General features: G+C 41.8%; 93 protein-coding genes and 3 pseudogenes. 63 read left to right on the forward strand and 33 right to left on the reverse strand.

Annotation, left to right across the window (positions count from 1 at the left end):
* The 13 genes and pseudogenes from PE36_RS08130 to dsbD form a co-directional block, all read left to right on the forward strand.
* Positions 1–345: pseudogene (locus tag PE36_RS08130) on the forward strand (hypothetical protein); the annotation flags it as partial.
* On the forward strand, positions 345–1,703 hold the full coding sequence (locus PE36_RS08135; RefSeq protein WP_006031514.1) for a CpaF family protein: 1,359 nt from the start codon (positions 345–347) through the stop codon (positions 1,701–1,703). The pseudogene PE36_RS08130 and the gene PE36_RS08135, both read left to right, overlap by 1 nt.
* Complete coding sequence (locus tag PE36_RS08140) at positions 1,700–2,635, forward strand: type II secretion system F family protein (protein ID WP_006031515.1); 936 nt, start codon at positions 1,700–1,702, stop codon at positions 2,633–2,635. Before PE36_RS08135 ends, PE36_RS08140 begins: the two co-directional genes overlap by 4 nt.
* A complete protein-coding gene (locus tag PE36_RS08145; protein ID WP_006031516.1) occupies positions 2,635–3,519 on the forward strand; it encodes a type II secretion system F family protein in 885 nt (294 codons plus the stop codon). The genes PE36_RS08140 and PE36_RS08145 overlap by 1 nt, the downstream gene beginning before the upstream one ends.
* A gap of 2 nt (positions 3,520–3,521) precedes the next feature.
* Entirely contained in the window at positions 3,522–4,385 is an 864-nt protein-coding gene (locus PE36_RS08150) for a tetratricopeptide repeat protein (protein ID WP_006031517.1), read from the forward strand.
* Positions 4,382–4,870 (forward strand): TadE/TadG family type IV pilus assembly protein, encoded by a 489-nt coding sequence (locus tag PE36_RS08155; RefSeq protein ID WP_006031518.1) that lies wholly within the window; start codon positions 4,382–4,384, stop codon positions 4,868–4,870. Before PE36_RS08150 ends, PE36_RS08155 begins: the two co-directional genes overlap by 4 nt.
* A complete protein-coding gene (tadF, locus tag PE36_RS08160) occupies positions 4,860–5,477 on the forward strand; it encodes a tight adherence pilus pseudopilin TadF (RefSeq protein WP_006031519.1) in 618 nt (205 codons plus the stop codon). The genes PE36_RS08155 and tadF overlap by 11 nt, the downstream gene beginning before the upstream one ends.
* Positions 5,474–6,682 carry a VWA domain-containing protein gene (locus PE36_RS08165; RefSeq protein ID WP_006031520.1) on the forward strand — a complete coding sequence of 403 codons (1,209 nt, stop codon included), beginning with the start codon at positions 5,474–5,476 and terminating at the stop codon, positions 6,680–6,682. Before tadF ends, PE36_RS08165 begins: the two co-directional genes overlap by 4 nt.
* 72 nt (positions 6,683–6,754) lie before the next feature.
* Positions 6,755–7,219 (forward strand): TlpA disulfide reductase family protein, encoded by a 465-nt coding sequence (locus PE36_RS08170; RefSeq protein ID WP_006031521.1) that lies wholly within the window; start codon positions 6,755–6,757, stop codon positions 7,217–7,219.
* Positions 7,216–7,950, forward strand: coding sequence for a DUF4266 domain-containing protein (locus tag PE36_RS24380; protein WP_006031522.1), 735 nt, complete (start codon positions 7,216–7,218; stop codon positions 7,948–7,950). The genes PE36_RS08170 and PE36_RS24380 overlap by 4 nt, the downstream gene beginning before the upstream one ends.
* Positions 7,951–8,056: 106 nt before the next feature.
* Positions 8,057–9,262, forward strand: coding sequence for a DUF3570 domain-containing protein (locus PE36_RS08180; protein ID WP_006031523.1), 1,206 nt, complete (start codon positions 8,057–8,059; stop codon positions 9,260–9,262).
* Positions 9,252–10,127: an FAD:protein FMN transferase gene (locus PE36_RS08185; RefSeq protein ID WP_006031524.1), complete on the forward strand. Its 876-nt coding sequence runs from the start codon at positions 9,252–9,254 to the stop codon at positions 10,125–10,127. The genes PE36_RS08180 and PE36_RS08185 overlap by 11 nt, the downstream gene beginning before the upstream one ends.
* The gene (dsbD, locus tag PE36_RS08190; RefSeq protein WP_006031525.1) at positions 10,124–12,001 is read left to right on the forward strand and encodes a protein-disulfide reductase DsbD; all 1,878 of its coding nucleotides are present in this window, start codon (positions 10,124–10,126) and stop codon (positions 11,999–12,001) included. The genes PE36_RS08185 and dsbD overlap by 4 nt, the downstream gene beginning before the upstream one ends.
* Before the next feature lie 125 nt (positions 12,002–12,126).
* Here dsbD and PE36_RS08195 read toward each other — a convergent pair whose 3' ends face one another.
* Complete coding sequence (locus PE36_RS08195) at positions 12,127–13,683, reverse strand: GTPase family protein (protein ID WP_006031526.1); 1,557 nt, start codon at positions 13,681–13,683, stop codon at positions 12,127–12,129.
* Entirely contained in the window at positions 13,670–14,767 is a 1,098-nt protein-coding gene (locus PE36_RS08200) for a YcjF family protein (protein ID WP_006031527.1), read from the reverse strand. Before PE36_RS08200 ends, PE36_RS08195 begins: the two co-directional genes overlap by 14 nt.
* A gap of 428 nt (positions 14,768–15,195) precedes the next feature.
* On the opposite strand from PE36_RS08200, the gene PE36_RS08205 reads away from it, so the two are divergent.
* The 8 genes from PE36_RS08205 (at position 15,196) to PE36_RS08240 (ending at position 26,916) form a co-directional block, all read left to right on the forward strand.
* Positions 15,196–16,176 (forward strand): sensor domain-containing diguanylate cyclase, encoded by a 981-nt coding sequence (locus PE36_RS08205; protein WP_006031529.1) that lies wholly within the window; start codon positions 15,196–15,198, stop codon positions 16,174–16,176.
* Between the two features lie 115 nt (positions 16,177–16,291).
* Positions 16,292–17,506 carry a DEAD/DEAH box helicase gene (locus tag PE36_RS08210; RefSeq protein ID WP_043994329.1) on the forward strand — a complete coding sequence of 405 codons (1,215 nt, stop codon included), beginning with the start codon at positions 16,292–16,294 and terminating at the stop codon, positions 17,504–17,506.
* Between the two features lie 171 nt (positions 17,507–17,677).
* A complete protein-coding gene (locus tag PE36_RS08215; RefSeq protein WP_006031531.1) occupies positions 17,678–18,031 on the forward strand; it encodes a hypothetical protein in 354 nt (117 codons plus the stop codon).
* A 311-nt stretch (positions 18,032–18,342) separates the two neighbouring features.
* Positions 18,343–22,293 carry a TOMM system kinase/cyclase fusion protein gene (locus tag PE36_RS08220; protein ID WP_006031532.1) on the forward strand — a complete coding sequence of 1,317 codons (3,951 nt, stop codon included), beginning with the start codon at positions 18,343–18,345 and terminating at the stop codon, positions 22,291–22,293.
* 145 nt (positions 22,294–22,438) lie between these two features.
* On the forward strand, positions 22,439–23,944 hold the full coding sequence (locus PE36_RS08225) for a hypothetical protein (RefSeq protein WP_006031533.1): 1,506 nt from the start codon (positions 22,439–22,441) through the stop codon (positions 23,942–23,944).
* A gap of 53 nt (positions 23,945–23,997) precedes the next feature.
* Complete coding sequence (locus PE36_RS08230; protein WP_006031534.1) at positions 23,998–24,699, forward strand: hypothetical protein; 702 nt, start codon at positions 23,998–24,000, stop codon at positions 24,697–24,699.
* A gap of 370 nt (positions 24,700–25,069) precedes the next feature.
* On the forward strand, positions 25,070–25,918 hold the full coding sequence (locus PE36_RS08235; protein ID WP_006031535.1) for a GGDEF domain-containing protein: 849 nt from the start codon (positions 25,070–25,072) through the stop codon (positions 25,916–25,918).
* Between the two features lie 41 nt (positions 25,919–25,959).
* Positions 25,960–26,916 (forward strand): FHA domain-containing protein, encoded by a 957-nt coding sequence (locus PE36_RS08240; RefSeq protein ID WP_043994313.1) that lies wholly within the window; start codon positions 25,960–25,962, stop codon positions 26,914–26,916.
* A 155-nt stretch (positions 26,917–27,071) separates the two neighbouring features.
* Here the strand turns inward: PE36_RS08240 and PE36_RS23720 are convergent, their stop codons facing one another.
* A complete protein-coding gene (locus PE36_RS23720) occupies positions 27,072–28,412 on the reverse strand; it encodes a GGDEF domain-containing protein (RefSeq protein ID WP_006031537.1) in 1,341 nt (446 codons plus the stop codon).
* Positions 28,409–29,479 (reverse strand): ABC transporter substrate-binding protein, encoded by a 1,071-nt coding sequence (locus PE36_RS08250; protein WP_006031538.1) that lies wholly within the window; start codon positions 29,477–29,479, stop codon positions 28,409–28,411. The genes PE36_RS23720 and PE36_RS08250 overlap by 4 nt, the downstream gene beginning before the upstream one ends.
* A gap of 372 nt (positions 29,480–29,851) precedes the next feature.
* Here PE36_RS08250 and PE36_RS08255 point away from each other — a divergent pair, with 372 nt between their 5' ends.
* The 3 genes from PE36_RS08255 to PE36_RS08265 all read left to right on the forward strand — a co-directional run bounded on the left by PE36_RS08255 (position 29,852) and on the right by PE36_RS08265 (position 34,120).
* Entirely contained in the window at positions 29,852–30,520 is a 669-nt protein-coding gene (locus tag PE36_RS08255; RefSeq protein ID WP_006031539.1) for an ABC transporter ATP-binding protein, read from the forward strand.
* Between the two features lie 64 nt (positions 30,521–30,584).
* Positions 30,585–33,035 (forward strand): ABC transporter permease, encoded by a 2,451-nt coding sequence (locus PE36_RS08260; RefSeq protein ID WP_006031540.1) that lies wholly within the window; start codon positions 30,585–30,587, stop codon positions 33,033–33,035.
* Complete coding sequence (locus PE36_RS08265) at positions 33,032–34,120, forward strand: lipocalin-like domain-containing protein (RefSeq protein ID WP_006031541.1); 1,089 nt, start codon at positions 33,032–33,034, stop codon at positions 34,118–34,120. The genes PE36_RS08260 and PE36_RS08265 overlap by 4 nt, the downstream gene beginning before the upstream one ends.
* Positions 34,121–34,190: 70 nt before the next feature.
* Here the strand turns inward: PE36_RS08265 and PE36_RS08270 are convergent, their stop codons facing one another.
* A complete protein-coding gene (locus tag PE36_RS08270; RefSeq protein ID WP_006031542.1) occupies positions 34,191–35,291 on the reverse strand; it encodes a site-2 protease family protein in 1,101 nt (366 codons plus the stop codon).
* Positions 35,292–35,735: 444 nt separating this feature from the next.
* Between PE36_RS08270 and PE36_RS08275 the strand changes: the two genes are divergently transcribed.
* On the forward strand, positions 35,736–36,332 hold the full coding sequence (locus PE36_RS08275) for a type VI secretion system-associated protein TagO (RefSeq protein ID WP_198138592.1): 597 nt from the start codon (positions 35,736–35,738) through the stop codon (positions 36,330–36,332).
* Between the two features lie 191 nt (positions 36,333–36,523).
* On the opposite strand, the gene PE36_RS24550 is transcribed toward PE36_RS08275, so the two are convergent.
* Entirely contained in the window at positions 36,524–37,258 is a 735-nt protein-coding gene (locus PE36_RS24550; protein WP_198138593.1) for a PLP-dependent aminotransferase family protein, read from the reverse strand.
* A gap of 26 nt (positions 37,259–37,284) precedes the next feature.
* The gene (locus PE36_RS24555; protein ID WP_006031545.1) at positions 37,285–37,911 is read right to left on the reverse strand and encodes a GntR family transcriptional regulator; all 627 of its coding nucleotides are present in this window, start codon (positions 37,909–37,911) and stop codon (positions 37,285–37,287) included.
* 146 nt (positions 37,912–38,057) lie between these two features.
* Here PE36_RS24555 and PE36_RS08285 point away from each other — a divergent pair, with 146 nt between their 5' ends.
* Complete coding sequence (locus tag PE36_RS08285; RefSeq protein ID WP_006031546.1) at positions 38,058–39,137, forward strand: 2Fe-2S iron-sulfur cluster-binding protein; 1,080 nt, start codon at positions 38,058–38,060, stop codon at positions 39,135–39,137.
* Between the two features lie 39 nt (positions 39,138–39,176).
* Positions 39,177–39,812: an FMN-binding negative transcriptional regulator gene (locus PE36_RS08290; RefSeq protein WP_006031547.1), complete on the forward strand. Its 636-nt coding sequence runs from the start codon at positions 39,177–39,179 to the stop codon at positions 39,810–39,812.
* Between the two features lie 433 nt (positions 39,813–40,245).
* On the opposite strand, the gene PE36_RS08295 is transcribed toward PE36_RS08290, so the two are convergent.
* On the reverse strand, positions 40,246–41,457 hold the full coding sequence (locus PE36_RS08295) for an MFS transporter (RefSeq protein WP_083797991.1): 1,212 nt from the start codon (positions 41,455–41,457) through the stop codon (positions 40,246–40,248).
* 127 nt (positions 41,458–41,584) lie between these two features.
* On the opposite strand from PE36_RS08295, the gene soxR reads away from it, so the two are divergent.
* The 3 genes from soxR (at position 41,585) to PE36_RS08310 (ending at position 45,993) form a co-directional block, all read left to right on the forward strand.
* The gene (gene soxR, locus PE36_RS08300) at positions 41,585–42,028 is read left to right on the forward strand and encodes a redox-sensitive transcriptional activator SoxR (protein WP_006031549.1); all 444 of its coding nucleotides are present in this window, start codon (positions 41,585–41,587) and stop codon (positions 42,026–42,028) included.
* Positions 42,029–42,783: 755 nt separating this feature from the next.
* Entirely contained in the window at positions 42,784–43,122 is a 339-nt protein-coding gene (locus PE36_RS24560) for a hypothetical protein (RefSeq protein WP_006031550.1), read from the forward strand.
* Positions 43,123–43,233: 111 nt separating this feature from the next.
* A complete protein-coding gene (locus tag PE36_RS08310; protein ID WP_006031551.1) occupies positions 43,234–45,993 on the forward strand; it encodes an immune inhibitor A domain-containing protein in 2,760 nt (919 codons plus the stop codon).
* 45 nt (positions 45,994–46,038) lie between these two features.
* On the opposite strand, the pseudogene PE36_RS23975 reads toward PE36_RS08310, so the two are convergent.
* Positions 46,039–46,269: pseudogene (locus tag PE36_RS23975) on the reverse strand (DDE-type integrase/transposase/recombinase); the annotation flags it as partial.
* 167 nt (positions 46,270–46,436) lie between these two features.
* Between PE36_RS23975 and PE36_RS08315 the strand changes: the two are divergent.
* Positions 46,437–46,790, forward strand: a complete 354-nt coding sequence (locus PE36_RS08315) for a MarR family winged helix-turn-helix transcriptional regulator (protein WP_255348862.1) — start codon at positions 46,437–46,439, stop codon at positions 46,788–46,790.
* A gap of 494 nt (positions 46,791–47,284) precedes the next feature.
* Positions 47,285–48,847 carry a methyl-accepting chemotaxis protein gene (locus PE36_RS08320; RefSeq protein ID WP_043994317.1) on the forward strand — a complete coding sequence of 521 codons (1,563 nt, stop codon included), beginning with the start codon at positions 47,285–47,287 and terminating at the stop codon, positions 48,845–48,847.
* A 125-nt stretch (positions 48,848–48,972) separates the two neighbouring features.
* On the opposite strand, the gene oleD is transcribed toward PE36_RS08320, so the two are convergent.
* From oleD to PE36_RS08345, 5 genes are all read right to left on the reverse strand, one after another.
* Positions 48,973–50,040, reverse strand: coding sequence for a 2-alkyl-3-oxoalkanoate reductase (oleD, locus tag PE36_RS08325; RefSeq protein ID WP_006031555.1), 1,068 nt, complete (start codon positions 50,038–50,040; stop codon positions 48,973–48,975).
* 25 nt (positions 50,041–50,065) lie between these two features.
* Positions 50,066–51,802: an olefin beta-lactone synthetase gene (gene oleC, locus PE36_RS08330; RefSeq protein ID WP_006031556.1), complete on the reverse strand. Its 1,737-nt coding sequence runs from the start codon at positions 51,800–51,802 to the stop codon at positions 50,066–50,068.
* Between the two features lie 5 nt (positions 51,803–51,807).
* A complete protein-coding gene (locus PE36_RS08335) occupies positions 51,808–52,686 on the reverse strand; it encodes an alpha/beta fold hydrolase (RefSeq protein WP_006031557.1) in 879 nt (292 codons plus the stop codon).
* A 16-nt stretch (positions 52,687–52,702) separates the two neighbouring features.
* Positions 52,703–53,752, reverse strand: coding sequence for a 3-oxoacyl-ACP synthase III (locus PE36_RS08340; RefSeq protein WP_006031558.1), 1,050 nt, complete (start codon positions 53,750–53,752; stop codon positions 52,703–52,705).
* A 109-nt stretch (positions 53,753–53,861) separates the two neighbouring features.
* Positions 53,862–55,085: a multidrug effflux MFS transporter gene (locus tag PE36_RS08345; RefSeq protein ID WP_006031559.1), complete on the reverse strand. Its 1,224-nt coding sequence runs from the start codon at positions 55,083–55,085 to the stop codon at positions 53,862–53,864.
* Positions 55,086–55,220: 135 nt separating this feature from the next.
* Between PE36_RS08345 and PE36_RS08350 the strand changes: the two genes are divergently transcribed.
* On the forward strand, positions 55,221–56,135 hold the full coding sequence (locus PE36_RS08350) for a LysR family transcriptional regulator (protein WP_006031560.1): 915 nt from the start codon (positions 55,221–55,223) through the stop codon (positions 56,133–56,135).
* Positions 56,136–56,240: 105 nt separating this feature from the next.
* A complete protein-coding gene (locus PE36_RS08355) occupies positions 56,241–57,650 on the forward strand; it encodes an alanine dehydrogenase (protein WP_006031561.1) in 1,410 nt (469 codons plus the stop codon).
* Between the two features lie 32 nt (positions 57,651–57,682).
* Here PE36_RS08355 and PE36_RS08360 read toward each other — a convergent pair whose 3' ends face one another.
* From PE36_RS08360 to PE36_RS08370, 3 genes are all read right to left on the reverse strand, one after another.
* Entirely contained in the window at positions 57,683–58,036 is a 354-nt protein-coding gene (locus PE36_RS08360) for a hypothetical protein (protein ID WP_006031562.1), read from the reverse strand.
* 9 nt (positions 58,037–58,045) lie between these two features.
* Positions 58,046–60,406, reverse strand: coding sequence for a S8 family serine peptidase (locus tag PE36_RS08365; protein WP_006031563.1), 2,361 nt, complete (start codon positions 60,404–60,406; stop codon positions 58,046–58,048).
* A 430-nt stretch (positions 60,407–60,836) separates the two neighbouring features.
* A complete protein-coding gene (locus PE36_RS08370; protein ID WP_006031564.1) occupies positions 60,837–62,684 on the reverse strand; it encodes a M3 family metallopeptidase in 1,848 nt (615 codons plus the stop codon).
* A gap of 295 nt (positions 62,685–62,979) precedes the next feature.
* On the opposite strand from PE36_RS08370, the gene PE36_RS08375 reads away from it, so the two are divergent.
* Positions 62,980–63,993, forward strand: a complete 1,014-nt coding sequence (locus tag PE36_RS08375; protein ID WP_006031565.1) for a hypothetical protein — start codon at positions 62,980–62,982, stop codon at positions 63,991–63,993.
* A gap of 15 nt (positions 63,994–64,008) precedes the next feature.
* Here the strand turns inward: PE36_RS08375 and PE36_RS08380 are convergent, their stop codons facing one another.
* Entirely contained in the window at positions 64,009–64,635 is a 627-nt protein-coding gene (locus PE36_RS08380; RefSeq protein ID WP_006031566.1) for a protein-L-isoaspartate O-methyltransferase, read from the reverse strand.
* Between the two features lie 258 nt (positions 64,636–64,893).
* On the opposite strand from PE36_RS08380, the gene PE36_RS08385 reads away from it, so the two are divergent.
* The 9 genes from PE36_RS08385 to PE36_RS08425 all read left to right on the forward strand — a co-directional run bounded on the left by PE36_RS08385 (position 64,894) and on the right by PE36_RS08425 (position 75,172).
* Complete coding sequence (locus PE36_RS08385) at positions 64,894–67,137, forward strand: peptidase U32 family protein (protein ID WP_043994346.1); 2,244 nt, start codon at positions 64,894–64,896, stop codon at positions 67,135–67,137.
* A gap of 219 nt (positions 67,138–67,356) precedes the next feature.
* Positions 67,357–68,526 (forward strand): glycosyltransferase, encoded by a 1,170-nt coding sequence (locus tag PE36_RS08390; protein ID WP_006031568.1) that lies wholly within the window; start codon positions 67,357–67,359, stop codon positions 68,524–68,526.
* On the forward strand, positions 68,516–69,529 hold the full coding sequence (locus PE36_RS08395) for a glycosyltransferase (RefSeq protein ID WP_006031569.1): 1,014 nt from the start codon (positions 68,516–68,518) through the stop codon (positions 69,527–69,529). Before PE36_RS08390 ends, PE36_RS08395 begins: the two co-directional genes overlap by 11 nt.
* Entirely contained in the window at positions 69,522–70,391 is an 870-nt protein-coding gene (locus PE36_RS08400) for a glycosyltransferase (RefSeq protein WP_006031570.1), read from the forward strand. Before PE36_RS08395 ends, PE36_RS08400 begins: the two co-directional genes overlap by 8 nt.
* 86 nt (positions 70,392–70,477) lie before the next feature.
* A complete protein-coding gene (gene rfbB / locus PE36_RS08405; protein WP_006031571.1) occupies positions 70,478–71,569 on the forward strand; it encodes a dTDP-glucose 4,6-dehydratase in 1,092 nt (363 codons plus the stop codon).
* Entirely contained in the window at positions 71,559–72,446 is an 888-nt protein-coding gene (gene rfbA / locus PE36_RS08410) for a glucose-1-phosphate thymidylyltransferase RfbA (RefSeq protein WP_006031572.1), read from the forward strand. Before rfbB ends, rfbA begins: the two co-directional genes overlap by 11 nt.
* Complete coding sequence (rfbC, locus tag PE36_RS08415; protein WP_006031573.1) at positions 72,447–72,980, forward strand: dTDP-4-dehydrorhamnose 3,5-epimerase; 534 nt, start codon at positions 72,447–72,449, stop codon at positions 72,978–72,980.
* 15 nt (positions 72,981–72,995) lie between these two features.
* Positions 72,996–73,877 (forward strand): dTDP-4-dehydrorhamnose reductase, encoded by an 882-nt coding sequence (gene rfbD / locus PE36_RS08420; RefSeq protein WP_006031574.1) that lies wholly within the window; start codon positions 72,996–72,998, stop codon positions 73,875–73,877.
* A gap of 23 nt (positions 73,878–73,900) precedes the next feature.
* Positions 73,901–75,172, forward strand: coding sequence for an NAD(P)H-dependent oxidoreductase (locus PE36_RS08425; RefSeq protein ID WP_006031575.1), 1,272 nt, complete (start codon positions 73,901–73,903; stop codon positions 75,170–75,172).
* A gap of 192 nt (positions 75,173–75,364) precedes the next feature.
* Here the strand turns inward: PE36_RS08425 and PE36_RS08430 are convergent, their stop codons facing one another.
* Entirely contained in the window at positions 75,365–76,261 is an 897-nt protein-coding gene (locus tag PE36_RS08430) for a glycosyltransferase family 2 protein (RefSeq protein ID WP_232286553.1), read from the reverse strand.
* A gap of 212 nt (positions 76,262–76,473) precedes the next feature.
* On the opposite strand from PE36_RS08430, the gene PE36_RS08435 reads away from it, so the two are divergent.
* On the forward strand, positions 76,474–76,920 hold the full coding sequence (locus tag PE36_RS08435; protein WP_006031577.1) for a GNAT family N-acetyltransferase: 447 nt from the start codon (positions 76,474–76,476) through the stop codon (positions 76,918–76,920).
* On the opposite strand, the gene PE36_RS08440 is transcribed toward PE36_RS08435, so the two are convergent.
* Positions 76,903–77,991 carry an FAD-dependent oxidoreductase gene (locus tag PE36_RS08440; protein WP_006031578.1) on the reverse strand — a complete coding sequence of 363 codons (1,089 nt, stop codon included), beginning with the start codon at positions 77,989–77,991 and terminating at the stop codon, positions 76,903–76,905. The two genes, PE36_RS08435 and PE36_RS08440, sit on opposite strands and share 18 nt — an antisense overlap.
* A 38-nt stretch (positions 77,992–78,029) precedes the next feature.
* Entirely contained in the window at positions 78,030–78,698 is a 669-nt protein-coding gene (locus tag PE36_RS08445) for a cupin domain-containing protein (protein WP_006031579.1), read from the reverse strand.
* A gap of 132 nt (positions 78,699–78,830) precedes the next feature.
* Here PE36_RS08445 and gcvA point away from each other — a divergent pair, with 132 nt between their 5' ends.
* Entirely contained in the window at positions 78,831–79,736 is a 906-nt protein-coding gene (gene gcvA / locus PE36_RS08450; RefSeq protein ID WP_006031580.1) for a transcriptional regulator GcvA, read from the forward strand.
* A gap of 20 nt (positions 79,737–79,756) precedes the next feature.
* On the opposite strand, the gene PE36_RS08455 is transcribed toward gcvA, so the two are convergent.
* Complete coding sequence (locus tag PE36_RS08455) at positions 79,757–80,518, reverse strand: enoyl-CoA hydratase/isomerase family protein (protein ID WP_006031581.1); 762 nt, start codon at positions 80,516–80,518, stop codon at positions 79,757–79,759.
* A 218-nt stretch (positions 80,519–80,736) separates the two neighbouring features.
* Positions 80,737–82,284 carry a cytochrome-c peroxidase gene (locus tag PE36_RS08460; RefSeq protein WP_085983529.1) on the reverse strand — a complete coding sequence of 516 codons (1,548 nt, stop codon included), beginning with the start codon at positions 82,282–82,284 and terminating at the stop codon, positions 80,737–80,739.
* 162 nt (positions 82,285–82,446) lie between these two features.
* Between PE36_RS08460 and PE36_RS08465 the strand changes: the two genes are divergently transcribed.
* The 13 genes from PE36_RS08465 (at position 82,447) to PE36_RS08525 (ending at position 98,050) form a co-directional block, all read left to right on the forward strand.
* Positions 82,447–84,048, forward strand: a complete 1,602-nt coding sequence (locus PE36_RS08465; protein ID WP_006031583.1) for an ATP-binding protein — start codon at positions 82,447–82,449, stop codon at positions 84,046–84,048.
* A 77-nt stretch (positions 84,049–84,125) separates the two neighbouring features.
* A complete protein-coding gene (locus PE36_RS08470; RefSeq protein WP_006031584.1) occupies positions 84,126–84,818 on the forward strand; it encodes a response regulator in 693 nt (230 codons plus the stop codon).
* A 197-nt stretch (positions 84,819–85,015) separates the two neighbouring features.
* Positions 85,016–85,483, forward strand: coding sequence for a hypothetical protein (locus PE36_RS08475; RefSeq protein ID WP_006031585.1), 468 nt, complete (start codon positions 85,016–85,018; stop codon positions 85,481–85,483).
* 31 nt (positions 85,484–85,514) lie between these two features.
* Positions 85,515–86,072, forward strand: coding sequence for a hypothetical protein (locus PE36_RS08480; protein WP_006031586.1), 558 nt, complete (start codon positions 85,515–85,517; stop codon positions 86,070–86,072).
* Positions 86,073–86,209: 137 nt separating this feature from the next.
* Complete coding sequence (locus PE36_RS08485; protein ID WP_006031587.1) at positions 86,210–87,580, forward strand: c-type cytochrome; 1,371 nt, start codon at positions 86,210–86,212, stop codon at positions 87,578–87,580.
* Positions 87,581–87,643: 63 nt separating this feature from the next.
* The gene (locus tag PE36_RS08490) at positions 87,644–89,386 is read left to right on the forward strand and encodes a cbb3-type cytochrome c oxidase subunit I (RefSeq protein ID WP_006031588.1); all 1,743 of its coding nucleotides are present in this window, start codon (positions 87,644–87,646) and stop codon (positions 89,384–89,386) included.
* Positions 89,387–89,388: 2 nt separating this feature from the next.
* The gene (locus PE36_RS08495) at positions 89,389–90,090 is read left to right on the forward strand and encodes a cytochrome c oxidase subunit 3 (RefSeq protein WP_006031589.1); all 702 of its coding nucleotides are present in this window, start codon (positions 89,389–89,391) and stop codon (positions 90,088–90,090) included.
* A 9-nt stretch (positions 90,091–90,099) separates the two neighbouring features.
* Positions 90,100–90,777 (forward strand): heme-copper oxidase subunit III family protein, encoded by a 678-nt coding sequence (locus tag PE36_RS08500; protein WP_006031590.1) that lies wholly within the window; start codon positions 90,100–90,102, stop codon positions 90,775–90,777.
* Between the two features lie 9 nt (positions 90,778–90,786).
* The gene (locus PE36_RS08505; RefSeq protein ID WP_006031591.1) at positions 90,787–91,104 is read left to right on the forward strand and encodes a cytochrome C oxidase subunit IV family protein; all 318 of its coding nucleotides are present in this window, start codon (positions 90,787–90,789) and stop codon (positions 91,102–91,104) included.
* Positions 91,105–91,188: 84 nt separating this feature from the next.
* On the forward strand, positions 91,189–91,875 hold the full coding sequence (locus PE36_RS23730) for an SCO family protein (RefSeq protein WP_006031592.1): 687 nt from the start codon (positions 91,189–91,191) through the stop codon (positions 91,873–91,875).
* Between the two features lie 192 nt (positions 91,876–92,067).
* Positions 92,068–92,454 carry an autonomous glycyl radical cofactor GrcA gene (grcA, locus tag PE36_RS08515; protein ID WP_043994353.1) on the forward strand — a complete coding sequence of 129 codons (387 nt, stop codon included), beginning with the start codon at positions 92,068–92,070 and terminating at the stop codon, positions 92,452–92,454.
* Positions 92,455–92,692: 238 nt separating this feature from the next.
* The gene (locus PE36_RS08520; protein WP_006031594.1) at positions 92,693–97,480 is read left to right on the forward strand and encodes an Ig-like domain-containing protein; all 4,788 of its coding nucleotides are present in this window, start codon (positions 92,693–92,695) and stop codon (positions 97,478–97,480) included.
* A 147-nt stretch (positions 97,481–97,627) separates the two neighbouring features.
* Positions 97,628–98,050, forward strand: a complete 423-nt coding sequence (locus PE36_RS08525) for an MAPEG family protein (RefSeq protein ID WP_006031595.1) — start codon at positions 97,628–97,630, stop codon at positions 98,048–98,050.
* Between the two features lie 69 nt (positions 98,051–98,119).
* Here the strand turns inward: PE36_RS08525 and PE36_RS08530 are convergent, their stop codons facing one another.
* Positions 98,120–98,866 carry a glycerophosphoryl diester phosphodiesterase gene (locus tag PE36_RS08530; RefSeq protein WP_006031596.1) on the reverse strand — a complete coding sequence of 249 codons (747 nt, stop codon included), beginning with the start codon at positions 98,864–98,866 and terminating at the stop codon, positions 98,120–98,122.
* Positions 98,867–99,101: 235 nt separating this feature from the next.
* Here PE36_RS08530 and PE36_RS08535 point away from each other — a divergent pair, with 235 nt between their 5' ends.
* Positions 99,102–100,022: a hypothetical protein gene (locus tag PE36_RS08535; protein WP_006031597.1), complete on the forward strand. Its 921-nt coding sequence runs from the start codon at positions 99,102–99,104 to the stop codon at positions 100,020–100,022.
* 12 nt (positions 100,023–100,034) lie between these two features.
* Here PE36_RS08535 and PE36_RS08540 read toward each other — a convergent pair whose 3' ends face one another.
* The 5 genes from PE36_RS08540 to PE36_RS08560 form a co-directional block, all read right to left on the reverse strand.
* Positions 100,035–100,382: a DUF4156 domain-containing protein gene (locus tag PE36_RS08540; protein WP_006031598.1), complete on the reverse strand. Its 348-nt coding sequence runs from the start codon at positions 100,380–100,382 to the stop codon at positions 100,035–100,037.
* A 170-nt stretch (positions 100,383–100,552) separates the two neighbouring features.
* Positions 100,553–101,092, reverse strand: a complete 540-nt coding sequence (locus PE36_RS08545) for a hypothetical protein (protein ID WP_006031599.1) — start codon at positions 101,090–101,092, stop codon at positions 100,553–100,555.
* A gap of 72 nt (positions 101,093–101,164) precedes the next feature.
* Positions 101,165–103,042 carry a sugar phosphorylase gene (locus PE36_RS08550; protein ID WP_043994320.1) on the reverse strand — a complete coding sequence of 626 codons (1,878 nt, stop codon included), beginning with the start codon at positions 103,040–103,042 and terminating at the stop codon, positions 101,165–101,167.
* Positions 103,043–103,098: 56 nt separating this feature from the next.
* Positions 103,099–104,325: a hypothetical protein gene (locus PE36_RS08555; RefSeq protein WP_006031601.1), complete on the reverse strand. Its 1,227-nt coding sequence runs from the start codon at positions 104,323–104,325 to the stop codon at positions 103,099–103,101.
* Between the two features lie 65 nt (positions 104,326–104,390).
* Positions 104,391–106,241, reverse strand: coding sequence for an HAD-IIB family hydrolase (locus tag PE36_RS08560; RefSeq protein WP_083797994.1), 1,851 nt, complete (start codon positions 106,239–106,241; stop codon positions 104,391–104,393).
* A gap of 253 nt (positions 106,242–106,494) precedes the next feature.
* On the opposite strand from PE36_RS08560, the gene PE36_RS08565 reads away from it, so the two are divergent.
* Positions 106,495–107,499, forward strand: coding sequence for a rhodanese-related sulfurtransferase (locus PE36_RS08565; RefSeq protein ID WP_043994323.1), 1,005 nt, complete (start codon positions 106,495–106,497; stop codon positions 107,497–107,499).
* Between the two features lie 172 nt (positions 107,500–107,671).
* Positions 107,672–108,100 (forward strand): DUF4399 domain-containing protein, encoded by a 429-nt coding sequence (locus tag PE36_RS08570; RefSeq protein ID WP_043994325.1) that lies wholly within the window; start codon positions 107,672–107,674, stop codon positions 108,098–108,100.
* Positions 108,101–108,178: 78 nt separating this feature from the next.
* On the opposite strand, the pseudogene PE36_RS08575 reads toward PE36_RS08570, so the two are convergent.
* Both PE36_RS08575 and PE36_RS08580 read right to left on the reverse strand, forming a co-directional pair.
* Positions 108,179–111,250, reverse strand: a pseudogene (locus tag PE36_RS08575) (efflux RND transporter permease subunit).
* Positions 111,251–111,253: 3 nt separating this feature from the next.
* Entirely contained in the window at positions 111,254–112,330 is a 1,077-nt protein-coding gene (locus PE36_RS08580) for an efflux RND transporter periplasmic adaptor subunit (protein ID WP_006031607.1), read from the reverse strand.
* Positions 112,331–112,489: 159 nt separating this feature from the next.
* On the opposite strand from PE36_RS08580, the gene PE36_RS08585 reads away from it, so the two are divergent.
* Entirely contained in the window at positions 112,490–113,425 is a 936-nt protein-coding gene (locus tag PE36_RS08585; protein WP_006031608.1) for a LysR family transcriptional regulator, read from the forward strand.
* A gap of 61 nt (positions 113,426–113,486) precedes the next feature.
* Here the strand turns inward: PE36_RS08585 and PE36_RS08590 are convergent, their stop codons facing one another.
* Complete coding sequence (locus PE36_RS08590) at positions 113,487–113,975, reverse strand: murein L,D-transpeptidase family protein (protein WP_006031609.1); 489 nt, start codon at positions 113,973–113,975, stop codon at positions 113,487–113,489.
* A 295-nt stretch (positions 113,976–114,270) separates the two neighbouring features.
* A partial coding sequence (locus PE36_RS08595) for a sulfite exporter TauE/SafE family protein (protein ID WP_043994355.1) occupies positions 114,271–114,822 on the reverse strand: 552 nt, incomplete at its 5' end.

Below are 114,822 nucleotides of genomic sequence, written 5' to 3' on the forward strand. Positions count from 1 at the left end.
GTTGTTATTGTGGAACCTACATTGGCATCGATTCGTAGCACCAATCAGTTATTGGCAAAATTAGACGCGTTACCTTCAACACGTACATTAGTGGTGCTTAATCATACCAAGCCTGAGTCTTCATCTTTGATTACCGCCAAGGATGTGGCGACTACTCTGGATTGTAAATTGGATGCGGAAATTCCTTATGCGCCAGCAGATATGCGCGCGGGTAACTCGTTGGGTGTGTTAGCGATTAACCAAAAAAGTCGCAATGCAAAAGCATTGAAAAAACTCGTCAACTTAATTAGTGGCCAAGCTCAAATAGCAAAACCAAGCTTGTTCAGCTGGCGTAAGGGGGCATAATGTTTGGATCTAGTATAACCACCTCGACGCCTATAACTGAATCTGCATTGACACTCTCATTATCAACGCCTGCTACGGATGTGAGTTCAGCAAGCAGTATTGAAGAGCAGCGCTTTCGGTCCATTCAACAAGAGATCATGACGATCATTGCGCCAGCTGTTGTTGTTACCTTAAGTCCGGAAGAGCTAGAGGTTCGTACATTTGCAGCGGTTGGGGATATTGCAACACGTCAGCAATTTCCAATTGGCGGGATTGAACAACGCCAGATTAGTCAGCGTCTGGTCGATGAGATGCTTGGCCTCGGTCCTTTGCAGGTGTTGATGGATGATCCTGAGATCACCGATATTATGGTTAATGGACATACCGAAGTCTTTGTTGAGTATCGCGGTAAAGTAAAGCGTGCAGATGTCAGCTTTCGAGATGAAGAACATGTGTTGAACTTGGCCAGGCGTATAGTCAGTCGAATTGGCCGTCGTGTTGATGAAACTACGCCTATGGTCGATGCGCGCTTGCCAAACGGTAGTCGAGTCAATGTACTTATCCCACCGCTGGCATTAAACGGTACGTGTATTTCTATTCGTAAATTTAATGATCAAAAACACAGTTTAGAACAGCTTGCTGCATTGGGCGCTATGTCAACAGAGATGGCGAGTGTGCTGAATATTATTGCTCGTTCACGTGTTAATGTATTGATCTCGGGCGGTACGGGTGCGGGTAAAACGACCTTATTGAATGCGTTGTCATTTGGAATATCACCAGATGAGCGGATTATCACTATTGAAGATGCAGCTGAATTGAAACTACAACAGCCTCATGTGGTGAGTATCGAAACACGACCAGCAAGTGTGGAAGGTGTTGCAGCAATCGGTCAACGTGAACTGTTACGTAATGCACTACGAATGCGCCCTGATCGTATTATCTTAGGCGAGGTCCGTGGTGCCGAAGCGTTTGATATGATGCAAGCGATGAATACGGGTCATGATGGTTCGATGTCAACGCTTCATGCTAACTCACCTCATGACGCCTTAATTCGCTTGGAAAATATGTTATTGATGGCAGAAGTAAATCTGCCTATATCGGCATTACGTCGTCAAATCGCCAGTACCTTAGAGGTCATTGTGCAAGTGGAACGTATGCGAGATGGTAAGCGTCGTGTAGTAAACATTACCGAAGTTGTCGGCCTTGAAGGTGATCAGTATCTTACCCATGATCTATTTCATTTTGATTATCAGCACATGGATGTTAATGGCGATCTTGTTGGGCAATTCTTATCGACAAAAATATTACCCCGGTTTAGTGAAAAAGCCAGTTATTACCAACTTGAATCGCAGTTAAAGCAAGCGCTAGGAGTGCAATGATGCCAGTGATTATAATTGGTTTCTCGTTATTTTTGGTGTTAATCGTGAGTAGTTGTAAAGTGCTGCAATATCAGCGGCAACGGCTCGTATTAAAGCGTCGATTAAATTTAGTTTCCGGCGTTAATTCGACAGCGAATATGGCTAGTTCTAGCTTGTTTATTTGGCAGCAGAAAACAGGACCGTTGATGGAATATGGGTTGCAGATGCAATCTCGTATTGATTCGCTTTTTGATCGTAAAACTAAGCGTTGGTTATTGATAATCTTGGCTGTTGTCGTGCTTGGCATTTGGTTTTTCATACCATTTTTTTCATCTCTAGTGAGAATGATGATTATTGCGATTGCTTTTCCTGTCGTTCTTGGGGGGAGTTATTGGCTGATGCGTACACGTCAACATCGTGAATTTGACGCCGCGTTTACCCAAGTGCTGGGGCAAATGTCCCGTGCGGTTTCGGCTGGTATTTCGGTACCGCAAGCCATTGCGCAGATTGCTGATTATCAGCAGGGGATGCTAGGCCGAGAGTTTAGTTTGATCCGAGATAAATTAGAAATTGGTATTGGCTTAAAGCAAGCGCTGAATCAAGCCAGTATTCGTTTGCCCTATGTTAGTTTTCACTTTTTTAGTGTCGCGCTGATATTAAATGAAGAGAACGGCGGTCAACTTAGAGAAGTGCTACATAGCCTGAGCCGTACTGTGCATGACAATGCCGCAATTAAAATGAAGATAAGAAGTTTAACTGCCGAGCCTCGTATGACTGCGGCAATTTTAGCAAGTTTACCGATATTACTTATTGGCGTTATGTATTTCAAAAACCCGAGTGCTTTTATTACCTTAACGCAAAGTCCAAGAGGTCATTTGGTTTTGGGGTATGTGGTGACCAGTATGGCGCTTGGTATGGCTATTATCCATTTGTTAACGAAGGTGCGCGCTTAATGACTTTATCTTTATGGATTGCTGTCGCGTTACTTATCACAGGAGCTGTGATTGCGTTGATGTTTAATGGTCAGGCTCAACGTCGAGAATTGCTGTTGCAGCGTTTGACGTTGGTATCGGTTGAACAGAGCCGCAGATTTACTCATTTACCTCAAGCAGAGTCCACATCCAGTTTATGGCCGCGTTTAAACGTTGCGCCTGATATCTCGATGTTATTGGTGAAGGCGGGTTTTCATGGACCGCGAGCAGGTGCTTATTTTTTACTGAGCAAAATAAGCGTGATGTTAATCAGTGGGTTGGCTTGGCAATGGTATGTCGATTTTGACTTAGATAAATTTGTGTTAGCTAAAACCTTAGTGTTCGCTATTTCAGGTGGTTTACTGGCAGAGCATTGGCTGAAATGGCGGGCGAGGACTGTCAATTATCGTATTGCTCTAGCCTTACCTGATGCATTAGATTTGATGGTTATTTGTGTTGAATCAGGTTTGACTTTAGAAGCGGTATTCCAACGTGTAGGTCATGAGATGACGGCCGTTTCACCTGAGTTATCGCGTGAATGGTTAATTACCGAAGCGGAGTTACGTTTATTAGATTCTCGTTTAACCGCATTGAATAACTTAGCCAAGCGTACAGATTTAGTTGAAGTTGAAAACATGGTTATTGCATTGTCTCAAGCAGAAAAATACGGCAGTAAAATAGCCCCAACGATGCGTCTGATTGCCAGTGACAGTCGCCAATATCAATATCTTCGTTTAGAAGAAAAAGTCGGCAAGATCCCTGCGAAAATGTCATTACCTGTAGTGGTGTTAATCATGCTTCCAGTAGTGGTACTGATTGTTGCGCCCACTATTATCGCCTTATTAGACAGCATAGGAGGATTGTAATCATGGCCTTAGCATTAATAAAAACAGTATTAACAAACATGATGTTTAAAAAATCGTTACCACAGCTGTTATTAATCTGTGGGGTTGTAGCCTTGACGGGGTGTAGTTCTCATCAAGCCAATATAACCGAAGATATGAAAACTGATCGTGGACTCGCACAGCTTGCACTCGAGAGTGGCCGACCAGAGAGTGCGATTAGTATTTATCGTAACCAACTGAAAATGCAGCCAAATGATATCTCATTATTGCTGGATTTAGGCTCGGCTTACAACCAAATATCTGAGTTTGATTTAGCGTTACACCACCTTAAAAAGGCGCAATATTTGCTACTTAGTGACGCGGGTGAATTGAATGAATCAAGTAACTCGGATGAGTCGAGTGAAATTCGTGGGCAGATATTACGTGAAAAAGGCAATGCACAACAAGGGTTAGGGCAAGTGAAACCTGCATTAGCTGATTTAAAACAGGCAGTAGCATTGTTGCCTGATGATGCGAAAGCATTAAATAGTTTAGGTGTTAATTATGCGTTATTTAAAGATTATGGCCATGCCAGGACGGCGTTTATTGGGGCGTTAGCCAATGAACCAGAGAATCTAGAATACCGTAACAACTTAGCCTTGGCTTGGATCTTAGATGGTCAGCCGCAGCAGGGTATCGATGTGCTTTATTCACACTATGCACGTGGTAATTCAACATCTAAAAGTCGTCAAAATTTAGCGTTAGCATTTGCCATGAAAGGGGATCTTGACGCGGCCAAAGCGATTGCCAAACAAGATCTGACTAAAGCCGAACTGGAAAATAATGTAACCTATTATCAACAATTTCAGCCGCTACAACTACTGCCGTTACAGCAGGTTAAGCAATGACAATTCGTAACAAAATGAATTGTAGCCAAGTAAAGCGGAGTCAGCGAGGCAGTGTCAGTATTGAGTTTGCGGTGACTATTTTACCGTTTTTTGTATTGCTGTTAGCACTCATCGAAATAAGCCGTTTTATGATGGTGAGCAGTGTTATTGATGTGGCGCTCACTTCTGCCGCTCGACAGTTGGTGGTAACAAGTGCAGGTGAAGATCTGACCAGCAAATTACAACTAACCTTGTCTGAACTAGATTTACCCTTACTTGATAGCAACAAGGTCACAGTTGAGGCTCGCTACTACACATCTTTAACGTCGCTTGCAGATGGTTCGGGATTAGAAGATTTTCAGCAACAAGACTTTGCGGAATTCACGCTGGTATACCCTTACCAAGCGCTATTTATTTCAGGTCAGATTGATAGCTTTAGCCGTTTAACTAGCTTTAAACGCACGATCTTAGTTTCGTTAGAGGGGAGTGATAGCTATGTTAATTAAATCTAATATGCGCACGTTACAGCGAGGCAGCAGCGTTATTGAATTACCTGTGATCACATTTTTCATGGTCATTTTGGTGTTATTTATAGTGAGAATAAATCAAGGCATTAGCCAAAAAAATCAACTCGATAACTTGGCTTATTCACTCACATCTATTGTTGCTTGTGAACGATGTGACAATACCATGCTTGTGTCGGGCTCTGGCTCCTCTACACCAACAGTAAAGATTATTTCGACCGAGCTTGCTGATTATTTACTGCTGGTTGCGCAACGCCATTTCAATACTTTGATTGAGGATTCCTCAGCAGAAATTGGACTTCATGTTGAGCAAGTGGTGTTTGATTCGTCAACACAGAAATCACGATTATATGATATTAACGCTGGTGCGGAATGCTTATCGAGGCAACGGCTATTGTCCTTAACTGATTTATCTCCAATTGGCACGACTCCAGGCTTAAATGCAGGTCAGCATGCTGAACTATTTCAAGTCACTCTTTGTATTAAAGGAATGAGTAGTATTGCGGAGGATTTCACGCCCTTATTTTTACTCCGTTTTAGTGACAGTTTTTATCAGAGCTCTGCGTTATTAATCGGGCGTGCACTATGAGTGTAATACAGCGTCAACGTGGTGCGATAACGTTAACATTCACCTTTATGTTGCCTGCGATAGTGAGTTTATTAGCCATTACGGTGTTTTTTGCTATGTACAGCCAAGTTGTTATTCGAGCAGGGCAAGCGGCTGATTCAGCAGTACTTGCTTGTGCTTATCAGCAAAACGACACAGGAGTGGTAACAGAGGGTATTTTGGATTATTACCGACCGAATTTCGTGCTACCGGAATTGAATAAAAGCGTCAAGTTAAACAGCAATAATGGCTGTCAGATCTCGGCGCAATATAGATTTGAACCTGCGATGGTGAACGCGCTGCCCGTTGCGATTGATAGTGATACTGAGGTTGTATCAAACAGTCAGTCAAGCGCTAAGTTGGTTCAGAATGTGAATGTGAATGGGATTCAAAATCCGGTAGATTTCTCTCTGGTTCTGGATATCTCAGGCTCGATGACATGGCATTTACCTGAGTTGAAAAAAATTATTACCGATGTAATCAGCGATATCGTTCCAAGTAGTAATCAGGTTCGTTTTTCAATTGTGCCGTTTCAAACGGGAGTTGGTGTGAGCGGTGCGCCTTGGTTACTTAGCTCTGAAGCAAGTCCTAAGTGTGTGGATGGTCTGGTGTATAGAAACGGCAATTTAGATGCGGATAAAACTGTGCAGTCGTTAAATTATTCGTCAGACCGTTTGGATTTTAACGAAGTAACGCCGGGTCGTTGGTTAGACCGCTGTAGCGAGACTTCATTTATTTTACCACTGACAAACAACCTTAATCGTGTCATTCGCTACGTCGAGTCATTAGATACGAGTGGTGGCAGTACCGCGTCTTATCAAGGATTTATTTGGGGCGTTCGCACACTGACTGATCAATGGCAAAAAGAGTGGCAAGTCACACCTGTGCAATCATCATCCCTGACTCAGCGTTTGATCTTGTTTACTGATGGTGATGATAACCGACGAGATTATTTCAATGACTTAATGAGTGCTGGCTTGTGTGATGTGATCCAGCAAGATCTTAATATTCAAGTTAGCTTTATTGGTTTTGGGGTGTCGGCAGATCGCATCAAGCAATTTAAGCAATGCGCAGGCAGGAATGGATCCGTGTTTGATGCTAACAATACGGCTGAGTTAGCGGATTATTTTGAGGATGCAATCAATATCAATATTGAAACCAAGGTACGGATTGTACTGGGTGAGTAGAAATTAAGTCTTGTTCCGTTGTTTTATAAATCAGTTTAAAAATTAGTTAAATTAATTGTATTAGAGGTAGTTATGTTTAAAAAATGGCTTGTGGTGTTCACATTATTGTTGTCTAGCCAAGCGTACGCTTATCAACGAGGCGAAATGCTTTCTGCAGCTGCTCAGCAGCAACTCGGGTTAAACCCCAATCGAGTGTCGTTAATTGATTTCTTTGCTGAGTGGTGCGTGTCTTGCCGTGCTGAATTACCTGAAGTGAATCAGTTAGTGCCGTCATTACATGCATTAGGGGTTGATGTTGTTGGTGTCGATGTCGATGAGGACGTGGCTGCAGGTATTGCGTTTCAACAATCGCTTGGATTGAACTTCCGTGTTGTTAATGATGCAAAGCAAACCTTGGTTGATGATTTTCAACCTATTGGTATGCCAGCGCTGTATTACATTTATCAAGGCCAAGTTTTAAAGGTGCGTTATGGCGCTATCAATCATATCGGTGATGTGATCATGAGTGATTTGAAAGGGATGGGGTTAGGTCAATGAAATCCTATTCACAGTTAACTTTATTGTCTTCTTCGTTGTTATTAGCCAGTTTTGGTTTGCAAGCTGCAGTAATCCAAATGACAGAGTCAGTTTCTAGTGTTACTTATCAAGGGCTGCAGGCTATAACGGAAGTATTACCCGTGTCTAGTAAACCTGTAACAGATACTAAGCCGGTAGCTGAAACATCTGCGATCATTACAGCCCCTGTTGTGAAGGACGTAAGGAAGCTGCCAGCGTCAAAGCCTGAATTATTGATAGTTGAGTCGGCAGAGAAACCTGAAAGTAAAGTTAAGCAGGTTCCCATTATTCTTCCTTTGCCATTGAAGATAACGCCAGCAGTTCATGCGACTATTGATGTGCCAACGGTGCCAATTCAACCATTGTCGGCGCTTTCGGTTACTCAACCTGCAGCTATAGCAACGGTAACGCATGCAACTATACCAAGTGTTATGCCAACAGTCATATCGGTTCAGCCTGTATTGAATATATCGGCATTAGTCACACCTGCGAGTAATGAAGTATATGAAGAACCGTCATTATTATCGGCTATTAGTGACTGGTTTAGCGTGAAGCCAGTGAAACCTTGGCAAAAGGGCACTCTGGCGAAAAAGGCGATGAAACCCGGTGGTGAAGTACCTGAGTTTGATGTGTTCTCTGAAAAAGTGTTTGCTTATAAGCAAGGCTCGATTGGCGGTAATGGTGTTGGTGGTGGCGGCTGTGGTTGTAACTAAAAGCACCTTGTATAGCGCATAAATAAACGCTGGTTATATCGTAAGTGATTTATAAGGAATAGCTGATAAATCACGGTTGTAATTAATTAATGATGAATGATAAATAATGAATATAAAATTACCTTTAACCTTACTTGGTCTTGTTGCTGGTTCAGTATCCGCGGCCGATCATATTTCTATACACCACATGAGTTTTGAAGAATACGGTGATAAAATTAATGCCGGTGATAATCTTCTGTCATTAGAAAAGAATATTGGTTTAGATTGGACCATTACCGCCGAATTGGGCTACGACACGGTATCTGGTGCGTCACCTGCTTGGGTTGCGACTACACCGCCATCTGGATCGCATGATCAAATTACGCAAGATGCACAGGACATGACCTCGGAAGTGATTCGTGCGGGTTATGACCCTTATCGTGACAATTACGAGATACGCCCTGTTGAGTTAGAGGATACTCGTTATTCTGCGGCAACAAATGTGACCTTCCGTGATAAAGACCGAGATGAATGGACCGTCGGCGTGAACTACTCGCAAGAGGAAGATTACAAAAGCATGGGCGCCAATGCGAAAGTATTAATCTATACGGATAGCAGTAAAAACCGTTCGTTTAGCCTTGGTGGTTCTATTCTTTCTGATCAGACATTGGCATTTCAGGAATATCAAAATGGCGGTAATAGTCAGCAATGGGAAGACATTTTCACATCAAGCATGGAAGTCGGGATGTCACAAGTATTCACCCCTAATTTGTATGCGACCTTTACGGCTTATGGCGGTTATAAAAGTGGTTATTTGAGTAATCATTATCTTACTGTGTTACGTGAAGTAGATATTGATGGCGATGGCAGTATTGGTGATGATGAAGTGTTTTTAGGCCAAGATTCACGCCCTGATATACGACTGTCTGGCGGGGTGAACTTACAAACCTTTTACAGTGTGAGTGACCGTGTTGTGGTGCGCCCGCGTTATAAATTCTTCGCCGATGATTGGGGCGTAATGTCACATCAACTGGGTGGCAAAATGAGTGTCAAAGTCACTGACTGGTTAACGCTTGCGCCGGGTTATTTTTGGTATACCCAGCAAGGTGCTAATTTCTTCATTGATCCGAAAGCGGCAGACCCAACATTCGCTTCAACAGGTTATGCCACTTCGGATATTCGCTTAGGTGATTTTAATGCCAATGCCTTTGAACTGGGAGCAAGCCTTAAGCTATCAGCTAAATGGCGAGTGAATGCTTTAGCTGCTTATTATGAGCAGAGTAATGGTTATGCCAGTCGCTGGTGGGCTGTCGGGGTAACATATGACTATTAAGCACGCTTATGTACATCGTTTTATGGCAATGACAGTCCCTTGTGAAGTGACCTTGATTGCCTCGGACGCAGCGGGATTAGCACGGAATATTGAAGCAAATACACGCCGCTTAGAGGCAAAGTTTAACTTCTATTCTGATACTTCAATGTTAACGAAAGCGATTAATCAACGCAGTGGTAAACGTGTGGTTATCGATGCTGAAACCCGAGATATTTTAACTAAGGTACGTGAATATAGTATTGCGACGCAGGGGATCTTTGACATCACGGTTGGTACAGTCAAAACGTTATTGCAAAGCAGTGCGAAAACGCGTGAACAGGTCTACCAAGGTGCTGCTCCTTATATGGGATTAGCGGCATGGGATATAGAAGATAATATCTTGATTATGCATTTCCCTATTACACAATTGGATCTCGGTGGCGTGATTAAAGAAGTCGCCGTTGATCAGGCAATGGCAATTGTAGAGCAAGCGAGTAGTGGTGCGCTAATTAACTTTGGTGGCGATGTTCGCGCGTCGGGCTGTAAAGTGGATGGTAGTGATTTTGTGGTGGGGGTTGTTAACCCTCATCAACAGACGCAAGCGTTGTTTGCCTTACCACTGCGTAATCAGGCGCTGACAACATCCGCGCATTATGCAAGGCGACAACAGTTTTCAGACCAAGAAAGTTCTCATATTCTCGCGTCACAAGATACTCACCAGCAGGTTATTTCAGTGACGGTTGTTGCTGATAGCGCATTACAAGCTGGGATCATAAGCACAGCATTAACGATTAACCCTCGCTTAACGGTTCCCGAAGAGATTGGGTTTGCATTAGTTGATGAGCAGTTGAATGTTCATCAAAATACGGATTTTTTATTATCATGAAGTTACTTTTTAAATTAAATGATGCAATGAAGCAGCTATGTATCATGTTGCTACTGTTAACCAGTATTAGCACTATTGCTCAGACTCAAACTAGCAGTAATACTGAATCTGAATTCCTCACGGTTAATCAAGCCTTTCCATTTTCATCACAAATATTAAGCGCTGAAGATGGCAATAAATTGGTATTAACGTTTGCCACAGAGAAGGGTTATTACCTTTATCACAAGCGTTTTTCGTTTAAGGTCGTAGATGGCGATGTCAACTTAGCTAAACCACAATTTTCAGTCATCGCAGAACAAAAACAAGATCCTAATTTTGGTTTAGTGAAGGTTTATCATCAACCGTTAACAGTTACCTTGCCGTTTACGGGAAGTGGCAGTGTTAAGGTCCGCTACCAAGGGTGTGCTGACAGTGGTTTATGTTATTTACCCCAGCGCAAAGTGATTGAACTTGACGCTAAGGTGACCAACATTCCGGTAATGCAGTCTGTTGTTGAACCTATCAGTCCTGTTTCAAGCCAATTACTTAATGTGACAACGGCGTCAGCGAATGACAGTCAAAGTTTAGCGAGTATGTTAGCGGGGGCTGGACGAACACAAGCCTTGTTACTTTTCTTCGTGCTTGGTTTAGGGCTTGCTTTCACCCCCTGTGTATTGCCGATGATCCCTATTTTATCGAGCATCATTGGTGGTCAAGGTTCTGGCATGACGGGCTGGAAAGGTTTCTATATTTCGGTAGCATATGTGCTGGGAATGGCCTCAAGCTATGCACTGATTGGCGTGTTAATGGCGACGGTTGGGCAGGGCGTTAATATACAAGCTGCGATGCAACAAACCTGGTTGTTAGTGATATTTTCGGGTTTATTTGTATTGTTAGCGCTGGCGATGTTTGGTGTTTATGAGTTGCAATTACCATCGCGTTTACAGGTCGCATTGAATAACCAATCGCAACGTTTAACGGGTGGTAAGACGATAACGGTATTTATGATGGGCGCTATTTCAGCCTTGGTGGTTTCGCCCTGTGTATCAGCGCCACTTGCGGGTGCATTATTGTATGTTTCTACCACTCAAGACTGGTTGTTTGGTGGTGGTGTATTGTTCGTGATGGCATTAGGCATGGGCGTACCCTTGGTGATAATCGGTACGTCGGGTGGTAAATTCTTACCAAGCAGCGGCCCTTGGATGGTCCGTGTTAAACAAGGGTTTGGCGTGATGCTACTGGCGATCGCTATCTTACTTATCAGCCGGTTTGCTGCTCCGAGTGTGACACTAGGCTTGTGGGCATTGCTTATGATTAGCTGTGCAATGTACATCAATAATATCACGAATATACAAGCAAGTCGTTTGTGGTTACGACACGTCGTGGTATTCGTATCCTTGGTTTACGGCGCTATGTTACTTGTGGGCATGATGACAGGAGCCGATGATATAGCCGATCCGTTGCAGCATATCACTCAGCGCAGCGTTATTAGCCCAGGCGCAGAACAAGGCTCATCGCCGCTGTTTATGAAAACAGCGTCGGTGCAAACTATCGATAATGCGATCAATAACCTGCAAGCGCCCAAAGTCGTGACCATGGTAGATCTCTACGCTGACTGGTGTACATCGTGTAAAGTGATGGACAAACAGGTGTTTTCAGACCCAAGTGTCGAAACTGCAATGACTGCAATCAATGCGCTTAAATTTGATATTACTGACAATACCAAACCGCAATCAGAATGGATGGCGAAATCGAAGTTATTTGGACCGCCAAGTATGTTGTTCTTTGATGGTAACGGTAATGAAATGGAGCAATTACGCGTTGTTGGTGAGATGGATAAACAACAATTTTTAGCACACCTTAAATTGGTCGCTGAAGCGGTTCCGTTAAGTTAATTCAATTCAAGTGCCCAGCGTTATAAATTAATGCAGGGGGGCGTCGTCATCCTCCCAGCATTTTTTTGTTGTGACCTGCTAAATGTTTGGAGGGGTTTAACATGTTATTATTTCAAAATAATTGTTTAAATAAGATTTTTAAACAAGCTTGTCCCGCCTTTAAATACGCGCTTAAATTGTGCTGACGCGCTGGTATTGCCCCCCTCTAAACGCTGCCGATTACGTTGCACGTTAATGCTTGCATCGACATTATTGGCAATCAGTTGTTCTAGACTTTCCTGTCCCCACGTCTTCGAGTCAGTTGAAAACGAAGTCGGGATGATCGTATCGAAGCCAAGTAACTTTTGGTTGTACTCAATGGCTTTGTTAATCGTCATCACTTTTGCTGAATCAGATTGGGTTAAATCATACGGTGGTGACCATTCAGATGACGGTTTTAACTTATCAACTTGGTTTAAAATCCCGGTGATCACGGGCTTCTTTCGATGCAAGTTATCTTTATGCGCGTAAAATTCATCTAAGCTAAGCATGAATTGACGATCAAGCTGTCGTGATGATTGGTTGGCTTTTAGCACCCACAACACCATATCCGCATTGGTTACATGCTTAAGCACTGTTTTGTTGGTCTGTTCATTACCATCAAGGCCGGGCAAATCAACCAAGTTTAGTACTTCAATATCACTAACAGCACAGCTATAAACATGTACTTCGCTGGTGGAGGGCAGGGCGCTTACTTCTGCGTCAAGCGCCCCTTTTATGGTGTTGATAAGCGACGACTTACCGGCACTGATTTGTCCGATCACTGCAATCCGTAAGGGTTCCAGTTGTTCTGGCTGACGGCTTTCATCTTCAACTGCGATCGTGCTTTTGTTAATATCGCTTTCTTCAATGGAAAAACGACCACTGTATAAATCAATTGCAACCGCGGCGACTTCTTGCAGAAACGCTCTTTTCATATTGAGCTGTAAATTGGCTCCGACATTCCCAGCCATATCTCCGAGTAACTTGTTACGCACTTCTTTGGCTATCGCTGCAGCAGGATTGATGAACTGATAAACCCGATAAGCTTTACTGAGTACGCCAGCGGCTTGCTTGCCGGTTGCAATTTTATCTTGATGGTTATAGGCGAATTTTAAATGAGAGACTTTAATGTTTTCGACAAAGGGCACGTTCTTTTTGAGAATTGCGCGATAGCGGCGACTCACTTCTTCCAATAGTTTTAACCCGTCAGTGACCGAAAATTGCAGATTACCACGGGAAAACTCTTCGGCGGTGGTATTCGCTATAACAAGACCGTGTGTTTTTAACGATCCCCATGCATCATCTTCGGCAAGTTGTGCTTCAATCTGTTGGTTAAGACGTTGCCAAATTGAATTTTCGGCATCAGACCAATCGGCAGAGGCTGTCACTAAGCTGTCTTCAGGTACACTGTTTTCAGGCATTCGCAATTCAGCTATTTTCACTTGGGCTTTTTGACGTAATAGTAGCAGCGGGATATAAGAGAGCAGGAATGTAGCGACTAATACAATCGCAAACTCCAGAGTATAGCCATATTGAATAATGGCATATAAACCAAAACCACACAGTACCAGTACAGGCAGGAATACCGCTAATGTCAGCACTGTGGTTACACCTGCCGAGAGGTTATTTAACTGTGTCAGGCTGTTCTTAACGCGTTTCACTTTTCGCTACCTCTTTAATATTTGCTAGGGCGTCTTTGTATATCGTTTGCATGTCCTGATTCGATACAACTTCGCCTTTGCTCTTATGATACATGTATTTGCACGCTGCACGGCCAATGGCATAGGTAGATGCAAAGCTAATCACTGCCGCGGATGCACTACCTATGGTTTGCCCGTAAGCAGGGATTAATTTGACTAATTGGCGAATACCGAACTTAGATGCATATTGGAAAGCAAAACCCGACCCTAACGTGCCGATAAATTCTGCAAATGCTTGTTTATCCCAATCGACACCGTATTGGTTGGCTAAACTGTGTAGCATTTTTGCTTGGATACTCGGCACGGCAACCAAACCAACCGCCGGAATTGCATCTGCTGCGCCAGCAGAACCCGCATACCAGAGTACTTCTGTTTTTAATGTTTGAAAATTAGCACCTTCGGTATCGGCATGTTGCTGCTGGTGATTAAACTGTTGGATAATCGGTAATAATGCCGTTAGCTTGTCTTTTAACGTTGAAATGCCAAATGTATCGCCGTTAACGAGTTCGAAGTCGACCTCGACGTGCGGAATTTCACCACCCCATACTTTTTCGAACTGTTGTTGATTGTATTGCACCGTTTTAGCTTGCTCATCAGCACTGAGTTGCTTAACTGCGGTATGGATGACTAAGATCTGCTTGATTGAATTTTGTTTTTTAATCTTCTTTAGTGCGTTAATGACATCACTTTGTTCAGGTTCTTCTGCTTTGGCAATGACAAGTAAAGCATGGCCTTGTCGCGCACTGATTTTAATATCGTCAGCAGGATCGTAATCCGCTTCTGATAACCCTCGGGTATCAAGAAAACGCAGTAACGGCGTCGCTTTAGGATAGCTATACGCGTGTGATGTCATGGTACAAGGCTCGAATCCATTACCGACTTCAACATCACTATCACCCGTGATCGCTTGGATTAATGATGATTTACCTGCGCCCGTTTTACCCAATAACCATAATGTTGGTAAATGGATATTTTGATACTCGAATGCTTTGGATATATTTGGGTTTTCACTAGGGTTAAAGAATTCTTTAATGGCATCAAACATGACTTAATAGCTCTTTGTGTTAATGGTGAAAGATATTGATGAAAACGATGAGCGAAAATAAACATACAAGAAATAGACGCTATAACCAAGCGTTGCGGATAATACAAATGTCCAGTCATATCATTCTATGATGTCACCGACAATTAATGCATATGCAATGTTGGACCACATGATTATAACCAATATGATTGGCGATAGTGCTGCACCTAGCATTTTATTATGACTTCGTTAATGATAAAAACTGCAATATTAATAACTTTTGTTATTTATTCATATTGTGTTTTAAACAATTATTTAGAATATGACATAAACCTCGAGTCATTTATCTACAACATGGTTGCTTATGCTTAGTTAATGAAATAGAGGTATATCCTTCCTAATATGTTCAGTTTTATAATGATTATTCTAGTTTCAAAAGGACAATCGCCATGTTTGATAGTCAATCTTGTTTATCTCGTGCACAGCAAAGTATTATTGATCTCGATAAGTGGCAGCAAACTGTTGATCTTATTGCTGAATTGTTTGATTCGGCATGTGGTGCGATTGTTCAATTACGTAAAGATGAATTTAACGTGGTGGTTGCGAGTCAAAATGAAGACAGCTTTCTGTCTCGTGATGTGACGTGGCCATGGGACATAAATAGCTTTTGTCGAAAGATTGTCGAAACCAAGCAAGAACTGAATATTCAACAGGCTAAATCTGACGCTTACTGGAAACTATCTCCACCTGTAGTTGAGGGTAAGATACGTTCTTATTGTGGTTTACCCATTTTTTGGCCTTCCGGTCAACTATTTGGCACTATTTGTATCATTGATACCAAAGAAACTGAGTATTCACCAACGCTGATTAAGCTACTTGAACAGTTTTGTCGTTTGATCACTGCGGATTTACAAATGCTGCATGATTATGAAGCGATCCATGATTTGGCGTTAACGGATGAATTAACGGGTCTTAATAATCGCAGAGGGCTGTCATTTCTTGGTGAGCAACGCATTAAAGACGCACGACGTGCAAAGCAAACTATAGGGATTGTTTATCTTGATATTGATAATTTAAAGCAAATTAATGATAAGCAAGGTCATCAAGTGGGTGATCAATGTATTATCACCCTTGCTAATGTGCTAAAAGAAAATGGTCGAGAAAGTGATATTATTGCGCGTATCGGCGGTGATGAGTTTATTATTATGACGTCGTTTAATGATGAAAGTATTCACGACGTACAATTAGAGGCGCTTTGTTCTCGCATATTAGAATGCTATAACCTTGCGGCGTCAGAATACGATGTCGGTGAAATAACATCGATTAGTTATGGTTATCAAACATTTGATTATGAGCGAACGACAGTGCTTGAAGACATGATTGCGCAAGCTGATCGACTTATGTATCGAAATAAAAACAGTAAACGTTAAATTATCCCGTAAACTCTCGCTTCGTGTTAGAATGCACGCCAATATCCAACTGTTACTTATTCCAATCCTAACAGTTTACCTATTTTACTTATTTATCAAACACCTGAGATTACAAATGCCATTTTCTAAGTTTGGATTAAACAAATTAATTACCCAAGCAGTAGCTGAGTTAGGCTACGAGCAACCTACGCCGATTCAACAAAAAGCAATTCCTGCGATTTTATCGGGCAAAAACCTGATTGCCGCTGCGCAAACCGGTACAGGTAAAACTGCAAGTTTTGTATTACCACTATTACAAATGTTCAGCCACAAACACACACTACGTGCGAAGCGTATTCGTGCGCTGATCTTAACTCCAACACGTGAATTGGCAATTCAGGTAGCAGAAAACGTTGAGCAATACGGTAAACATTTACACCTAACATCAATGGCGATGTACGGTGGTGTTGATATGGACCCACAAAAACAACGCCTCATTGAAGGTGTTGATATTCTGGTTGCGACGCCTGGTCGTTTACTCGATATGGCACATCAACGTGCGCTTCACTTTGACGAACTCGAAGTATTAGTTATCGATGAAGCGGACAGAATGTTAGATATGGGTTTTGTTAACGATATCAACAAAATCATCGAGCGTTTACCGCAAGAACGTCAAAACTTACTGTTTTCGGCAACGTTATCGAACAAAGTACGTTTCTTAGCAAAAACTGCTATTAACTACGCGCTGGAAATTTCGATTGAACCAGAAAATACAACTGCACCAGAAATTGACCAGTGGTTAACTGTTGTAGATAAAGATGTGAAATCGGCATTGCTTAGCCACATGATTATTGAAAATGACTGGAAGCAAGCGTTAATCTTTATTGAAACAAAACGTGGTGCGGCTAAGTTAGTAAGTCAACTTGAAAAACGTGGCATTAAAGCAGAATCATTCCACAGTGGTCGTAGCCAAGCGATGCGTGAGCAGTTATTAGCAGAATTTAAAGCCGGTGAACTAAGCTTTCTTGTTGCGACTGGTGTTGCTTCTCGTGGTATTGATATTGATGATTTAGACCGCGTAGTAAACTACGATCTACCTGAAGAACAGGCTGATTATGTTCACCGTATTGGTCGTACTGGCCGTGCTGGTGCATCCGGTGAAGCGATTTCATTCGTTTCTCGTGATGATTTCCGTAACTTATGTGCTATCGAACAATTGCTAGACCATGTTATCGAACGTAAAGAAGTTGAAGGTTTTGAAGCGAAAGTTGGTATCCCTGACTCTATCTTAGGTTATGTACCAAAACGTTCTCAACCACCACGTCGCCGCCGCCCAGCGAAGAAAAAATAACTGTTCGGTAAGAATGGATAGTATTAATAAATGAATTGTAGCGACTCACTTGAGTCGCTTTTTTGTGCCTGTAATAATGTGTAATACATATTGTTATGGAAATTGGATATATTAACTGCAACGGGAAATCATAGATAGCATGCTAGTTTAGAGTTATAGCGGAGAAGTAAAATGGGTAGACCAGTCGATATGACGGTAAATAACTTTACGGGTAAAACATTGGTATTAATTGGCATTGATGTTGAGCACGGTAAATTTACTGAAGCGCCACCAAAAGAGATAATATTCTCGCAAGCATGGGCGTGCGCAAGCAAATCAGATACGATGATGGGGCCTAAGGGCAGTGCAACCTATGCAGCCCAGGATCGAAGTTTTCAAGTTGAATTTTCTTGGGATCATGCCTACGGCAGCTCTAGCAGTTCTTACCAGGTTAGCCCAAGATCCAATGAGAGTGTGTTGTATGACATAAAGGGTGTTTTTACAGGGCATAAGCAGAGTATCCAATTTCAGTTAATGCCAGTGTGATAAAACAGCTAGGTTAGTATCAGTTAGCTCTTTCTGCTCTTGCGTTTGTTTATGGCTAATAGGGTTTAAGATTATTCATGGTCGACGTTTAGAATGTTACTCCATAGGTGGTACTGTATTACGGTATTATCAGATTTTCTGTTTTTGTGAAGTTAAATAATAAGCAGAATAAACTGTTGTTTGGCGTGATTTTTGATTTAAATGCTAAATACTAGACTATTCAATGCTTTATATGGTTTTGATATTGTTCGTGTAGGTTTTGTGACGTAATATTTGTTTTTAACACATAGTCCTAGAATATACATACTATCATGCTTAACTCTATAAAAAATCCTGATGCGCTAGCTAAACAATTTAATTCGAGTGCTTATGAGTTGCTTGAAAAAATCGGTGAAGGCGGCTTTGGTTGCGTTTATCGGGCTAAACAGCTCAATACAGGCCAAAGTGTCGCGATCAAATTTTTGTCGATCAGTGCTGAGTTTGATGATGCGAAAAAGCAGCGTTATATAGAACGTTTTCAACGTGAAACTCAACTCGTCGGTCTATTGCAACATCCTAATATCGTACGTTTATTAGATAAAGTTCATTGTGGTGAATTACTTTATGCGGTATTTGAATATGTTGATGGAAAAACATTAAAGCAAACCTTGATCGAGTCTGGTGCCTTATCTCCGGTGGAAACCGTTGAAGTTATGTCGCAGGTACTGGATGCGTTAGCGCACGCTCATAAGCAAGGCGTGATCCACCGAGATATTAAACCAGCCAATATTATGCTAACCAAATCCGGGGCAAAAACGCATGCCAAGGTATTAGATTTTGGCATTGGGACCCTGATCAGCGAAGCGCGTCAACTTGATTATAAAAGTATTACCTTGACGCAAGAAACCTTAGGTACGCCTTCTTATAGTGCACCGGAACAGCTTAGGGGAGAGCCGCCGACATTAAAGACTGATCTTTATGTTTGGGGCTTGGTATTCATTGAATGTTTAACCGGTCAACCCGCAATCACAGGCTCCAATCTTGCGTCTATATTTCATAAGCAGCTGAGCCAAGAAAATGTGCCTCTGCCAGCCGCCATTGTCGGTCATCCTATCGCGGCGCTGCTTCGACGAGTACTGCAGAAAAAAGCACATGAACGCAGTGTTAATGCTGCTGCATTATACAAAGATCTCATCCATATTAACCTCTCTAATTTGGTTGGTGAACTCGTTTCCCGAAAAGAACAGAACAGGCTATCAGATAGAAAATTACTACCAATGGATTGTGATGAGACGCTGATCAATAACAATGCTATTTATTATACAGGGCTTACTGAACGCAAGCAGATCACGGCATTAAGTATTTTTTTAAGCGCACGCTCGGTGACCGATAACCCGATCGATCATGAAGTCGTTGATGCATTGCATCGAGACCAAAAAAATCAATGTCTAGATACTGCGATCCGCTATGGAGCATGTCATGTGGGTAGCTTAGGCGACAGCTTATTATTTTATTTTGGGTATCCAATGGTGAGTGATAATGATGTCCGTCTCTGCGCGCGCACGGCTCTGGATATTATTAGTAATTTAAATAAGCGTAATGCCTTGCTAAGAACTAGTCAAGGTATTGAAATGGAGATCCGCATTGGTATGCACACTGGGTTAGTGACGAGCTATGCCGATGCTACACCAGAAGGTGATACGCCAAATATTGCGATGCAACTTGCACGTATGGCTGACGGTGAGCAGATACTGTGTTCAGATGTTAGCCGTGATTTGTTGAAAAGTTATATCGAATTCGAACCTGCGCAAGCCTGCATGTTGGGCGTGGGTCGTGTGGAAACACAGCTGTTCCGTTTACTCGCCGAACGTCAGGTTGAAGCATTTGGTTTTTTACGCAGTAGCCAGAAAAATTACGCATTTATTGGGCGTGAACAGGAACTTGAACAACTTTCAGAACTGTTAAATGATAGTGAACAAAATACGACTAACTTAGTGCATGTTTGCGGTGAGGCTGGCATCGGTAAATCTAGGCTGGTATTTGAGCTGAGACATACAGCCCTGAAAATGCGTCACCATATAGCTCAGTGCTTGCCTGAACATAAAAATAATGCCCTCTATCCGATACTAAAAATATTGAAATATCGTTATTCATTAAATGATATAGCTCCTCAAGTTGCATTACAGCGCTTAACTCAGGCCATGCAGACGATGGAGTTAAGAACCCTAGAAAACAACACGCTTGAGGAGAAAAACCAAGGTTTTTCGGTACTCTGTAGCTGGCTTAATTTACCTTTGGACGGCAGCTTACCGCTTAGTGATATGGTCCCTGAAGTACAAAAGAAATTGCTATTTTCGACCTTGATAGCCTTGCTCGCGGATGAAAAAATCAGTGATGGACAATGTGACCTAGAGAGTGCTGTCAAACAACGAAATTTGTTTATTTTTGAAGATCTACACTGGGCAGACCCAACCAGTTTAGAGTTCATTGCTGAATTTGTTACGGTACTAAAATCCACAAGTGATGTTGTTATTAGTACATCTCGTAAAGCGTTACCGGTATCGTTAGAACAATTGGGTTTTGACTCTATAACACTACATAAGCTAACTACGGCAGCGACGGTCAAATTTATCCTCGCATTGTTTGATGATGAAACAGTGTCGGAAAATGTGCTGGATGTATTAATAGCGCGTACTGATGGTATCCCGCTATTTATTGAAGAATTGGCTAATATGCTGAAACAAAAAGAGCTAGTACACAAACTTAATGGCGTAATTGATTTTGTGAACCCTGATAAGCTTGATAAAGTGCCAAATAGCTTACGGGATTCTTTACAGCAAAAACTTGATGGTTTGCTTTATGCTAAAGAGACAGCTCAATTAGCAGCGACTATAGGCCGTGAATTTGATTATGAGCTGTTGGTTGCCGCTTCTCATTACGGTGAAAGTCAGGTGCAGAATGATCTGAATGAATTGCTTGATGCTGAGATCATTTATCTGCAACGTAAAGTCGCGGGCGATAGTTATATTTTCAAGCATGCGTTAGTGAAGGATGCCGCGTATGACAGTCAAACACAATCGGCAACGCTAGAGTCGCACAAAAAAATTGTCTATATATTGGAACAAGGGCAATCGGAGATAATCAAGAAAACCCCGTTGATTTATATTGATCATCTTTTTGACTCCGGTAATGCAGTTAAGGCATTTGAACAATCTGTGAACATAGGTACAGCGCTGTCGATTGACGGCCATTTTATTTATGCCATGAATATGATTGAACACTCGCTGAATAATTTACATCGTATTGTTGAGGACGATAGACCGACATGCGAGGCTGACTTACGTTTAACTTATAGTATGTTGTTAATGACAGTGAAAGGCTTTGGCTCTGAAGACTATAAAAGAAATATCGCCAAGATAGATAAACTGCCACTGGAAAAATTAGATTCAGAAAGACAATGTTCAATTTACTTTAGTCTGATGATCAATTACGCGGTACTAACTCAATTACCACAGGGGTTAATGAAATATAACGAACTGGATAAGTTAGTGACCATACCTGAACATTTCACGGCGTTAATTCATTTTGTGAATGCGCTTATACTTCATTCTTCGGGAGACGCTCCCCAAGCGTACCAAGAATATAGCTTGGCAAAATATAAATATAACCAAGTTAGTGAGTCTAATTTGGTTGCTTGTAAGGATAATTACCGAAGACATGTCCCTTATGATCTGTTGAGTGCCTTACATTCACATCATGCGTTAGCGTTATTAGAGAGGGATGAGCTCGAGAGCAGCAATCTTATACTGGCTAAGCAAGAATTAGATCTCGCCTATGATGCGGCTAATGATTCTCAAGACCCACATACCCTTGCGTTCTTTTATTTCCACCGTGCTCAATTTGCGTATTACATGAAAGATTTTAAATCGATGAAAAAGTATGCGCTACGTTCGCAAGAAATTGCCAGCAAAAACAATATCGTTACCTGGAAATCAATGTCAACGTTTCTACTCGGCTGGGTATTAGTTAATGTTGAGGGAAAACAGCATGGTTTAGAATTAATGGATGCGGGTTATATAGAATGGTCTAGCGCGGGTGCTATTTCTCATCGCGCTTGGATGCAGGCATTAATGGCTCAGAGTTACGCGAAATTAGACCAACGTGAACAAAGTACAACCTTGATGACCTCTGCATTAGCGCAGCTCGAGTGTGATGGTGAAAAACGTTTTGCATTCGATATTCTGGCTATTCAAAAGAGTCTCTCTGACCCCCTTTTTAGTTAAATCCACCCTGTTTATGTAATAAGGCGTAATATTATTTCTTAGTAAATAAGATAATCTACGCCTTATCCTGTTATATACACTTTATTTGATCACTGTTTAACATGTTCAATATTATTCTAATGAAGAAAGGAAATTTAAGTTTTATATGGATGTCTTGATAAATGATAAGAAAAAACAACTAATTATAGGTGCTGTTGTTTTGCTTCTATGTTTTTATAGTGCGATCGCAAACTCATATACTAATGATAATAATACGGCTACGAATGATGCGTTAATTAATCAATTACCGACCACTACATCCTGTCCCGGTTATCAGAATATCAGTAATAAACCATTTTCAATTCTTGCTTGTTTTGCCGCGACATTAGGCAATAATCGAACCAACCAAACTTTGATCCGTGATGCTTATCGACAGTTTCATGCGCTTAACTGGCCTGTCGATGGGGATACAATTGGCTTGCCTAATTATGCTTTAAAAAGTTCGGAACAGGCTGATACCTTCCCTGTGTGGCAATCATGGCCAACGACTCACCAGGTGAAATATACGGATATAAATAATTGGGATGAGAATGATTTTACCATTCCTACATCATGTGGTTATTTATTTGAGAAAACGTCTCAGGGGAAAGGCTCTAAATATACAGCCTTTATTAAGCAATATCCGACAGTGCCTCGAGGACCTAAAATAGAAGTATTAACGAATGCTGTGAATCCGCAAAATGATATTGTTGTTGATATTAATGCGCAGGCAGTCAGGTATCAAGTGTATATGAATAAACCGGCTTTTGAATTTTCAAAAGGGTTATCTTCATCAGTAACTGATGACATAAATTATCCGGTTGCTAAAGGAGTTTCTGAACAGTACGGCATCACACAAAGTGCCGTACGAGGAGCCATCTTCATTAAAGCGGCCTGGAAAGTATTACAGCCTGAAGAATTTGCTAATTACCATAAGTCGTTCGCAGTGGTTACGTCGGAAACAGCGGATGGAATGGAAATATGTGAACTTAACGTTGTAGGCCTATCGGCAATGCATATAGTAAATAAAAATAATCCTAAAAACATTGGTTCACCTGGGTCTAGCGCTAACGAAACTAATAAGTGGAGCTGGGCAACGTATGAATTTGTTGGGAATGCTCCTTCGTACACCTTTACTGAGGATGGTATCGAAGAATTAACAGAGAATAGTATCAAACCTACATTAGGTAACTCTTGGGCCTTTTTTAAGCAGGATTGGACTGGATTACGAAAAGTGTGTGTGAATGAAAAGGGCCTGTGGCAGCAAAATTTATCCTCATGTCCAATCAATAAAAATGGTTGTGGGAAGGAAGAACCTTGCGAAAAAAGTACCATAGTTTTACATCCTTCTGAGCAGGACGTCAAAAATCTAACCAGTTACAACAATGCCACAATGCGGGAACTTAAAAATAGTGTATGGAAAAATTACCGCATAATTAATAATCAGTGGTCAGATATGGGATATGTAAAGCCAGAAAAACTTGAAAATCCAATATTGGAAGCCTTCAGTAAAAAAAGAACGAGCTGTAGCGGTTGCCATAAACGTGCCAATAAAGCGAAGTTTAACGATTTTATTTTTTCGGAAAGAATAAAAGATGTGTTTACTGGAACTAAGATTAATTTATCAAATTAGTCACAAAAAAATAATAAATAAGTCATAAAACTAAAAAATAAGGAAGAGAGTAAATGCCAAATACTACAGATATAGAGAAGTTATTTTTATTTCGCGATCAATTTTGCTGTATTCAATTAATCGTTGCTATGGTTAGCGACAATGAATTGCAAATTACTACTAGTTCTATCTATCCGGGTATTTCGGGCGAGGGCGATAATAAAGCAAAATTAAAAGCAAAGTTGAAAGATTTATATTATTTACCTAACTCGGTTATTCAGCTTGCAGAGTCTAATGTGTTACTCGATCTTGTCGATCGTTATCTTGACGAACCAAGTAAATTATCAAGTGTCGTGATGAGCGACGATTTTGCATCATTATTGGTTGATGTTACGGGCAGTCTAGATGCTGAGCCACGACTTAAACTATTGTTAGGTAATGCGAACTACCGCTGTGCTTTTTCAAATACAGATAATCTTGATTTTGTTGAGCAAACTCAGCTGGCAGATAAAGATGTTACGATCCTCAGCAGTACTGAACAAGGTAAGTTAGCGTTATTAATCCATGCAATTGCATCTGACAAAGCGGTACGTGATGACGTTATCGCTTGTACACAAAAAAGTGAAATTGTAACTATATTAAGCTCTATTAAGCTAGCTAATGCGCAGTGTATCTCAATGCAAACTGCAGGTATTATTGGCGACTATTTAAGTTGTAATGATGTTAACGGATTAACAACTTTCCTTGGTAGTAATACTTATAAAGCATCTTGGTAATACATTCAACTTACTGTCATTTTATTGTGAAAGAGCAAGTCGTCACGATATAAATTTGGCATGCTTTACTTCATAAAATAAGTGTAATATTACAACTTATTACAAGTGTAATAAGTTGTAATATTTTTTAGCTCTTAAAAAGGATAATCTGGATCTAGATTGTTTACTAATACACAGTTTGCCTTTTAGCAAGTTGTATAATAGAAACAGTGACGAGCCCCGTTATTATTTTAATAATAACTTGAGGAAGGTCAGATATTTTATATTGCTGACTTGGAAACATAAGTTGGTGATAATAACAATGACAGCACACACTCGGTTACTTCATAAGTTATTTAATTTTAGCCTCACATATCCGCGATTGTTCAATATGCGGTTCAAACCCAAAGCAGCCGACAAAGCCTGCATCGATTTGGCGAATAAATTGCAGTCCAGTCTGGATCCTGAAGTATTATTAGCTATTTTCAAGCAGAGTCTCAGCGAATATATCCCTATCTGCAATCTGGCGTTTCAAACTGAAAATTGCATTTTTACAACAGAAATGTTGGCTCCCGGTAATACTAGCTTACAGTTCGATTTGTCTGATGACGGTTATACTTTGGGTCAATTAGAGTGTGATTTAGAACAAAGCCTGACGATAGCACAGCAAACGTTATTAACCTTGTTATCTAAAGTGTTAGTCTATCCGTTACGCAATGCGCTGGAATATCAGAAAGTGAAATTGCTGGCATTTCAAGACAGCTTGACGGGGTTAGCTAACAGAAATCAATTTGAACACTGCTATCAACAATTAGCTGTAAGTAGCTATAAAAAACAAGTGAATTTCTCACTACTTATAATTGATCTTGATGGTTTTAAACGGGTTAACGATAAACACGGTCACCAAACCGGGGACCTTGTGTTGGCCAATTTTGCGCAGCTATTATTACAGTTCAGCAGTGAACGTGCACAGATATTTCGATTCGCTGGAGATGAGTTTACTATTTTGATCAATGATGCAGATAAACATTTCATCTCATGTTTTGCGCAGGAGATTAAACATGCGGTAGCTAGAAATAGTTCATTAGCTAAATTTAAGCTATCTTGCAGTATCGGCAGTGCCAAGTTTCAGAGTCATGACACATTGGATAGCTTGTTTGCCCGCGCGGATAAAGCTTTATATCGAGCGAAAGGAAAGGGGCGAAATTGTGTTGAATTGGCGCCCTGCACAGAACTGTAAATGTAACAGATACGACTAAATAATTATAGATGGAGTTGCTTATGGCAAAAATTATTAATCTTAATACCGAAGAGCAAGTCACTTTAATGCTACAGCATCTCTTTGGTCGGCACCCTAATTCTTCGCACACCTTATTGTTTTCACCCGATGCTTCTCGAATGCATGCAACTATTTTTTGGGATCGCGGTATGTGGGTACTGCAAGATTCCAGCAGTAATGGTACTTATGTTAATGGTAAACTGATTCATCGAGGTAGTGCTCACCATTTACATCTGGGTGACCTGATTAATTTCGCCAGCCTGTCCGGTGATACATGGCGTATTGTTGATCTGTCTCCGCCAAATAGCTTGTTAATACCAGTGACGCCTGGATTACCGACTGTGGTGCTGAAAGATTTAACAGTATTACCGAATGAAGACCAGCCAGAGAATACGTTATACATATCGGCCAGTGGTCACTGGGTATGCGAAAGTGAATCTGGTGTATCTGTGCTTAAAACCGGAGATTTGGTCGGTAGCCGAGAACAAGCGTGGCGTTTTATTGAAGCCAGTGCCACTGCGGAAACCTTGCATAACGATGTTTTGGTTCTTGCAACGGTAGAACAAACATCAATACAATTTGTGGTTAGTCAAAATGAAGAACATGTTGCGATGAAACTCATCATGGGTGAGCAGGAATACGATTTAGGACAACGTAATCATCACTATTTATTGTTAATTCTAGCTCGAAAACGTCTGGAAGACATAGCTCAAGGGCTGAGAGCAAGTGAGCAAGGCTGGATTGATAAAGAGTTACTGAGCAAGATGCTGGGACAGAGTGAAAACCATATAAATATTCAAATATATCGTTTTCGCAAGCAGATTGTTAAGTTATTGTCTAACTCGACTCGTTTACCGCAGGCTATTGAACGACGAACAAGAGAAATCCGCTTTGCTTATGACAACGTAGAGATCACTGGTGGTGCTGAGTTCATAGCAGTTAAAAGTAAAACTGTTTGATGAATAATTACTGAGCTAAAGAGCAATTAGTTTGGTAATAGAGAGGGTATAAGCGCTAAAATATAAATAACCAGCGGGTGGTTTAATCCTGCCTGTTGCGGTATCAGTACCTTGCCTAGAGAATAGGGGGGCAGGGCGAAGTTCACTGATTTATGCTAGTGAGCACTAGTACAAATCTCACTGTGGTAAATACAAACTCGATTACGACCTTCATTTTTAGCTTGATACAACATCTGATCGCCATGTTTAAGTACTTCATCGAAGTCTTCTTGTAACGACTCTGGCGGTACTAGGCCAAAACTTGCAGTCACTGGGATAGATTGCCCGCCAAACTCAATTGGCAACTTCGCTATCTCAGCGCGTATGCGTTCGGTCAGATTAATGGCCCCAACCTCGGAGACTCCAACCAGTAACGCACAAAATTCTTCCCCTCCTATGCGACCGATTATATCTTCACATCGGGTATGCTGCTGTAATACTGCAGCCACAGAGATTAAAACCTGGTCGCCTGCTGGATGCCCATAAGTATCATTGATCTGCTTGAATGTATCCAAGTCTATCATTAGCAGCGCATAGGGACGTTTATATCGCAGCCATTCTGCATGCCTTTTCTCTGCTTGATCCATAAAGCTACGACGGTTAGGGATACCGGTCATTACATCTGTTGTGGCTAAATGCTCAGCACGGGCCAGCGCAACCTCTAACTCTTTAGTTCGTACTTGTACACGATCTTCCAATTCTTGATTAAGGGTTTCCAATGCACTACGAGTTTGCTGTAATTCCAAAAAATAGGTTCGTGCCTGTACAAGACGTTGAAAGATTGATTCACCTAAAGCAGTCAGCTCATCACGCTGTTCACGTCTTGGTGGCGCTCGCCGCCAGCCTACGGGGTTATCGGGATCAATCCGCTCAACCCAATTGGCATAATTACGAATAGGTCGTGCCAGTGTTATATAGAATAGCGCTAGCAGGGCAGCAGCTAAAATCAGCGTTTTTACCAGCTCACCAACAGCAATATACTGAATTCGCTTAAAAAAGACTTGTCGTGCTGGTAAGGGGTCAATATTCAATTTTAAATGTCCGACAAGATCATTTTTGTGAAAGAGTGGTATAACTTCTACTCTTGTTGGGCCAAATAAAAATGATAGAGTATCTAACCAGCATTCTGATACAGCAGGTCTGCTGTGTTGACTTAGCACAGTACCTGTAAAGGTTTCAATAGTGGCTTCCACGATCAAGGGCTGACTTACCAGTCCCTCGGATACTACGTCAGCCAAGTCTGTGCTCAGTGTCCACAGTGATTCTGCCGCTACTGCGGATGAAGATGTTATCACCCTCTGTAACTGCTGTTCGATCCGACGTTGTTCACTTTGATATTCGAAAAATAATAATATCAGCGCCATCAAAAAACCAACCAGCAAAGCTATGCCGACGGTCATGTAAGCCTGGCGAACGGCCAATCCTCGACCAAAATCTATTGTAGATTTAGTACTCATTTTCGTATTGGCTCTTGCTGAGACTGAAGTAGCTTGGTTAATGTAAACGGATAGCGAGTTAATTTGGTTGAATGGGTTAAAGAAAAGTTTTTGAAAGGAATACGAGACCACTGCTGATTGCCAAAATGTGCTAGGTAGTCAGACGCATTGGCTTGGTTAATGGCTGTCATGGGGAAGTGAACCTCTGCAGAAATGGCATTAAAATCGTGCCCCTGTACATAATCATAAAGCATCACCATAGCCCAAGCGCCCGCAAGAAAGTGGCCGCCGTGGGTTAACGTCATTTCGCCATTCATGACATGCTTAATGGCGTCTTGAGACCAGTTTAGTCCTGAAACCTGTACATCAATACCGGGTTTCAAGCCTGCTTCACGAATGGCTTTGATAGCGCCCAAACCAATGTCATCATTAGCCGCCCAAACAGCCCCTAATGGTTGTCCGCTTTGCAACCACAAGCGCGTTCGTTTATACGCTTCATCACCTGACCAGTTAACTGAAATACGACGCTGTTCTTTCAACACCGGGAAGTCATTTAAGGCGCGATCTAAACCCTTAAGTCTTGCCAGTGAAGCCGGCGTATTATTGTCACCAGCCAGAGTTAGCAAGGCGATTGATGGCGGATTATTTTCCTGTCTCGTATTATGGGTTAAAGACTCTGCCATTTCGTATCCGGCGTTTTCATTGTCAGGCGTGAGGCTACCCAGCCAGTTTTTCAGCTGCTCGCGAGGTGCGCCGTAGATGTCGCGTTGCTGTTGAGTCAAACTATTCAACAGCATTAAGGTCGGAATACTAGCCTTATCCGCTAATGCCAGCAAGCGCGCCCCTTGCTGATATTCGTTAACCAGTATTAAGAAATCAGGCTTGTCAGCTCGCGCGATGACGCTCTCTGCATTGCGAACCATCTTTGCCCATTGGCGATCGGCGTACAGAACTTCTAACTCAAAACCCAATTGTTCGGCAGCAGAGCTCATCGTACCAGTTACGGCGTGCCAAAAACCTTGATCAGCATGCCCAGGGCTAATGAAGACCACCTTATGTGACGCGGCATTAACTGTTGGTACAAACATTAGGAGTAGAAAAAAAAGTTGGCGCCTGAACATGCTCAGGGCTGGGGATACAATTAATAACACTACATAAGCTTCCTGCATTAACGTAATATGCTAAATAATTCGATATTACCTAGTATAATTGCAGTATTTACCTTTTATTAAATTGGTATTCTGCACTCTTAATTAGGCATGTTCGCTGATAGTACCGATAAAATAATTATGATAGATATAAATATTAATCGCATACTAACAATATCTAATATCATGTCAATATAGTATCTGTCACGTACGGCTAGTCCAAGCGTTTAAAATACCACTATTATTAATCTAACGACGTGGCATGAGCGTCATCTTAACCACTTTGCAAGCGCAGATAGCTAAGGAGTAAGCGTGTCATTAACCATCGAGTATCTTAATCATCAGATCACCGATGGTCATGGGCAGCGACAATTGCTGTCTGATCTAAGCTTAACTGTGGGGCAAGGTGAATGCATTGGTTTGATGGGGGACAGTGGCAGCGGTAAAACCACGTTACTTAACCTCATCGCCGGACTAGAGCCGATACAGCAAGGCCAGATCATCCTCGCAGGGGTGGCGCTGGCACAAGCGAGTGAGCAGCAGCTGAGTGAGCTGAGAAAAAAACAGTTGGGGATAATTTTTCAACAATATAATTTATTATCGAGTTTGTCGGTTCAAGATAATATCGCTTTTAGCGCTCGTTTGGCTGATCGCTACGATGCATCTCTGTGCACTGCACTGGCGCGACAGCTAGATATTCAAGCCTTATTAAATCAATATCCTTTGACTCTTTCTGGTGGCGAAATGCAACGCGTGGCGATTGCCAGGGCAATGAGTGCCCAACCTAAATTACTGCTTGCTGATGAGCCGACCGGTAATCTGGATGATAACAATAGTATTTGTGTGGTGGAGTTGTTGGTCAAGTTAGCTAAATCTCACGGTACCGCACTTGTGCTGGTTACGCATAGCCACAATGTTGCGGCGAAAATGGATAAGATCTATCAATTAGCAGATGGTCAGCTAACCTTAGTTAACAAATAACAAATAACAAAAACAGAAATAGAGCTTATCGAGTTGGTTAGTCTACCCAAGGGTGATAGAGACGATGACGGATAGTAATACTATTAGTTTCATCCGCAGATTAGATCGGCAAGAATTGTGGCTGGTATTACGAACCCAGATTGCAGAATATAATCACCATCGTTTGTTACATTTGGGCTTTATTTTCAGTTTAGCCATAGCGACCAGTACCTTGTTATGCATTCTGGTCTTAAATCATGCCAGTAAGCTGCAGTATCACCAAGCTAACGCTCAGTTAACCAGTCCTATCGGTTTTTATATTGTCGCCGAGCAAGGTGGACGAGTGACTAAAAGTGACTTTGCTAACTTGCGCAGGCAGGGTTTTACGCAAATCACCCCGGTATTAACGTTCCGAAAACATCTGGCTAATGGCAAACGACTGAAGTTTGTTGCGATTGATATGCTCGCGCTAAGTATTGCTAACCCCGCGCAATATAATCACCAAGCAGTGTTACTGACTAAAGCACATCTGGCGTCACTGGCGATAGATGTCGATATAGATCCAGGTGTTAAATCTGAATTATCCTTGGCTGACAATACCGTTATTCCGATTGTTTTAACCACAAGCGAACAATGGGGCAGAGTTGCATTAGTTGATATTGCACTCGCTTGGCAGTTATTTCCCCAGCAGATTGATTTTAGCGCGTTAATGGTTGCGCCATTATCAGAACAACACAAGCAAGATTTAGAGTCTGCATTACCCACACATTTGTCTCTCAACGAGCCGTGGTCATATCAAGAGCGTAGTGGGTTTGCTGATGCGCTGCACCTTAACTTGATGGCATTAGCTGTATTAGGATTTATTGTCAGTATGTTCATTGCGTTTCAGGCGGGAGAGCAGGCTTGGCATAAACGTGCAGAATTAGCGATGCAGTTACGTTTGCTGGGGGTTGCGTTAAACACGATCAAACTAGCGATGCTGCTTGAAGCTTTATTTCTGGTGCTGGTTGCCAGTATTGTCGGGGTATTGATTGCAGTTGCTTTGGTTACTGTGTTGTTACCCTTGCTGGGTCTTACGTTTAGCCAGCTTTATTCACTGAATATGAGTGGTCACTTTACTTGGCAGTGGCGATACGCGTTATGGGCGCTGCTTATTTCATCTGTTGCAGTATTACTGGCATTAATCAAGCAATTCAAACGCATCAGTACTGCCCATGTCACGTTATCAGCAAGCGAAGTAACCGTGCGGTTTCCTCGACGGGCAACCTTGGCTGTCGCGGTTAGCTTATTGCTGCTATTTAGCTGGTGGCCAGAGCATAGTTGGTATCAAATAATGCTTAAATACGGCATGTTATTGATCGCCAGTGTGGCGCTGTTACCGCATTTTTTACAAGGATTATTATGTCTAAGTGGGATTTGTTTTAAGTTTTTGGGGTTACATTATTTTCAGTTAAATGCTTTCCGGATGGATTACATTGTTAAAGATGCCAGCAACCAGATTGGACGGCGTTATTTACCCTTGGCTGCTTTCTATCTGGCGTTAACGACAAGTATTGCCGCAGCCTTAATGGTACACAGCTTTGAGGGGTCGTTTGTGCGTTTTCTCGACCAGCAATTAAGTGCCGATCTGTTGATCCGCTATCATCCGGGTCAAAAACAATCGGTGGAAACTTGGTTGCAGAATAATCGTGATATCGATGAATACATTCTCCATCAACACACTTGGGCAAAGAGTGCGGATGATTCGGTTAAAGTGTCCAGTTATCAGTCCTCACGGCAGATTGACTCACTATTATTAAAGTCGTCGTCAATCAAAGCCACACCGGGATGTTTTATTAATGAACAACTCGCGCTCAAACGACAATTGGTTGTTGATCAAGTCATTAACCTTCGCCAGGGTGAACAGCAATACAGCTGCTATATTCAGGGTATCTATTATGAATACGGCTATCCAGGATTTTCGTTGACGTTAGATACCCAGCAAGCAAATTCGTTATTTTCTGGTTGGGTTTATAGTGGCTTCGGCGTGTATTTTAACCCGGGTTCCGTTATTGATAAGCATGTTGTGAGCAGGGCTCTGGGGTTGGCCGATGATCAAATATATGAACCAGCACAAGTAAAAAAAATAGCGCTGGAAGTCTTTGCCCAGACCTTTGTACTTACTCGGTTGATCGCGGTTATATTACTGGTGATTGCTTGTTTTGGTTTGTTCTTATCGGCTAATGGTTTAGAGCTGGCGCGTAAAGCCGATTTGTACATTTTGAGTAGTTTGGGTTATAGCAAGCGCGAGCTGTTTGTTCATATGCTGATGCAATGGTGCTTACTTACGGTTGGCTGTGTGTTGTTAAGTTGGCCTATCGCAACGATACTGGCTAATGCACTGGTGAGTCAGGCACTACCGGCTTCTTTTGGTTGGTCAATGCCATTGATGTTTAATGTGGGTTCCTTTGCCATTAGCAGCATATTCGGACTATTATTTTTGCTGCCAGCGCTCAGTATCCCGCTGTTCAAATTGAACTTAAGGAGCGACAGATGAAATCACGTAAATTTTTAAAATTGTTTGTGTTTTTAGTCTTAGTCGTATTGTTATTATTGTCTTGTGAGCAGCAAGTTGAAATGTCTTCTGAGTCGAATCGAAATCTGCTTAAAGTTGAAGATAATGGACAGCAGTATACGCAAGCATCACCAGAAAACAGACTTAGTTTTCCTCGAGCACATTCGCCACATAAAGACTATCATCATGAATGGTGGTACTTAACGGCTAATCTAAAGACTGACACCGGAATACGTTTTGCTACGCAGTGGACGTTATTCCGAACTGCAGTTAATCAAGCGCAATGGTACTTTGCTCATGGTGCATTAGCAGATACTAAGGTACATCTTGCGGCTTTTCGTCAGGGTCGGGAAGAATTTGCCAATGTGACTATTACTGAACAACCTTTTAGCGCAGCCATTGATGATTGGTTATGGCAGTCGTTTGCGGCATTATTACCTGCACAGCTTAATTATGGTTCTGCGCGCACTGATAATGAAGCGTGGCAGGTTAAATTATCGCTAGTGACTGCGAGTCCATTTTTTCTGCAAGGCGAGCAGGGTTATAGTAAAAAACATCAAGATGACGCGATCGCTAGCCATTATTATTCTCAGCCCTTTATTGATGTAAAAGGTGAAATATTATGGCAAGGACAATGGCTAAATGTGACGGGTTCAGCTTGGTTTGACCGAGAATGGGGTTCGGCAATACTCGCGCAAGATCAACAAGGCTGGGACTGGTTCTCACTGCGTTTGTCAGCGGATGAAGCGCTAATGATTTACCGTATTCGTTCTTCTGAGCAGGATTTTGTCTATGGCAGTTTGATGCACAGGAATGGCGATATTGATATTCTTGATGCGGACAATATTAAGTTGGTAAGTCATATTAACGATACGCTAGATTATCCCTATGCGTTTGACTTACAAGTGGATAAATCAAGTATTGGTTTAAATGTCGACCTACAAGTTGCGGTAGTTAATCAGCAGCAGATCATGCGTTTTGGTATTGAGTATTTTGAGGGTATGGTAAGTTTTACAGGTTCTCATGACGGAGAAGGATTTGTGGAAATGACGGGTTATGTAAACTAATGAACAATGAAGCCCATTGCAGCCCACTGTCGAAAATCTAGTCGCAATGGGCTGGTGGCACCGCGGGTAATTAGCTTTGTAATATCTGCAGTGGCAGGGACAGTAACTCATCGCCCATACCGGCAAAGTACCAAATCACGCCAATAAGCGCGCCGACTGTTGCCACATACCAGATAGCGGAAAACAGCTGCCCGTATTTGTCGAGGGGTAATAGATGGCTTTGGTGACGGCCACGCCATTCAAATACGATCTCGACGCTACCAATTAACAGCATGAAGCCAAGCAGGGCCAAGCCTAAGCTATAGCTGATGAATATCCCGGCCACGGCCCCTGCGATACAAGCAACTAGGCCTACGACGCTGTTCATCGAAAAGCTAATGCTTTTGAGGATGTGGCCACCATCGAGCGGTAAAATCGGTAACAGGTTAAATAGATTCAGCAAGGCGTTAAAGCTGGCCAGTCCGGCAAAGAATATTTCTCCTGTTAGCCAGTAGGCGACCAGAGACAACAGCGACATGAGCAAGCCAAAGGTGGGACCCATAATCGAGATCACCACATCTTGCCAGCGGGTATTAATCTTATCATCGCCTAATGCCAAACCGCCCATAAACGGGATCAGGTAAATGCCTTTGGTTTTCATACCAAAGTATTTCATGGCTTTAACATGGCCGTATTCATGAAACACCAGACAAGCAATTAAAGCGAGGGCAAACTCCCATGAAAATAGCCATGAATAAGCCGCCAGACTGGCACCGACCAGTACTACCTTGATAACCTTGGCACTCTTCAATAACTTTAACGCCAGCGAGCCTAAGCCAATTAAGCTAAATTTTTTCTTTACGGTAACCGGATGTTGTGGGGTTTGCCGTTCAATATCTTTGGTGTCGCGCTGACCTTGGTTAATTAGCTGTTCATTAACATACAAGGCATAGTCTATTTTAAAGGGTTGCCAGAGCAGTTCGGTGGTGAGCTTGATGAGGATGCTGGCTGGTGTCTGCGCATCACCGCTGTGCTGGCTGAGTTCAAATTCATGGGTTTTACTGCCCTCATTGTCACTCGAGGCGTTGATCACCGACACTAGTTTGTCGTCCCAAAATACTTGTTGCCAGCCCGCTAGCGAGCCTTCTAGGCGCAGCGATTTGCCAAGGCAGTCAATGTTTAATAATTCCAAGTTAAGCCTTTATATTTATGCGGCCGTGATGCCGATTCATAGAGTAATAGAGTAATAGAGTTTAAGTTACTGTCATCACAGTGTGTTTGCCGATGGCAGAGTATAGCAAAAAGTAGCGCAAAGAGAAAAACGCGATAACAGTACCTGTTCAATGGATTTACTCGACGCTATTTACTCGACGTTATTGGTACGTGAGGAATATTTTTCTCATCGGGTTGCTGGCCTTTTGGTCATGTCTTTTGCAATGGTTGTAGGATTAGATTGCAGGCTTAGGTTGGAGGTTGTGAACTTATCTGATGAAAGGTCAAAGTAAGCAGAAATGCGGCGTACCGCACGAGAATAATCATCAATAGTCGCTGGCCGTTTACCTTACCCTCATAAATTGGTAAAGTGTTGTTCATAAAGAGTATTAAAGCGTTAAGCATCGCAAGGATAAATCTGAAGATGATGAGACAAATTTTACTGGTAGCAGGCTCACTGTTGTTGGCTGCAAACTCGAGCGCTGCAATAAATGAAAAAGAATATGCTAAATGCGCTATCGTTGAAGGGGATCAGGCTAGACTTGAGTGCTTTGATAATTTGGCCGTCGCTAAAAAACTTAATGTTCGTCAAGTTAAACCAGCATCGTTCGTGGGTAAAGGAAAGTGGTATGTATCCGTAGATGGTAATTCTAAGGCTGTTACATTGACTTTGAATGCTGATTCTGGAAAAAACCGATGGGGTAAACCGGTTTACCTGGTTGCAAGGTGTAAAAATAATACAACAGATCTCTATATTGGCTGGAACGACTATCTTGGTCGCGAAGCCTCGGTTCTGACTCAAGTCGGTACTAATAAGGCAATTACTCAAAGCTGGAGTCTGTCTACTGACAAAAATACCACATATCACAACGAGCCAATTGCTTTCATAAAAGAGCTGCTTGATTCACCGAAGTTAGTGACTCAAGTAACGTTGTACAATGAACGCTCAGTTACAGCGATTTTCAATACCGCTGGTTTAGAAAATATCATCAAGCCGCTTAGAGAAAGCTGTGGCTGGTAGTTTTTAACAATACCAATACCAATACCAATAAAAATAGGTGTCGCGCAGCCGACATCTATTCGGGTATTGAAAAGGCTCGAAGCCATCTTTATAGAGTAAATAATGAATTCAGTTTGGCGAGTTACACTTAACCATTCAGTTGGAAGTCTGCTACGGTTAATAACTAAAATTTATTACGTATAGATGTTGAGCTATCGTGAAAGCAAAGTAAGTAACCTCTTTAATACGATATCCATTTCACCTTCCGTATATCCACAAAAACCGAGAATGAATCCATTGTAATCAAGATTACGCATTGTAGATTCTGATAGGGGCTCTAACGCAATGCCCACCTCTTTTGCACGCAGTGCTACTTCAGTATCTTTCAACGTGTTATTAAGATGAAAAATTAGCTGCATACCGGCAGGGTGATCCTGTACATGACCGAAGTGACTAAATTTTTTAGAGAGCTCGTTTACTAGAAATTTTCGACGTTCATTATAAATTTTTCTAACTCGTCTCAAGTGTCGATAAAATTCGCCTGAATCGATGAATTCCGAAAGAGGTTGCTGTGGCATTAACCCGGCCTTCAAACCATAATCATTCATAGTTCTACGGATGAGGGCCACTAGTGAGTTAGGGGCGATGATGTAACCTAATCTCAAAGTGTTAGAGAAAATCTTAGAAAAACTACCGACGTATATTGTACGATTTAATTTGTCAAAACCCGCCATAGCAGGAATAGGGCGACCAGAATATCGAAACTCACTGTCGTAATCATCTTCTATGATCCAAGCGTGGTTGGTATTGGCCCAATGGATGTAGTCCAATCTACGTTGTGGCGACATAGCCCCACCGAGTGGATATTGATGTGAAGGAGTGAGTACAACAACACGCGGTTTGGTTTTTTTTTCAGGTAATACAGCACCATTTTTATCAATATCCAAATAGACAGGAATTAAACCCTGGCTTGTCACAAAACGTGATATTGGTTTATACCCAGGATCTTCATTCCAACCGTTTGACCTACCTTTGTTAACATACGAAACAAATATTCAGTGCGTCTGTCGCCCCGTCGTAATATAACTGTTGTGGAGAGCCTTGAGGCACGCCACTCATTAACATGATTAGCGATCGTTTTTCGAAGTGCAAAATTACCAAAGATATCAGCGCCTGTTAACATTGATTCAGGGTTAGTTCTACATACTCGCGCGACACTTTTTGCCCAATGTCGGTAAGGAAATAAACGCATGTCCGGCTGGCTTGGGGTAAGTGGCATCAGTGTAGGTACGCATTCTGTAGCTTGAATACTATCATTGCTGGTATGGGGTAGTTCAACTGCTCCAATTGAGCAAATTGTGTAACCTGCACCTACTTTTCCTTCCAAATAACCTTCGGCTACAAGCTGCTCGTATGCAGTTACAACTGTTGAACGGGATACAGTTAAGTCTTCAGCCAGCACACGAGTTGCTGGTAATACAATGCCTTTTTTTAAAGTACCTGAATGTGCAAGCTTTCTTACTACCTCGCAGAGTTGTTCAAATATAGGGGTATCTCTAGATCTGTCGATGATGAAATAAGAACTTAGATTTTTAGTCACATTGGTATGCTCATTTTTGACATTATTGGCTCTTTTAAGTAGACCAATAGTATAGCAAAATAATCATACGAAAATGAAGAGTTATACAGTATCAGGTATCTTAAAATTTATGATAATTGGAATGTATTACACATAGGTGGCTGATTATGAATGAAACATTTAAAAGTTTTACAATTTTAAAAAAGCACAAGGAAAGTACGTTAGTTACGTCATTTCACTTGACTCCTACGGATGGTAGTTCGCTCTGGGATGCGGAGCCAGGACAGTATTTGACGCTACGGATCCCTACAGGTACTGGTTTTGTTTTAAGATCTTATTCAATTTCAGGAGACGTCGAAAATCTTCAGAGTTATCGGATCAGCGTAAAACGAGAAACCGCAAATGTTGACTGGGAAGGTGCTTTAGATGGCATAGGTTCATGCTGGCTTCACGATCTAGCAAAAATAGGAGATGAAATAGATATTTCAGCTCCTCGAGGACAGTTCGTACTAGATAATAACAGCGTTCGACCAATTGTGCTTCTTTCAGCTGGCGTTGGCCTAACGCCTCTGGTTTCAATGCTCCACAGTTTGAAAAAACGTGAAAATGATGTCTGGTTTATTCACGTATGTGACAACAGCGATGTTCATGCTTTTAAGAGCGAAGTTAACAATATTGCAGTTGAGTCTCTCGGCCGTATTCGTACACATCTGATATATAGACACCCAACTCATCAAGACGAAGAGTTAGGTTTATTTGATAGTCAAGATGTTATAGACCGTCAGTTAATTCAAAGTTTGTTGCCACTGGATGATTATGACCTCTATCTTTGCGGCACTGAATCATTTATGAGCGCAATGTTTCAGTTGTTTAGAAGCATTGGTTTACCAACTGAGAGAATTTTTTATGAATTCTTCGGCAAAGCCAAAACTTTTAAAACTATCGCTTCTGAATCTAAGCCGGATTTGCCTGTTTTGACAAATGAACAAGAAGGCTTCGAAGTCGTCTTTGCTAATTCAGGTAGTAATGTTAGATGGGTTAATGATTCAAATTCACTATTAGATTTGGCTGAGCAATCGGGACTAACACCTGAATATAGTTGTCGCGATGGGATTTGTGGTAGTTGTACCTGTGATCTTATTGAAGGTTTTGTTGAATATAACGAAGAGCCTTTAAATCCAGTGCCTGAAGGACAAATATTGCTCTGTTGCTCATCACCAAAGAGCAGAGTTGTTCTGGGAATATAGAAATACAAAATTAAACAGTGTTATTTAGAGGAATAAATTATGTTACAACCACCAGTTTTTCGTGAAGATCGAATTGAAATCATGCATGACATGATGCATAAAAATCCCTTTGCAAGTCTGATTTCAATGCAAGAGGGTGACATAGTCGCTGATCACATTCCTTTGGTAATTCATCCTGAATTATCTGCAAAAGGAAACCTACGGGGTCACATTACACTTGGCAACCCCATTGTAAAAAATCTTGATCATACAACTGAAGTACTTGTTATGTTTCGAGGCCCACACCATTACATCACACCGTCATGGTATCCATCAAAAAAAGAGCATGACAAAGTTGTTCCTACTTGGAACTACATTATGGTTCATGCTCGAGGGAAAGTTAAGCTACACAAAAATGCTGATTGGATTCTTGCGCATTTAACAGAACTAACACGCCGCAATGAAAAGGGGCGTGATGAACCGTGGGAGGTTTCGGATGCACCGAGTGATTTTATTAAGCGTCAATTACGCGCTATTGTCGGCATCGAGATTGAAATTTCAAGTTTGCAAGGTATCTGGAAAACAAGCCAAAACAAGACGTTGGAAGATAATAAAGGTGTTTGTGAAGGGCTGAAGAAGGAGTCGTCAACAGAGGCCAGCGTAATGGTAACTTGTGTTGAAAAAACGAGAAACTAACAGAGTTGGTTACATTGCATATTAATGTAATCTGATGAAGCATGAGTTTTTTGAAAAAAAATGACGTTGCTGAAACGAATATTTTAAAAAGCACACGCTTATATTCAAGTGTGTGCTTTTTGCGTAATTTATCCATAGTTTCTATAATGAGAACCATATACTTTACAGCCTAAACTCTAAGCCAATTTTGTCCAGCAGCGGCTTAGTTCAGTCACATGTTGCTCATGACAGTTCGCGATACATTTACTCATGTCCAATAGGCCGTATATCGATGATTTTATATCAATATCAAAAAAGCCCCGTAGTAGGGAGGCAATTTTGAGGAGGTGGCACAAACTCCATTTAGAGCGTCGTTGCCAATAACGGTAAGGGTTCAACTCCGAATCAAAGAAACTACAGCCATCAAGAATACGCTATGAATACTGAATACTGACTAGTGACCGATAATTTGCTCTTGATTTAGAGGCATTTTAATATTTGAATGCTGTTTTAAGTGCAGCATTATCACCCCCGCGATCAGCAATACTATCCCGATAATAATAAAACCCAAGGCCGTGAGTTGTAAGTAACTTAACAGCGCAATAACGACGTAACTCAAACTTTGCGCTAGGGTAGAAAACAGTTTTAATCCACCTTCAACGCGTCCTCTTTCTTCCATCGCTATGACATGATGCATCTTATTGGTTCTCGCAATACGATTATATGAATTGAAAAAGCCAAGGACAATAGTAAGTAATATAATCAAAGTAGGGGACAGGTAAGAGCCCATCACAAGAAGTAAGATCGCCATCACTAGAATTGAAACTATCATGGCATTGTCATGATCATAACGCCTTAACAGGTGAGCAATTAACAATCCACTGAGTAACGCCCCTAGACCATAACTCATTTTCCATGTCGCAAACCAACTACCACTAATGCCTTGTTCAGCGAAATAGATAGGGACAAGTTTTACCAGAAAGGTCAATACTGGATAAGACAAGCAAGATAATGCCAAAAATGTATAGAATCGTTTTTGTTTAGAAAATATGCTTTTGCTTGCTACAAGCTGTTTAAAGAATGCCTCTTTTAAGGATGGACGGAACTGGCGCTGGTAAGGGGTCGCGATATAACATAAGCCAGACAGGAATGAAGCGAATACAGCTAAAAAGGAAAATTCAAGCATTGACCAGTGTTCAAGTAAAATGATCCCTAATGCGCCGGCACCAAGTGTGGTGACTTGCATCACAACTTCTTGATAACTGGATATTTTTGCGTATTCATCCTGACGATAGTTTTCTTGCGTGAAAGCATTATTACAACTCCAGGCTAAATCATTACTTAACCAAAAGATTAACTGCGCAAAAGCCAAAAGCCAGTGAGACTGAATACCGTTGTAATAAGTAATGAACACCATCAATGCGGTAGCTGCTTGTATTAACTGCATGAATATCAGAATCTTTTTTCTAGAATAGCGATCTATCGAAGTGGCAAAAAAGGGTGTGAAAACAAATGATACAGAGGTACAAACTAATGCCGTAATCGCCACGAACATACCCATACCTTCTTCTGAAAGCATGATCCACGGTAACGCCATCATAAACATCCCAGACGAAATACCATCAAAAAATCGCGCGAATAGATAGGGGACCGTTCTATTTCTCATATTATGCTCCATGCTTTTCATTATTATTTATTATAAATATTTTATTTAGTGCTAGTCTAATACCTCAAGTTATGTTGAGGTAAAGCGATATTTTCATAGGCTTATATAAAATAACAGGGAGAGTTAGATGGAAATGAGTGTTGGGCAAGTAGCCAAAAGGGCAGTTGTTAAAGTATCAACCTTGCATTTTTATGAGCAGAAAGGGCTTATTCAAAGTTGGCGTAACACGGGTAATCAGCGCCGTTATGATCGCAGTGTGTTAAGGCGAATTGCAGTAATTAAAATGGCGCAAAAATTGGGTATGTCTTTGCAAGAAATTACACTTGCACTGTCGCATTTACCCAAAGATAACGCCCCCACTGAAGAAGAGTGGAGAGTGATGGCTAATGTGTGGAAGTTACAGTTGGACGAACGTATTAACCGTTTACAAACCTTAAGAGATGAGCTTGATGAATGCATAGGTTGTGGATGCTTATCTATCAATAAGTGCAGACTTAGAAACCCACAAGACATATTAGCTCAGACAGGGAAAGGCGCGGTGTTATGGGAAAGTAGCGATTTAACCCAATAGCGTATTCGAATGATAGGAAAATGATACATAACTGTTGTGGGATAAAATGTATCAGGAATTCTGATCGTCGTTGTTTGCAACACTAGTGGCGTTAAATTACATTCAATCGCTGTACGCGATTGAGACAAAAGCCGAACCAGTCTTGTATCAATTTCATGAATGGCTAAGCAAAAGTGCAACAACAGTCACCCCACCACCTGCTTTTTATTTCAAGCTTTCATCGAACTTCAATATTGCTGACGTTTGAAAAAAATACATACCAATACAATAGATAGCAAACATTTTCAAAATGTAACCTTTGAATATTCTCGAGCATTAGAGTATGTGTCAATACAGGAAAAAATATCATTATAAGACTCTAATTTAGTGTAACCCAATATATCATTAACTCGTTCTTTATCTTGTTACAGAGTTAAAATTCAGTCATATCAGCCATTATTCCTTCTCCTCCCTTTTATTTTTAAATATCCCATGTTCGGACTGATAATACCCAAATTGATAATTTATATTTTTGATACATGATATCGCCTGTGAATATATATTAAGTGACTAATAATCAATCAGTTTAAGGCATGTTTATGATTGCAGAATTATGTATTTAAGTGATGAAAATATTTAAAATGTGAGGTATGCACGAATTACTTCTATTACTTTTGGGTTACATCTCAAGTTTGGTTTATTTATTTTGCAATAAATTTCATTAGTAATAACTTAACGAAACCTTTACAAACAATTTACAAATCAAGAGTGGTTAAATGAAAATAGTCTTTTGTTTGGCGATGTCGCTTATTAGTCATTTAGTGTTTGCCTCTGTTCCTGCGGATGAAAGTGAAAGGTTACTCGGTGCCTTGATAGCCAGAGGCGTCATTTGCGAAGGCCTTAATCGCGATCAACAACAAAAGGCTTTAGCAATATATTTACAGCGTAAACAGCGTCATAACAGCATGAATAAACCGAGTAATCTAAAGCATTCGGTGTATCCCGACCACGATGTTCCTAACGTTAATACTGCTAACGACTTACATGCAGAAATGCCTAATTCGGAGCCTGCAAATTCGAATGAAAAAAATACCTGCATTCTACCGCCCGAATAATCCCGGTTGAGAATACTCATAAGGAATCAATCAACATGTTTGCTGATCCTCATTAACAGGTTCTGCGGAGTGTGGTGATATTAAAATGGAAAATAATAACAAGGAAATATAATGAAAAAACTCAAACATACATTGGTTGCGACAGCGATAATCAGTTTACTTGGTGTCAATGCTGTGCATGCGAAAACCCCAGTAGACTTGGGGGTGGTTAATGAAGATAAGTTGGCCGAAATGCTGGTTCGCAGGGGATTACTTGATGATTCAGCGTCATTACAGGAAAGGTCAGATGCAGTAAAAAGCTATTTAGCTCATAAGATAAAACATGGATTTAGTGGTGATGCTCAATTTGGGAAGCAAGCTAAATTTCATCAAAGTCGCATTATTAATGTTATCGAAAAACAGCAGGGTTTTAAAAAATCGAGTGTCTTTACGCTGGAAATCACGAATAAGCGCACCGATAAAGTATTGGCAATTTTGGTCGATTTCCCCGACCTACCATGGGATGATAATCGGCTGACTGAAAAGCATACGTCGATGCTTTACCCTAGTTATTCACCTACGCATTATCAGGATCTATTATTCTCAGATACTGGTTATACCGGACCGAAAGGCAATAATTTGATCTCTATGCGTCAATATTACGAGCAAGAGTCAGGAGATAGTTACAGTGTTTCGGGTCAAGCTACAGGTTGGTATACAGCGGAGAATAATGCAGCTTATTACGGAGGCAACTCTGCGACAACCGACAATGACAAAAATGCTCAAGCGTTAGTGCGCGAGGCGTTGGCACAGCTCGCTAAAGATCCGAGTGTGAATTTGGCCGACTATGATATCGAAGATCGTTATGACTTTGACGGTGACGGTAACTTCCGTGAACCAGATGGCGTTATCGATCATCTCATGGTCTTTCATGCCTCTGTTGGGGAAGAAGCGGGTGGTGGTGTACTGGGTCCTGATGCGATTTGGTCACACCGCTTTAATCTTGGTCAGCCATATGTACTTGAAGGTACGACAAGTTCTGTGCCAGAACAATTTAATGGTAACTATGCAGCGTTTGATTATACGATCCAACCAATAGACGCCGCAGCAGGGGTTTGTGCACATGAATATGGTCACGATTTAGGCCTGCCTGATGAGTATGATACTCAGTATAGCGGCGCTGGCGAACCTGTTTCTTATTGGTCAATCATGTCTTCTGGTAGTTGGGCTGGGAAAATTGGTGGAACCCAACCGACAGCATTCAGCTCATGGGCTAAAACGTTCTTGCAAACTGCAATCGGTGGCCGCTGGATCAATGATGAGCGATTGTCTATTGAAGAGCTAAAAGAAAAAGATTTATTCTTTACCTTGTTCCAAACTACAGATAACGATCGCCCTAATATGGTACGCATTGACTTACCGATGAAGAAAAGCGAAGGATTGAAACCGTTCGAAGGGACGGCTCAGTTCCATTCCGAACAGGGTGACGGCCTGAACAATTCGATGAGCAGAAGCTTAGATATACCAGTGGCAGATGTCGTTAAACTGGAATTTAAAGCTTGGTATCAAATAGAAAAGGATTATGACTTTGCCCGAGTGCTGATTAACGGTAAACCAATCACAGGTAATATTACGACTCTGGACGATCCGCTTAATACTGGTTTAGCACCAGCTATTGGTGGTGAATCTGATGGTTGGATCGATGCTGAATTCGATCTGTCGGCTTACGCGGGACAAACTGTTACGCTTGGTTTTGATTACATCACGGATGGTGGTCTGGCAATGAAAGGACTGTTCCTTGATAACATTGCTCTGGTTAGTGATGGTGAACGTACCCTGATTGATGATGCTGAATCAACGTCGACGTTTGTTCTTAATGGCTTTAAGACCAACACAGGTTTTTACGAGTCTAACCACTATTACTTACTACAGTGGCGTAGTCATAACGACGTTGATGAAGGCTTGAAAAATATTAAACGTATGGGTCAGTTAGTGACTTTCGAACCAGGATTGATTATTTGGTACGTTGATGATTCATTTAAGGATAACGCGGTAGGTAAACATCCTGGTCAGGGTTGGCTTGGTATTTTAGATGCTGATCAGAACGCGCTATTATGGACGGATACTGGTCTCCCTGCACAAACTCGTTTTCAAGTTCGTGATGCAGCTTTCTCGTTACATGATCAAACTGAGTTTAGTTTGACTGCTCGTGATGGTAATGTATTGGAAGATAGTAATCTTGAGGCCAATGGTCATTTTGCTGATAATCAAGATTACAGTTTGCCACAAGCTCCGGATTCAGGGCGTATCGTGACCGAATATGGTCTTGTTATTGATATACTGAAGCAGGCTGAAAACAACGAATACGGTGTTCTAAAAGTTTCTTATTCAGAGGCGCCAAATGTTGCACCTCAAGCTATATTTGACTTTGTTGTTGACGGACTAGAGGTTACTGCTACAAACAGAAGTACAGATAGTGATGGTCAGATTGCTAACTATCTATGGGATTTTGGCAACGGTCAGATCAGTGATGAAAATTCACCTGCGTGGACGTATACTGAAGGCGGCAGTTACACGGTAACCCTGACGGTAACTGATAATGATGGCGTAACAGCGACAGTATCTGAGACAATTGAGGTTGTTTCTCCAAATGTTGAACCTGAAGTTGATGCGAAATACATTCACTTAGGTCGTCTGGTGACATTATGGTCAACCAGTACTGACAGTGATGGCCGTATTGTTGATACCGAATGGCAATTACCGAATGGCAAGACTAAGCATGGTCGTCTTATTACGGCAATGTTTCCTTCATACGGTCATCATGTTGTGACATTGAAGATAATCGATAATGATGGTGCTGTTGTCAGCAAGGTTATTAACGTTAAAATATAAATGTCATAAAAGATGAGTTAAAACGCCCTTTGTGGGTAATGCCGTTCACTTAAGGTGAACGGCATTTTTTCTTTTCACTTTTCGATGGCTTGGTTCGACAATATTGTTGAGATATTTTACTGCGAATACTTCAATCATAGAAAGCATATATCCAGACAACCAAAGGCGAATGTTGATAGTGTCTAGCGCGGCGGCATTCGCACCACTCTTATCAATAACGACTTTACTTGGTAACACACTACTAAGGATCGCTTTATCAAAGAATGCCCGTGCGGCGGTTCATCACGTTTTATTTTTCTAAATCTGGCTTCAAGTTGTGATGCATGCTTTACCACCCAACGCTTTGATTTATATAGTCAACTTTGCGACTCAACCTTAGTAATTACCTTATGCGATGTGGCTAATAGTTATACACGAAATGGAATGCAGCAATTGCAGTAAACCTGAAGCCGTTAGGATTAAACCATACTCAATTTGTTATCCTTGCTGCTACTCTTTGGTGTGAAAAAGAACAAACCAGTCCTTCCCAAGCTAAAATATCGGCCTTAACAAGTATTGATAAAATGACGTTGTCTAAAGCCTTGAAAAGATTAGTTGAAAATAAATTGGTAATAAAAAGTAAAGCACTAAATGATTCACGAAGTTTTGTTTTAAAACTATCTGAAACAGGCAAAGACTTAACTCTGCAAGCAATTAGTGTTGTTGAAGAAATTGATGATAAGGTTTTCGGTTCATTAGGAACTGCAAAGAAAGAAAAGTTTCTGTCTTTGATTTTGGAATTTAATCGTTTCAACTAAAAGTCAGGCATCATATTTCATGTTTGTTGCGCAACCGGCGCATAGCTGCTGTGATCCAGCCTTGGTTAGATTAGATATTATGCAAGGATGCTCTTCCTCCTATAGTGACTTGTATCCCATATTACAAAAGTATTAGAAATACGCATTAGAGAGGACTTTTTGCCTGAATAGTGAAATGACACTGCGCATTATCACCTTCATGTTCAATAGGCCGTATATCGACGATTTTATTTCTAGATCAAGAAAGCCTCCAATGAGCCATTACAATTGTAAAAAATAGATTAAGTAGCGGCAAACCTCACCTTAAATGAATAAGTTTCAATGTCCTGTAACATGGCGCCATGTTATTCTAATTTTTCAATCTATGCTCTGATTCATAAGTGGGGGTAGAATATTGTAGTTATTGTAATCTGCTGATTCTAGATGATAACAACTGGAATGAATACATCGTATTTAATTACTTTAACTGGATGATAGCGCCAAGGATGTTGTGTATGAAAAATTTAATATTAATAACGGTATTCATAATGTTTGCGATCGCAGGCATAACAAGTATCACCTCTACCTCTTATATATCCAATCAAAAAATTGATGAAATTATATTAAAAAAATCCCAAGCAAAGGCTGAAGTAATTGCTAAAAACGTCGAGTATGTATTACAAAAATCTTCCCAGCCATTGGTTGATTTGCAAGAGTTAGTACTGTCACTTTCAGAGCGTTCAGATATTATCTACGCGATTTTCATAGACCGAAAAATTCAAGCCGTTGCACATAGCGATATAAACAAGTTAAATAAGATCTATAAAGATAGCTACACCATGGAGGGAGCAGGGAAAGGAGAGCAAAAATTCTCTAAATGGTATGCGGATGTGCAAAAAATGTGGGTGTACGACATAATGGTCCCCGTTTATGATAAGAATGGTGAGCTATTGGGTGCTTTTGATATAGGTATCCCAATTTCAGAAGTAGATGATGCTGTCGCAGACATTGTGCTTACTCAGTTAATCGCAATCACCGCCATCTTTCTGATATGTGCCTGCGTGTTGATGTGGCTACTGGGTCGATTTTTCAAACCGCTTGCTGGCTTGCAACAGGCATTAGAAGATATATCAAAAGGCGATGGAGACCTTACCGTTAGATTACCTGTACAAGGAACAGATGAAATAGCCCATATTTCTAAAGCATTCAATATTTTTGTGGGTAATATTAATGAAATAATTTCCAAAGTAGTAGATACGGGGTTAGGTATAGGTCGTTCAGCGACTGAACTTCGCAGTCAGTCTCAGCTTGGATTATCAAGAGGTCAAGCGCAAAGCGAGCGCACGTTATTAGTAGCAACTTCAATAAATGAAATGATCGCGACTATTAATGAAATATCGCAAAATGCTGCGGGTGCAGCAAATTCAGCTAATGGTGCAAATAGCGAAACTCAATCTGGGCGTAAAACATTACAAGACTCATCTAATACCATCAATAACCTTGGTGATGAAATGAATAACATGTCATCAGTTATCACATCATTAGCGGGAAAAACACAGTCAATCGGGTCCATACTCGACGTTATAAGAGGTGTTTCAGAGCAGACTAATCTCCTTGCACTCAACGCCGCAATTGAAGCTGCCCGAGCAGGTGAGGCTGGCCGAGGTTTTGCTGTCGTCGCAGATGAAGTCAGAAATCTTGCTACTAAAACTGCACAGTCAACCGATGAAATTCAAAGTATGATTAATCAGTTGCAGCATGAGGCAAAAAATGCGGTAGAGGCGATGGAGAGTAGCCGATCTTTAACAGAAGAAGGTACAAGAACCACCGCTCAAGCTCTGGAAGTTATCGAAAACATATCAGTGCAAGTAATTACTATCCTTGATATGAATACCCAAGTCGCAACAGCTACCGAAGAGCAATCTTGTGTAGCAAATGAAATCAATATCAATATGGATTTGGTAAATAACTCTGTTCAAGAAGGCTTGATCGCTAGCCAGGAGCTAGAAGCTTCTAGTAAAACCCTGGAGCAACTTGCTCAAACTTTAGATCTTCATGTAGGCTCATTCAAAATATAATATAGAAGGCTTCTAATTCTAGGGACTCTTTATTATGTTCAAATAGTGAGTGTGACGACGTCACGCTCACTATCCAATTAACCTTTCAGCAATCATCCTAAACTCAGCCTATTGGCTTAACACGATCAAACTTTAATGTATCTTGACAAGGAAACTCTCAGGCGCTGCATACCTTCGTCAATAGAGACCAGAGGTTGGTAACCCAGATCCGCTTTAGCTGCGCTGATATCAAAGTAATGGCTGGTCGATAATTGGCGTGCGACAAAACGCGTCATCATCGGCTCTTGGGTCTTGCCAAGCCACAGATATATCTTCTCCAGTACGGTGCCGACTATGTAGGCCAGTAGTGCTGGTACGCGTTTTGTTACAGGTGGTAAATCGGCACAATCAAGTATTTTATTGAGCATACAGGCCATCGTGATCGGTTGATCATTACTGACAAAGTAACTATTACCGGCGCAACTTGGCGTAGGGTCTGCGAGTCTTAGCGCCGCCAGAATATGAGCATAGGCGGCATTGTCGATGTAGATAGTATCAACCAGTTTATCCTCTTTACCGACTAATTTTAATCGACCGAGTTTGGCTCGGGCAATGACGCGTGGTACCAGATGCGGATCACCGGGCCCCCAAATTAAATGTGGCCTTATGGCTACGGTTTTGAGCCTATCGCTATTCGCGGCCAGTATCATTTGCTCGGCCAGCGCTTTGGATTGCGCATAATAATTTAAGAATGATTGGGCGTAAGGTTGCGATTCATTGATCCCAGCCTCGTCTTCGCCCGTAAATGTCACACTCGGGGTGCTGGTATATACTAAGCGCTCGATAGCCAGTGACTGACTGGCCTGAATGATATTGGCAGACCCTTCCACATTAGGGCGATAATAATCAGCTTGCGAACCCCATACACCCGCTTTGGATGCGACATGAAAGACCAGATCACAGTCCTTCATCGCCGCGGTGAGCGCCGACAAATCACAGATGTCGCCCTGTACCATGTTGATACCTAGCTTCGATAAATGCGGATAATGGCCACGGGCGAACCCGGTTACTTTAATACCGGCGGCAATTAATGCCAGGCAGATGCTAGTCCCTAAAAAACCACCAGCACCCGTGACAAACGCATGTTTGGTGGTCGCGGCTAATGCAGTAAGGGCGCGCTGTTCAACGGGCGGGCGCGAGCTGAAATTCGTCATATTTAGACCTTGTTTTGGAATACTGTTAACGATTATAAGGTGCTTGTTTTTGCGCCCAAACCGCTAGTTTTTCACGAAATATTTTGGCATTGTGGCGAATATCAACAGGAAAATCAGAGTGAATTAAAAATGCCTTGATCGTGGATGTTTGCTGATGTTTATTGCCAATCGCGTTAAGTTCGTTAAATAACTGCTCAGTAGAGATGACAGCATCATTTTCTAATTCGACACACAGTAAGGGTATAGTTTCACCCTGGTATTGGATCCCCACCAGTGCGGTACGTTTCACTTGCTCATGGGTATTAAATATACGCTCACAAGGGATCGAAAAATAGCGTTGACTCGGCGTGGCGACACTGTGGGCTTTACGGCCACACATCCATAACTGGCCCTGTTCATCTAAATATCCCAGATCCCCCATGCGGTGTCGAAACACTGGCTGTGACTCAGTGCTCGTTGGATCTTTGATCTTGGCGTGTTGGGTGGCGACGTCGCGGCGATAATAGCGCTGACTGACCACTTGTCCTTTCACGACGATCTCACCAATTTGTTGGGTTGGTAAGGTTAAGTCATCATCCCAATCTGCAATAACATCTTCGCAGATCGCAATAATGGCGATCTCAACATCTTTGATTGGCTGGCCAACGCAGATCCCGCCACCGTTATCTGTGATCTCTTGCATGGTTAGCAGTGCTTTACTGCCAATCTTAGTGAGGGGTAATGACTCTGTTGCACCGTAAGAATTCCATACTTCTACATCGGTTTTAAGCAAGCGAGTAAAGCGTGAAATTGACGATAAGGTTGCCGGAGCACCAGCAGAGATCACGCGTTTCAAGCTGGTTAATATCTGCGGTTGATCGTGTTTGCAGCCTGCTTGACCAAGGATCTCGATTAATGCCGGATTAGCAAACAGGTTAGTGCACTGGTATTTTTCAATGGCAGCAAAGATAAAGTCCGGATTGGCGGTTATCGGTTTGCTGGCATCCATATCTGGAATAATTGACGCCATGCCCAGCGCCGGACCAAATAGCGAGAATAGCGGAAAGGTACTGAGATCCCTTTCTCCGGGGTTGATACCGTAATCATCGCGGAGTGCTTGTATTTGCCCTTCAAACATTTGGTGACTGTAAACAACACCTTTAGGCACGCCAGTACTGCCACTGGTGAATAATATGGCGCACAAGTCACTGTTATCAAATAGCGCGATAGGATACGGCTTAATCGGCTCATCTTGCTGTTTATTGACGGTTAAATTGGCACGATAATCGGTTAATAAACGCAGTAAGCTCATTTGCCCAGTCAGGCGAGACAGTATTTCACAACCGCCGACGGTAAGACTAAATCGCACACTGTCTTTACCCCAGCCAAACAATTTTCGCGCGATATGGGCTTTGGGAATACCAATGAAAGCATCGGGAGCCGATTCACTAAAACATTGTTTGAGATTGCGGATCCCCATTCCTGGATCAACCAAGATCGGCACGATACCGGCTTTAAATAATGCAAAGGTCAAGACAAAGAAATCGATGCTTGGCGTGACCATTAACACAGCTTTCATCCCACGTGTTATGCCATAAGCATTTAGCGCATAGGCGAGCTCATCACTTTGCTGATCAAGTGACGCTAAATTAATCTCGTCATAAACCAATTGCCCTTTACGACTCTGCTGTACAGCTACCGCGAGCGAGTCGGGGGTCGCGAATGCGGCGTGAGAGAGGTGGCGACAGAAATTTATCGCCTCTGACGTTGCGTTAATGGTCATACAACTCAACGCTTATCGGTCATGAAGTCGGTGATCAATTCAATGACTTCATCACTGGCGTCTTCCAGAATATAATGACCACAGTCATCAAATTCATTCACTTGCGCGTGCGGCATGCGTTGTTTCCATTGTGCTAAAAAGTGTTTATCAAACACAAAATCTTTTAATCCCCAGCAGATCAGGGTTGGCACAGTCGAAAACTTAGCCAGACTATCGCCAATATCTGTGACTAACTGGTAATTGCGGTCTTCAGGTTTTAATGGAATGTCCTGCACAAAACGTAAGGTGGAAATACGGTTACGCCAAGAGTTAAAAGGCGATACATAAGCACGGCGAACATCTCGGCTCATGGCTTTGCGACGTACGCCAACAATTGACGCGATGGATGAAAAGGCATTAAAACCGCGTACTAAAAACGTGCCGACAACGGTATTACGACAGATCCATAATGGCAGTGGGAACGCTTTTGATAACGGTAGATGAAACGCCGCGGTATTTAAGATCACCAAGCGTTTGATCCGTTCTGGATGTCGCGCCGCGTAACCCATACCTATCATGCCACCCCAGTCGTGAACGACTAAGGTGATGTTTTCTTTAATATCCAGATGCTCAAGTAATGCTTCCAGATCATCAATTCGGCTGGTTAAGGTATAGTCGTAATCGTTATCATCGGGCTTATCAGACAGACCGCAACCAATATGGTCGGGTACAATACACTGATAATTGGTACTTAATGCCGAGACCAGATTACGATAATAAAACGACCAACTCGGGTTACCGTGAACCATGACAACTGGCTCTCCGGTTCCTTCATTGAGGTAATGATATTGCTGACCATTACGGTCAAGGTAATTACGTTTAAATGGGAATAATTTATCTAACATATTTGAAGTATCCAAGTTACCACTTTAATCCAAGCATCATACAATTTAAGCCACTGCCTATTCCTAAGAAGCTCACGTTGTCACCTTTCTTCAAAAAGCCTTCTTCGTCGGCCATCGCTGCGGTCACCGGCAGTGATACTGTGCCCATGTTCCCCAGGTATTTGAAGGTCGGAAATTCTTTTTCAACTGGAATATTTAAGGCGGTTAACACTTTCTTTTGGTTGGCTGCGCCCACCTGATGACAAATCACTTTATTGACATCTTCGGGTGTCCATTGGCGTTGCTCTAAAAATTGCTGCCAGGTTTCTTGCGCCAGTGATACGCCTTCTTTAAGCAATTTGACTGCGTCGGTACGCATATATTCACGGTATAACTGCGTATCGATTTCTTTCAATCCCCACTGGCATAGGTCGTGATGTTCAGGCGCAGATAAGTGCGTGGCCCCTAGTAATTGGTGATTGTGAGACCCAGCTAAATTTAAGCTGCCATCGGTAAGTAAAATAGCTACTGCGCCAGAACCGCCGGTCAAGGTTGCCAGTGATGTGGCGTAGTTTCTGATGGTCGGATCGGCTAACATATCATCGATAGTCACATCAACAATGTGACGTGCAGATTCACAAGAAACCACTAAACCAGCTTTGATCTGGCCCAATTCGATGCGGTTGGCGATATCTAACATGCCGGACAAGGCCCCTAAACAGGCATTACTAATGTCATAAATGGCGGTGTTATTAGATACGCCCAGTTTTGCGGCGATACGGCAGGCGGTTGCTGGTTCGTGCTGATCACGGCAGACTCCGGTATATACCACAGCGCCGATGTCGCTGACATTGATGCCAGTTTCATCTAGGGCTTTTTGTGCAGCAATTAACGCGCCATCAGATAACATGTAGTCTTTTGGCCACCAGCGACGTTGGGTAATACCAGTTAGTGCGGCAAGTTGGCCCACAGGAATACGCAGCTTTTGATATAAAGGCGCTAGGCGAAGCTCCAGTGCTGTACTTGTTATGATCTCTGGAGCTAGTTCATAGGTCAGGCTATTAATAAAAACGCGGTTATATTTCATGGGTAGGTTATTTTGCTCAATTAGTGAGGCGAATTATCGCCTTATTTTAATTACATAAATTACGTTAACGTTATTTGAGCAAGAAAGCGGTGCAGATTCAACTAAAAGTTTATTTAGAGTCATGCGAGTGTAAGACTAAAATAGGGTTTATTTTTATATACCTATGTCGGCTATGCGTTAATATCAGCGCAATAGCTAAACCTGTGAGTAGATAGAAGATCCCCAAACTTGTCTGATTGTTGATCAAATGTTTGATTAAAAAACCGCCGACCAGTCCGGCAAGACACATCTGTACCGATCCCGATAATGCCGACACCGCACCGACTTGTTTACTGTGTGGCGAGAGTAACATGCTTATCGACAATGGGAAGCTGATCCCTTGTGCAATGGCGAGTAGGGTAAAACCAAAGATAAGGTTGACTAGCGACATGTCATTAAAGACTAACCAACAGCCTGCGATCATCATGATACTTGAGGCGAGATACATCAGTTGATTGGTGGTAAAGCGTTTATTTAATCGATTTAACAGCAAACTACCCACTAGCAGCCCGGCAGACGGGATGATCATCACTTCACCATAATCAGCGGCACTGAGTTTTAACCCTTCCTGTAATAAAAAGGGCAGTAGTGACACAGAGACTAGACTCGCTAAGTAACCGATCCAGTTATAGCTTGCTGATGAAATGACTTGGTAGTTTCTTGATAAATGCCAATAACCACGGAGTGTTTCTTTTAGTTTAAATTTTGTTACTGCATGAGGCAGTGTTTCAGGCAGGATAAAGTAGCCCAAGGTGAAAATAGCCAATAAATAAACTAATACAAAGCTAAACACGGATTGCCAGCCAAAATGCCATGCTACCCAGCCGCCAACAACAGGCGAGAGAATCGGTAATATGGATGCCGTTATTGACATATAAGACAGCGCTTGTGTTAACTGACTACCACTGTAACTGTCGCGGATCACACTGCGACCTAATACCGATGCACTACCTGCGCCTAAACCTTGTAATAACCGACCGGCAATCAGAGCGGTATAACTGTCTGGTAATAACACACACATGAGGGTACCAGCCAAATAAATACCTTGACCGAGTAAAAATACCGGGCGCCGACCGATAGCATCAGACAAAGGGCCATAAAAAAGTTGTGATAATCCAAACCCGAGTAAAAACAGGGTGACAAGCTGCTGTACGTCGGCTTGAGAGACTCCCAGATCACGGCTTATTAATGGCAATGAAGGCAGATAAATACTGACACCGACTTGTCCTGTAGCAATGATCATCATGGCCAACGCAAGTGGGATTTTGTTAAATTTGGTTTTATTTATATTCATGTAGTGAGTGTACATTAGTGCTATATAAATGATAATGGCTATAATTGGAACATCATTAAGTCTAATTAGGACTTAATGATGCTTGCGAATTTGTATAGTATATTTGTGTCAGTATGTAAAACAAATGGGAGACTTATGGATTGGATCATGTGTGTACGCAGTTATATTAAGGTGGTTGAGGAAGGTAGCTTTAACGGCGCGGCTTATCAGCTTAATACGACAGGCTCTGCGATCAGTAAACGCATCAACTGGTTAGAAGATAAAGTTGGCGTGCAGTTACTTAAGCGAACCACGCGATCATTAGACCAAACAGAAGCGGGTCAGTTATTTTATCAGCGATCCAGATTGCAACTTGATCAATGGATGTCGCTGGTGGACGAGGCGCGTTCAATTAATCAAACACCTACTGGGATATTAAAGATTGGCGCGACGACCGCTGTTGGTTCTAAGTTCATCATTAAATACCTCAATGACTTTTTACTGATGTATCCAAAAATTAAAATACAACTGCTGACAACATCTCCTGGGCAAATGCCTGAAGCTTACGTTGATGTATTTATTAGCCGGGATTTAGAACAATTAAATACCCACAGTTATAAAGCCATTGAGTTGTTTAAAAATGACGCTAAGTTTTTTGCGTCCCCAGACTATATCGAAAAATACGGTAAGCCTGAAAGTATTGCTGATCTTGAATCGCATAACATGCTCATCTGGGGTGAAAGACCGATACGAGAAGTGAAACTCTCAACGGGCAATCGTATTACTCTGCGAGGAAATTTTGCCACGACTAATCCTGAAGCTTTATATTACGGGGCAAAATGCGGTATGGGCGTATTACTCGCCAGTCAAAAAATGCTTGAAGACTTGACCGAGGTGGGGGATCTGATTCCGGTATTACCTGAACTCTCTGTCGACCATGGTTCTGTGTGTGCTTATTACCCAACGCTTGATTATGAGCATACCCGTACTCAGTTGTTTATTAAATATCTAAAAGAACGAATACGAAATCAGGAATTAAATTCGGTGGATCCTGCTATTTTGCAGTGTTAAAAGTTGTATAAATATGTTTTGGTGGCCTTTTAGTTTCAGGTGTTTGGAGTAGTCGATGTTTCATGCTAATAATATCTTTTTTGTGGTATTAAGGAATATATACTTATGTCAGATAGTTCATCACGTTATTCATCCCTTGCACTTGTTAAAGAAATTGAGTCACCAGAAAATCCTGGAGGACTAGAAAAGCGTGTTGCATTGATACCGAGTGATGTAGGTCAACTTGTCCAATCTGGTATTAAAGTTTATGTTGAGCATGGTGCTGGCGACGGGGTTGGTTTTAGTGATGACGAATATGTAAAAAATAACGCTATCATGCAAACGGCAGAACAAATTTATGTCAATAAATCACTGATCATAAAATTCAAAGGCCCTGCGCTTGCCTCTGTAGAGCAAATGAGTGAAGGCTGTACGTTATTCTGTATGGCTCATTTTAGTTCTTACCCAGATCGCGCTAAATTACTGCAAGATAGACGTATTAATGTGATTGCGATGGAAGATATTTGTGAGTCTCCTAAGCATGAACCCGATCATAAGATCCTTGCTCGTGTGGCGATGAATGCCGCATTAACCCCTTTTATCAATGCTCAAACTATCGGTGACTTGCAAGTTCGAGTTATCGGTTGGAGTGAACGACTACGCGGTGGTATTAAGCGCGCAGGAAATCGTTCTCCAGCTTCATTGCAGGTCATTCAACCAACACTTGCATTTGACGAACTTGATGCTGTAGGCCCTAATGCATTGTATTTCTATGACAGTCAGAGTTTTAACGATAAGCAAGACATATTGCTACAGCTACACAATGCGGGTACCCATCTTTTTGATTTGAGTGAATTTGAGCGTGAACACGGACAACAAGCAATGTCAGCTTACCGAGACAGTCACCCACCGCAAAAATTTGGTTTACGTCGTATCCAGTGTTTACACGAAACGGGTCAAGCTGGTGCCAGATATGGCTTGTCGTTATTGAAAGAGCATAAACCGTCTGTGGATGTCGCGAACATCAAAGCGGTGATCCTTGGTTATGGTAATGTGGGACAGGGTGCTCTGGATGAATTGCATCAACAAGGTGTCAAAAATATCCATGTATTAGGTCGCGCTCAAACAGCCAAAGAGAGCATCGGCTATTGGCTAAAAGATGCTGATATCGTGGTGAATGGTGCTGAACAGCCTGCTGAGCTTAGAGGCAAGAATTTTTTAATCAGTAATCAGGATGTGAAAACGTTAATACCTGAAAATTCGGTTGTTATCGATTTAGTCGGTGGCAGTGCGACTAACCGTAGTCCGGTAGAGCCTGTGATCAGCTGTAGTTTCTTAACTCAGCCTTACTTTATTCAAGACGGCGTGTTGATCTCATCCTTATGGGGTTGGCCTATGATGGGCATGATGCGTGAAACGGCTATTCGCTATTCAGGTCAAATCACCGATGTATTGATTGGTCGTGAAAAATTGATTGATGGGCTAGATAAGCTAACACCGGGTGTAAAAATCGCTCTGGTTTGTGGTCCTTTTTAATCACAACGCCCCACGCATGGTGGGGCTGATTATTATTGTGAATAAAAACTGCGTGTTGGCTCTAGTTCAACATATTCAATAACAGTATTTTCAACCAATTCCTGAATGGACTGCTTATTTGCAAATACAATCAGTATGTTACGCGTTGGTATCACATCAACGATAGCGAGTTCATGTTTCTTCACTAGTGCTGTCGCTGCGTCTTCGCCTCCCTTTTGGTATTTCACATAATACCGATTCAACCTGTTTTCCTTTGTCATGTCGATTATGTTTGTTGACTCTGTCACTGGTGTGGACTGATGTGAATAACTCACCGGGACCACGAGTACCAGAGCCAAGCAAATACTGAGATATCGAATTTTAAAACGAGTCCCTTGTTTTGCCATAATGGCTCCTTATTGGAAGTTTAATCCCCAGCCTTCTAGGCTCCCTGTATCTTGACTGCTCGTATCGACGATCTTTAATTGCCAACGACCCTTTGATTCATTGCCTGAGAAGTCAACATCATAAGTTGTATTTAGATTTCTATCTGAACCACCGCTATTGTTGTGCAGTATAGCCTTGGTACCTGTTGGTGACGTCAATGTTACTTTTAAATCACCAATGTAGCTGTGTTTGATATCTAGCTGAATATTCACCATTCCTGCATCACCAATACGTTTAACATCGATGTTACTGACTACGCCGAAAGATGAATTATCTGGGATAACGACTCTTGTACTATTGGCATAATCTGTCGCACCGTTAGCATTTTTATAAGTCGCGGTCAGTGACGCACCATCGTACTTTTCGTAGCCATAGACAAGCACTTGGTATTGGCCTGTTTGAACGTTATCAATACTACAAACTTCACTATTTCCTTCAGTCCAAGAGCGACAATCATAATCCTTTGTTGTTGGCAAACCGTTAAACAACACGTAAAGGTCTGCATCACCTGAGCCTCCACCCATGGTGAACGTTAATGCCGTTGCATTAGCAGGAACGTCAATATTATAAAGAGTGCTTGAACGACTGCCACCTGAAATTGGCGATTTTGCTATGCCGTTTTCCAATCTCATGTCACCGTTATTATTACCTCCGTCTGGACCATCACAACTTACATCTAGATAGTCATTTGCCGCTGTCGCATTAATCAATCCATAGCCGGTTCTGTTGTCTCGACCTACAACATCTATATCCGTTGCTGATGCTTTTAATGCAGAGCGAATCTGTGTTGCACTACATTGAGGGTGATAGCTCCAAACAAGACCCGCGACACCTACTGCATGTGGTGTCGCCATAGAGGTCCCATTATAATATTGATAGTCTTCACCTGTCGTTGTAGACACCGTGACGTCTTGTTCTAGCATTGCTGATAGTTCAAGGCCAAGGGCTCTATCGACTGAAACCGAAACGATTGGATAAGTATTGTTGTCATCTAATACAAACGGGTTTTGCAGACCAGATAAGGCATCATTACTATAGATTATAGCGGCTTGGGCGCCTGCGTTATGACAAGCTTTTACAGGATCAATTTCTGGTCGATAACCAGTACGTTGATTCTCAATACGCTCAGTTAGACAAACTTTCCCTGTCATGTCACCACAGTTATAACGGTTGTCTGAAATATCGCAGCGTGCGAGTTGCCCTGTATAAGAACCAGCAACAGGACTCGACTGATAATTGCCTGTGCCATCAAGCGTTTTGCGGTTGTGCGGAACAATGCCACGGTCAAAATAGCGTTGGCCGTTAATCACAATATCAGACAGGACACCTTCGCCAACGGTGACTGTTGATAGAATTGCAACCCCTGGTGCTGCCACTTCAACTTGATCAGTGGCTTGGGAGAATGCGGCGTGGTTGTTTTGATTATCTACCGCTGCAATTGACATAACAGAATCGTATGAAGCAGGATAACTGTGTGCGGTGTTCCCAGAATTGCCAGCAGCGGCAATAAGCAGGACACCATTATCAGATAGTTCTTGTAGCGCATCACGTTCAGTTCGACTCGACTGACTGCCGCCTAAGCTCATATTGACGACATTGGCACCGTTCAGCGCACAGGTATCAATTGCTTTGACTAGACTGGATGAATAACCCCAACCAGATTCATTGAATACTTTCACAATATGTAAGTTTACATTTTGATTTGGCATTACACCTACAACACCATCACCATTGGCTATCGCAGCGATGGTGCCCGCAACATGAGTGCCATGAGCATTATGATTACCTGGAGCGTTCCAACTACCGGTGCCGCTATCATTGGTGCCTGAGACCTGATTGCCGCTTAGGTCATTGTGAGTAAGATCGTAACCTGAATCGATAATGCAAATAGTCCGATTTCCGGTATTACTGTCGTTTAAGCCTGCAGCATTAATCGCTCCTTGTCCCCAAGGAATGGACTCACTTAATAAAAAACGAGGCGGGTCGAATTCTACATATTCAACGTCAGTATTAAGCTGTAAATTCGCAAGTGCTTGCGGTTCAATCTCGACACTATAAAGCGGTTTACTTCCGAGTTTCTCCACTTTTTTAGCGTTTACTCGTTCGAGAATTGATTCTTGAAGTAGCTTGGCGCCCCAAACGGGATTGAGCCCCATCATAGAAGGCGCATCAACGCTGGTTTCTTTGAATTTAACGATGTATTTTATCGGTAAATCGAGTTCATCAAACTGAGGGAAAGCATTTGCATAGCTAATTCCTAAGGTTGAAATAGCTGTCGCTATTGCCATTGAGTTTAATAATTTATTGTTTTTATTGAGTTTGTTTTTCATGTTGCCCGGTTCCTTATTGAGCGAGAATTATTACCTGCTGCAAAATGGTCGCAATACTTTCCTATTCGACTTGCAGAACCTGAGTTATAGAATTATAAAGTTAAATTATCAATGATGAGCATCATTTTAAGCGAGCGTAATCGCATTAAATGGAAATGAAAATGATTTTCATTGACATGTCGTGTGCCTATTTATTAGTATTTGTTCTTTGTGTGTTTATTGATCATGTCGATTTGGTTTCTTTTCTAGTATGTGGCTGATTTAAGTGTAAAAATAATTAGAAGGGAATTGTGATTCTGGTTGAATGTTGATCAAGTGAGGGGCTGGTTATTTTAGTGGGACGTTAGAATGTGAGGAGGGGGATTATGATTAGAGGAGAGCACGTATCCCTAAGTATTGACAGGTGATACGTACTTGTTTATCCGTTTATCTAGCAGTCACTGCCATAACGCTGCGTAATATAAATCTCAAAATCATCGCATAATTGACCATCCGAAATGTTATTATCAGCGATAGTCTCTGCACCATCAACAATGCTAATTTTGGCATTTAAAGCCGCAGGTTCAGTTCGTTTTCGCGCGAGTGCTGCGCTGATCTTTTCTTGCTCTTGTAGCCAAGCCTGCTCACTGGTTTTATTGCAAGTATCTGCAAGGTAAGCTGCAGAGAAACCTTCACCGGTTAAACTCCGTAATGTTGCATCGTGGCTGATACTGTTACCCGGTTTCCAGTAATGCTCGGCCAGTAACGGACCAATTTCAGGATTATCCGTTAAGTAGCCAAATTTATTGATAAAGTAAGCACGAGTTTGATAAACCGCCATGTGCGCGAGTAGATAGCCTTGGTAAGAACAAGCAGCCTCTTGCGACAATAAGTGCGGTACGGCCAACAATGGACGTGGACTTGCTGCTAATCCTAAGATACGTTGTTCAGTATCACGGGCAAGCTGAGTCAAGTATTCAGGCGTTAGTAAGTCCTCATCACAGCTATAAACCGCCCACTCAAAATAAGGCACCACTAAGATACTGCGTTCTTGATACGCTTTAAACGGCTGTTTTGCGGCAATTAATGCTTGGATAACTGCATCTGGCACCACTTCACCATCCGCGTTATAAGCATATTGTTTTAACCAATCACCGTCGTTTAATAAACTGTCACAGAACATAGATTGCGTTTCTGCATATGCCATAGAGGTTGGTGCAAATTCTTGTGAGAAACACGGAGAGTTTAATTTAATATTGGCAAAGTGCGCCGCATGGCCCCCTTCATGGAACAAGGTATTGATGCCATCATAACCACTGCCGATTTGGTCTGGTTTAGCGTTACTGGTGAAATTGATTTTACCGGCTTGCCACTTATCTTCAGCATAAAACGATGGGATAGGGCCGTGGCAGAAACCATTTTGATATTTACCCGGTCGGTCTAATAAATCCAGGGTCATGTCGGCTTGTGAGTAATCGATATTCAGGCGACCGAATGATTCAATCCAGCGACGTAATGATTTTGAGAACGGCACGTAAGGGTCAAGTTGACGTGCGGCATCACCGGCATACATAAAGCTAAAGTTATGGCCTTGAACCGCTCTGTCGCCTTTAGTTTTGGCTAAGTTTTGGATGCTGTTTTGGTTTTGTTCACGTGTACGTAATTCAAAATCATCCAAAATAGTGAACAATTGCTCTGGTGTCATCTGTTCGGTTTTATTGACTTTGTAATCAAAGAAGTTACGAAAACCTTGTTGGCGAGCAAAATCGTTACGCTGCTTAACCAGGTCGATATAACCGTTATTTAGCACCCATTGTTCAAGGTCTAATAATGCTTGATGTGCTGATTGACGTACACCTTCATTATTACTGGTGCGAATATTAGCGGCTAGTACGGTGAGAGAGGCTTGCTGTTTGTCCCCATTCTCATCATTACAATACATCAGATAATCTTGGCGCTTGGTAAATAATACCGACTCACTGCGTATCAAGGCGGCCATTTTATCTCGGCCTTCGGCGCTTTCAATTGCATTGGCATCGAAAAAGGCTAACCAACCTTTGAGTCCTTGTACTAGATCATCATCTTCATCGGTTAACTGTAATAGTACGTCAAGGTTACAACGTGTCGCTTTAATATGACTTGGGTCTGAGATAAATGCACTGAGCTTAGCTTCGGCAGCGGCAAAGCCTTCATGGTCATCGCTGGTGCCCATGTAAGTTTGCCAGAATAGGTCTTCTTTGCGGCGGTGTAGCGCTAAATAATCATCATTGAGTTGATTAAAATAATCTTGTGGGTTCAAAACATCTCCTTGTTAAAATAGCGTATTACGGTGATAGTACATGTGATGCACTGAATGAATGCATACGCTAATTTACTTTTTATTTAAAATGAAGTAAAAAATACGACTAAATAAACATCCAATGGTTGGCTGTATGTCACACTTTCCGTAAAGCGGGTAACTGTGTGCTGTATTTACACCTTATATACTTTTTTTGGGGAATTATTTAACGCTTATCTTGTCCCTTATAAATAAAGCCAATACACTTCTAACCTTATAAATAATATATATTATTAATAACATTTTTAGGACCACTATGTATACAGATGAAGACCTTAACAGTGCGGTAGATAAAGGTATTTTTACTGCTTCGTCCGTTGATGAGTTTCGACGTGACCAATTGTTAACCAAGCACGTGACGATAGCTGATGAAGAAAATATTCGTTTAATCGGTGGATTTAACGATATATTCATCGTTATTGCTTGTGCGCTACTCTTGTTTTCATCACTTTGGGCGGTCAAAACGATTGATCCGCGTTTAGGTTTAGCCACGTTTGCCGTGTTGTCATGGGCGCTTGCCGAATTCTTTGTGCTGAAGAGAAAGATGGCATTTCCCGCGATTATGTTACTGCTCGCTTTCATTGGTGGGGTGTTTAACTTATCAATGGAAGTATTTTCTACGCTCGGTGAGCAAGCTGTTATTGCTGCGACTGGCGCATCCGTTATTGCGGCTTATTGTCACTGGCGTCGTTTCCGTGTGCCAATCACGATCGCAGTTGGTACGGCAGCCACAGCAGGCTTCATTGTCTCTTCTTTCGTATCGACCTTTACCACGCCAGAGATGATCAATGTATTAACTGATTGGATACTTGTGGTGATATTTGCGTGCGGTATTTCCACCTTCCTGTTCGCAATGTACTGGGATGCTTCGGATCGTGAACGTGTGACGAGCCGTACCGATACGGCGTTCTGGCTGCACTTATTATCAGCACCTTTAATTATTCATCCGATATTTCTCGGTGTCGGGATTTTGAATGGTGAGGAAAGTATCAGCAGTATTGCGATTATTATTACCTTGTACTTATTGATGTCATTAGTGTCTATTATTATCGATCGCCGTGCCTTTATGGTGTCATCACTGGTGTACGTATTGTATGCATTATCAAGCTTGATGAGTATGTATGGCGATGTCGGTACTAATTTTGCGATGACAGGTGTCGCAATCGGTGCTGCTCTGTTATTACTGTCAGCGTTATGGCATCCGGTTCGCGGCTTGATTGTGACGGTATTACCTAACGCAGTGAAACAACTGGTACCCGATGCTAAGTAGGTAAACAGCCTTATATTATTGTAGGTTAAGTTTCGACTTAGCCTGCGGTATTTTAGTTTCAATAATTAACGGCACAAAAACATAACCGAAGTGCTCATGGCAATAATCAATGTTACCTTGTGTATCTTTTTGTAACTCAAAAATACTATTGTGAACCGGGATAACAAGCTTACCGTTAGGCGCGAGTTGCTTAATTAACTCATCGGGGATCGCTTCACTCGCCGCTGCGCTGACCAAAATTCGGTCGAAGGGTGCATATGCCGCCAGTCCAATCTTGTTTTCGGCAATGAAGAATTCAACATTATCACAACCAAAACGCTGGCAATTTGTTTCACCAAACCGCTTTAACTCAGGAATACGTTCAATACCAAACACAGCGCCTGTTGGTCCGACTAAATAAGCCAGCAGCGCGGTGCTCCAACCTGAGCCTGAACCCACATCTAAAATACGCTGGCCAGCTTCGGGCGCTAACCATAACAGCATGTGTTTAACGGTTGTCGGTTGACTGATTGTTTGCGCATGGCCGATAGAGAAGGGCACATCGTAGTCTGCCAGATGCTGAGTATCAGTTGACATAAAACAACGCCGTTTAACGGCAGAAAAAGCCCGTGCTACACGTTTATCAATCTTATCATCAGCCATTGTTGCTCTCCGTACTCCAACTCAAACCTCAATTCTAATTCTAGCTCTCGCTCAGCTTTTGTGATGATTTTTAACCTTCTATAAATAGTGTTCAATATGCGCTATTTGTACCACATTATAGACATCCTTAGCGCCGTAAATCGTAATTCAGAAACTTGATCTAGATCAATAACTGCTAATTCATAGCATTGACCTGCATATACAGGTAGAATGCCCCCTCAAAAAATTACAATAAAAGCATTAAGTGGGTTATTTAGCATGAGTAGAAAAATAGAATTATTGGCACCGGGTGGTGACGTAGAAGCAATTAAAGCGGCGATTGTTGCTGGTGCAAATGCAGTCTACTGTGGTTTGGATATGTTCAATGCCCGTAACCGTGCGTCCAATCTTTCATTTGATGAGCTAAATGGCGTATTACGACTTGCACACGAAAACAGCTGTGAAGTTTTTTTAACGCTTAACGTTGTGATTTTAGAGCACGAAGTTGTTAGCTTGGTACGCCTGCTTAATAAACTGGTTAATAGCGGTATTGATGGCATCATCGTACAAGACTTAGGTGTTTTCAATATTGTTAAAAAGCATTTCCCATCACTACATATTCATGCGTCGACTCAATTAACAACGCATAATGAAGGTCAGGTTTTATTCTTACATAAAATCGGTGCCACGCGTGTTAACTTATCTCGTGAGCTGAACCTTGGTGAAATTAAGCAATTAACAACTGTTGCGCATGACCATGACGTATTAACCGAAGTATTCGTGCATGGCGCACTGTGTATTGCATTCTCTGGCCAATGTTACTCAAGCTCAGTGAGTGTGGGTAACTCAGGTAACCGTGGTCGTTGTAGCCAAGCATGTCGTGATGAATATGAAGTGACTGCAGAAGGTCATCGTTTCCCGCTTAATTTAAAAGATAACTCAGCATACTTTGACTTACCACAACTGGTCGATGCGGGTGTGGACTCATTAAAAATTGAAGGCCGTATTAAAGGCGCACATTATGTTTACACAGTTGTAGATACATGGCGCAAGCAGATCAACAGCTTTGTTGAGTCTGGCAAATTATTAGCTGACGATGGCAACCTGCATAAAGTATTTAACCGTAGCTTCACTAACTCATTCTTGCAGGGCGACCTAAACAAGAAAATGTTTACTGATAATCCTCGTGATAACAGTGTGAACTACGCAGTTGAAAAAAGTGATGCGATCTCAGTGGTACAAATCCATGACGTAAAACAAGACCTTTATACTGATAAAAATGCATTAGGCGCTGAACTAGCAGAAAAGATTAAAGATCTAAGCATTGATAAGATTGGTCTTACATTAGCATTCACTGCGAAAGAAAATAGCCCATTAACAGTCAAAATTATGGCTGGTGATACGCAGTTTGAAGTTAAAAGTGATTCAGTATTACGTATTGCAGATGAAATCTCAATCACACCAGAAACGGTTGAGAAACGTTTCCGTAGCTTCAACAATGCCACGTTCGATCTTGCGCCAATGAACTTTGATAATTTTGATGCCAATTTAACAGTACCGTTTAAAGAATTAACTGAACTGAAAAACCAAGTGGCGTTTTTATTGAATGGTTCACGTGACGTGGTTAAACACGTTGATGTACCTGCATTACCTCAGCACCCTAAAATAGAAGAAACGCCTAAGTTATCACTGCTTATTGCTAACCTGAAAGATTTACATCTTGCTGACGTAACAGATGCCGATATCTACTTCAAGATCCCTGAAAGCTTGAAAAAGAACTGTCCTAAACACATTAAATTATTACAAGAAAATCCACGTTTAATTCCTTGGTTCCCAGCGGTATTGATTGGTAAAGATTACCTTGAGTCAGTGAAGATCCTGGAACAAGTGAAACCTAAGCGTATCGTTACTAACAATACCGGTATTGCTTATAAAGCGTTTGAAATGGGTATCGAGTGGGTTGCTGGTCCGTTCTTAAACACCACCAACTCACATGCATTATTAACCCTGCAAGAAGAGTTAAACTGTGCCGGTGCGTTTATTTCTAACGAGATCAACCGCGGTCAAATTAGAAATATTACCCGTCCAAAGAACTTTAAAATGTTCTACAGTATCTACCATCCAATCCTGATGATGACGAGTCGTCAATGTTTCTTCCAACAAACGGTTGGCTGTAAGAAACCAGCGATTGAAGATGGTTGCATGCTGAAATGTGAGAAAGCGACCACAATTACCAATGTGAAAGGTATTTCGTTTGCGGTTGATAAACAAAAAGGCGGCTACCCAAGCATTTACAATGACGAGCAGTTCTTAAACTTTGATGCAGTAAACGACTTCTCTCATCTGTTTGACGAATTCTTTATCGATCTAACCAACATTGGTGCAGGCTCTAAAAAAGAACAAGACAAAGTAGAGCTAATCAAACACTTTGAAGCGCTACTCGCGGGTGATGAAACGTCAAAAGTAGCATTAAATAACCTAGTGCCTGTGGCAACAAATGCGCAATATACTCAGGGTTTATAAGCTTTAAGCTCAATAACTCGAATACTTTAGTTAAGCCAAGTGTTGCTGATTGTAGTGAAAATACATGATGTGAAACTTGGCTTTATTTTTATGTACTTAGTAATATCCCATTTTCTATCACATCGAAAATGTGGTCAGTATCAGAATGTAATGCCTATAATTACTGTTTAGTAGTGGTTATCTGCTGGGAAATAGCGGATTGCGGTAGGTTATTATGATATGAATGTTTTACATATACACTCCGATTACCCTGATGGCCGTAATGATCTAAGTACGCCTGCTGTAAAATCCTTATTAGATGCCACCTCTGGTATCGTTAACACCGTGTTTGTTATTCATCGTACCCCATGGCCTTGGTTAGTGCGTGTTATTCCGCATAACCCTAAATTGTATTCGGTTTACTATTGGGGCTTACCGTTTGGCTTAGCGCTGACTTTATCTCTGTTTCTTGCTCGACACCTTCTGTTTAATCTTATCCAAACGCAGCAGATCAACTGCCAGCTTATTCATGGGCATAAACTGGCGATTGATGGCACGTTAGGCGCTGCAATCGCCAATCAAATTGGCATACCGTATTTTCTATCGATTAGAGGAGGAACTGATGTGCGTATTCTGCAGCACAAAGCCTTGTTACGAAATCGTTGGAAAAAGGTATTAGAAGAAGCCGAACATATATTTTGGGTGAGTTGTTGGGCGAGAAAACCGATAAACGAAATGCTGAAAACCACGATTAATACATCAACTGCTCAGTCTAGCTTATTACCAAACCCCTGCGAAATGAGGCAGATAGAAAATATTAGTCAGGTTAATGAAGTCGCTAATTTTGTTACTGTTTTTCGTTTCGAGCAGTATCAACGTAAAGGTATCATGCCATTGCTGGAGGCTATATCCAAACTCAGTGTTTCATATCCAAATATCAGGTTGGATATATACGGCTCAGGACCTGCAGATAAGATTAAAACAGTGCAAGGTAAAATAGACGCATTATCGTTAAATGGCAAGGTCACGATTAAAGGACGTATTGATAACAAGCTTCTGCAGCACAAGTTGAAACAATACACGGCATTTTTATTACCCAGTAACAATGAGTCTTTTGGAATGGTTTTTGTCGAAGCGCTATTTTCTGGGTTGCCCATTTTATATCACGCCAATACTGGCATTGATGGTTACTTGGATGATATTGATGTTGGCATTAAGGTGCACAATCAAGATGTCGATGAGTTAGCAAACAAGGTGGAAGAGTTAATCGTTCGACATGATTATTTCCAAACGCGTATTAAGTGTGCGTTAGAGACCCATGCATTAGATATTTTTGAGAAGAAAACAGTCGTTAATCATTATCAGTGTTTAGTTGATGGCCTTGATCTGGAGTACTCACATGTCGAATAGAAAAGTACTTGTCATTGCATCTGCGGGTGGCCACCTGACTCAAGCTCTTTGTGCCTGTCAGCATGTTGACGATATTGTGCTAGTAACGACGCATTTATTAGTGAATGACATTAAAATTCAGAAAATATATAAAATATGGAGCACGCAAAAAAACGTATTCATTCACTTCGTTAATATTTTTTATGCGCTGTATGTTCTGGTAAAAGAAAGGCCTCGGGCAGTATTTAGCACGGGTGGCCCCATCGTTTTACCCTTCGCGTTAGTGTGTAAGTTCTTACCAATAAGGTTTGTATATTTGGACACATTATCGCGGGTGGTTGAACTGTCTAATACTGGGAAAATGATCCATAAATATAAATTGTATGATGAATTTATGTCGCAATGGGAAGCTGTTGCTAATCAATATAGCGTCGGCTATGCCGGGAAAACCTTTGATTTAGAAGGACACGTGAATAAGGTCGTTACACCGCTACCATCGCCAGAACAGCCCTTGGTCTTAGTGATTACGGGTACTAATTCTTATCCTTTTCCACGGCTGATAGCGGCAATGGCAAAACTCGATATTTACCACGATCCAAACGTACGTTGGTTTATTCAAACCGGTGGTTTTGAGGTTGATGTAAAACCGGCCAATGGCGAAATTGTGGATATGGTTACGAAAGACAAAATGGATGCGTTGGTGCAAGAGAGCAGCCTTGTCATAAGTCATTGCGGTGTCGGCAGTATTAATCACATGCTTATTTATCAAAAGAAAGTGATATTTGTGCCACGGTTGCAGCGATTTGGTGAGTTTTCTGATGATCATCAACTGCAAATAGCCAAAGAGTTAAATAATCCCAACATGGCGGTTGTGTACCCAGATGAATTGTTGCCGGTTTATCCCGTGGCAGAGCTAATAGCTATACCTCGATACGATCAATCAATTGATATTACCAATCATGCTTTTGCAGCGGTTATCGATAAAAAATTATTTGTTGAGCAAAGAGAAGATTCCTATGGCTAAGAAAATATTAATTTCTGTTGTTATTGTTGATTTTTTTAAAGCGGAGCGCGTTGTCCATAATGTCGAAAGAATACTGAATCAACAAGGCGATTTTGATACCGAAGTGATCATTATTGATAACTCTATGGACAGTGGTAATAAGAAGATACTGTCGAAATATCAAGATACCGACAATGTGACGTTAATTTTTAATCAGCAAAATAATGGTTATCCCCGAGGCAGTAATCAGGGGGCTTATTTATGCAATGGTGATTACTTGTTGTTTGTTAATCCGGATATCGAGTTGAAGTCTGCAAGTATATTGGCTGATATTGTTGCTATTTATAACCGGGATCCTGAAGTCGGGATCGTGGGTACCCGACAGTTAAATGATGATGGTTCGACACCTGATACCGTGCGCCGCTTTCCTAACTTGCTAGCGCAAGTAGTGCGCAGAACGTCACTTAGAAACTGGCCTTTGTTAAAAGGCATTGCTGAGCACTACGAATATGTAGAGTTCGATTATTTCAAGTCGGCTAATGTGGATTGGTTACAATCGTCATTTATGGCTATAAGCCGTGAGGTTTGGGGTAAAATTGGCGGTTTTGATAATCGCTATTTTATCTTTATGGCTGATCCCGATATTTGCTATAAATGTTGGGAGCTGGGCTACAAAGTCTATTATGAGAGCGAGATTGTCGTTGGCGCTGATGGATTACGTTGTAGCGATGGTGGCTTTAAAGACGTATTCACTAACCGTATTTTACGCTTTCATATTCGCGATGCCTTCATCTACCATTTTCAGTATTTATTAAAACCGAGCATACCCACAGCACGAAAGTTACAAGGCCGAAGGTCTGAAAACGTTAATTATGAGCAATAGTAAGTTAGTTATGAGTAATAGTAATTTGGTTATTAATAATAACGTCCGTTATTAATAATCGTAACGTTAATTATGAGTACCGTAATATGAAGATATTAGTGACAGGGGGTGCTGGTTTCATAGGCAGTGCTGTTATTCGACACATATTGAGTGAGACGGACTATCAGGTGGTGAACCTAGATAGCTTAACTTACGCTGGCAATCTTGATTCAATTCCTGCGACCTTGCTTTCATCGCAGTATGTCTTTGAGTGTGTTGATATCTGTAACAAAGAACAAGTTGATCGTGTCTTTTTGCAGCATCAACCTGATATTGTCATGCATCTTGCTGCTGAATCGCATGTTGACCGCTCCATCGAAAGTCCGAACTGTTTTGTGGAAACCAATATTATTGGCACGTATAACTTACTTGAATCGGCACGTGTTTATTGGTTGTCATTAGCAGATGAAAAAAAGGCGGATTTTCGTTTTCATCATATTTCGACCGATGAGGTATTTGGTGATTTAGCTTGTCAAGGAAGTAAAGAGAGCCAAGACGGACTGTTTGTTGAGACCACTGCTTACGATCCCAGTTCGCCTTATTCTGCCACCAAAGCGAGTGCTGATCACTTAGTACGGGCATGGTTTCGAACTTATGGTCTTCCGACATTAATCACTAACTGCTCGAATAACTATGGCCCTTATCATTTTCCTGAAAAACTCATTCCGCACATGATATTAAACGCGTTAAATGGGCAAGCGTTGCCCGTTTACGGTGATGGTTTGCAAGTCAGGGATTGGTTGTATGTTGATGATCATGCTCGCGCATTAGTGCTGGTGGCGACAAAAGGTCAAATTGGTGAGCGCTATAACATTGGTGGTCATAACGAGAAACGTAATATAGATGTGGTTAATAGCTTGTGCAGTGTATTAGAAGATCTTGTACCCGACAAACCCGATGGCGTTGAACATTATCGTGATCTTATCCAATTTGTTAATGATAGGCCTGGGCATGATCTGAGATATGCGATTGATGCAAGTAAAATTCAACGTGAGTTAGGCTGGCAACCAGAGGAAACATTTGCAACGGGTATTAGAAAAACAGTGCAGTGGTATTTAGATAATACAGCGTGGTGGCAGCGTGTTTTAAATGGTGATTATCAGTTAACACGTCGAGGAGAAAGAGCTAATGGGCAATAAAAAATACAAAGGTATTGTGTTAGCGGGTGGTTCTGGCACGCGTTTACATCCCATTACCAAAGCTGTCTCCAAGCAGCTGTTACCTATTTACGATAAACCGATGATCTATTATCCACTGTCGGTACTGATGTTGGCGGATATTCAAGATATTTTAATCATTTCGACCCCGGATGATCTTCCTCATTTTAAGGCTTTGTTTGGCGATGGCTCCACCTTTGGGCTTAATATTGAATACGCCGAACAGCCGAGCCCTGACGGTATCGCACAAGCTTTTATCATTGCTGAAGACTTTATTGGCGAGGACAATGTCTGTCTTATTTTAGGTGATAACGTTTTCTATGGGCAACACTTCAGCGGTAAATTATTGAACGCAACAAGTAAGGATACTGGCGCAACGGTATTTGGTTATCGGGTGACAGACCCTGGCCGTTTTGGTGTTGTGGAGTTTGATAAAGAAGGTAATGTGCTAAGTATTGAAGAAAAACCCGAGAAACCTAAGTCAAATAATGCCGTTACAGGTTTATATTTTTATGATAACAGGGTCATTAACATGGCAAAGTCTTTAACGCCTTCGGCCCGCAATGAAGTCGAGATCACGGATATCACCAACATGTATTTAGCGTTAGGCGAATTATACGTTGAGCGTTTTGGTCGTGGTTTTGCTTGGTTTGATACCGGCACCCATTATTCCTTATTGAAAGCCGCAATGTTTGTACAGACGATTGAGCATAATCAAGGCTTAAAAGTGGCTTGTTTAGAAGAGATCGCATTTTCAAAAGGTTGGATCACGCGCGGGCAATTAGAAGAGCAAGCATGTCTGTTACAGAAAACAGAGTATGGGCAATACCTCTACGGCTTGCTGCGTGAGGAGTTGTAGATGAAAGTGTCCAAAACCTCGATTGATGGAGCCTTGGTTATCGAGCCTGATGTATTTGGAGATGAACGGGGTTTCTTTATGGAAACATTCCAAGCGGCGCGTTATCGCGATGTGCTTGGTGGTGAGTTTGATTTCGTACAAGATAACTATTCACGCTCTTCAAAAAATGTTTTACGTGGGTTACATTTTCAAAAAACTAAACAGCAAGGCAAGTTAGTACGTGTGGTATTGGGGGACGTGTACGATGTTGCCGTCGATATACGGTTAGCTTCACCTACCTATGGGCAGTGCCATGGGCTGCGATTAAACGCTGAGAATAAACTGCAATTTTGGTTACCACCGGGATTAGCCCATGGTTTTGTGGTGTTATCTGATCTTGCTGATTTTGAATATAAATGTACCAACTATTATGACAATAGAGATGAAGGCTGCCTTATTTGGAATGATCCTGTATTAAACATCGATTGGCCTTGTGATAACCCGTTATTGTCAGATAAAGATAAAATGGGCCTTAAGTTTAACGACTTGTTTTAAGCAAGGGCGGCTTTTATGTTGCGATTATTAGTGACTGGGCAAAAAGGCCAAATAGGCCAGTCGATTAAAGATCGTATAGATCATCAAGAATGGGATGTATTACTCACCGATATAGAGACATTGGACATCACCAATGCAGCGCAAGTCGCTAGGGTATTTAAGGCATTTAAGCCCAATGTGGTGATTAATGCGGCTGCGTATACAGAGGTGGATAAAGCAGAAAACGAGGCGGGAGCTGCGGAGTCGGTTAATGCCTATGGACCTTACTTATTGGCTCTGCAATGTCATAACGTGGGGGCGTTATTAATCCACTTTTCGACCGAGTATATTTTTAACGGCCACAGTGATTGCCGTTATGTCGAGACCGATACGCCAGCGCCGTTAAATGTATATGGGCGAACTAAATTACAAGGTGAGCAATATATAAAGACCTATTTGAGTCATTACATCATTATTCGCACCTCATGGGTGTTTAGTGAATACGCGCGAAACTTTGTCACTACCATGCTTTCATTGCGCCGCGAAGCAGAGCCGATCCGCATTGTTAATGATCAATTTGGTTGCCCGACTTATGCAGGGGATGTCGCCAATTTAGCGCTTGATATCGCTAAGGAACGTATGGCTGAAACGAATCGATATCAACTTGGTGAGTATAATTTTTGTGGTGATAGCGAGGTAAGCTGGTTCGATTTTGCTTGCGCTATTTTTGACGAATTAGATAAATACCAACCCGGTGAGCAGGGCCGCCATTTAGTCGGCGTGACAAGTGAAGAATATGCTTCAATTGCCGTACGGCCTAGAAATGGCATTTTAAACTGTCATAAAATCTCACCGATATTTAGACCTTCGGATTGGCGGCGTAAGTTACGTCATGTTATTGAAACAACGATGGCATAAATGTTTACCGCTGGGGAAAATAAATGATTAATCGAAATCTGTTAGAAGCGTATAAAATAGAACATGGGAATATCAAGGTTGCTATAGCGGGTGCTGGCTATATTAGTAAGGGGTTGATACAGCAGATAACGTTGCTGGATTTCATTGATGTCGTTTCTATTTATTCCAAAACACGCGCGCCAATTATTGCCTTGCTGAAAGATGCTAATTTACCGTTATCGATTATTGCCGACAACGTTGAAGACTTTTGTGCAAGTGATGCTGACATTGTGGTTGAGTTGACGGGTGATACTGAATTTGGTTGCGAACTCGGACTTGCTACGTTAGCGGCCAATAAACATTTTGTGGTTAGCGCCGAAACGGATGCGCTTGTTGGCCCTGTGCTTGCTGAGCGTTTCCGTGAAAAAGGACTGATCTACAGTAATATGTGGGGCGATGAACCCGGCTTGATTAAGCACCTTTATAATTATGCCGATGTATTGGGCTTCGGGATCGTGGCCGTTGGTAAATTTAAAGGTTTTCACGATTCTTTTGCTAACCCCGATTCGGTATTACCTTGGGCTGAAAAATCAGGGCAGAAACCAACGATGATCGCATCCTTTGCGGATGGCTCTAAAATGTCGATGGAAATGACGATTGTCTCGAATGCCACAGGATTGGTCGCAGATGTACCGGGTATGCATTTAGCCAAAGGTACACTTGAAGATATTGTTGATTTATTGAAATTAAAAGATGACGGCGGTATTTTGAATCAAACAGGGGTAATTGAAGTTGTTTGTGGGGTCGAACCCAGTGGTGGGGTATTTGCCGTTATTTCCACGGATAAACCCGAAATATTAGATTCGCTTTCTTATTATAAAATGGGTGATGGTCCTAATTATCTGTTGTATTTACCTTACCATATGCCGGGTATTGAAGCTTTGTACGGTTTATACGTGAATGTGGTTGAACATCAATCTGTTGTACGTCCACTGGGCGCACCGGTATCGGATGTGATCACCCGTGCCAAGCGCGACCTGAAAAAAGGCGACCAGCTCGATTGCATAGGTGGTTATGATTATTACGGCGAAATGACCAGTGCTGAATTATCTGTAGAACATAGCGCATTACCTTTAGGGCTGGCGACAGGTGCTAGGTTATTAGTAGATATTAACCAAGGTGAGCCGATTTTATTTCAAGATGTAGAAATTCACGGCCACATTGACGGCCGTAAATTACGTCAACGATTTAGTGAAATGGTGCTGGAAAACCAACCGTTAGAATCGAACAATATCAAACGTGTTAATTTAGGTTAGTCGTGTAAGGTTAATCCTATTTAGCTAAATCTAAAGCGAGTCATTGTTATCTGTGACTCGTTTTTTCTTTGTTTTATAAGCAGAGGATTTAGTGGGAGGATGTTATAGGCTGTCATAATAAAATGGTTGCCAGTTGCCAGTTGCCAGTTGTCAGTTGTCAGTTGTCAGTTGTCAGTTGTCAGTTGTCAGTTGTCAGTTGTACAGTTTGACGGTTTTAGTGGTGAATAATGCTTTTATTTTTCCGTACTTATCAACTAATTGTAATAAGGGTTTTGCGTATTTTGATTGGCCAAAAGGTAATTTAACCAATACGATAAATAGCAATATAATCAGTTTTATTAACACGTCAGTAAAGTAAGTTAGTTTGTTGGCTAGCGGCGCTTGTTGTATGCGATAACGGGTATAGGTTTCGCCTATGCGTATCGCCCGTCTTAATAGGTAGTTTATATTCAATCGGTTACTTGCCACTTCTTCACTGACAAAGGCTTCATTTGAGCACACCAGTTTACCGCCATGCTGGTATAACCGATAAAAGAAATCTGCATCCTCCCCCCCGGTTAAGCCATAGTCGGAATCAAATCTGAGTTGGTATTTTTTAATGGCAGCTTGGCTGACCAATGTTGAATTAGTCGCACCACTGGTGACTTCTTGGCCGTTACTTACCGCTGGTCGTTCAAATACACCTGAATCAAGGATCCACTGCGGGGTATGGTTAGGGTAGGTTGATTTGACTCGGCCGAATACAGCATCTGCTTGAAAAGTTTGCGCGGTTGATAACAGTTGCGCTAACCAATCGGGATCGGCCACTTCATCATCATCGATAAATGCCACCCATTCACCCTTGGTATTATTGATGGAGCAGTTACGTGCTAAGGCAATGTTTTTTGCCGTTTCTTGGCGGTAATATACCGGTATATCCATGACATTCGCTTGGCCTTTGACCAGCATTTCCGCATAAGCGTGCTCATCATTATCAACGACGATCACTTCAAGAGTAACGTGTTCTGGTAGTCGTAAGGCGGCAATACTCCTGAGGGTATCGACAACATGATCTCGTTGATATGTACACATACAAATAGATATCAGCATGGCTATTTTCACCTATCGATTTAAGGCCTTGTAATAATTGTAGTGATGGAATACGGGGTTTGCTGTGGGTTGCTTTATTATGTCTGTCTTTGTTTGTGTATTCGCATCGAATTCACTTGTCATATTAATCACTTATAGGTATTGTTCGTTTTCAGCTATTTAGCCTATTGACTAAAAATAAGTCTTCAAACTACTTCAGAATATAGACACCAATGAACCTTGAGTACAGGCTCGCTACCGAGCAAGATTATGATTTTGCATTTAGCTTAAAAAAGTCTGCGGAATATGGGCCGATTAAAGCTGTTTTTGGTTGGGACGAAGCATTACAGCAACAGATGCATGCAGAGGAATGGGCGGCAGGTAAACCTATGTTGATCTGTATTGATGGTATCGCTGTTGGCAGTTATAAGATTGAAATAAACGCTGACTATATTCACTTTTGTCGCTTTTTCTTATTACCTGAACATCAAGGTAAAGGCATTGGTAGCAAAGTATTAAACCAGCTCATTACACTTGCCAAAGAGCAACAATTACCCTGTAAGTTAAGTCATTTACAAGGTAATCGAGTCGGTGAGTTATATGCCCGTTTTGGCTTTGTTATTGATGACAGTGATAGTCAATTTGTTTATATGTCTAGAGTGTTATCGACTAACGCTTAAAGCGATGACTGCTTCTGCCGCTTCGAGCGCGCCTTCGATATAACCGCCGTTTTCTTCTGCAGCTTCTGTGCCCGCAAAGTACCAACCTTGTTGATAAACAGGTATCAGCGCTGATTGAATATCACGTAAACCATACTGCGGGTGGCCATTCGGTGCATTTTTATCTGCATCCGTTGCAGTCATGGTTTCTTGGCTCCAGTCGATTAACTTCACATCAATCGGCTCAGCGGCTTGTTCACCATAAAGTCGCACAAGTTGCTTTATGGCTAACGATTTGATTAACTCATTGCCTGCTGATTGGCGAGTATGTGCATCAATACCCACAAAACCAAATAGCGCGCCTGCGCCGTCGTTCGTACTTGCATCGTGTATTTCTGCTAATGGACCCACTTGGCTACTGGCCGAACCGGACAAACCGGTTTTACGCCAGAACGGTGTATCGTAGATGGCAAAAAATTTCGCATGTGCTGCCATCCATGTGGCTGTCGATGCGAATTTTTTCTGTATTTTCGTCGGCAATGCTGGTGATAGCGTAATGCTGTTGGCAAGTAAACGTAACGGCATTGCAAAGATTACCTGACGCGCTTGTATGGTTTGTGCTTCGCCGTCTATTTCGGCTGTAACGATAGAATAGCTATCTTGTTCTGTCGCAGTATGCGCTACATGCGTGACCTTAGCGTTACGAATAATACGCCCACTGATTAGCTTATCTTTAATACCATTAACAACCGTTTGCATGCCATCAGCCACACGCATTGATTGCGGTGAACCGGCGTAACCTGATTCATAGCGCAGCGGTGGTTTGTTCTCGTGTTTATCAAACAAGAACGCGCCTTTATCATGTTGTGGGAATACAGATAAATGCAGATCATCAATCAACTGGGTAATACGTGGGTGCATGTCTGGCCAAAACCAAGAAGGGCCCATATCAAACTTGTCTTCGGTATATATTCGACCGCCCAATCGCGCTCGACCTTCGAGTAAAATATACTCTTTACCAAGCTGTTCTAATAAATAAGCGGTATATAAACCGCTTAGTCCACCGCCAATAATGACAAATTCTGTTTTCATGTTAGTACCTTAATAAACGGTTTGTTATAAATGCATTCTTATAAACGATAGCTGTGATGACCTGTTTTGATCCAAACTGTGCAATCATCAGAAGAGGTGGTGACGTCTAACGCTTCACCAACAGGTAAACGCAGCCAATCAAACTGGCGATAAACGTCCCCTTGATGATTCAATTCACCGTTTACAATAAGCAGTTCAATCCCACCTGTATTATCTAGGGTGATATTTGCATTACTTGCCCAACGTTCTAATCGTACGGTTTCTTGTTTGAATGCGTGTAGCGCTTGGTATTGCACTGGCGTTCGGTTTTCATCTTGGATAAAGGCTTGATTGGCGGTATTGATTTCCACATCTTGGTCGTCACCGTCTTGAAATTGACCGAGCTTAACGATGATCATGCAGCCGTCTTTGACTATCGGTGCATGTTCTGTACCGACCGGGTTTCGCTTATAGGTACCAACAGGATAATCACCGTGTTCATCGGCGAACACACCTTGTAACACCAAGAATTCTTCGCCGCCAGTATGTACATGGTTAGTGAAATAACTGTCTGCATCATAGGTAACTAGTGTTGTTGGCGTTGCTGCAAATTCAACGCCATCACGCTCTAACATTTTACGTGATACACCTTTAAGCGGAGAGGGTAGCCAAGTCGATTCATCAAAGAATACTTTTGCTGGTTGGGTTAGATCGCTATTAATGTTCATATCGTCATTCCACAGATTAAGTGTCTTTATGTTGTAATTATGGATTTATTCTTTGCATATGACAAAGCACTACTTCTATACTGACGATATAGTTTTTCTTTAGTGTTAAATTGACGTGAGGTCGCGCTGTAAATGAATAATATTGCCCATTTGAATGCAGTTCGTGCTTTTGAAGCATCGGCTAGACACCTAAGTTTTTCTTTGGCGGCAAAAGAGCTTAATGTCACGCCTGCGGCAATCGGTCAGCAAGTACGTTTATTAGAAGAGTGGTTAGGTGTCAGCTTGTTTATTCGTGCCACTAGTGGAGCTTCACGTCTAACATTGACGGCGCAGGCGAAGCTAGCACTGCCAGAAATAACGCGAGGTTTAGAGCATATATCTCAAGGTTTAGCATTATTGCAAAAGCCGATTATCAATAATGCCATCACAGTGTCGGTGAGTCCTGCGTTTGCAGCAAAGTGGTTGTTAACGCACATTGATGATTTTCAGCTAAAGTATCCTGATTATGACCTTCGCTTAAATACCAATTCTCGTTCTGTCGATTACTTTGCCGAAGACATCGATATTGGTGTGCGTTATGGCAAAGGCAATTGGCCGGAATTGTCACAAACATTACTGATGGATGAGGATATATTTCCGGTGTGTTCCCCAGATCTGGTTGAGCAAGGGTTGACGTCACTGAGTGACTTAGCGAATTATCCGTTATTACACGATCATTCTATGCCGATCAGTTCGGGGTTTCCGACTTGGTCTAGTTGGTTGAGTGAACAGGGCATTGATAATGTAGAAACCAATAAAGGATTGAAAATTAATAACTCGGCATCGGTAATTCAAGCCGCGGTGGCTGGGCAGGGCGTCGCACTAGGCCGCAGTGTATTAGTCAAAGATGATCTTGCTTGTGGACGATTAGTGAAGCCATTTCCAGTACTGAATAGCAGTACCGAATTGGCTTATTATATTGTCTGGCGACCTGAACATGATGGGTTAGAAAAAGTTCAGGCCTTTAAAGGGTGGTTATTAGAAACGGCTGCCGTATAAAGGGTTACCGCTGATAGCAATCAGCACTGGCTAAAGTCCGGTTGGCGTTTTTCCATAAAAGCGCTAACTGCTTCACGGCATTCTGGTTGCGTGACTAAATAAGCCAAGCTTTTATTTTCATATTCAACGATATCTAATAGTTGTTGTCGAGATTCTCTCATCAACATTGCTTTACTGGTGCGCATGGCTATTGGTGCCAGTTTTGCAAGTGTGATGGACCTTTGCATTGCTGCATCATCTGGTGAGCCACATACTTCATTCGCAAACCCTAAAGTAACCGCTTCATTTGCCTGCATAGGCTCGCCTGCTAATAACATGGCTCGCGCTTTACGCACGCCAATTTGTTGCGCTAATAATTGGCTCGAGCCGAGTTCCGGGCATAACCCCATCGCCACAAATGGTGTTTGAAATATTGCCGTTGGAGATACATAGAGGAAATCTACAAACTGTAACATGGTGGTGCCGATCCCCATTGCAGAGCCATTAACGGCTGCAACGATTGGTTTATCACAGTTGATTAATGCGCGCATAAAACGGGCGCCATATTGATCCGCTTGGCCTTGCGACATGGCTTGAAAGTCTTGCATATCATTGCCCGCGCAAAAAATATCGGCCGATCCCTTAATCATCACGACATGAATGGCATCATCCTGTTGTGCCGTTTCTAATCCTTGAGCGAGTAATAAATACATGGCCTGATTTAACGCATTACGTGCCTTAGGGCGGTTTATTGTTAGCGTTAAAATATGATCCTGCACAACTGAAGTAATGAAATCTTCCATGTTATAAACCTTAAGTTAGAGCTGGGTATTTTCATAATGCCCATTAAGTTTTAACTCTAACATAACTTAAATTGCTGGATAATATCATTATTCATATGTGTTTTTCCTAACCGTGATGATGATTAACTCTGTGAACTAAAGCATCAATTATGTGGTTAATGTATACCTTAGGTCACAGTAATATTAGGTCAGTAACACCAAAGCAGCTTGTGTGTGCCTTATAATGGACTGCCATTTATATCAGTAGCAATCAGCACTTGGTCATCGGGGTTATCTGTGGTGTCATTCGCTATCCAAGCTGCGAGGCAATCACGACTTTCGATACAAGGGTCCGTTAGGCTGCTGAGGAAAGCCACTAGCTGATCGACTTCATCATCATTCAAGTTAATATTGGGTAAACGTGATGTTCCTTCTCGACGTTCTTCGGCAAGCTTATCTAACGCAAGTTCGCCATTAGTGCGCACGTTAGGGTACAAGTTTGTACAGCTGGCGACATTATCGAATTGGGCTAATTGGCACCACTCATGATCATCTGCATAATCATCAATACTGCGACTTGGGTTGTTATAATGACGGACAACTCTTTCTAGTGAATCAAATGTTCCAGCATGGCCGTAAGGTGCTGTCGTGGTAATGTTTAACAAGCTTGGCGTACGGAAGTTATATCTGTCCACCGCATCACCGGTTACGCGCTCACGACCAAAATCATCATCGCCATTGCTGCCGTCTCCTTTACCAACGCCAATCTGTGGAAAGGCGACAATGTTATGGCGCTCATCACTTAACAGTGGGCCGCTGTGACACGCTGAACAACCAGCGCCACCATCTTCAGGGGCAGCAAAGAATAATAACGCCCCTTGTTTTTGTTGCTCTGTTAACGCGGAAATATCACCGTCGAGATAATTACGCCACGGTGAGTCGATAAACACCATCGAGCGCTCGTATTCACCAATGGCTTCTGCGCTATTCTCGAAAGTCACCAGATCTTCAGCATCAGCATTGCTATTGAACGCAGTTTGGAATTCGCTTAACCATTGATTACGACTTAACTCGCCAGCACCTTCGTCATAATCGCCTAAACGTGCTGCAAGGTGATGGCGAATAACAGTATTGCTGCTACCATTTTCAAAATCAGCTGTTTTCATTTCTTCCGCTGACGTAACCGGAAATCGTGCTTGTGCGGTCACTAAGTTAGAGCCGGCATTACTATCTGCGATACCAAAGCCACTATCAGGTGTACTGATGCCTGATGCGGCACCGTTTTGATTGTTTTCTTTACCCAAACTTTCAACTCGTGAATCCCAGAATAAACTGCTATCCCATAATGCGACGTTGAAGATAGTTGGGCTGTTACGCGGCACAACGGGGATGCCAGTACTATTCTCTCGTCCTTGACCAAGTACCTGCGCATTAATGGACTCAACTCCGATAGGCAGGCTTAACGCATCTGCGCCACCGAGTGTGGGATGGTGGCAACTGGCGCAAGCGCTATCAAGATCGCCGCCGAGGCTTTGGCTAAAAAAGAGTTTTTTACCGAGATTGGCAAGCGGAGAGTCAATCGAGGGGATATCACGGTTTGCAATCGCTGAGCGAGCAAGGTTCTTTTCACTGATGATTGCTTGTAGTGAGATGTCGAATTCGCTTGGTTCAGTGCTGTCGTCAGCAGAGTTATTGGCAATATCATCACTCTCGCCACATCCGGATAACGCCAATGGTAGGGATAGCATCACAGCAAGTGCCAATGGCTGCTTTATTTTAAATATCATATCAGACTCCATTCATTTGTATTTTATTTGATTACATCCAGTTTAATTGGTGAGTATGGAAGAACGATGCAACAAATAAGGAACAAATGTGCAAAGTGATCCTAAGTTGGGACATTTATGCCATTTAAGGGTATAACTTAGAGATACCGGTAGGGAGACTCGATGCGTATATTTCCTAAATTATTACTTATTCTATTATTAACCAGTGCCATGGTGTTATCACTTTTATATGCCTTGATGCAGTGGAGTTTTGATCGCGGCATGCTGAATTACGTTAATCAACGCCAGCTTCAAAGTATGCAGTTGTTATCTGATAATCTGGCTAATTTTTATCAAGAAAAAGGCAGTTGGGATGACCTGGTAGCGTCATCTCTGCAACGACCACCGCCACCAAGAAGAGGTAATCGACCGAGTGCGCATAGACCTAATCAACATAGACCTAGTCAACAGAGAGATAATGACAGCAGAGGTAACGGACCGCTCGAGCCAGGTATAACCCGTTTTGGCTCGCGAGAATTTGGAAAACGAGATGTTGGCCAACGAGAGTTTGAGCTCCGACCACCGCCACCTAGACTGCGAATAAATCGAACAGATATAGACTATTGGCCAATGCTATTAGCGTTATCAGCACAAGGTTTACATTATCCTGAAGATGCTGGTAAACAAATGGATAACCGCTCTGCAGGGTCTCGAAATGAGCTACGAGTTACGCTGTTAAGCCAAGACAAGCAAAGGCTTATTGGCCGTTTCAAGGATAATTATAATAGCAAAACGATCCTGCTTAATGGTGACATCATTGGCTATATCGCCTTACCACCGAGTAAAGCTCTAACTGATGAATTTGATATCGCGTTTGTGGCTGAAAACAACCAGAGCATCGCGGTTATTATTGCCGGTGTTTTTGTGCTAATTTTTATTATCACACTGCCTTTATCACGTCACTTTGTATTACCGATCACCAAACTAAAAAAAGCCGTGGTTAAGCTGAATAGAGGCGAGCTACAAACTCGCTTGCAAGTGGTTGGCCGGGATGAATTAGCGACATTGGCACGTAACTTTAATGATTTGGCGGCAACATTAGAGCAAAACGAAGATTCCAGAAAACGTTGGCTTGCTGATATTTCTCATGAACTACGTACGCCCCTAGCCATTGTGAAAGGTGAAATCGAAGCGATGGAAGACGGTATACGGCCGTTAAATAAAGCTGGTTTACAATCTTTATCGGAAGAGGTCGCGCATTTACAAAAGCTGATTAATGATTTGAATGAATTAACAAATGCGGAAATTGGCGCACTACGTTACCAGAAATCAACATTAGATCTGACACTGCTGGTATCGCAGAGTGTAGAACGCCATCAGACTATACTGGATAAAGGTGGTTTACTCGTGAATGCAGCGTTTACAGATCAGCCACTGATGGTATGGGCTGATGAGACACGTTTACATCAGCTGTTAGATAACGTATTTGCCAACTGTCTTAAATATACCGATGCGCCGGGTAAAGTATTTGTCACTTTAACGAGAAATAAGCAAAAGGCTGAGATCATTATTGAAGATAGTGCACCAGCTGTACCAGAGAGTGCACTGGCAAAATTGTTTGAACATTTGTATCGGGTAGAAAGTTCACGTAATCGTAAAACCGGTGGCTCAGGTTTAGGCTTAGCGCTTTGTAAGAATATTGTTTATGCCCATCAAGGGAGTATTGAGGCATTTTCATCTAAGCAGGGTGGCTTAGGTATCAAAATTACATTACCCTTAAATTAGGCTACTTATAGACGTAAACGTAAACAAAAAATTACCAACGTAGATTAAATACCATTAATGCCGATAAGTGAGGGAACATGTCCAAGGTATTGATCGTTGAAGATGAAGTGAAAATTGCCCAGTTGTTAACAGATTATTTGGTGCAATCGAATTTAGAAACCGTGATGGTACATGATGGTAATGCCGTGCTTGAACTGGTGCATAACCAATATTTTGATATCATTTTGTTAGACCTGATGTTACCTGGTAAAGACGGTATTACACTGTGCAAAGAGATAAGACAGTTTTCTGCGGTGCCGATTATTATGGTGACAGCAAGAGTGGATGAGATTGATCGCCTCATTGGTTTAGAGTTGGGAGCAGATGATTATATTTGTAAACCTTTCTCTCCTCGTGAAGTCGTTGCGCGAGTGAAGGCGGTATTAAGGCGAACGCAATCACAAACGCAATCGTTAGATAAATCAGACACGATTAAGTCAACGCCCAAGGTTGTTGAATTAGATCCGGAAAAATACCAAGCGCGTGTTTTTGGCATACCTGTTGAGCTGACTGCAATTGAATTTAATTTATTACAGATACTGGCCAAAGAGCCCGGTCGGATTTATTCACGCTCACAATTAATGAACCATGTATATCACGACCATCGAGTTGTTAGCGAGCGCACCATAGACAGTCATATCAAAAAATTACGAAAAAAATTAAATGATATCAAACCCGATATGGAACTGGTGCAGTCGGTATATAGTGTGGGTTATAAGTTGGAAATATAATTTATCTTGAAGTAGTTTGGGTATAAAACATCATCATGAAAAGAAAAAACCAGATAGCTATCTGGTTTTTTTATGCTTATTAATTGGTGTAACGGTCTTCACTTATACGGATAATCGAACTATGGTTTGTCCATGGATGAGAAATTTGAGCAGCACGAATTATGAGGTTAACTGATATATATCGGGCGATTAATTGTATGAATGAATATGCACCTGAATATAGTAAAAGGGAGAAAGTGGTACTTTTTGTTAAGTATTGTGGGTTGATGACTGCGGTACTTTTATTCACTCTATTTTATTTTATGCCTCGCTTCATGAATTTTATAGAGGTTGCTCATTGTTTTGATTATGCAGGCTTTTCAGGACTACAAATCTTGTTTTATGGATTGTTCGTTGCTGTTCCGCTGTCATTATTGTTGATTATTACTGCGATTGAGGGGCCAAGAAACATGCAAATTATGCGCCTTGGCCAAAGTCCCTTACCTACCGAGAAAGTGCTGAGGCCGACTAAGTATGTCTATGGTATAAAAGCTAAAATAAGGCCAGTACTGTTGTTACTCGTCTTAGTATGTATCTTTGTATTTAGTATGCGAGGTGTTTATTGGGCTAATGATTTTATTGCGATGATGTCGAAAATGGAACTTACTCAATGCGATAACCGTTAATATTTATTGTCGTTTCAAGGCGGTAGCTACTATGTTAAGACACTATTATGTATCTGATGATCTTGATGAACTAGAGATTGTTGAAAGGGAGCTAGAAGCAGAAGGATTTACCGAACCCCAAATTCATGTGCTAAGTCTTGATGATTGCCACGTTGAGCAACACCATTTACATGAAGTTGAATCTTTACTTAAACAAGATGTTATCCGGGGGGGAGAAATAGGCGCCGGCGTTGGTATTATTGTGGCTATGTTGGCGTTAGGATTACCCTATATGATGGGGTGGACTGATGGCGCTGCAGGTTGGTTACCCTTCATTTTTTTGTCTGTGCTGAGTTTTGGCTTTTGTATCTGGGAAGGGGGCTTTATTGGTTTCCAGAAGCCGAATGTACACTTTGCTCGCTTTCAAGAATTACTGATAAAAGGCAACCACATTTTATTTGTCGATGTTGATCCGGTGCAAGAACATAATTTCGGCGTGATAATGAAGTCACACCCCGATGTTGAACCTATTTGTTGTGGGTCAGGATCACCGCATTGGGTCGTTAGTTGTCAGGATGCCTATAATCGCGTGGTGAAGGGAACGCCTTAAACGAGTGCTTTTATTATCGGTCGAAGCAATTCAAATTTTTTGAACTAAGCTTAGTTAATTGTACTAGCTTCATATCCTTGCTTGGTTTTATGTTTTGTAAAACTGACAGTTTTCGATGGTTAAATAACGGTTAAATTATGGTCATTGCGGTAGTAATTCTGTTACTGGTTATTAGCTCCTTGCTGTTTCATTTTTTAAGTCCATGGTGGTTTACGCCTATCGCCTCAAATTGGACTGCGATCGATCAAACTATCAATATTACCTTCTGGGTTACGGGTACAGTATTTGTTGCCGTGAACCTGTTTCTCGCTTACGTGGTGTATCGGTACCGTTATAACAAGAATAGAAAAGCAGAATACGATCCTGAAAACCGAAAATTAGAAGGTTGGTTAACGGTATTAACCTCGATTGGTATTATCGCCATGCTAACACCCGGGTTGTTTGTTTGGGCTGATTTTGTCGATGTGCCTGCAGATGCGCGTGAGGTCGAAGTGGTTGGTCAGCAATGGCATTGGAGTTTTCGCTTGCCCGGCGAGGATGGCCAACTGGGTCGTACGGCCATTGCGTTAATTAATCAGAATAATCCGTTTGGTATCGACCCCGATGATCCACAGGGTCAAGATGATGTATTGATTAATAGTAATGTATTACACCTGCCTATCGAACGTCCGGTTAAAGTGTTGTTACGATCTAAAGACGTGTTACACAATTTCACCGTCCCGCAATTCAGAGTGAAAATGGACTTGGTGCCAGGCACGCAATCTTACCTCTGGTTTACACCTACTTTACTTGGTCGTTACGAGATCTTATGCCTTGAATTATGTGGCATTGCCCACTACACAATGCGTGGACACGTTGTTGTTGAGTCTGAAGGTGATTATCAAATATGGCTTAATCAACAGCCAACATTTAAGCAAAGCCTTGCGCGTATTAGTCGTGATATTTCTGCTGGTCAACAAAGCTATACCGCGTGTGTCGCCTGCCATGGCGTTAATGGTGAAGGGAATAAAGCCATCGGTGCGCCAGTATTAGCGGGTCAGGAAAGTGATTACCTTAATCGGCAGTTACATTATTTCCGAAATAACATTCGCGGTGGCAGTGATGATGATATTTATGGCCGTCAAATGTTATCGTTTGCAGCAATGTTAGCGGACGATGCTGCGGTGGCTAATATCAGTCTTTACCTTAATTCATTGCCAGCTGTGACGGTTATCCAGTCAACTGAACGTCGCGGTAATGTGTCAGTTGGACGAGATATTTATAAAAATTGTGCCGTTTGTCATGGTGAATCTGCGCAAGGACATTATGCCCAAAAAGCACCTAAGTTAGCGGGACAATATACCAGTTATCTCAAACGTCAATTAGAGAACTATCAACAAGGTATTCGCGGTAAACACCCACAAGATATGTATGGTCCTCAGATGATCCTGATGTCTAAATTATTGCAAGACGATCACGCTATCGACGATGTGCTCGCGTATATCGCTACATTACAGCCAGTTCAATAGGGCTTGTTTTCATAGGACTTGTTTTCATAAGATTTGTTCAATAAGGTTTGGTAGGAGGTTTGAGTGAAAGAAATACAGCCTATAGCAGACGATCACCAACCATCGAGCTTCTTTGCTAAGTATGTGTGGAGTCTGGATCATAAAGTGATTGCTATTCAGTATTCGATCACGGCTATTTTTGTGGGTCTGATCGCTTTAGTATTATCTGCGCTAATGCGCTTACAACTCGGCTTTCCAGATCATTTCTCTTTTATTGACCCAAGCTCTTATCTGCAATATGTCACGATGCACGGCATTATTATGGTGATCTATTTACTCACCGCTTTATTACTCGGTGGTTTTGGCAATTACCTTATTCCATTAATGATTGGCGCGCGGGATATGGTATTCCCCTATCTTAACATGCTGAGTTTTTGGACTTATTTAGTATCGGTTATCGTGCTGATATCCAGTTTTTTTGTTACCGGTGGGCCGACAGGTGCAGGGTGGACCTTGTATCCACCTCAGGCTATTTTGCAAGGTACGCCGGGGGCGGATAACGGTATATTGTTGATGTTATTGTCGCTGGCGATTTTTATTATCGCTTTTACCATGGGCGGTCTTAATTACGTCACCACGATATTGCAAGCGCGTACTCGTGGTATGACCCTGATGAGAATGCCGCTGACATTGTGGGGGATCTTCATTGCCACGATCTTAGGGCTATTGGCATTTCCGGCGTTGCTGGTCAGCGCGATCATGATGTTGTTTGATAAATTACTGGGTACCAGCTTCTTCATGCCTGCGATCTTATCCTTAGGTGAAAACTTAGACTACACCGGCGGGAGCCCCATTTTATTTCAACATCTATTTTGGTTTTTTGGTCATCCCGAGGTATACATTGTCGCCTTGCCTGCATTCGGCATGGTATCGGATGTGATCGCGACTCATGCTCGTAAAAATATCTTTGGTTATCGGATGATGGTCTGGGCGATCGTGGCGATCGGTGGGCTGAGTTTTGTGGTGTGGGCACATCATATGTATGTCAGCGGGATGAATCCTTATTTTGGTTTCTTCTTTGCTACCACCACCTTGATCATTGCAGTGCCGACTGCATTGAAAGTCTATAATTGGCTGCTAACGCTGTGGCGTGGCAATATTCATTTTACGGTGCCGATGTTCTTCGCCATTGGTTTTATCTTTACCTTTACCCACGGTGGTCTAACGGGCTTGTTCTTGGGTAATGTGGTGGTTGATTTACCGTTGTCGGACACCTTCTTTGTGGTTGCGCATTTTCATATGGTGATGGGAGTGTCGCCGATCATGGTGCTGTTTGCGGCGATCTATCATTGGTTCCCGTTAGTAACGGGGCGGATGCTGCATACGGGACTGGGTAAATTACATTTCTGGGTTACCTTTCTCGGTACCTATGCGATTTATTTACCGATGCACTATCTTGGTTTTCTTGGTGTGCCGCGCCGTTATTTTGCGCTGGGTGATACTGCTTTCATTCCCGATTCAACACAAACACTCAATGCCGGTATTACTGTCGCTGCCTTGATTGTTGGTGTGGGTCAGCTGATCTTTATTTTCAATCTGATTTGGAGTGTACGTCACGGTAAAGTATCCGTAGCTAATCCTTGGCAAGCTACGTCGTTGGAGTGGCAAACACCGCAATGCCCACCTGTACATGGTAATTGGGGGGATAACGTGCCTGTCGTTTACCGGTGGGCTTATGATTACAGTGTGCCTGGGCACAAAACAGATTTTACCCCACAAAATAAAACGGATGCAGAGAGTTTATTAACAGATAAGGGGGAGCCGTGATAATGAACATTATTCGCCAATTACTCAGTAAACCTTGGTTGTCAGACGATGCTGATATTACCGGTTCTTATAATCAGACACAGTGCTTAAGCGTGGTTCAGACTCAATCAACTAAAACCGCGCTGGTTTTCTTTTTGATGGTGGTGAGCGTTGTCTTTTTATTGATTTCAATCACCTTCTTATCACGTTCACAATATCCTGATTTTACGGCGTTAGCGGGCCCACCTTGGTTACCCTTCAGCAATCCCACCACCCTTTGGGTTAATAGCGCGTTTTTATTACTCGCATCCATTGCTATCCGCTTTGCCGCGACATCTAAGCCGATTAACGAGCGCGTGGCTCATACCCGTATGGTATTGGCGTTATGCCTGACGGGGTTATTCAGTTGTTTGTTTTTAATCGGGCAATTATTGGTCTGGCAGCAGCTTACTGCGTCAGGTTTCGCCGTAAATGGTAACCCTGCCAACAGTTACTTTTATTTGTTTACCGGTATTCATGGATTACATTTGGCGGGTGGTTTTATTGCATTAATTCGGGTTGTGGTTATCTTTGTTAGACATGCGGATAGTGAACGATTGACGGCCAATTTACACTTATGTGTTTGGTATTGGCATTATTTGTTTATTGTGTGGATGTTGTTGTTTGCATTGTTAACGGCAACACCAGACACCTACAAAACGATTGCATTGCTTTGTGGTTTTTAGGAGACGGTCATGAATAATAACAGCCACAATGATGATGACAAGAAAGGCTGGCAAAGTGCCGTAGCTGATTGGTCTAATGATCGCACCGTGTTCGATATGCCTTGGCCTAAGTTTATGATGTGGGCATTTTTACTCAGTGATACCTTCATTTTTGGTATTTTTTTAACCGCGTATATGAGCGTGCGAATGAGTGCTGTCGATGCTTGGCCGAATTCGAGTGACGTATTTGCGTTAACGATAGCTGGTGAGCACGTACCTTTAGTGTTAATTGCTATTATGACCTTCATTCTTATTACCAGTAGTGGCACGATGGCATTGGCGGTTAACTTTGCCTATCAAGGCGAGAAACGCAAAGCCAGTTTACTGATATTTATCACGGCATTATTCGGTATTTCCTTTGTTGGTATGCAAGCGTTTGAGTGGAGTAAGTTGATCTTTGAAGAAGGGGTTCGGCCGTGGAGTAATCCATTAGGTGCAGCACAATTTGGCGCTACCTTTTTTATGATCACCGGGTTTCATGGTTTGCATGTCAGTGTTGGGGTTATTTATCTGTTAGTGGTCGCCAAGCGTGTACATGCGGGCGATTATGACAAAAAAGGTTATCACATGGTCGAAATAGCTGGGCTATATTGGCATTTTGTTGATTTGGTCTGGGTATTTATTTTTGCTTTTTTCTATCTTTGGTGAGGCGTGATCATGAAGTCCACACAAACACATAAAGTGGGTCAAGTTCATCCCATTAGCCTTTATCTTAAGGCATGGTTATTGTTATTTATCTTAAGCGCTTGTTCTTACATGGTAGATTACATGCAGGTTCAAGGTTATTTACGCTGGGCACTTATCTTGTTTTTTATGGTCATGAAAGCAGGGCTTATTTTAGCCGTGTTCATGCATCTAAATTGGGAACGATTTGCTGTTAAGTTGCTGTTATTCATCCCACCCATTGCGATATTGATATTCATTACCTTAATGAATATAGAAGCTAGCTATGTATTTATAAATAGGCTTTTATAAAGAGGTGTTCATAAATAGGTATTTATAAATCGACTTTTTTAATAGGTGTTTATCAATCGAATGTGGTTAATGGAGTCTCCTTAATTGGCCTTAAAAAAAACTGCTAATAAATTTTTATATACCGGCTTGGGTTTAAGCATCATATTCACTTTTTTTATTGTGCTGAGGATCTTGTTTGCTTTATATCAATCGCAACCCGTAGCTAAAATTAAGGGTGTCGCCTTGAACGAAGCCATGCCGATTGCGGATTTTGTATTAGAAGATCAGCATGGCCAGACTTTTACTCAAGCTGATTTGTTAGGCAAGTGGCATATTGTCGCTGCGGGTTATACGCACTGCGCCGATATTTGTCCCATGACGTTATTAGCACTGAGTCAATTTCAGCGTTATTTAGCACAAAGCGAATTTGAGGATGATGTCGATATTATCTTTTATACCGTCGATCCTCGGCGGGATACAACGCAAGTCTTGGCCGAATATCTGGCATTCTTTGCCCCCGAAATAATAGGGTTAAGGCAAATTGAGGATGTTACTTATTTAGGCTTTGAAAATAGCTTAAACATTATTGCTATTTATGAATATGCAGCCACTAATGACAATTATAGCGTTAGCCACAGTTTAGCTTTTATGGTGATTAACCCAGAAGGGCAATTACAAGCCATACTCGAACCTGAAACCAATCATTTTGGTGAAGCAACATTATCATCGAAGCTCTTGTTTGAAGACTTCAAGCAAGTACGGCAGCATTATGCTGATGCTAAAGGCAGCTGACCTACCTGTACAAACTCTAGTTAAATATTGATTTTTAAGTTTATTCTACTCATCGCTTTAACCTTGTTTTAACATCAATTCCACATAAATGTAAACTACCCATAAAGTATTAAGTTTTTACACTTTAACCCTTGTATTTTTAAGGTTTCTTGTTGTATGGTTAGCTTAAACATACAACAACAAGGTAAAACAATGAGTAAATTAAAAGGTATTCAAATCACTAAAGCTGACGATCAGCGTCTTAATAATTCAATTTGGCTCATTGATGAAAGTGCAGAGCAAGCAAGATGTATTGGTACTGTTGATGATGTGATCGCACAAGACGCAATTGTTAATTTAGCTGAGCTAGGTAACTTTGAGTCGCGTGATATTGCAATTGAAGAGCCTGCTAAAATTGAAGGTGGTCAACACCTAAACGTGAACGTATTAACACGTGAAACGCTTGAAGATGCAATTAAAAACCCAAGTGCTTACCCACAGCTAACAATTCGTGTATCGGGTTACGCTGTGCGTTTTAACTCATTAACATCAGAACAGCAACAAGACGTTATCACGCGTACATTCTCTAAAACAATGTAAACTAGCCTCTTAGTCTTTATTGACTGATTTATTCAAGCCTCAGTATCTACTGGGGTTTTTTTACTCTCATATTACCTGCCTTTTGAATGAATTATAAGCAACGCTGCGTAGTTTATTGATATTGATTATAATTTAAAGTATTCGTGCTTTCTTATGTGTATTTATATGTTTTACTGCTTTTTTATATTGAATCATCAGTAAAAGATGAGTTTTATTAGATAGATTTAGGAAAGAATGAATGAAGTATATATTCTGGATTGTATTGATCTTATCTGTTTCAGGGTGTAACGACGATTCCGGAACTCAGCAAAGTATACCTCTACCTCGCCCTGAGCCCGAACAGCCAGAAAAAGAAGTCATGGCTGTCGAAAATGTGCGATTAATTGCGACGAGTCAAACAAGTCTGACGCTAGGGTGGGATGATAGCCATAACGCTGATGGTTATATTATTCGCCGAGATGGTCATAAAGTCGCGACGATTAGTCGTGGTTTATATCGTTTTGTGGATAAAAACCTACAAGAAAACAAACGCTATTCCTATGACTTGTTGGCCTTGGATAAGGACGGTAGAGAATCAGAACCGCGCAGTATAACGGCTTTAACAATGAAGAATGACAGTCCTGAAATCTCGCCGATTACTGACATTGTGTTGCTTAACGATACCGCAACGGTCGGTGCATTTGTAGCTCAAATAAATGCAAGTGATGCGAATGGTGATGCATTGCATTATCAAGTTTCCAGTAAACCGGCATTGAATTATTTTACTATTGATGACGATGGTGTATTAACTGTGGCCGCTTCGGTTAATGAACTGTCATTAAAGGTTATGGATATTGTTGTGAATGTGAGTGACGGTTTAAGTTCGGCAATAGTACAGTTTCAAATTGCATTTATACCGCATGCAGAAAAACCAGAAAACCAAGGCTTGCTACGCAAGTATTACCGGGATAATAGCGTTAAAGGCTTACTTGCTGAGCTTAAAGCATTACCGACATTTCCTGATAAGCCTACCTCTATTAATATTGTAGATGACTTCGAATCACCAAGTAATATTGCTAGCAGATATGGTCAGACTCTGGAAGGCTATATTGTCCCATCTGTCACCGGCGACTATCAATTCTGGATCGCTTCAGATGACCAATCTGAGCTGTTATTAAGTGATAGTGTTAGTACCAAAGGTTTAAAACGCATTGCTTACAACGATAGTTATACATCAGAGCATGAATGGGATCCTGTGCGTTATGATAGCCAAGCTTCAGAAATAATTCACCTTGAAGCGGGTAAAGTATATGCCGTAAAGGCGTTAATGGCAGAAGGCTATGGATCTGATTCATTAGCCGTCGCTTGGGAAGGGCCTGGTATTTCACAGGGTATTATTAGCAATCAATATTTGCGTTTACCTGTTGATACGATAAAACCTACGCCTGTATTTAACTTTAATTGGTTAAAAACGTCAGAAGATACGGTGATCTTACAATGGAATGCGACAACCGATAATGTTGATGTAGAGCGTTATTTAATTAATGAAAATAATAAGTTGCTAGCAACGACAGGTAAGGACGAGTTATCGATTGAGTTAACTGACTTACAAAGTGCCACTCGTTATGATTTCACTATTCGTGCACAGGATAAAGCCGGTAATAAGTCGCTGGAAAGTGATCCCTTGATGATCGTGATTGATGATTTTATAGCGCCTTCGATGGTGACTAATATTAGGGTTAATGAAAAGGGGACAGATTTTATAGATTTGAGTTGGGATGCTTCAACCGATGAAGATAAACAACAAATACTTTACCGAATTTATAAAGGTGGAGTATATGTTGCACAAACTTATGATACGAATCATAAACTGAAGCAATTATTACCTGCTACGAATTACGATATTACATTTGAAGCCATTGATCTTGTTGGTAACAGCAGTGGTTTATCAAGTGTGTTGTCGATACAGACTAACGCCTTGGTTGCAGGTACGCCTGTATTTGAATATCCGTATTATGAATTTGCGGTTCCTGCTAATAACGCCATCGATAGTGTGTTTGCAACATTGAGTTTTAATGAGCTGCAGGGAGTGGTGTTTAAGATAGTATCTGGTGATAATGCGAACTTATTTGTCATTAATGAGCAAGGTCAGCTGAGCTTGAAGCGTCATATTCTTGAGGGTGAATCCCGTTCGTTTGATCTTGACGTCACGATAAGAAAAGATAATAAAACCAGTTCTACGCGAGTGAAAGTAAACGTTTTACCCAGTGATGTATTACGTTATCAAGGTGTGTCACAGGAAATATGGACTGGAATATCTGGCTCGAGCATTGCTGTTATTAATACGTTAGCGCCGATTAATCAACAAAGTACATTAACAGACTTTAAATCACTCACCAATATGGGTTCTTCTTATGGCCAACGAGTATATGGTTATTTCACTGTACCTGTGAGTGGGGAGTACAATTTTTGGATCGCTTCTGATGATAATAGCGAATTACGCATTAGCGCTGATATGACGCGTGATAAAGCTGAGTTAGTCGCACATATTACTGGTTATACGAGTGAAGATAACTGGCGTGATAGGAGCCAAGTTAAAACGAATATTCATTTAAATACGGGTCAGTATTATTATATCGAAGTGCTTCATAAAGAAGGCGGCGGTGGTGACCACATGTCTGTGGCATGGCAGGGAGCTGGTATTCAAAATCGTATCTTGATGACGGGTGAATACCTGATACCGTACAGTCGTTTCCATCCTGCTGCGGTACAGGTGGAGACAGCAATACAAACCGGTTTTGATCGTCAAGGCAATCAAATTAAGCTTGATATTAGTGTGGATGAAAGTGCTGAAGGTTACCCTGTGTGGGTTTATTATGGTGAAATGGACGCTGGAAACTCTGCTCAAGGATGGCAGTATCGCATTGAGTTAAGTGACTTGTTAGCGGGTAAACATAGCGTAATATTGTCGCCAATCGATCCCGGTAAAACGTATTATATTCGAACTGAAACTGTTGGGCCAACGGGCTCTCGCTGGAGTCAGCATACGATCACTGTGAGCACGGTTGTTATTGATCCCAATAAAACTGCTGGCGAATCATTACCGCAAAATATTGATATCGACGTTAGCATCAATGACGTTGACTACGCATTAGCGTTAACCAAACATTCAGTACGCTCTCCCCATTTTCAATTACTCACCTTTGATTCTCGTCGAGTCAAAGAATATGAATCTGTGTCACCAATGCCGGAGATCCGAACTTACCGTGGCATTGTAACGAATAACCCGGCAGTCACTATCACCGGTGTGGTTGATGTGTTAGGTATTATTCACCTTTCTGCTTGGGGAGGAGATATGCTGGCTTGGCAGAAAAATGTTGATGTAAGTGAATTTATAAGCTCTACGGCGTTAGGTAATGATGAAACAGATACGCAAGAGTTAATCATTGATTTTGAGTTACCTGCTATTGATAGTGGCCGTTTATATCAACCGCAACCTGGACATGACTTTCATAATAGCCTGGCGCGTGTTGCGTTTAAATTTGAAGAAAATCAATTCGATAACGCGGCTGGGAATAACATTATCAATGGTGTTGCGCAGATGGAAGGGCACATTAATGAGCTTGATTATATGTGGGCACAGAAAACAGGGCTACGTTGGGATATAGGCAAAGCGGTTATTGAATTGAAAGGGGCGATAGGCAAGGGGACGCAAACTCGTCCAGCAGCACCGGATGCCACCAACTTCAGTATTGATTTTCAAGATCCGGTGAATGGCGGACAGTGTTGGGGCGGTGGTTATTGGGTTGGTTGTACCGCTGGCTATACCATGAGTTGGGGCTTCACCCATGAAATTGGGCATAACTTAGGGTTAGGTCATGGCGAACAAACCGATAACAATAATCAGATCCAAGAGCCAAGAACACACATGGGCAATATGCAAGCATGGAATACGATGCGTCGAATTCAAAAAGGCTCTCGTTTTAAAGCCGCTAAGGCATTAACAGACCCAATGTTACCTGCCACTTTCAAAGATTATTTAACCGTGTATAAAAATGAATCTGGCTTAGTCGATCCATTGGCAAATGATTATGATGCAAATGGCGATGTATTAACAATTGCTCGTTTTGACTCGACAACATTAGCGGGTGGTGCGATTGCTGTTGATGGTGATTCATTACGTTATACGCCACCCGCCGATTTTGTTGGGGTAGATCAATTTAGTTATGTTGTCACGGATGGTGAATACCAAACCCGTGGCCCAGTGATGATCCAAGTGTTAACACCTGAATTGGCCGCTGATTGGGATATGGATAATTTAAACGATAATAAAGTGACGGACTTTTCTGGTTTTGGTCATGATTTACAGGCCGAAACAGCAGGTGTTACATTGACGGAAATGCAAACTGCAGGGAGAGCGGACCAAGGTATTACTATTCCATTGTTAGCGTCAAAGGTGGTGGCTGATGATCCTTTAGGTGACAGCTTATTACCACATAAATTAGACCCAGGTCATAAAAGTTTTACTGCGGCGATGTGGTTTAAATATACGGTAACCGACGGTGATAAGCTGCTTATTGGTAAATCGTCTAAAACTCCAAATAATATGAATTATGGTGGTTGGGAGATCCGTGCTAGTGGACAGAATTTAGAAATTCAAGTTAATTTCCGCGACCGTTTTATGTACCCAAATCATGTAAAGATAGTTCAACCTGCTGCAATTGTTGATGGCAGTTGGCATCATGTAGCTATCGTTATCGATCGGGAAAACCAGCAGTTACTTGGCTATATTGATGGTGCACCGTTTGATCTACAAGGTGATTTACCTGCTGGGGATAGTCCGATCATTGCGGCAATGAATACGTCTGGTTACGGTGGCGGTTCACCATTTAAAGTGGGAGGGCATACGAGTGTTACCTGTGAAGATGGTGCGACCTCGGCAGACCCTAAAGTTTGTGTGTCCGCATTGGAACAAGCATATGATAGTGTCAAAATTTATCATAAAGCATTGTCAGAAGTGGACGTGAGCGTTTTATTTATGGAATAAATAGTAACTTTAGATAAGCATCATCAAAGATAGAATTTGATGGTGCGTTTATTCACAAATCATAAGACATACATTTCCTATGTTGGCTTATTTGCTTTATATCTAATTGATAGATTAATTATTTTTTAAAAATAAAGGAAGAAAGAGATGGATGGAATCAGTATTTTATACCCGTTACTTGCGCATGTGTTCTTAGTGGTATCGCTGTATACCTTGTTAATAGTACGAAAATCAAAAGCAATAAAAGCCAAGACTGTCGATTTTAAGAAAACGGCGTTGAATAACAAAGCTTGGCCTGAAGATGTGGTGCAAGTGTCTAATAACTTAGATAATCAGTTTGAATCCCCTTTGGTGTTCTACGGCTTGTGTATTATTACTGTGTTAGTTGGGGCGGTGAATAGTTTTGCTATTGGACTGTCAGTAGCTTATGTGGTGTTTAGATACATCCACGCTTATGTGCATGTGGGGACGAACTATGTACCACATAGATTACGCGCGTTTGCATTGTCTTTGTTTGCGCTGTTATTACTGTTAATTCAAACGTCAGTACATATAGTGATGGCTGCATAGCGAAAAATAGAGTGTTATAAATAATACATCCATCGGTGTGTTGTCGATGCTTAATAAGCTCATTTTGGGTTAGCTAATACTTTGTATTGTGAATTCATGAGCGATATCGGTACAAATACCGTCAACGCCCCAGTTGAATAACTGATTAGCACGCGCATGATCGTTGACTGTCCACACGTTAACTTTAAAACCGGCAGCTTTAAATTTATGAACCATTTCTTGTGTTAAACCTTTGTCTTGTGGGTGGATGTAGTCAGCGTTACACGAATCTAGAATTGAGTTCCAATCATTCCATAAGTGGTGGCTTTCAAATAAACAAGCAACTTGAGTTTCAGGGCTACGACGTTTGAATTCGGTGAGTGCAAGGTGGTTGAAACTTGAGACGATTAATTCACGCTCAGGGTCTAGGTTTTTCAGCCCAACGATTAAGTTATCAATAAGGGTATAAGTTAACTCTGGGCTGGCTACACATGATTTTATTTCGATATTCATGTTTAGCTCAAGCCGATTTGCTAAGGCAATTAACTCTGCAAGCGTGGGTAGTTTTTCACCAATAAATTGGTCTGCAAACCAGCTGCCGGCATCGATATTAGCGATATCGTCGTGGCTGATGTTATATAACTGACCACTCTTGTCGGTACAACGATCTAAGGTATCGTCATGGGAAACAATGATCGTACCGTCTCTTAAAATATCAATGTCACACTCGAACCACTGAATATTATGTGCTTTACATAAAGAGAATGCGGCTAATGTATTTTCTGGCGCTAGGGATGACATCCCACGATGAGCAATCAATCTTTTTGTTGTTAACATTTCGAAACTACATGGTAGCGAGATAATAGATGTGATTATAGAAACGAAATGTGACACTGATATTACCATCGCAATTCGAAATTTAAAAAGTTCAAATAAAGGTTTAACTTTGCTTTGTGCTGTTCTTTGGTTTGCATCGTCGTGACTAACTGATCGAATGGCTTAATTACATTAATGTTAATACACTTTACTTACCGTATCATCACAATGTCTAGCCTGTAGAGTGTTATCGCGCATGAAGTTAATTGCCGCCTGTAGTTGTTTAATTATCTCCTTTATGGCGTTGTCTGAAGAGGTACCGTCAGTGAAAAATGAGTTACCAAGGGCTGACGTTCTACAAAGTCAGGTCAATACCATGATGCAAGGCACGGCTTCTTGGTTAGATGCTATTGGTCGTAATGACAGTGATGATAATAGCAATGACAGGGCTTCTGCTAAGGGTTATTTACAATTATCTTGGTTACCTCGCACCGCAGATTTAGATGATGTTGATGTCAATTTTAAAGTGTCTTTGCATTTACCCCAATGGAATGAAAGGTTTGCTTTGGTGATTGACAATGACGATGATGAAGAAGAACACTTGTTAGATTATGAATCTAATCATATCCAAGACAATCAAGACGGTGTCAATGTTGCTTTTCAATACATCAAGCAGCTTAATCAAAAATGGCAGGTTAAAAATAGAGTCGGATTTAGTCGCAGTCAGGTCTATCTTCGCAGTGAAATACAGTTTAACTGGCGAGTTCAACAGGTCGATTTAAGTTTGCAACCTCGCTTGGACTATTTTTTACAAGACGGGTGGGAGCCAAGTATAAAAACGGTTGCTGCCTACCAGCTTGAAAAAAGCTATGTGTCTTTATCCGCAAGTTGGCAGAAAACTCAGACAGAATCAAATACTCGACGAAAGATTGGTTTTTATCACATCAAATCGATGGGACAAAATCAACTGCTCGTCAGCGGTGTTCAGTATAATAAAAGCAATGACGCAGACGATATTCCTAATGAAAATTATTTTATTTCAATTCGTTATCGGAATCTCTTGTATAAGTCATGGATGTACTTTGAGATAGAGCCATTTGTTGAATTTAATCAAGCCAATAACTTCAGAACAGAAGTTGGCGGTGTCTTTCGCTTAATTAGTTATTACGGTCGTTAATCAAAAAACGGGTTATTGCGCACAGTCATATGCTTGGGCAAAAAAGGTCACCGATGTATTAAAATCCAAGCTATATTGAATGTGGATCGCGTTAGCGCCCATTGCATTCGCTTGGTTTTTTAAATCATTAATACTGCCAAGTGTGAGGTCTTTGTTGGAAACAAATAAATAGCTGTACCAAGTGCCTTCAGAGCCAATGAGTTCATTGATGAATTGGCATTGGTTAATATGCTCGAATGCATCATAAATTTTAACGACTTTGGTTTTATCGTCGAGCTGCTGGATATCGAATAGGCTACAAGCCGACAGTGTTAAACAAGTAAAAAAAATGAATATAGATTTTAGATTATTTAATACCATACTGATTAGCCGCTGCTTATTTTATAATGACAGAGTACTCTTTAATTAAAGGGTACTGCTTAATTAAAGGGTACTGCTTAATTAAAGGGTACTGCTTAATTAAAGAGTATTGTCTAACGAGAGAGTCGTGGTTCTTGATTTAACTCTGTATTGTACGACTTCAATCAGTCTTATTTCTTTGTAGCAACAGGGATCATGATATGAACATAGGGTGTCCCTTTCCACATCACGTAGGGCCCCCCATTACGCGGATCTGTCGGTAGTGAATCGAGTAGGGTTTTATCGGGGGTTATTATCATTAAATGCGGGCCTTCTTTGACCCATTGATTGTCACTTGTTTTTCCTTTGGCGTAAGGGTCAATATTACTTGCCCCTTCGTCACCAGCGAGCATATACGAGATACCCATGGCTTTAGCTTGGAATGGTTTTTTGTTCATCCATGCGTCAGCCCATGCCAGCCAAGGACCATCTAAACACATCGGGGCTTTACCCTTTAGGTGAGGCGGCGTAGGAAAACAGGTGTAGTTATTCGAGCCTTGTTTTAATACCTTGTGATCCCAATCCAGTACGGTTACTTTACTTCGCAAGGCGATAGGCGCAGCACTCAAGGCATCATTGAGTAACTTTTTGGATTTACTGTCATTATATGCTGTAGCTGTAAAACTACTGCAAAGTAATATTGAACCTAAAATATAGGATGTAACTCTCATTACACTATCCTCCTGTTGCTTAAGTTCAGGAATGTTACACCGGAGTATAGTTAATATAACTTTGCTTTGCGCTTAACGGTTACTCAACCACAATGTTTGATAGGGGGTGAGTGTTAATATTTGGTTAATATCGTCGATGGTATCACCGGTAATTAAGTCATACCAACAATCGCTGCTGATCAAGTTAACACTGGCTAGCGGTAATGTAAGTGGTGTATCAGAGATGTTGCTGATGCAAAATATGCTTTGGCTTCGGTCCATACTTTGTCGCCAAAACCCAAAGAGCTGTTCGCCTAACTGTAAAGTGAATTGAGTGGCATTTGGGTGAAATGCCGGTTGCCCAGTGCGTAATCTGATCAGGTGATTGATGTCATGCAATGACCGTGAGTGTTGGCTTTCGGGATCATTAAGCTGTTCGGTGAGCGAATTAAGCTGCCAGCGATGTCGGTTAATGGCGCGATTATGACTGGTGTGTTCGAGCTTTTTATAATCATTGCTGGTACCCAGTAAACTATGAATGTAGATCCCAGGGATGCCTTCGAGTGCGAACATGATCGTGTGGGCACAGATGAAACGTAAATGTCCCCACTCATCTCTACCTGCCGTTGTTCCTTGTAATGCATCGTATAAGGTTATATTCAACTCATAAGGTTTACGCTGTTCTTTGGTTTGCGAACTCGCGTTATTTTTAGTCTCTGTTGTCTCTGTTGCCACTGTTCGCCAGGATATTTCACCACCAAACGCTTGCATCGTGGTGACTAACTGATTTATCTCTTGCTCAGACAGTAACCCTTCGGCAGGCCGTAAGCCAATACCATCGTGCGAAGCGATAAAGTTAAAATAAGCCGTGCCATTTTGTGCTGGTGGCATACTCATCATCCATTGTTTTAAGTATTGGCAATTACCTGTTATCAAGGTATTGACTAATAATGGAGGTAGGGCGAAGTTGTAGATGCAGTGTGCTTCGTTGCCATTACCAAAATAGGTCAGGTTCTCTTTGTTGGGAATATTGGTTTCGGTAATGATCACGGCGTCTGGGCGTGCATGTTCGATTAAGGTGCGGAGTAAACGCACCATTTCGTGAGTTTCGGGCAGGTTAATACAAGGTGTGCCTGCTTTCTTCCACAAGAAGGCAATCGCATCGAGGCGGAATATCTTCACGCCATTGTCTAAGTATTGGCGGATAATGGACACGAAATTGATGAGTACCTTGGGGTTGGTAAAATCAAGGTCGACTTGGTCATGGCTAAAGGTACACCAGACTTGCTGTTCACCAGAGGCCGTTTGTGTGCTTCTAAACAAGGGGGACGTACGCGGTCTAACGACGGCTTCTATATCGTAATTTTCATCACTGTTATCACTTTTATCGGTATTAGTTGAGACCGCCGCGTTTGACAGTGAATAAGTTGCGGCAGTATAAAAATAATCATAACCAGTCCCTTCACCACGGATGAAGTTGTCAAACCATTTACTCCGGCTAGAGCAGTGGTTGATCACTAAGTCAGACATAAGGTGATAACTTTGTGCTATTTGTTTTATATCATGCCAATCACCCAAGGCCTCGTTAACGCTGGCGTAGTCAATCACCGAAAATCCATCATCACTGCTATACGGAAAAAATGGCAGAATATGCACACTGTTAATGGTCTCTGCGCAGTAATCTTGTAGAAAACGATGTAACGTTTGCAGCGGCTTTTCATCCTGATTAAGGATACTGTCACCATAGGTTATCAATATAGTATCTTTTTCAGACCAATGATTAATTTGCGGTGTTGGTGTATGCAACTGCTCGGTTAGCCCCATTGTGCTGATCAATTCAGCTGCCAGCGCGTCGATGGATACGGATAACTTAATATCCGCATAAATGGTGCTGAGCTGCTGTGCTACACGCTGTTGTAACTGCTGTTGTAACTGCTGTTGTAACTGTAAGTCGTCGTTTGGATTTAACATCGTCACCATCCATTTTATAGTGTTGATACGGCTATAATTGAGCGTTCAACTTTTCACTACTGAGATATAAACTCTGCTCTATCTAATTCAACGGCTTCCTTGAGGCGTTCTAAAACGTCAGGCATGGCTGAGATAACTCGGTTCCAACTTGGCATGAACGGTTTTTCCATTGGATTATCGAGGAAGTTTTGCCCTGCGGTCATGATGTTCTGCGCAAACATTTCTACCGCTTCTTCTTCTGCGTGAATATCGAGCGTTAAGCCATTCATGACAGCATCGTTATAATAGGTCTCAACAAAATCCAAGGCGATACGGTAATAGGTCGCTTTGATGGTGCGGAAATTTTCATTAGTGAAGGTATGACCCTGCGTAGCTAGTTTGCGGAAAAAAGCCTTGGTAATATCAATCGACATTTTTGATAAACCGCCATTTTCATTATCTAATGACAGGTCTTGATGTTTATGATCGTATATATCAGCAATATCAGCTTGGCATAATCGATTATGGGAGTAATTACGGTGCATTTCTGACAATACTCCGATCTCTAGTCCCCAATCACTTGGAATGCGAATATCGTTGAGTACGTCTTTGCGGAATGAAAACTCACCCGCGAGTGGGTAACGGAAACTGTCCATGTATTCAAGGTAATCGTTATGACCAACAACGCGTTTTAATGAGCGTAATAATGGTGTGATTAACAATCGAGAAACACGACCGTTAATTTTACCGTCGGCAACGCGAGCGTAAAAACCTTTACAGAATTCATAGTTAAACTGTGGGTTAGCAACGGGGTAAATTAAGCGAGCGAGCAGTGATCTGTCATAAGTTAGAATATCGCAATCATGCAGAGCCACAGATTCAGATTTTCCTGTTGCGAGAATGTAACCCATGCAATACCAGACGTTACGGCCTTTACCTAATTCTTTGGGCGCTAAGCCTAGTTCGGCGAGTTCGGCATCAAGTGCTTGCAGGCGAGGACCATCATTCCACAAAATACGATGATGTTGTGGCAGGGCACCGAAGAATTTTAACGCGTGTTTATATTGTGCTTCATTGGCGCGGTCCAAACCTATCACAATCTCGTTTAAATACGGCACATCTTGTAAATGATGAATAATGTTAGGTAGTGCTTCACCTTCTAACTCTGAGAAAAGTGATGGGAGAATTAATGCCATAGGACGCAGTTTCGAAAACTCGATGAGCTCTGCTTCCATTGCTTCTAATGGATGTTGGTTTAGGTTATGCAGTGTTGTAATAACACCATTTTGATAAAAATCAGCCATGATAAACCTTCCTTAATATTTGAATCTAACGATTGAACGACAGCTTAAATTAATGCGTCATAAATTTAAGCCGTCGTTTGTTCAAGCTCAGGTAACATTATTGGTAATACGTTGGGAAATAACCGAGGTGACAGCTCAGATAATACCTGGGGTAATAACTTAGCTAACACTTCTGCCCAGCCTGTTGGCCCCGTATTCTTGCTGGTGATTAAGCGCTGTTTACGCTTTAATTTTGGTGGTATGTGTACAGGTGATGAAATGATGGCGGCATATTGTGCAGCTTCTAACATGGCAATATCGTTATTACCGTCACCAAGCGCGATAGAGTAGGGCGTTTGCTGAGGATTAAAGAATTTGAACTGCTCCATTAACCAGTCCATTGCTTTGCCTTTGTTGCAATTGCCGCAGACATGTAAGAAACGCCCGCCTTCTAAAACCGTCGCGCCTTGTTTGTTTAAATGTTGGATAAATACTTGTTTCTGCGCTGCATTGCCATGCCAGAGTACAGGCTCGCCGTATTGTCTCTGACTTGCAAGGGCTGCACTTGCTGCATCCAATCCTGTCGCATTGACTATGTCGTTAACTGTCATGCTGTTCATATTGGTAAACAATGCAGTTAATTCTACCGGTACGCTTGGCAGCAGTGATAACCAATGTTCGCGTAAATGTACGAGAGATTTAACCCAGTAGCCATCTTGTTGTATTGTGCCGATAGGCTGGTGGCTAAAGTAGTTAACTGGGATGTAAACAGCAGCACCGTTTTCAACAATAAAGGGTCCGTGTAAATCTAATTTACGTCTTAATTCGACTAATTCGACGTAAGTTTTGCTGGTATTGGGAATAACCGGTATTGCCGCGCGTTTTAATTCAGCCAGCGTAGTTAATGCGGGTGTAAAACTGTAGTTATCATGATCGAGTAAGGTGCCATCAAGATCCGTGAAAATGGCCGGATAATGATCAAGTTGCATCGATTGAGGGCTGTATGAATGCACTATGTTTCGGTGAGTATCGAGTTCAAACACCCAGTTACATAAGGTGGGTAATGTTGTTAATCCATGTTCGGTGAGTCGTTGAAAATAAGCGGTAAACAGTTTTATTTCAGATTCGGTCATGACACGGTCAAGTGGGGTGCTGAGCGTTAGTGCTTGTTGTTTTAATTTTAGCTCTTGTGCCAATCGCCACTGATAAACAGTATCAAAACTCGGTGCTTTAAGCATGACTAACATATCTAGTCGTTCATAAAGTGCAGCATAATGGTGTTTTATCTGGTTGTTCACATAGCGACGCCAAACACCGTATTTATCTTTTGTCGCTTCAAGGTTGTTGACGGGTTCGAATAGTGCTTCATCTGTTTGGGCTTGTACGCCTAAGCACCAACCTTCTAAGATAATGACATCAATAGCGCCGTGAATCACAGGCCATTCTGATTCGGGGTAAGGGTTGTCGGTGGTTTTATTAAATCGAGGCAGTGCGACGGGGGCTGATTTATTGTTAGCGGATTGCAACTTATCTAATGTGTCGTGTGCGAGTGATAAATTATGTGTTCCTGGCACGCCACGAGTTTGTAATAAGTGATGCTCATGTTCAGACAAATTTTTACGTTGCTGGTGGCTATAATAAAAATCATCGAGAGAGAGAATCGCAACATTCATCTTATATTCGCTGGTTAAATAAGTGGCGAGGTAATCAGCGAGCGTCGATTTACCTGAGCCTTGGCAACCATTAATACCAAGTAAAACAGGAGTTTGTTTGTTATGGCTGTTTTCTGCATTGGTGAAAGTCTGCACTGGTGCACTGTATTGGTGCACTCTAATTGCCGATATGAGCGTGGAGTACCATTTTGCAGCATCCGCTAAATAAGACGTATCGAGTGTATTACGCTTAATGAATGCAGTTAATTGCGGGTTTGTCATCATAAAAGCCATCCTTGAATGAGCGAGTCTTATCATGAATTGTTCAATAACTGTGCCAGTTGTTGTGGTTTAACAAATTTATACCTCTAAGGTATAGGTTTATACGTTTTGATAGGACGTTTTGATAGGACGTTTTGGATCGCGCTTTTGGTCGGGATCAATTTCACTGGTCGCTATATCGCATTTCTGTTACCATCGCCGCCTTAATCTACAGCTCTGGATTTACGTTCCAGTTAGCTCAATGGGGAATAACCAAATGTCAGCACCAATCACTACCAATAATACTGCTCAAATTACCGTTTGTGCATTATACAAATTCGTACGTTTAGAGAATTTTGAAGCGTTACGCGCGCCTTTATTAGCAAAAATGGAAAGCCAAGATGTTCGCGGTACGCTGTTATTAGCGGCCGAGGGTATTAACGGTACAATTGCAGGGCCACAAGCAGGTATTGATGCTGTATTAAGCTTTTTATCTCAAGACCCAAGTCTGGGCGAAATCTCTTTCAAAGAATCTTATAACGATGAGAATCCGTTCTTACGTACTAAGGTTAAGTTGAAAAAAGAGATCGTAACTATGGGTGTTGAAGGTATTGATCCTAACCAAGTTGTTGGTACGTATGTAAAACCAAAAGATTGGAATGCACTTATTTCTGATCCTGATGTGATTTTGATTGATACGCGTAACGATTATGAAATTGAGATCGGTACATTCCAAAACGCAGTAAATCCAAATACTACCACTTTCCGTGAATTCCCTGAGTATGTTAAAAACAACTTAGATAAAAATAAGCACAAGAAAGTAGCTATGTATTGTACAGGTGGTATTCGTTGTGAAAAATCAACTGCTTATTTAAAAGAGCAAGGTTTTGACGAAGTTTATCACTTAGAAGGCGGTATTCTTAAGTATCTTGAAGAAGTGCCAAAAGAAGAAACAATGTGGGAAGGTGAGTGCTTTGTATTCGATGCTCGTGTTTCAGTAAATCACGATTTAGAACAAGGCGAATGTGACCAATGTTTCGCTTGTCGTTACCCGTTAACGCAAGACGAAATGCAAAGTGAACATTACGTGAAAGGCCTTAGTTGTCACCGTTGTCACGATCAAGTATCTGATACACAGCGTAGCCGTTTTGCAGAACGTGAACGTCAAATGGAATTAGCCGAGCAACGTGGTGAGTCACATATCGGTGGTGAAATTAAACATATCATTGACGAACGCCGTGCAGAAAAAGCCAAGAAGAAAGCTGAGCAAAACGCGAAGTAATACGTTAAGTTTAGAAATGCTTTAAACAAAAAACCGCTGAGCTAGGTTACTTAGAATAGTAACTTACCAGCGGTTTTTTATTACCTGCAATTTGAGATTATTGTTTATAATTTTTGGCGTGGTCTACAATTAATGCAAGATGGTGAAAACATTCATTAATGGGGCTCTAAGTATGTTAAGAAAATCATTATTATTGGTATTGTTTATGGTGAGTTTTAATGTGTTTGCATTGAAACAGGAGTCGGGAAATACAACCCCGTCAGGCGCCAGTGTATACATTATTAGTCCGGTAGACGGAGACATTGTGTCACCAACATTTACGGTTAGGTTTGGTTTACGTGGAATGGGTATTGCACCCGCGGGAATCGATCGCGTTAAAACGGCTCATCACCACTTGCTTATTGATACTAAGGTGCTGCCCAATTTGACTAAACCGTTACAAGCGACAGATAAAGTACGCCATTTTGGTGGTGGTCAAACGGAAACTCAACTAACATTAAAACCGGGTAAGCATACTTTGCAGTTACTGTTGGGGAATTATGCACATGTACCCCATGACCAGCCGTTAATGTCGAAAAAAATAACGGTTACTGTTAAGTAGTGGTGATAGTTAAGTAATGAAGCGAATAGCCTACACCATATTTTAGCAAGGATATGGTGTAGGGATAATAGAAAGGGACTAACCTTGATTAGGGATCTTGAAGGCTAACGTGTAAGTAACCGGTAATACAATTAGCGTTAAGATCGACGCGAAACCTAAACCGAAGATGATGGTGATCGCCATTGAACTGAAAAAGGCGTTCGACAGTAATGGGATCATACCTAACATAGTAGTGATAGCCGCCATGAGTACGGGTCTAACTCGGCTTACCGATGAATCAACGACCGCCGCATAAGGTGTTTTACCTTGGCTTAACTCCAAATTGATCTGGTCGACTAATACTATGCCATTTTTAATGATCATACCGGTCAGACTTAACAAGCCTAATAACGCCATGAAGCTAAACGGCGCATCAAAGAGCAATAGACCTGATACCACACCGATTAATGCCAACGGCACGGTAAACCAGATGATCAGCGGTTGACGCACAGAGTTAAACAGCAATACCGTAATTAAGAACATGGCTAGATACCCTAACGGGATCGAGCTAAATACCGAGGTTTGTGCCTCTGTGGTAGTCTCAAATTCGCCACCCCATTCGAGGTTATAACCTGCAGGTAAAGGTATCGCTTCATATCCGCACGGACCTTATTGAATACCGAATCAGCCGTTTTCTCCAGTTGCCATTAATTGGGATTCGGCTAATACCGACAGTACCCGTTTACGATCACGACGCATGATCATTGGATTTTCCCACTCGGTTTTAAAATCACTGACGACCTGAGTCACGGGCACGAATAAATTATTGTCGGCGCTCCATACCTGTAGTTTCCAAATACTATCGGCATTAAGACGTTCTGCCGCAGGAGCACGGGCAATGATTGGCATCAGATAGCTATTTTCGCGATATATACCCACTTGTTTACCGGTAAAGTTAGTCAGTAGGGCGTTATCTAGATCGTGTTTGCTAATGCCGGTTTCTCGTGCCTGTGCCAAGGCCAGTTGCGGTCGGATCAGGGTGACTTGGTTACGCCAGTTATGACGTACACCAGTTGCGGTTGGTTCTGCGATCAATATGGCTTCGGCCTGGGCGGCTAATTGACGTAATACTGTTGGGTCTTCACCATAAAAACGTGCTTCTATTTTAGCCGCGGGACTGGGACCATTTTCCATATACTTAATGCGGAACTGCGCTTCGGGATAATCCAGCAACAGGTCTTTTTCGAGTTTACGCATGAATGTATTGAGGGTATCGAGATCTGTCATCTCAATCAGCAACTGCGCATAGGCGTTATAGCCTTTTTCTGGCACATAAGATAATACAAAGCGCTGCGAACCCTGACCAATAACACTGGTTAGGTTAACTAAACCGACGTCCTTGGTTTGCTGCTGTTGCATTAGATCCTGCTCGATACGGCCGACCAGTTGTTCGGTGGCATTAATATCGCTACCTTCAGGCATCCATACATCGACAAAAAATATCGGTGTGCTTGAGGGCGGGAAAAATACATTTTTAGCATGCCCAAAGCCGATGACTGAGGCGATAAGTGCTGCGATCACAATCGCGACAGTGACATAACGAAAGCGGATCGCAAAGGTGAGAAAACCACGGTAGAGCTGAAATATGGCGCCTTTATAAGGGTCTTCATCTTGTGTTGAGTTGCTGTCACCGTCTTTAAACATGAGATGGCAAAAGAACGGGGTGAGAGTCATTGCTGTGATCCAACTGATAAACAGTGAGATCAGTAATACCTGAAATAAGGATGCACAGAATTCTCCGGTCGCATTATCTGACAGACCAATCGGGGCAAACGCGATAATGGCAATAATGGTGGCACCGAGCAGTGGCCATTGGGTTTGTGATATCACTTGCTTGGCTGTTTCTAACCGTGTTTGGCCACGTTGGATGCCGATAAGAATACCTTCGGTCACCACGATAGCATTATCAACTAACATACCTAACGCGATAATAAGTGCACCTAATGAAATGATTTGTAACTCAATGTTGAGTATGTTCATGACAATAAAGGTGCCGAGTATGGTCAGTAATAATACTAGCCCCATTAATAAGCCGGAACGTAAACCCATAAAGATCAGTAATACGACGATAACAATCGCGATGGATTCAGCCAAGTTGATCAAGAAACCACTGACGGTTTCATCGACCATTTTACTTTGGTCATAGACTGTCAACAGCTCGATACCAATAGGACGTTCGCTGTCTAGTTCTGCAAGCCGCTGGTTCACAGCAGCACCGACATCAACCACGTTTACGCCACTTGAGAAGGAGATCCCCACTGATAAGGCCGCGTTCCCCTTACCATGATAAATATTGGTTGGTGTTTCATCGGCGGTTTTGTAAATGTTAGCAATGTCGCCAAGATAAATAAGTTTGGTGCTGCCTGGCGCGCTCACTAACAGGCGCTCCATTTGTGTTACATCGGTAAACTCACCGGTGGGGTGAATACGAATACGATCATGACCAACCCGAATACTACCGGCATTAGACACGACATTTTGCGCATTGATTAGGCTGTAAATGTAATCTTGATTAAGTCCTAATGCAGAGAGTTTTTGCTGGGATATTTCCACCACGACTTGCTCGGCGATCTTGCCTGCAATGACGATTTTTTTGACACCGGTAACCAAAACGAGTTCACGACGTAGAAAATTAGCGTAATTTTGTAGCTCTCTGTTACTGTAACCATCGCCAGTGATATTGACTAAAATGCCAAAAACATCACCAAAATCATCAATGACATTGGGCGTAGCGACCCCTGGCGGTAATAGTTTGATGGTATCGTTGACCTTACGTCGAACTTCATCCCAAATCTGTGGTAATTCGTTGGCCCCATACTGCTCTTTAATCTCAATTTCAATTTGGGATAAACCAGCACTGTTAATGGAGGTGATATGTTTGATTGCATCAAGTTGTTGCAGGGCATCTTCCAGCGGTAATGTTACTTCTTCTTCGACTTGCTCGGGTGATGCGCCCGGGTAGGCCGTTACGACTAATGCTTGTTTGATGGTAAATTCAGGAAATTCTAATTGTCCTAAACCGAAAAACGAGATGCTGCCGCCAACTAAGAGTAACAGCGCGAACATCCAGCTAATCACCTTATGCTGGATAGAGTATTGAGCGAAATTCATCGGTTATACTCCACGTTGCCAGTGCAGTGGTTTCACCACCAGTCCAGCGGATAGCTGTTGGATACCGGCAATGACCACCTGATCACCGGTTTTGATACCGGATGTTATTTCAATGCCCTGCGAGCGAACTTTACCCAATGTCACTGTCTGCGGCTTTACTGTGTGGGTATCGCTATTGTATAACCAAATGATACTTTGACCGTTAGTATCTCTTTTCATCACGGCGCTGGTGGGTAAGATGGCAACGGTTTGCTCTGCTGTGGCAATGTTTAAACTCAGTTCAGCGCTCATGCCCGGTAAAATCTGGCTATCGCTAGGTTGAGGTAACGTAAATACCACTTCATAACTTTGTGTGCCTGGGGTTACTTGCGTCGCGTATTCTTTTAATCTGACTGGATAAGATTTGTGCGGTTGTGCTGAAAATATAACCTGAGCTTGATTGGCGGTATTATTCGCCAGTTGAGTTACGCGGGTCGCTAGGGTTTCAGATACTTGAATGACGATGTCGATATTACTATTTTGCTGTAATACTAACAGCGGTTGGTTGGCTTGCACCATCTGATAATTATCGATTGTTATCTTGGCAATCGTACCACTGTAAGGCGCGCTTAATACAGTATAACTGAGTTGATCCTGGGCACTGAAAAGAGCTGCTTGCGCTGACTTTAGCTGCGCTTTAGCAAGATCGTATTCTGCTTGAGAGAGCAGTTGAGTTTGCAGCAGTTTGCCTTTGCGTTTGAAGTCGGCCGCAGCGAGTTCATGGTCCGCCTCTCTATGCAGTAAGGTATTACGTGCATCCCGATCATCAAGACGGGCAAGTACAGTGCCTTTTTCAACATGCTGACCTTCAATTAATGAAAATTCAACTAACTGTCCTGGTAGGCGAAAAGCCAGTTCGACCTGTTCTGTTGCCGTTACTTTGGCCGGGAATCGACGAATAGACCCCGACTGCATATCGGCAATTTGTAACAATTTAACCGGCCGTATTGAGGGCGTTGAAGGTTGTTTTGATTCAACGCTACAGCCACTGATTAAAGCAGTAATGGTTAATAATATAATGGTTTTTGTGTAGTGGTTCATAACCTTAATTCCAGTCATATTGACATTAATAATACAATTGCGGGAAATATAACAGATACAAGGTTGATGAAAATGAATCTATATGAAACCATCGGTTCCATATAATGGAACTATTTTATGGTGTAATGTACACTTATTTGTGCTCTCGAGGAACTTGTGATGAAAACAGAAGACATTGCGTTATTTCACCGTATTGTTGAAGCGGGAAGCTTGGTGGATGCTGCAGGGTTATTATATCTCCCTAAATCGACAATAAGTCGTCGCTTGCAAGGGCTGGAGGATGAGTTAGGGGTGAAGTTATTTCATCGGCAAAATAGGGCGATGACCCTCACCACGGCAGGCAGTCATTTTTATAATAAAACCTTATCTTTGTTGGCGAGTCTAGAGTTAACCATCACTGAGATCACAGATAAAGATGCTGAAGTAAGTGGCCATTTACGTATTCTTATATTTCCACTTCCAAATTTAATGCTGATTGCTCACGGTATTTATCAATTTATGGATCTAAACCCTAAGTTAACCGTTGAGCTTATTGTTACCGCAGAACCGTTAGATATGATCCGCCATAATATTGATATCGCTTTTATGGTTGAAGAAGCATTCAATAACATTGATATTGATATGGTCGCTCGTCCAGTTATTAGTGAAATATTGCATTTTGTTGCTAGCCCTGAGTACCTTTATAAAGCGGGGACCCCTAGGGTTATCAGTGAGATGAGCCAACATAATTCGATAATGTACCGCTTTCCTAATGGGCAAGTATTTAATGAACTGCCATTGGGTAATAATGAGTTTTTACCTGTCAGTGGTAATATTTGCTTAAACAGCATACAACTGGCATTAGAAAGTGCACTTGCCAGTCGCGGAATTGCTTATATACCGGAACGTTTGTGTGCCGACGAGGTTAAACAGGGCACGTTGGTACGACTGTTTACTGATGTTGAACCTTATGAAGGTAAATGCTATTTAGTTTATCCGTCACGCCGTTTTGTTAGTTTGGCCAGCCAACGTTTGATTGATCATATGTTGAGTTTGTTGACAGAAGATGGCCAGCCTATAGATCATAAAGACAGTGAAGTCAGGGCCTGGTATTAATGATGCTGCATGCGTTGTTATAAGTACTGTGATCGCGTAACAACACCGCCTTTAAAATTGTCTAAGGCGTTATCTGGATTGGGGTTCCATCGGGCACATATTTAGCGATATCTCGTATTGCATTATTACTTACAGCAATACAGCCATTGGTCCAATCAGACCCAATCAGTAACCCTGCATTTTTGTTTTTATTCGGTAAGCCATGGATATAAATACTGTCTCCTGGATTAAGATTACGCTCGAATGAACGTTCTTTATCGCGTTTATTCGGGTAGGTGATGTGGAGACTTAGGTGATATTTACTCTGCCTATTTTTGAAGTCAATATTATACAAACCTTCCGGTGTTTTTTTATCGCCTCGTTGAGTTTTAGCACCAATCGGATTTTTTCCAAGAGAGATCCGGTACGACTTAATCAGCTGATTATTTCTAAAGAGGAAGAGGGTTCTATCTGACTTTTTAACTAACACATAATCAGCTTGGAGAAGCTGAGATGCATAGCTATTTAGTGATAATATCACCAATAAAAAGAGTGCTAACGGGAGTGCCATGATAAAAATTGCAGAGTCTGTCGGAGTTGAATGATGGCGCGATTAGACAGTATTTTTTAATTGCCTTCAATATTTAGTCGGCAGTTTTAAGTGACCCAGTTCACGAATTAAAATAGCGGCTAAAAGTGAGGAGGCAAGGGATTGATAGATAATCAATTATTACCCGCTCAAAAAGATAACTTATTGCGGGATACTATATCTTAAATAATCTGGTGCGCTCGAAAAGCATACAGGCAATGTAATGATGACAGAGCGCAAACGGCGCTCTTTAAGGTTAATTTGGTGGTTGATGTCGCTAATTAATGAGTAAGCTCAGTCCGATAATCATTAACATGAAAAAAGCTATTTTACGCATATTATCTAAACTAATCGGTGGTGGGTAATGTTTTGCTACCCAGCTTACGCTTAGCACGACAGGAATACAAACAGCAGAAAACAGCAGCATGTCTGTTGTTAATCCACCTTGAATACCAACCATAGTAATACGACTAATTGAGCTAACAAAGAAGATGCTTAATAGGTATAACCGGATCAGGTTTAAAGTGAATGGTTGACGATAGAAGATGTAAACCAGTGGCGGTCCACCCATACTGAACATTCCGGTTAATATACCCGATGCGGTACCCGCACAGAAAAATGCCCCTTGTTTTGAGGCCTTCCGTTCTTTATGCGGGGATTTTAAAATCATACTGATCCCGGCGCCAATGATCGCCACCCCGAGTATAGTTTGTAACATGTCGTTAAAAGACCCACTTAGATATTCTAGTAGCGCTAAGCCAATAATTAATCCGGGTAACATCCCCAGTACTGTCATGATTACGATACGCCTGTTTAACTGGTGGAAACA

This window comes from Moritella sp. PE36, assembly GCF_000170855.1.
Lineage (GTDB): Bacteria > Pseudomonadota > Gammaproteobacteria > Enterobacterales > Moritellaceae > Moritella.

Coding starts and splice junctions, on each gene's coding strand:
- PE36_RS08570 (WP_043994325.1), top strand. CDS start 107,672: ATGTTAAGAAAATCATTATTATTGGTATTGTTTATGGTGAGTTTTAAT.
- PE36_RS08390 (WP_006031568.1), top strand. CDS start 67,357: ATGAATGTTTTACATATACACTCCGATTACCCTGATGGCCGTAATGAT.
- PE36_RS08455 (WP_006031581.1), bottom strand. CDS start 80,518: ATGGAAGATTTCATTACTTCAGTTGTGCAGGATCATATTTTAACGCTA.
- PE36_RS08440 (WP_006031578.1), bottom strand. CDS start 77,991: ATGAAAACAGAATTTGTCATTATTGGCGGTGGACTAAGCGGTTTATAT.
- rfbA (WP_006031572.1), top strand. CDS start 71,559: ATGGGCAATAAAAAATACAAAGGTATTGTGTTAGCGGGTGGTTCTGGC.
- PE36_RS08350 (WP_006031560.1), top strand. CDS start 55,221: ATGGATTGGATCATGTGTGTACGCAGTTATATTAAGGTGGTTGAGGAA.
- PE36_RS08430 (WP_232286553.1), bottom strand. CDS start 76,261: ATGCTGATATCTATTTGTATGTGTACATATCAACGAGATCATGTTGTC.
- rfbC (WP_006031573.1), top strand. CDS start 72,447: ATGAAAGTGTCCAAAACCTCGATTGATGGAGCCTTGGTTATCGAGCCT.
- PE36_RS08345 (WP_006031559.1), bottom strand. CDS start 55,085: ATGAATATAAATAAAACCAAATTTAACAAAATCCCACTTGCGTTGGCC.
- PE36_RS08165 (WP_006031520.1), top strand. CDS start 5,474: ATGAGTGTAATACAGCGTCAACGTGGTGCGATAACGTTAACATTCACC.
- PE36_RS08545 (WP_006031599.1), bottom strand. CDS start 101,092: ATGAGAGTTACATCCTATATTTTAGGTTCAATATTACTTTGCAGTAGT.
- PE36_RS08180 (WP_006031523.1), top strand. CDS start 8,057: ATGAATATAAAATTACCTTTAACCTTACTTGGTCTTGTTGCTGGTTCA.
- PE36_RS08565 (WP_043994323.1), top strand. CDS start 106,495: ATGTCAGCACCAATCACTACCAATAATACTGCTCAAATTACCGTTTGT.
- gcvA (WP_006031580.1), top strand. CDS start 78,831: ATGAATAATATTGCCCATTTGAATGCAGTTCGTGCTTTTGAAGCATCG.
- PE36_RS08495 (WP_006031589.1), top strand. CDS start 89,389: ATGAACATTATTCGCCAATTACTCAGTAAACCTTGGTTGTCAGACGAT.
- PE36_RS23720 (WP_006031537.1), bottom strand. CDS start 28,412: ATGAGTACTAAATCTACAATAGATTTTGGTCGAGGATTGGCCGTTCGC.
- PE36_RS08400 (WP_006031570.1), top strand. CDS start 69,522: ATGGCTAAGAAAATATTAATTTCTGTTGTTATTGTTGATTTTTTTAAA.
- PE36_RS08555 (WP_006031601.1), bottom strand. CDS start 104,325: ATGGCTGATTTTTATCAAAATGGTGTTATTACAACACTGCATAACCTA.
- PE36_RS08360 (WP_006031562.1), bottom strand. CDS start 58,036: ATGGCAAAACAAGGGACTCGTTTTAAAATTCGATATCTCAGTATTTGC.
- rfbB (WP_006031571.1), top strand. CDS start 70,478: ATGAAGATATTAGTGACAGGGGGTGCTGGTTTCATAGGCAGTGCTGTT.
- soxR (WP_006031549.1), top strand. CDS start 41,585: ATGGAAATGAGTGTTGGGCAAGTAGCCAAAAGGGCAGTTGTTAAAGTA.
- PE36_RS08530 (WP_006031596.1), bottom strand. CDS start 98,866: ATGTTAACAACAAAAAGATTGATTGCTCATCGTGGGATGTCATCCCTA.
- PE36_RS08150 (WP_006031517.1), top strand. CDS start 3,522: ATGGCCTTAGCATTAATAAAAACAGTATTAACAAACATGATGTTTAAA.
- PE36_RS08210 (WP_043994329.1), top strand. CDS start 16,292: ATGCCATTTTCTAAGTTTGGATTAAACAAATTAATTACCCAAGCAGTA.
- PE36_RS08340 (WP_006031558.1), bottom strand. CDS start 53,752: ATGAAATATAACCGCGTTTTTATTAATAGCCTGACCTATGAACTAGCT.
- PE36_RS08225 (WP_006031533.1), top strand. CDS start 22,439: ATGGATGTCTTGATAAATGATAAGAAAAAACAACTAATTATAGGTGCT.
- PE36_RS08185 (WP_006031524.1), top strand. CDS start 9,252: ATGACTATTAAGCACGCTTATGTACATCGTTTTATGGCAATGACAGTC.
- PE36_RS08285 (WP_006031546.1), top strand. CDS start 38,058: ATGAATGAAACATTTAAAAGTTTTACAATTTTAAAAAAGCACAAGGAA.
- PE36_RS08170 (WP_006031521.1), top strand. CDS start 6,755: ATGTTTAAAAAATGGCTTGTGGTGTTCACATTATTGTTGTCTAGCCAA.
- PE36_RS24560 (WP_006031550.1), top strand. CDS start 42,784: ATGAAAATAGTCTTTTGTTTGGCGATGTCGCTTATTAGTCATTTAGTG.
- PE36_RS08585 (WP_006031608.1), top strand. CDS start 112,490: ATGAAAACAGAAGACATTGCGTTATTTCACCGTATTGTTGAAGCGGGA.
- PE36_RS08145 (WP_006031516.1), top strand. CDS start 2,635: ATGACTTTATCTTTATGGATTGCTGTCGCGTTACTTATCACAGGAGCT.
- PE36_RS08220 (WP_006031532.1), top strand. CDS start 18,343: ATGCTTAACTCTATAAAAAATCCTGATGCGCTAGCTAAACAATTTAAT.
- PE36_RS08275 (WP_198138592.1), top strand. CDS start 35,736: ATGATGAGACAAATTTTACTGGTAGCAGGCTCACTGTTGTTGGCTGCA.
- PE36_RS08560 (WP_083797994.1), bottom strand. CDS start 106,241: ATGATGACAAACCCGCAATTAACTGCATTCATTAAGCGTAATACACTC.
- PE36_RS08230 (WP_006031534.1), top strand. CDS start 23,998: ATGCCAAATACTACAGATATAGAGAAGTTATTTTTATTTCGCGATCAA.
- PE36_RS08355 (WP_006031561.1), top strand. CDS start 56,241: ATGTCAGATAGTTCATCACGTTATTCATCCCTTGCACTTGTTAAAGAA.
- PE36_RS08590 (WP_006031609.1), bottom strand. CDS start 113,975: ATGGCACTCCCGTTAGCACTCTTTTTATTGGTGATATTATCACTAAAT.
- PE36_RS08215 (WP_006031531.1), top strand. CDS start 17,678: ATGGGTAGACCAGTCGATATGACGGTAAATAACTTTACGGGTAAAACA.
- PE36_RS08425 (WP_006031575.1), top strand. CDS start 73,901: ATGATTAATCGAAATCTGTTAGAAGCGTATAAAATAGAACATGGGAAT.
- PE36_RS08155 (WP_006031518.1), top strand. CDS start 4,382: ATGACAATTCGTAACAAAATGAATTGTAGCCAAGTAAAGCGGAGTCAG.
- PE36_RS08475 (WP_006031585.1), top strand. CDS start 85,016: ATGAATGAATATGCACCTGAATATAGTAAAAGGGAGAAAGTGGTACTT.
- PE36_RS08380 (WP_006031566.1), bottom strand. CDS start 64,635: ATGGCTGATGATAAGATTGATAAACGTGTAGCACGGGCTTTTTCTGCC.
- PE36_RS08465 (WP_006031583.1), top strand. CDS start 82,447: ATGCGTATATTTCCTAAATTATTACTTATTCTATTATTAACCAGTGCC.
- PE36_RS08395 (WP_006031569.1), top strand. CDS start 68,516: ATGTCGAATAGAAAAGTACTTGTCATTGCATCTGCGGGTGGCCACCTG.
- PE36_RS08480 (WP_006031586.1), top strand. CDS start 85,515: ATGTTAAGACACTATTATGTATCTGATGATCTTGATGAACTAGAGATT.
- PE36_RS08265 (WP_006031541.1), top strand. CDS start 33,032: ATGAAATCACGTAAATTTTTAAAATTGTTTGTGTTTTTAGTCTTAGTC.
- PE36_RS08205 (WP_006031529.1), top strand. CDS start 15,196: ATGTTTGATAGTCAATCTTGTTTATCTCGTGCACAGCAAAGTATTATT.
- PE36_RS08470 (WP_006031584.1), top strand. CDS start 84,126: ATGTCCAAGGTATTGATCGTTGAAGATGAAGTGAAAATTGCCCAGTTG.
- PE36_RS08320 (WP_043994317.1), top strand. CDS start 47,285: ATGAAAAATTTAATATTAATAACGGTATTCATAATGTTTGCGATCGCA.
- PE36_RS08375 (WP_006031565.1), top strand. CDS start 62,980: ATGTATACAGATGAAGACCTTAACAGTGCGGTAGATAAAGGTATTTTT.
- PE36_RS08335 (WP_006031557.1), bottom strand. CDS start 52,686: ATGTTAGATAAATTATTCCCATTTAAACGTAATTACCTTGACCGTAAT.
- rfbD (WP_006031574.1), top strand. CDS start 72,996: ATGTTGCGATTATTAGTGACTGGGCAAAAAGGCCAAATAGGCCAGTCG.
- PE36_RS08445 (WP_006031579.1), bottom strand. CDS start 78,698: ATGAACATTAATAGCGATCTAACCCAACCAGCAAAAGTATTCTTTGAT.
- PE36_RS08365 (WP_006031563.1), bottom strand. CDS start 60,406: ATGAAAAACAAACTCAATAAAAACAATAAATTATTAAACTCAATGGCA.
- dsbD (WP_006031525.1), top strand. CDS start 10,124: ATGAAGTTACTTTTTAAATTAAATGATGCAATGAAGCAGCTATGTATC.
- PE36_RS08260 (WP_006031540.1), top strand. CDS start 30,585: ATGACGGATAGTAATACTATTAGTTTCATCCGCAGATTAGATCGGCAA.
- PE36_RS08525 (WP_006031595.1), top strand. CDS start 97,628: ATGGATGGAATCAGTATTTTATACCCGTTACTTGCGCATGTGTTCTTA.
- PE36_RS08520 (WP_006031594.1), top strand. CDS start 92,693: ATGAAGTATATATTCTGGATTGTATTGATCTTATCTGTTTCAGGGTGT.
- PE36_RS08385 (WP_043994346.1), top strand. CDS start 64,894: ATGAGTAGAAAAATAGAATTATTGGCACCGGGTGGTGACGTAGAAGCA.
- PE36_RS08580 (WP_006031607.1), bottom strand. CDS start 112,330: ATGAACCACTACACAAAAACCATTATATTATTAACCATTACTGCTTTA.
- PE36_RS08435 (WP_006031577.1), top strand. CDS start 76,474: ATGAACCTTGAGTACAGGCTCGCTACCGAGCAAGATTATGATTTTGCA.
- PE36_RS08250 (WP_006031538.1), bottom strand. CDS start 29,479: ATGTTTGTACCAACAGTTAATGCCGCGTCACATAAGGTGGTCTTCATT.
- PE36_RS08500 (WP_006031590.1), top strand. CDS start 90,100: ATGAATAATAACAGCCACAATGATGATGACAAGAAAGGCTGGCAAAGT.
- PE36_RS24380 (WP_006031522.1), top strand. CDS start 7,216: ATGAAATCCTATTCACAGTTAACTTTATTGTCTTCTTCGTTGTTATTA.
- tadF (WP_006031519.1), top strand. CDS start 4,860: ATGTTAATTAAATCTAATATGCGCACGTTACAGCGAGGCAGCAGCGTT.
- PE36_RS08550 (WP_043994320.1), bottom strand. CDS start 103,042: ATGTTAAATCCAAACGACGACTTACAGTTACAACAGCAGTTACAACAG.
- oleC (WP_006031556.1), bottom strand. CDS start 51,802: ATGACCATTAACGCAACGTCAGAGGCGATAAATTTCTGTCGCCACCTC.
- PE36_RS08540 (WP_006031598.1), bottom strand. CDS start 100,382: ATGGTATTAAATAATCTAAAATCTATATTCATTTTTTTTACTTGTTTA.
- grcA (WP_043994353.1), top strand. CDS start 92,068: ATGAGTAAATTAAAAGGTATTCAAATCACTAAAGCTGACGATCAGCGT.
- PE36_RS08200 (WP_006031527.1), bottom strand. CDS start 14,767: ATGTTTGATGCCATTAAAGAATTCTTTAACCCTAGTGAAAACCCAAAT.
- PE36_RS08295 (WP_083797991.1), bottom strand. CDS start 41,457: ATGAGAAATAGAACGGTCCCCTATCTATTCGCGCGATTTTTTGATGGT.
- oleD (WP_006031555.1), bottom strand. CDS start 50,040: ATGACGAATTTCAGCTCGCGCCCGCCCGTTGAACAGCGCGCCCTTACT.
- PE36_RS08140 (WP_006031515.1), top strand. CDS start 1,700: ATGATGCCAGTGATTATAATTGGTTTCTCGTTATTTTTGGTGTTAATC.
- PE36_RS08505 (WP_006031591.1), top strand. CDS start 90,787: ATGAAGTCCACACAAACACATAAAGTGGGTCAAGTTCATCCCATTAGC.
- PE36_RS08460 (WP_085983529.1), bottom strand. CDS start 82,284: ATGATATTTAAAATAAAGCAGCCATTGGCACTTGCTGTGATGCTATCC.
- PE36_RS08310 (WP_006031551.1), top strand. CDS start 43,234: ATGAAAAAACTCAAACATACATTGGTTGCGACAGCGATAATCAGTTTA.
- PE36_RS08535 (WP_006031597.1), top strand. CDS start 99,102: ATGAAGTTAATTGCCGCCTGTAGTTGTTTAATTATCTCCTTTATGGCG.
- PE36_RS08235 (WP_006031535.1), top strand. CDS start 25,070: ATGCGGTTCAAACCCAAAGCAGCCGACAAAGCCTGCATCGATTTGGCG.
- PE36_RS08485 (WP_006031587.1), top strand. CDS start 86,210: ATGGTCATTGCGGTAGTAATTCTGTTACTGGTTATTAGCTCCTTGCTG.
- PE36_RS08240 (WP_043994313.1), top strand. CDS start 25,960: ATGGCAAAAATTATTAATCTTAATACCGAAGAGCAAGTCACTTTAATG.
- PE36_RS08135 (WP_006031514.1), top strand. CDS start 345: ATGTTTGGATCTAGTATAACCACCTCGACGCCTATAACTGAATCTGCA.
- PE36_RS08290 (WP_006031547.1), top strand. CDS start 39,177: ATGTTACAACCACCAGTTTTTCGTGAAGATCGAATTGAAATCATGCAT.